Raw genomic sequence first — 115,343 nt, forward strand, 5'->3', positions numbered from 1 at the left:
ACGTTCCAAGGCGTCCGCGAGGTCAATCCGGTCGTGCTGGCGAATGCCCGCCTGCTGCGTGCTTCGAAGTCGTCCCTGCTACGGCACGTCTACCTGCCGTCCGCCACGACCTGGATTCTGTCGAGCCTGCGGGTGTCCGTCGGCATGGCTGTGATGGGAGCCGTGGTCGCGGAATATCTCGGCTCGTCCGCAGGATTGGGGCACTTAATTGCGCAGGCCGAAGGCGTCCTCGATGCGACCGGAGTGTTCGCAGGAATTATCGTTCTCTCCGCCTTCGTCGTTGCCCTCGATGCCATCGTCGACTGCGCGGAAAAGCGGCTCCTGGTCTGGCGGCCGGCGCCTGCGCACGAAAGCTGATCGTACGCTCTCCCATCAATTATGGAGGTTCGCATGCACGTTTCCATAAGGTTGATGCCGGTGGTGGCGCTGGCCGCATTCTCGGTCATTTTGGCGCATGCCACCGAGCCCGAGAAAACAAAATTGAAGATCGCGGTGGGGTCAAAAATCCTCAACTATATGCCTGTCGAACTTGGAGTGAAGCTTGGCTCCTTTAAGGAAGAAGGCCTTGACGTTACCGTCGAGAACTTCCAGGCCGGTGGCTCTAAGGCTCTGCAGGCCCTGATCGGCGGCTCTGTCGACGGGACTATCGGCTTTTACGATCATACCATTCAGATGCAGGTGCTGGGTAAGCAAATTTCCTGCGTGTTCCTGCTGAATGACATTCCCGGCGTCCTGCTCGGTGTCCGCAGCGACCTCGCCGACAAGGTCAGAACCGGCGCCGACCTGAAGGGTCTCAGGCTCGGGATCACTGCGCCGGGGTCATCGACGGAGAGTATGGCGCGCTACTACATCAAGAAGTCAGGATTGGGTTCACGCGATGTCAACATCATTGCCGTCGGCAGCGGCGCACCGGGCATGGTGGCGCTTGAGGCCATGAATGTCGATGCCCTGGTCTATTTCGATCCCATCGCGACGCTTCTCGCGCGCAAAAAGAACGCGACAGCGCTGTTCGATGCGCGCACGATCGAAGGCTCAAAGCAGGCCTTCGGCGGGTCCTATCCGACCGCGTGTCTCTACCTTCAGCAGACTTTCATCGACAAAAATCCCGAAACGGTCCAGCGCCTGGTCAACGCCTTGCTCAAAACTCACCGCTGGATCAACGCAACGCCGACGGAGCAGCTCGTCGATACGATTCCTCCTGGTTACAAGACTGACAATCGCGAGGTGAATATCGAAATCATGAACGCATCGAAAGCGCTCTTCTCGCCAACCGGACAGATGGACATCGAGGCGGCCAAGGTCCCGCTGGCTGTCTTAAGCGACTTTGATCCAAAAATCGCTGCCGCAAAGATCGACTTGAACAAAACCTTCACCAATCGTTTCGCGGAACGCGCCGCACAACAACTGAAATAGCTGCCAGCCGGCCAAGCCCTCACCCTCGGATCACCTAAAGGAAGGCGTCTTCAGATGTCTCTGCCGCTCACCGGCATCCGCGTCCTGGACCTGTCGAACGTGTTGGCCGGTCCGTTCTGCGGTTATCATCTCGCGCGTCTTGGCGCGGAGGTCATCAAAGTCGAAAATCCGAACGGCGGCGACCTCGCGCGGCGCCTCGGCGCCGATCCGCAAAGGGCAGAGCGCTTGCAGGGCCTCTCTTTTGTCGCGGTGAACGCCGGCAAGCAATCCGTGGCGCTGGACTTGAAGTCGGAATCGGGCCGCGAGGTATTCTTGCGACTCGTCAAGGAAGCCGATGTGGTGCTCGAAAGCTTCCGGCCGAAGGTGATGGAACGGCTTAGCCTAGGCTTTAATGTGCTCAGCAGGCACAACCCGCGTCTCGTCTACTGCGCGATCTCCGGCTTTGGGCAGAGCGGGCCATGGTCCGCCCGTCCGGCCTATGACCAGATCGTTCAGGGTCTGTCTGGTGCCATGAGCGTCACTGGCGATACGGCCTCGGCTCCCCTGCGCACCGGCTTTCCGATCTCGGACACGATTGCGGGACTGACTGCTGCCTTTGCCATCGCCGCGGCTCTGGTCGAACAGCGGCATAGCGGCCGCGGTCGGTTCATTGACGTGTCCCTGCTCGAAGCCACCGTTGCAGCGATGGGATGGGTCGTCTCCAACCACCTGAACGCTGGTGTCGAGCCGCAGCCCATCGGCAACGAGAACTTCACCGCGGCTCCCTCCGGCACGTTCCGCACCGCAACAGGCCCGCTGAACATTTCCGCCAACGAGCAGAAGCAGTACCAAGCCCTATGCGACCTGATTGGCCGACCGGACCTGAAGACGGATCCACGCTTTGCTGAGCGCGAGATACGCAAGGTCCATCGCGCAGCGCTGAACACGGAGTTGAACCAGGCGTTGAGTTGCAAGCCCGCTGAAGAATGGGAGGCCCAAATGAATCTGGCTGGAGTCCCCGCAGGCTGCGTGCTGACGGTCTCCCAAATCTTGCAGCAGCCACAGCTCCTCGAGCGCGGATTCGTCGAGACTTTGGCCCCAGAACAAGATGGTGCGCAGCCGTTACGAATCATGCGGCCGGGCTTCCGGCTGGATGAGGAGTTTTCGGTGCCTTCACCACCTGCGACGCTCGGAGCAGACACCGAGCGATGGCTGCAGCGGCTCGGCTATTCGTATGCGGAGGTCGAGCAGCTGGTCTCAACCCGGGCCGTCGGGACGCCAAAGCAACGGGCGGCTGATTTCCTGCCCGTCCGCGTAGCCGCGGACGGACCAATATCATGATATTCGACGGCTTGCGGCGATCGGCAATGGCAGGGTTGAAGGGGCGGAACCGGAAATGAACGAAGAAGAATTGCGGCAGCACGCGGCCCGTTGGTGGCGAACCTCCATCTGCGACATCGCGCCCGGTCGCATCGCCTATCGGGGTTATCCAATCGAAGATTTGATCGGCCGGATTTCCTTTCCCGCCATGATCTGGCTGATGTTGCGCGGCGATCTGCCGACGCCAGCGCAGGATCGGCTGCTGCAAGCTGCGCTGGTCGCGTCCGTTGACCACGGTCCGCACGCGCCCTCCATCGCAATTGCGCAGATGGCGGTGAGCTGCGGGCTGCCCCTGAATGGTGCGATGGCCTCCGCCATCAATACACTCGATGAGGTGCACGGCGGAGCAGGGGAGCAGGCGGTCGAACTCTACGAAGATGTGCTGCGGAGGCGCGATGGCCTAGAGATCGGCGAGGCCGCGGCCGCCGCAATTGACCATTTCACTGCAAGGCGCGGCAAATATCTGCCCGGCTTCGGCCACCGGTTTCATTCGGTCGACCCCCGCGCCGCACCGCTATTGGCGCTGGTGGATGACGCAAGTGCTGAGGGCAGTGTCAGCGGCGACTATGCCAAGGCCGCCCGCGCGATCGAGCGGGTGATGCAGCAGCGCAAGGGCAAACTCATCCCAATGAACATTGATGGCGCGACCGCGGTCATTTACGGCGAGCTCGGATTCGCGCCGCCGCTGGCGCGCGGCGTCTTCTGCCTGTCGCGCGCGGTCGGAATCCTGGCCCACGCCTGGGAACAGACCAGGCGCAAGGATCGTAACAAGGGACCGATGCCCAAGCAGTTTGGCTACAAATATGAGGGACAGCCGCGCCGCACGCTGTGAGGCCCGTCATGATGTATCTCGACAAGCCGCCTCAGCTGGCTGAGACCCGCGTGTTCTCGTCGATGCCGCGGAATTTCGTCGCCGTGGTGTTTCCTCGAAATGGGCCGGATGCCAACCGCGGAGGCCATCGGTGGATTGTTTCATCGAGGGGCCGTCATTCGACAAGTCCGGGGATCTCTACGTCGTCGATATCCCCTTCGGCCGCATTTTCCGGATTTCGCGCGACGGGATCTGGTCTCTGATAATCGAATATGACGGCTGGCCGATTGGTCTGAAGATCGCACCTGATGGCCGGGTGCTGGTGGCCGACTACATGAACGGCCTCATGGAGCTCGATCCGCAGCGGGATACATCAGCCCGCTACTGGGGCACCGCAATTACGAGTCCTTCAGAGGCTGCAACGACCTGCATATCGCGACCAACGGCGACATCTATTTCACCGATCAGGGGCAAACTGGATTGCACGATCCGACGGGCCGGGTGTTCCGACTGTGTCCTCACGGCCGGCTCGATTGCCTGATTTCGAACGGCCAAGCCCGAACGGGCTGGTGCTCAGTCCCGACGAGGCCGTGTTGTTCGTTGCAATGACGCGCTACAACAGCATCTGGCGCGTGCCGCTGATGCGTGACGGCGGGTCGGGAAGGTGGCACGGTTCAGCTTATTCTCGGGACCAGCGGTCCTGACGGGCTGACGATGGATAAAAAAGGGCGGCTCTTTGTAGCGCACGCCTCCCTCGGCCACGTCTTCGTCATGGCGCCGAACGGCGAAACGATCGGGCGCATCAAGTCCTGCGGTGGGGCGACCTGCACGAACCTCGCATTGGAGGCGGCAAACGGCACATTGCTCATTACGGAAATCCTCTACTGGATCAGTGTTGATGGCTGATCTCGCTCACCTTCCTTGAACGTTCGCCAGCAGGAGTGCCTCAGTAACTCGCATTTTGTGGGAAGCACGAAAGAACGACTCGGCTATCGTTTGTAAGGCTGGGCCGGGCTTCGCCCGCAACTGCGCTGCCGACCCGGCTCCGCCCTTTTAACCGGGCAGGTTTCGGCTCGCGGTCCACGAGCCTTGAGAACACCATCGTATCCCTTCGCACTATGAAGAACGATTTGATGGCTGATACAAGCCAAAAAGGTCGAAGATGTAACCCGCTCGCAGTGGGAGTAAGCACCGCATCAGCGTCGAGGTTCTCAATTATCCTCGGCCGCGACGCACGCGTTGGAGCGTTCGTTTTGAGAACCAACAAGCAGCAGGATTTGCTGCTTTGAAAGTCTTTACTGACACGCCGAGTAGCGCTTTCACTGTGTGGAGGAGAGGTCGCAGCACTGTCTTAGCCTCTTGCGCGCGCGCAATCCTCCAACCCGATATCCCCTCTCCTCGTAGGAACGGAGTACCCGTTCTAAGGCCGGATAGCCATCAGGGGGCAACGCAACCTCAATCATCTGCCAGCCTCGGCACTTCGCCTCCGAATGTAGCGCCTCGAGCAGATGCCGACTGCTCAGAGCACACCGTACGCTCCAGCTGCTCTCACGGCCAGTACGGCCGAGATGGCAGCGATCCCTACAATCTGCCCGTGGCTTGTTCCTCGATGACAAAAAAGATGAAGCTCTCTTCGGGATCCTGAATCAGGAGCAAAGCAGCGTGCTTTGCGCCTTCAAGGCTGAACTCTGGTCCGGGGCCACCTAATTAAGAAAGTAGCTTTCCGACGGCTTCTGCGATCGCGTTCTCATCTCCTGGCACGCCTTTGCGCAAAGCCGTGCCCCCGTGGGGCAGGTCTTGCGCTTCAACCCCAACACGAACACCCGTCACGTTAGTCCCTCCAGTCCCTCCAGTCCCTCCAGTCCCTCCAGTCCCTCTTGAGGATATCCGTGTTCAGAAGGATACAGAGAGCGCAACTGAGAGCAACTATCAAGCTCGATAGGGAATAGGACGTCCGCACTCCCAATAGCCAACAGAGGTGAGGTAAGTGTAAGCTGTTGCCGTTCTCAGAATCGACCGCGGCTTGACCCGCTGCGAACTCATGATGGACTTCCTTCGACTAGATAGGAAATCCGCGAGACGGCACATTCGCGCGTGGGCAGGCCGGCCATGCCGATCAAACTTTTCGTAGGAGTGATTGCCGATCATCACTCACGAGAGTCGATTCAGTACATCTTGCAGCATGATAATCGCCGTGGCATAGGGCGCATCAGCTCGGCGCGTCCGAAGGTGAGATTCCCCACACTCGTGTGCGTCACTCGTACAAAGTTGCGCGAGCCGGGACAGGTATCATACGCGTGCGCCGACAAAATCGTCTGAACAACATCGCGAAAGATTTTGCACGCTAATGCACTATTTTAAGCTTACCTCGAAGAATCGAAAGATAGTGGCAAGCACTGCTTGTATGGACCTTCGCTCCTCGTTTAAGGGACCTTCACGGAAGGGGAGTGGTTGCGATGGAGCATGGGCAGGCCGAACTGGTCGGAGGGAAACCTGTAATCTTCGGCCAGCGTAAGGTGCGGCCGCGAGCGTGCGTGGCCGTGGGCAAGCGGCATCTGCGCGCCTTTCTACGCGATGTGCTAGAGGATATGGGGTTTGTGATCAGCGAATGCGGGACTGCTGACGAGCTGCCGCGCGTACTCTGCACGGACTTCCCTGATCTGATCCTGCTCGGCATTGGCTCCGATCGCATCGAGCCTGGACGATTGCTCGAGATACTCGTACGCGAAGAATTTGCAGGCAGAGTGCTGGCGTTCGGCGCCCGCGAGTCGATCGTCATGACGGCAGTGCAGCAGGTCGGGGGCGAATATGGACTTGATATGCTGCCGCCGCTGAGGACGCCGTTTGCAGCCGAGACGCTGCGCGATCGGGTCGCCATGCTCTTGCCCAGAGAGCCGGCGCCCCGTCCCGCAGTCCATGTCGGAGAAGCCTTACACGCTGGCTGGCTTGAGCTCTGGTATGAGCCGAACTTTGACCCGTGTACCCTCAGCCGCCGCGGCGCCGAGGCGCTTGTGCGAATGCGGCATCCGACCTGGGGCGTTGTTCCACCAGCGTATTTCATCCCGGAGGCTCACGATCCTCATTTTAGGGACTTGTCGCAGTTCGTGATCGACCGCGCGATCAAGGATTGGAAGTATCTTCTGGAGCAGCAAACTTCGACCGATCTCTCCATCAATCTCCCGGCAGCATTCCTGATTGACCCGCAGGCGGTACGCGATCTCTGTCAGCGCATGCCGTCGCACCCCGCTTTCGGCGGCTTGACGATCGAAATCGAGAGCGAGGAAGCGATCCAGAACCTAGATCTCCTGATCGAGGTCGCGCGTGAGGTTCGCTTTCACAACATTGGCCTTGCAATCGACAATATCGGCGCCAATTGGCCGCAGCTGATGGGGCTCGAAAAATTCCCGTTCATGAAATTAAAAGTGGACCGGCAGTACGTCGCCGGTTGCGGAAATGGGCCCCTGAAGCGAACGGTGTGCCGCCATATCGTCGATCTAGCCAAAGAGTACAGTGTGCGCACCGTCGCCGCAGGCGTGGAGAGCCATGCCGACCTGATCGCTGTGACCGAACTCGGCTTCGACCTTGCGCAGGGCCATCTGTTCGGAAAGGCCATGCCGCTGAAGCAATTTGCACAGTCATCTTTCAGCCCTGTTCCACTTCGTCCAAAATAGTTGTATGAGGAGTGACTGAGCACAGCCAGGCAAAGCGTACCAGCGCTGCCCCGCGCGGCCATGCCTACTCGGCACCAGGCATGCGGCTGACTGCAATTAAATCGGTCACTTTGCAAACCCAGTATCGCTGCTCCCGGCCGAACTTCATTCCCCTCCGAAGCGATGCCGAAGGTTATTGTAGCACAAGCCGTTTTGGCAAGCCTCCAGCGAGTCAATCCGCGGAGTTAACGTTGCAGGCGTGAGCGCGGCTTGGACAAAATCTCCGGTCAGGGCGTGTGACCGGAGGTTTGCCGACATCCGGCGTAGACGTGCGTCGGCTCGCGGCTTATACTCGCGCCGCCGGTTTCGGGAATCGTCGAGCGTCGCTTGGCCCCGCGCTGCCATGCCAGACAAACCGACGGAAGCTCGCAGCAGTCGAGTCGCGACTGGCTATCGGAGTAGGGGCCCGAGGGCTCGCACGGCTTGATATTGAAGCGGCCTATGCTGTCGCAGATGCAACATGGTCTCAGACCCCGCACAGCACCATTGGGCAAATTGCCCATCATTGAGCGCGCCTGTCCTTTGGCACGGCATTTGAAAGGGATCGCCAATGGCATCGCTCGCCTAAGGAGTCGGAAGGCATGGCTTACAAGATCGTCGCTTCGCAATGCACCGTTTGTGGGGCGTGTGAGTTCGAGTGTCCCAACGCGGCGATCAGCCTCAAGCGCGACATTTACGTTATCGATGCAAAAAAGTGTACGGAGTGCGAGGGCCATTCCGACACGCCGCAATGCGCTGTGGTCTGTCCGGTGCCTGACACCTGTGTCCCGTCTAAGACAACATAAGCAGCCCGCGTCCAGAAGGCTTCACCGCTCGATTTTGCGAACGAAGGACTAGATGTCGAGCTTGTGGAGGCCGCCGTCCGCGTGCGGCGCATCGAGGTCGATCAACATCGTTATGAGCTTAAGGCGCTGATCGACTCCGAGAAGCGCTCGAAGGGCTCTGTCAGAGGAGACCGTCAAATTTGTCTCGAATAATGACAAGGCCGCCTCGATGCTCCAGGTCGTCGCGTTGAGGCTTATCGTCGTTGGCTGACGAGCCGAGCCGAGGCGAGGTGGACGGGCGTCGAATATCCCAAGATCAGCTTGCAGGATATCTAAAGCTACGTCACTTCGAAGCCGAAGAGACGGTCTCCACGCGCGACGAGATCGGTCCGGAGATCCTGAAGACGTACGAGAAGCTCGGCATCTGCTTGCCCACCTTCCCCATGCACTAGTGCATGGAGCTAGGGTCGTAACAGGATCCCCGCCGCCCGCGCTCTCGCCGCTTACTCCCGTTCCGCAAGTCAGCGTGCATCCTGACGTCCGGAACTGTTCCTGCGATGCCGCGCAGACCAACGTCCAGGCTGCACTGCTCGCCAGCGGCGACGGAAACAACGAAGGCGCGGCCAAAGTCGCTCAGCACGTAAGTGCTTGGCACACCGAAGGAGATCATCTTGACCAACGCCACGGAGCGATCGAGCTCACGGCTCGTCGCGGGGTCCGCCGAACACAGGCAGTCCGGCCTGATCATCCGTTTGATCCTGGAGCAATCCGGCCTTGACAATTCCTAAGGAGCCTCATGGCGCTGTGATCAAGCGGATGCCGGCCGAGGATGATCGCAAACGTCCTCGCGGGCGAGTTCGAGAAGCTGCTGACGGAAAAGACCGGATTTGTCGCGATCACGCAGATGTCGAAGCGCGATCGCGTTCGTTCTGCTTGCGTTGGCTCATCCGAGTACGCCAAGCGGGTGTTGACGGACGCATTCACAAGCGGAGGCTCCACAGATCTAGGCGTTGTTACCAGGCCGGGAGTAAGACCGTTGTGCCCTAGCTGGTACAGCTCGCAATCGCTTGGGCAATATCGCGGCGACACTTAGTAGGTTGACGGATCGATCCTCGTGCGCCTAATGCCAGTCGTCGTGGTCTTCGGATTCGTTTGATCCGGAGCTAAGAGGGAAGCCGGTGCAATGCCGGCGCTGCCCCCGCAACTGTAAGCGGCGAGCCGCTGTCCAACGAAGTCACTGAAGCCATGCGGCTTCGGGAAGGCCGGACAGCAGCGACGACCCGCGAGCCAGGAGACCTGCCTCGACAATATATCGTCCACGGGCGGGGTGTCCCGGTGTGCGCCAAGCAGCTGTCGCTCACGCGATATTCGCTGCATGCGTCCGCCATGGCCTTTGCCCCAATCATGGGGTCTGAGCTATGTCTTTTCTTTCGCTTCCCGTTGCCACACTGGGGACGTCACGCATCGGCCCACGACGCGAACTCAAAGTCGCGCTCGAGAGCTACTGGGCGGGAAACTCCAGCGAAGCCGAGCTCCTCGAGGCGGGGAGTGGACTTCGTGCCGCTAATTGGGCACGGCAGAAATCCCGCGGTGCGACCGTCATTCCTTCGAATGACTTCTCGTTTTACGATCATGTGCTCGATACCAGCCTAATGGTCGGCGCCATTCCCGACGTCTACGGCTGGACCGAAGGTCCTGTGTCGCTCAAGACCTACTTCACCATGGCGCGTGGCGCTCAGGACGGTGGTCACGCTCAGCATGGGCCTGGCGTAGCCGCACAGGAAATGACGAAGTGGTTCGATACCAACTACCACTACATGGTGCCGGAATTTCACCGGGATCAGATCTTTAAGTATTCCTCTCGAAAGCCGATCGAGGAATATGAGGAGGCAAAAAGCCTCGGCTACCAAACGCGCCCCGTCCTAGTTGGCCCAGTCACTTTCCTGAAGCTTGGCAAAAGCGCAAATCCCGCATTCAATCCGCTGTCGCTGCTCGATCGGCTCCTCCCAGTCTATGTCGATGTTCTCCGCGAACTATCCTCGCGCGGTGCTGAATGGGTTCAGCTGGACGAGCCATGCCTAGTGATGGACGTCGACGAAGCATCGCGGGCGGCTGTCCGCCGGGCCTATGCTCATTTCGCAAAGCTTGTGCCGGCCCTTAAAATCATGCTGGCCACATATTTCGGGGCTATCGGCGACAATCTTGAAACAACCTTGGCCTTGCCCGTTGCCGGGCTTCATGTGGATCTGGTTCGGGCACCTGACCAGTTGGACGCAATTGTCGCCACAACCCGTAGAGATCTCGTGGTCTCACTAGGCGTCGTTGATGGTCGGAACGTGTGGCGCTCCAATCTTCCGGCGCTGCTCGACCAACTTGCTCCTATGGTCCAAAAATTGGGCAGGCACCGTGTTCAGATTGCTCCTTCCTGCTCGCTGCTTCATGTTCCGATCGACATTGAGCTAGAGACCGATCTCGATCCCAATCTGAAGACATGGCTGGCGTTCTCAGTTCAGAAGATCAAGGAACTTTCGATATTGGGCAAAGCGCTGGCCGGCCATGCTGCCGAGGTGGCCGATGAACTTGCGCTTTCGGAGGAGGCAGCCGTCACCCGCGAAACATCGCCCGAGATCCACAATGCGAATGTCGCCGGACGAATCGCCGCGATCGACGATAGCATGCTTCGCCGTCGCAGTGCGTTCACCCAGCGTGCCGACGTCCAGCGCGTCGCGTTCGCTTTGCCGATGTTTCCAACGACAACCATCGGATCCTTCCCGCAAACGGCCGATGTCCGGAATGCGCGCGCGGCTCATGCGCGGGGAACGTTGAATGACACGCAGTACGAGCAGCTTCTGAAAGCGGAGACAGCCCGTACCGTGAAGTGGCAGGAAGATATCGGCCTGGACGTGCTCGTACACGGTGAGTTCGAGCGCAATGACATGGTTCAATACTTTGCCGAGCAGCTGTTGGGCTTCGCTTTTACCAAGCATGGCTGGGTTCAGTCTTATGGCTCGCGGTACGTTCGTCCGCCTATCCTGTTCGGAGATGTCTCCCGGCCGAAGCCCATGACCGGAGAATGGTGGCGCTATGCGCAGTCTCTGACCAAAAAACCCGTCAAGGCTATGCTGACCGGACCGGTGACCATCCTGAACTGGTCGTTTGTCCGTGACGACATCTCGCGGCGCGAGACATGCCGACAGATCGCTCTCGCGATCCGAGATGAGGTCATCGACCTTGAGGCGGCTGGAGCGACCATGATCCAGATCGACGAGGCTGCGTTGCGGGAGGGATTGCCGCTACGCAAATCGCAGTGGAAGAACTATCTAGATTGGGCGGTGGACAGCTTCCGCCTTTGCTCCTCCGTGGTCGCCGACGGAACTCAGATCCATACTCACATGTGTTATTCCGAGTTCAACGAAATCATCGATGCGATCGCAGCAATGGATGCCGACGTCATTTCAATCGAGACGTCGCGTTCTAAGATGGAATTGCTCGAGGCCTTCAAGAGCTACAAATATCCAAATGAGATCGGGCCCGGCGTCTATGACATTCATTCACCGCGCATTCCCGCAGCGGCGGAAATCAAGCAGCTGATTGTGTTGGCGCGGCAGCGAGTTTCCGATCGGCAGCTCTGGATCAATCCCGACTGCGGACTGAAAACGCGAAGGTGGGAGGAGGTGCGTCCCGCGCTCGTCAATATGGTGGCCGCCGCACGCGAGTTGCGGGCCGAGCCATGATGGGCCGGAGCGTTTCGCCAACGCGTTTGTGAACAAGATGCACGCGCTTTGGGGGCTTACGATGTCCTTGGGAGCTTTCAAAGTTCCCAGCGCCGCGGAATGCGGGCGGGCGTCGGCGGAGGCGGTCGCATACAGCCGGCGACAAGCTCGATTCTCGACCCGACGGCCGACAGCATGCCGGCGAGGTCCGATCAGGTCCTATTGCGACGTCATTAACGCTCGACGCGAAGCACAGCCCGACTTTTTCATTTATCCATCGCGTGGATGCGTCTCATCACAACAATCTATTTTACGGTCCTTACGGAACGTCATACGAAATTCAGGCCCTGGCACGCTCTTCGGGAGAGGTAATCGAGCGTTGTTGGTTTTTGGGGACGTACCAAATGCTGCTGTGCGACGGCAAACTGCCGCTGGTGTTTCAGGGCACGGCAGCCAAACCGGCGCAGGATCCCATCTCGGTCAAGGCACTGCCGTCCCAACCGGACAGCGGGCGAGTGGTGGAAAAGTCGTGAAGTTTCCGACAGGAGCGGAAGGCAAACGGCTCCAGATTTCGCGCGGAGTGATATCCGTTTCTCCTTGTTTGACGGCGAATGCCCTCGCCGAAGATCGATCGGCGGTAAGTCCTCCCTGCCGACGAAAGCTGGTGCGATGCGTAAAGCAGCGTCGTTCCTGCGTGACTTTCGCCTGGCCTCCGGAGGAGGCCGGGCTTTTTTTGGTGCGCCAGGCATGGCGCGGACCGCCGTGACTGGCGCGATTCGACCGGAGTGGTGTCCGGTCGATGACTTGGAGGTCAGAGTCCTTTCCTGGGCACCATCAACTTCTTGATGTGCAGCAATTCGAGAAGTTATGCTCTTTCAGAGTGTTGCGCTGGCCCCGACTGTGTAACAATGGGGTGTAACATTGCTGTTCAGGGTTGTTCGGCCGATGCGCTGGGACGGGTCTCGCTTTCCTTCATTCGTGCGGCGCATTCCAGCGGACGTCCGCCCCAAGGCTGCGGGCATCGAGCTGGCTATTCCGCTCGGTGATGATTTCGTTTTTGTGACGCCTAGCGAGAGCGCTCAGGCCGTTCGATTTTCCCTCCGCACCCACAGAGCCCAGCGAAGCGAAGTCGCGCATGGAGTCGCCGCGGCCTATCTAGAGGGTGTTTGGCAGGCCGTCCGCAATGACGCTCCCGTGCATCCGACCCACCGCCAGGCAACGGCCTTGGCAGGCGAACTCCATCGCGTCTGGACGGACAGCGAGAGCCGCGCCCGGAGTGTCGCCATAGTTCATGCGCCGGGTGTCGGCTGGCTGGACGCCGGACACTGAGAGTCACGAGGAGCAGGAAGCTCACTGGGCGGCCGTAACGGAGATGTGGGAGAGGGTCGGCCAAAAAAATAGAGAAGCTGCTCGGGCCCATCGTGGACCGCGTCTTACTGACCAAGGGCATCCGCGGCGTGGACAGCGAATCGCGCGCTCTCTTGATGACCGGCTTTGGATGGCGCTGAGGGACGCGTTCGCAAGCCGGCACCGCAACGCTGGCCGCGACTGTTCGTCCGACCCCAAGGCGGGCCTCTGGCGCCCGTGGAAGCGACCATGGACACCCGCCAAGCGCTTGATGCAACGTGGGCTCGATCCGGAGCGGGCATGGCAGTCGGCCTTCAACGGCCGTGGCCTGGTGGAATGCCGGGGCCAGCCACATGAACGACGCTTATCGCGCCGCCTTTTTCGTGCACCTCGGTCTGCCGTTCCTCATTGGACTGCACCGCCATCTCAATCGGGCTTGACTAACCGCGGTTTACGGGTCCGTACGTAGGGTGGTGTGGGAGGGGGAAGCCGCGAGGCTTCCTCCTACCCGATCGCTTGGTTATGAGTGACAGCACGGGATCATTCATTTTAACGTCATTGCGGGACGCCGGGTTCTTGCGTCGCATCTGTTATCATTCGGCAAGATATGAGGCCGGTGCTGTTAATCCTATCTGTCTATTGAAGGCTTTGGCGTCGTGTTCGTCCGGGTGGGTAGTATCGGATACTCGATCTTAGGTAGCCGCCCGGTAAGCGAATTCAGGAACGCGACAATGTCGTTTTCCTCCCCATCGCTAAGCTTGGCGCCGAGCTGGATTTCACTCATCAAGGCAACAGCTTGCTTCAGGCTCCAAACCTGGCCCGAATGGAAGTAAGGGGCTCGCAAAGCAACGTTCCGCAACGGCGCAGCGCGGAAGACATATTCGTCGCCGACCGCCTTGGTGACCGCGAATCGGCCCTTATCGGCTTGCGGAAGCAGGGTTGCGTCCGGCTTCTTCATCACGCCGAACTGGAAGTAGGCCTGTCCACCGACATTGATTCCATTGTGGCAAGAGGAGCATCCCTTCTCCATAAACAGCGCCAACCCTGACTTCTGCTGATCATCGAGAGCATGTGTATTGCCCTCCAAATACTGATCGAACGGGGCCGCAGGTGTGATGAGAGTGGCTTCAAAAGCCTCGATTGCCTTCGCAAAGTTTTCAAAGCTGACCGGTCTCGCCTCGTTCGGGAAAGCATTTTTGAACAAGACGACATAACTGGCCATTGAGTTCAAGGTGTCGAGCACATGATCCGGAGTCGCATTCATTTCGGCACTCGCCTGCACAGGGCCAGTTGCTTGCGCCTTGAGGTCCGCGGCGCGTCCGTCCCAGAATTGCGCCGAATTGAACACCGCGTTGTAGACGGTTGGGGCCCGACGTAGGCCGACCTTCCAGCCGTGACCGACTGAGGTCGGACCGGCATCGACTCCGCCGCTGCCGAGATTGTGGCACGTATTGCAGCTAATGATCTCGCTTGCCGATAGCCGCGGATCGAAGAACAGAATTTTGCCAAGCTCGACCTTTTCATGCGTGACTGGATTGTCCTTTACCGCAGGAATGATTGAGGGGATCGGATGGAAAATCTGCCTGGCGGTTCTCATAAGATCATCGTCCGCGCTAGCTCCTGACGACATCAACAGGCCAATCGCCAAAACAGATGCTTCAGCCACAAGCCGAAGCTCCCGGATCGATTTGTTCATACACCCGCCTCATCAGCTCTGATTGATACGAAGGAAACAGTCGAAAGCGATGCCACACTCTGTTCCCTCAACGGGCCGGCGCAGCATGCACCGGATCCTGTGAAGCGAGGCTGCATCAAATGTTCGATTTCGAGGTGCTCGCTGCCGGCGTTCGCCCAAGAGGCTTTAAGCCGTTATTTGATTCGCGAATTCGCTTTGAGCTTAGATCACGACCTTGGTAGATCAGACTAGCGCCTCAACCTTCGGAATGATGGCCGATCTGACAACAATAAGCGTGCCGAAAAAGGATAATCTGTCCGGTGGCCGCATCGGTTCTCCATTGAGCGATTGGGTGGCCAATACGCTCCAGCGAAGTCTATCCGTGTTGCACCGCTGGTCGCGCTCAGCGCTCACGGTGTCGCTGGACAATAGCAACCCCCATGCCAGTCTTGCATCTGACATGCAAGCTGCTGATTTAGGTACAAAACGAGTCCGGGCTGCCGAACAACGTCGGATGTCTTGCTTTGATGAATACATACAGTGTCACAGATGCGACAAGCGCCAGTCCCGGCTAGACATCATCGCTCAGGAAGTTTTGTGATGAGATCCGATTGCCAGGCTTGCCGGCCACACGTGGCACGGCGGTACAAAGATCTACGCTGGCCTACGGCGAGACACTGAGCCGAGGCGCCCGGCGGTGCGCATCGCTCACGATTTCGCCTCGCCCTGCCGACTGAAGGCTCGCCGACTCAGTTCGGGTCGGCTCTTTGCGCGCCGCCTCCGAAATCGCGCTCGTTTGTAACAGACGAGCCCCGAAGCCTGAACATGGCTTGCCTTGAATCCCACCTGGGGTTCGCTGGCAGAGCAATTGCCCATCTCAAATCTGTTACCAAGACTAGAGTTTGACGGTACGACCGTCCGATTTACTCGGATATTCCCATTCGACACCAGCTGAAGTGCCGGCCTGACACCTGATCGGGCCGCGTGTGGGTTGGGATAAGATAACCATTTCGACCCACTCACGGCCTAGTGGCAGCTTTTGAAATCCTGCGCGCTGGTCGCAAGAATCGCTGAACTTCTGCAGAAGCAATGGTCACTTCGTGCTCTTGCGTTGAAAGACTTCCGTACAAGAGGACATGTTGGTAGGAGATCTTTACATCATGTCCGCAGATGGCCAGGTCGTGAGATCTCATCCGCGTCTTACTGAGGGAAGGACGTGATTGACCAGTTGTCCATGGCTGGTTCAAGTTAGATATGGCGTCGGTGATGGCTGCGATTGACGATCGATTGAATGAGATCCGACACGTGCGGAATGACATTTGGCGCTGTCGAAGAAGGCTTAAAAGCGAGCTGAGTGATCTCGAGCGTAAGGTTCTCGAAGATCGCCTGCTTGAGCGGCAATCTGCCTTTGAACGGCTCCTAGCGACCACGTTTCCTTTTACATTGACACTGTCAAGCAAAATTCGGGAGCCGCAGGTCATTGGCGCGCAAAATGGCGTCGGCTCATAGAACGCATGCGCCTGCGTCAGAAACGTAGGCTCCGTCGCCGCGGACCGCCGCGCCATCATGACCGCCGCCGAGCTGAAATGCGTCGGTCCTCAGCCTTTTCACCGATGTGCTGGCCCGCGGCGCACGGTGAGCGCCGATAATGAAACCGTTCGGGCCGGCCATCCAGGACCACGGCTGGGGGACACCGATTGCGCCTTTTCTGCGAAACCGCGGTCACCATGAGTAGCTTTCATCCGACAGAGCGATCGAAGAAGCTTGAATCGGCCGTAGCGTCAGGTTGTACAGAGCAGGCGAACGATACTCCAGACTAGGTGTAGCCGAATGAGAAGAGCCGCTATCGCTTTTGCATTATGTTCCGCTCTCGAGCTGCTCGGGCTAAGCGCGAGCGCGGTTGCGGACACAAGGCGGTACGCGTGCACGATCACTGCCGCCGATCGAGAGCCGGTCGGAGTTCGGAACGAGCGGGTCATTCTCACGGTTCAATATGGCTGCCGGATCGCGGATGGTCTCTCGCGTGACGCGGGGATTACAGCAGTGTCGGTCAGCGAGTGGGCTGCTGATAAAGGAACGTACCTAGCGTCCCTGGAATTTCACCGCGCGCTGGAGGGAGTTGCAATTGGGCAACTCTCCGAGGCGACCGGCTTCTCTAGCATGGAAGGGGAGCAAGGCATTGCGGTCGCAACTTCCGGCACGACAGTATTCAAGTTCGCATCTGGCTCATTGGCAGCCCTTTCAGGGAAGACCCTTAAATTCACCACCAAACTTACTGGCCTACGTAGCTTCGAATTGGAGTTCATAGATTGGCCAGAATCTCTTTTTTGGAAGTGACTCGTGTCTTACGCTTTATTTCCGCAAGCGCAGAAATATCCAAAGGAGTGAAGAGGGCGACGGACATTCTGCAGCAGATCGCACTGGAGGGGACTCCGCGCGGAGCTCGATCGGATGTTGCCGCTGGTGCTGCGGGTGATCCGTCAAGAGCCTGGGCGCGCATCTTCCACGGCGACACTTCATGTGGAAGATAAGGTTCTCAGCGTGTTCGAGCCGCCGGCCCGAGATCATCCGTAAGGACAAGCCGGCAAGCCCAATGAGTTCGGCAAAATGATCAAGCTGCAAGATTGTCGACTAACTCTATGTCCGGCGGCGCAATGGCGATCTGTTGATCACGGCCATCGCACCTACCAGGGGGCGTGCCGCGGCTGGTGGCGACTGACGCCGGATTCTACTCTGCCAGAACGAGGCCGCTGCGAGAGCATTGGGGGGTATGCATCCCCAATCGACCGAGCAAAAGCCCTGAGCGCAAGCGCGAACAGAAGAAGCGCTGGTTCCGCGATGCCAAGAATGGCGCACCCGGAATGCAGCGCTGGCTCGCCCTCGGTGTAATCTCAACCTCCGCAACATCGGCCGGACGATGAGCAGCCGAGCCGCTCCGTAGATCTCGGACCCATCATGCTCGCTTCAAGCCCCCGCCGTCCAGCCGGCGGGTTTGTTTTGCCCCATGCCGTTGGCCCTAAGGCTGGAAAGCATCAATTTCGCGCCGGGAAGTAGATAAAGTAGGCTATCCACGGGGCCCTATTTGCCGAACGAAGAATATGCGAAGCTTCATTGACGGAGGATGAACGCTCAACGCGAATTTGAGGGCAGCCCGCGCTGATGGAGCCGCTCTAGTGGTGTCCGTCTGTAGTGGGAGCAGCGCCTCGCGCTCATCATCAGATAGGCCTCGTTGTCGCTGCACTCAGTGCCGCGTGCCGGCGTCGGCTCACCGCGTCACGCTCCCGCAAGCGGCGTTAGCAAAAAGTCGACGGGCGAGCGATCCAAGCGCCGAATTGCGTCGGGGCGTGCCTTCCCGAGATGCTGAAGCGAGCTGCAACTGAGCTGCCGAATGACGCAGAACGCCGACCTCTTTACCCCGAATGAGCAAGGGCCAGGAGCTTGCGCCTTTAAGGCTATCGCGGGTTGAGAATCGATCAGCCCCAATGCTCTCCACGAGATCGGGTGTCGCCACTTAGAGCGCGTCTCCACGAGAGATCAACTGGAATGACGAGCGAAGCGAAAGATCGCCTGTAAGTGAAACAACGCCTTCTGACAACTGAGTTCTCTTAGTCATCCAGAAGAGGTGCTGCAACGCTCAACATCACTTGCTCAGTATCGATCGCAAACACCATGGGCGCATCTACGTGCGCTGAACTCTCTCGAGCCGATCGTGTTTGCGATCGCTCGATGGGGCGCCAAGCAAAGCTGCGCACCGGAGTGACGCCGGCGCGCGGGAAGACTCTACCTATCTCGCTGGCGGAGAGCGCAAGTGATTGTTTTGTTTCAGACAGAGCGTTAGCGGGCACGCCTGTCGGTGCCACGTAGGGTCGGGTTTATAACATCCGCATCCTGCCAGCTATCTAGCTCTACAGACGTGGGTTTTTCGTGTTCAACCAGCGCTGGCACACTCGTTGCAAACCCCTGCGCAACAGGCGGCTGTTAGCCCTTTGCATCGACATGCAGAGGGGCAGGCCGCCCCTGATGGCACGCGAGCGAGTAAAGAAGCCGATATGACCAAGGCTGGAGGGCAGGCATGACATCACCGAGACGCGTCTTGGTCAGCGATTCCGTCGACAAATCAACAGCGTCACACATGGCGCTCGCAAGCGCTTAGCCGAGATGAGCTGCAACATTCTGATCGATCGCTGCGGCATGATCCAGAACCCCGCAGAGTTGCGTCCGGTAGGACCGGCCAGCGAGATTGCACGCTTTACACCTCAACGCCGGATCGGAAATCCGTCGGTCTACCGGAAAAGCGCCGCTTCTTCATTTGAGACGACAATCGAAAGGAAATTTGTATGAGCCGAGCAACTACCGAGAGCGTCGCAGAGATCAAGGCGCGCAACAAGCAGCTAATCGATGAGGTGTTGAAGGTCTACCCAGAGAAGACCGCCAAAAGGCGCGCCAAGCATCTGAGTGTTCACGAGGCGGGGAAGTCCGATTGTGGCGTCAAGTCGAATATCAAGTCCATTCCGGGCGTAATGACCATCCGCGGCTGCGCCTACGCGGGCTCCAAGGGCGTGGTCTGGGGGCCGATCAAGGACATGATCCACATTAGCCACGGTCCGGTCGGCTGTGGTCAGTACTCATGGGGCTCGCGGCGCAACTACTACGTCGGCACGACCGGCATCGACACGTTCGTGACACTGCAGTTCACTTCCGATTTCCAGGAAAAGGATATCGTGTTCGGCGGAGATAAAAAGGTCACCAAACTCATCGACGAGCTACAGGAGCTGTTTCCTCTCAACAGGGGCATTACCATTCAGTCCGAATGTCCGATTGGTTTGATCGGTGACGATATCGAGGCAGTCTCCAGAGAAAAGTCAAAGGAATATGGCGGCAAAACCATCGTGCCTGTGCGGTGCGAGGGTTTTCGTGGCGTGTCACAATCGCTCGGCCATCACATCGCGAACGACGCCATTCGAGATTGGATCTTCGACAAGAGCGCCCCAGAAGCCAGCTCTAAATTTCAGCCGACCGCCTATGACGTCGCCATCATCGGTGACTACAACATCGGCGGCGACGCCTGGTCGTCACGGATCCTGCTCGAAGAAATGGGCCTGCGCGTCATCGCCCAGTGGTCCGGGGATGGATCTCTCGCTGAATTGGAGGCGACGCCGAAAGCGAAGCTCAACATATTGCATTGCTATCGCTCGATGAACTACATCTCACGGCACATGGAGGAAAAATTCGGGATTCCCTGGTGCGAGTACAACTTCTTCGGGCCTTCCAAAATCGCGGAGTCGCTGCGCAAAATTGCAAGCTTCTTCGATGATAAGATCAAGGAGGGCGCCGAGCGCGTCATCGCGAAATATCAGCCGCTGGTCGATGCGGTGACCGCGAAGTACCGGCCGCGGCTCGATGGCAAGACTGTAATGCTGTTCGTGGGCGGCCTACGTCCTCGCCACGTCATCGGCGCGTATGAGGACCTCGGCATGGATGTTGTCGGCACAGGCTATGAGTTCGGTCACAACGACGACTATCAGCGCACCGCCCAGCACTACGTCAAGGACGGCACGCTGATCTACGACGATGTCACCGGCTACGAATTCGAGCGCTTCGTCGAAAAGATCCGGCCCGACCTCGTCGGCTCCGGTATCAAGGAAAAATACGTCTTCCAAAAGATGGGCGTGCCGTTCCGCCAAATGCATTCCTGGGACTACTCGGGTCCTTACCACGGTTATGACGGCTTCGCGATCTTCGCCCGAGACATGGACATGGCAATCAACTCCCCGATCTGGGGGAAGACCACCGCACCTTGGAAGGACGCTCCGCGGCCGAGCCTCATGGCGGCGGAATAGGAAAGCCGACGCTCGGGCCCTTTCCTCCGCAGAGGAGGGAAGGGCAGGAGAACGAACACAAGAACCTGAAGAGTGCCATGATGACACAGAACGCCGAACACATCCTCGACCACTCCGAGCTTTTCCGGGGAGACGAATACCAGCAGATGCTGGCCAATAAGAAGGCGCTATTTGAGAATCCGCACGATCCCGCCGAAGTCGACCGTATCGGAGAATGGTCCAAGACGCCCGAATACCGCGAGAAGAACTTCGCCCGCGAAGCGCTAACCGTCAATCCGGCGAAGGCTTGCCAGCCGCTAGGTGCGGTGTTCGCCGCGCTCGGGTTCGAGCGCACACTGCCGTTCGTCCACGGCTCCCAGGGTTGCGTCGCGTATTATCGCAGCCATTTGTCGCGGCACTTCAAGGAGCCGACTTCGTGCGTCTCCTCGTCCATGACGGAAGACGCGGCTGTGTTCGGGGGGCTCAACAACCTGACCGACGGGCTTGCCAACAGCTACAACATGTACAAGCCGAAGATGATCGCGGTCGCCACGACCTGCATGGCGGAAGTCATTGGCGACGACCTCAACGCCTTCATCAAAACATCAAAGGAAAAAGGTTCAGTCCCCGCGGATTACGACGTACCATTCGCTCACACTCCTGCATTCGTCGGTAGCCACATTACCGGCTACGACAACACGCTCAAGGGCATCCTCGAGCATTTCTGGGATGGCAAAGCCGGCACGGCGCCTAAACTCCAGCGCAAAGCGAACAACTGGATCAACTTCATCGGTGGCTTCGACGGCTACACTGTCGGGAACATCCGTGAGATAAAGCGCATCTTCGAGCTGATGGGGATCGGCTACACGATCCTCGCGGATAACAGTGATGTGTTCGATACCCCCACCGACGGCGAGTTCCGCATGTATGATGGCGGCACGACACTAAAGGATGCCGCGAACGCAGTACATGCGAAGGCAACCATTTCCATGCAGCAATATTGTACGGAGAAGACGTTGCCCTTCATCAAGGGGCACGACCAGGAGGTCGTCTCCTTCAATCACCCTCTGGGTGTCAGCGCCACGGACGATTTCCTGATGACGCTGTCGCGTATCACCAACAAGGCAATTCCCAATGCGCTGGAGCGGGAGCGCGGGCGTCTGGTAGACGCAATGGCTGACTCTAGCGCGCATGTTCACGGCAAGAAGTTCGCGATCTACGGCGATCCCGACCTCTCCTATGGCCTTGCCGCATTCTTGCTGGAGCTTGGCGCTGAGCCGACGCACGTGCTCTCGACCAACGGAAGTAAGGGCTGGGAGCAGAAGATGCAGGCGCTGTTCGCGAGCTCGCCGTTCGGTAAAAACTGCCGCGCCTTCCCGGGCAAGGATCTCTGGCACATGCGTTCGCTCCTGTTCACAGAACCAGTCGATTTCCTGATCGGTAACACCTACGGCAAGTATCTCGAGCGTGACACTGGAACGCCGCTAATCCGAATCGGGTTTCCCATCTTCGATCGCCATCATCACCATCGTTATCCAGTGTGGGGCTATCAGGGTAGCATGAATGTGCTGGTCAAGATTCTCGACAAGATCTTTGATGAGATCGATAGAAAAACCAGCTCGGTTGGCAAGACGGACTACAGCTTCGACATCATACGTTGAGGCGAGCGCCCCGCCTCATCGTCCGCAGGAACAGCAGCGCTGTGGCGGGGATCCCGGGTTATCCGCCGGGCCATCCTCTTGGTCTGTGCGAATGTCTTGACATCCCCGAAAGAGACACCATGACTTCGCTTCCCACGACCATACAGGACGTCTTTAACGAACCGGGCTGCGCCAGGAATGCGAGCAAGTCGAACGTCGAGCGCAAGAATGGATGCACCAAGCAGCTGAAGCCGGGCGGCGTCGCCGGTGGGTGTGCCTTCGATGGCGCCAAAGTCGCACTGCAGCCCTTCACCGACGTCGCCCATCTTGTGCATGGTCCAATCGCCTGTGAGGGCAATTCTTGGGACAATCGCGGTTCCGCCTCCTCCGGCTCCGATCTGTGGCGCAGAAGCTTCACCACGGACATGAGCGAGACCGACATCGTGTTCGGCGGCGAGAAGCGGCTGTACAGGGCAGTCAAGGAGATCACAGAGAAATACGACCCGCAGGCCATCTTCGTCTACCAGACATGCGTGCCCGCAATGATCGGTGACGACATCGATGCGGTCTGCAAGGCAGCCTCCGCCAAACTTGGCAAACCGGTCATTCCCATCAATGCACCGGGATTTGTGGGGTCGAAGAACCTCGGCAACAAGCTCGCAGGCGAAGCACTGCTGGAGCACGTCATCGGTACCGGAGAGCCCGATTACACCACTGCGTATGACATCAACATCATCGGCGAATACAACCTGTCCGGCGAGCTCTGGCAGGTCAAGCCGCTGCTCGATGAGCTCGGAATCCGGATCCTGTCGTGCATCTCGGGGGACGGCAAGTATCGCGAGGTGGCTTATTCGCACCGAGCCAAAGCCGCGATGATGGTCTGCTCAAAGGCAATGATCAACGTCGCACGGAAGATGAGGCAGCGCTACGGCATCCCGTTTTTTGAAGGCTCGTTCTACGGTATTGAGGATTCCAGCGATTCACTACGCCAGATCGCGCGCATGCTGATCGAACGCGGCGCGCCGGCCGAGCTGATGGAACGCACGCAAGCCCTGATCGCACGCGAAGAGACCAAAGCCTGGGCTGCGATTGAACGTTTCAAGCCACGCTTTGCCGCAAAGAGGGTTGTTCTCATCACCGGTGGCGTGAAATCCTGGTCGATGGTGTCCGCTTTGCAAGAGGCCGGGCTCGAGATCGTCGGCACGTCCGTGAAGAAATCGACCAAGAAGGACAAGGAACGTATCAAGGAGTTAATGGGCCAGCACGCCCACATGATCGAGGACATGTCGCCTCGCGAGATCTACAAGATGCTAAAGGACGCAAAAGCCGACATCATGCTCTCGGGCGGCAAGTCGCAATTCGTCGCACTAAAGGCGGCGATGCCGTGGCTCGATATCAACCAGGAGCGCTGCCACGCCTATATGGGCTATATCGGGATTGTCAAGCTCATGGAGGAGATCGAGAAAGCGCTCTACAATCCGATATGGGATCAGCTCCGCCAAGCCGCGCCATGGGATGAGTTCGACCGAAAGCGTCAGGCAAGGACGGTTGCGCAGATGTATGCGCAAGCCGCTGATCCAGTTCGAGACGCGAGCAAGAACGGCGTCAATACGATAAGTCTCGCGAATGAAAATGAGGCCAGCGGTGGCGAGAGCGCGATTGCGGCCGATGGCCTGAACCTCGCCAAGCCATGCACCAATTCCACCGCACGGTGCGTTGCTTGTAAGGACATTCGTTCCGATTTGCAGCCCCCTGCGCTGCAGGCGGCGGAGTAGGGGAACGGCATGGCGGTCGTCACTACCTCGAAGAAAGCCTGTTCGGTCAATCCGCTCAAAATGAGCCAGCCGATCGGCGGCTCATTTGCCTTCCTGGGACTGCGCGGCGCGATGCCGCTTTTGCACGGTCCGCAAGGTTGCACCTCCTTCGGGCTAACGCTGTTCGTGCGCCATTTCAATGAAGCCGTGCCGATGCAGACGACGGCCATGAGCGAGGTTGCCACCGTGCTCGGTGGCCACGAGAATCTCGAACAGGCGATCCTCAACATCTACAATCGGCTCGAGCCTGAGATCATTGGTATCAATTCGACTGGCGTCACCGAGACCAACGGCGATGACGTCGAAGCCTTCATCCGGTTGATCCGACAGAAGCATCCGAAGCTCGAAAAGCTCCCCCTTGTCTACGTCTCCACCCCGGATTTCAAGGATGCATTTCAGGATGGCTGGGGCAAGACAGTGGCGCGGATGATCGAGATGCTTGTGGCTCCCGTCGACACGGCGAGACCGCGCGATATCTCCCGCGTCAACGTGCTACCTGGATGCCACCTCACGCCCGGCGATCTCGACGAGCTGCGCACGATTTTTGAGGATTTTGGGCTCAAGCCCTCGTTCCTGCCGGACGTCGCCGGTTCGCTGGACGGTCACATCCCCGACGAATTCACGCCCACCACGATCGGGGGCATTGGAGTGGACGAGATTGCGACCATGGGGCAGGCGGCCTGGACGATCGCGATCGGCGCGCAGATGCGCCGTGCGGCCGAGGCCATGCAGGTGCGGACAGGCGCGCCGTTCCGCCTGTTCGAGCGGCTCTGTGGCCTTATCCCAAATGACGAATTCATCGCCTTTCTGAGCCAGATCAGCGGCCGGTCGGTGCCCTGGAAATATCGCCGGCAGCGTGGACAGCTGGCAGACGCCATGCTGGATGCACATTTCCATATCGGCGGCCGCAAGCTCGCGATCGGCGCCGAGCCGGACTTATTATTCGATCTCTCCAGCTTGCTCCACGAGATGGGCGCACAGGTAAGTGCTGCGGTGACGACGACGAACTCACCGGTGCTCCAGCGGGTCAGGACCGAGGACGTCCTGATCGGCGATCTGGAGGACCTTGAAGAGCTTGCCAGGTCGCGTGACTGCGACCTCTTGATGTCGCATTCACATGGTCGCCAGGCCGCTTCGCGACTCAATGTCCCGTTCTTCCGGGTAGGCTTTCCGATGTTCGATCGCCTTGGCGCTGCGCACCTCACGATGGTTGGCTATCGCGGCACGCGCGATCTGATCTTTGACATCGCCAATCTGATCATCACGGACCGCGAAGCGAACCATGGGCCGACGCCCGACACCTGGCGATCAAGCTGCGGCGGCCCACAGGTCCATCCACCCAGTTGCATTGAGCAGGGAGAGAAAACAACCCGGATGAAAGTTGCATTCGCCACTCAGGACTTGAAGCACGTCGATGCCCACTTCGGCTGGGCCAAGAACATCGTGATCTACGAGGTCGGCCCGGACGGGCATCGGTTTATCGAGGCGATCCAATTCGACGGTGACCTCACCGAAGACGGCAATGAGGATAAGCTCGCGCCGAAGATCGAGGCGATCAGGGAGTGCGCAATCCTCTATGTTGCGGCGATTGGCGGCTCGGGTGCTGCGCGAGTCGTCGCCAGGAACATCCATCCGATGAAGGTGCTGCAGCCAGAGCCCATCCACGACCTTTGCGTCAAACTCGAAACCGTGCTGAAGGGGTCGCCGCCGCCCTGGCTGCGGAAGCTGCTCACCAAAAGCCGGGAACGTACGGTGGATTTCGAAGCCTGAAGGAATAAAGATGGCCGATCCGTCTGAAGTCACTCCAGCCGCCGCCGCCGCGGAATGGCCATTTCTGAAAGAGCTCATCAAGATCTGGCGCGCCCACGACACCCACGGCGCCTGGGAGGGCAAAAAGGATCTTGAACTGCTCGAACCCTACGTTCTCGACAAGCGCAAGCGCCGTGCGCTGCCGATCGTCGGCAATCCCGACCCGGACACGACATGGCGGCTGGAGCTGTTCTTCGACGCCGTTGCGCTCTCTATCGAGAAGGCAACCGGTGTGATGATCTCGCCAATGCTGAAGATGCATCACGAAGGGTTCGGTCGGATCGTGCTGATCGGCGGCCGGCTCGTTGTCGTGAGCAAGCAGCTGCGCGACGTGCATCGCTTTGGTTTCGACCATCTCTCTGATCTCGCCAATCAAGGCGACAAATTCGTCAACAGTGGCGTTGAGATGATCCGTAAGTTCCCGGAAGTGGCGAGTTGTTGAGGCAAGTGTGAGCGATATCGAAACTCTGAAAGCGGAAATAAAGAAGCTGTCGGCCAAGGCGACCCAGGCCAAGATGGACCTCCACGACCTCTCCGAGGAGCTGCCGGTCAACTGGTCGTCGATCCTGAGCGTGGCCCAGAAGGCCCACGCTGCCTTCAGCGAGCTCGAAAGCAAGCGCCAATATCTCGAGGCGCTGGACAAAACATAGCGGACGGTTAGCCATGTCATTCAGGACCCGCGACGGTCGCAATTGGAGGCCGGACTACCTGGTTTCTATCGATCCCAACAAGTGTATCGGCTGCGGCCGCTGCTACAAGATCTGCGGCCGTGAGGTCATGACGCTGAAGGGGCTAAGCGAGGGTGGCGAGATCATCGATCTCGATGAGGACGACGATGAGCTCGAAAAGAAGGTCATGGTGCTGAAGGACGCAGGCGCTTGCATCGGCTGCAGCGCCTGCGCCCGGGTGTGCCCAACAAACTGTCAGACCCACACACCACCTGGTTGATTCAGCTTTCTCCGTCGAGATCGACGAGTGAGTTGTCAGATACAAGCTGGTAGGGAACTCCCAGATCCGACCTGTTCTGGCGTGAAGCCGGCAGTTGCCGAATCGGGCCGCGACCTCGCATGGACCGCCGGCGGCGAAGGCCAGCAGGATCGTGAAAACGACAATGCCGACACCTCGTTGAAGAGTGACTCGCCCTGCATCTCGACCTCGAGACTTCAGGTGCCTTTACATTTTGAGCGTACCCATGACCGCCACCGGATCGGTCAGGCTGATGAGGCCGCCAGACACGAGCGCCAAAGACAGCGGCAGCGACTAACCAAGGAGACCAGCGGGCTGCCAAAATAGAAAGCCAAGGATAAACGTCGACGTGATCGTGGCGAAGGTGGCAAGCTCGATTGGGGGCACGGCGCGGCTTACCAAGGTTGCGAGATCGACGTGGAGCGCTCCCCCGAAGAGCAAGAATGCTAACAGTTCCGGACATCGCGACGGACCTGAAGTCGATCTGGAGCACTGTCTTTGTTGGCGCTTCGAGCAGATGCGTGGCGACGAAGGCAGAGATCCCGCCTTTGCCTGACGCTTCTGGCTCGATTGCAAGGTTCGCGATAGTGATGACGAAACAGTGGATCAGCATACCGTAAGCCCTGTGCAAAAAAGCGGGCTTCGTGCCCCAAACCTTCATTGGGAACGCGTGTGCGCGGATCTCATTATGGCCTGCCTGCAACAGCAGTCCACTTGCGAGAGGCCGCATATATTCCAGCAACTGGAATCGTCATTCAGGAGAACTGATAAAGAAGGTGTCGCCAGTCTGGCGTCTGACGACTATCCGACACTGTTCTGTCGCCTTTGTTGGTCCGCGACACTGGCCTAGTTCGCGAGCTCTTGTCTGGCCTCAGGCTAATCCGCTGAAAGCAATCACAATCTTTTCCTTCTGCTGGGTCGGCCAAATTGGCACGAGTTTTGAAGCTCCTTCGTTGCGAGCCGGGAGCCGCCGACCGACCTTCATTTCGTGAATGACACCGCGATCGATGGAACGAAGAAAGAAAAGCAAAATGTCAAATCCGCATCAGACAGCATTCTATGGGAAGGGGGCCTCGGCGAAATCGCCCCGATGTTCTCAGCAGTTTGCCCGAGCGCCTGGCGCGCGCCGGTCGGATCAGCCAGCCAACAGGTAAGGAAGATGGACGTGCAAGAAACCACGGCAGCATGCCGGGACGCCTTCGCCGAACTGGCGTCGCCAGCGCGCACCCACGACCCGTATCCGTTTATGCGGTGGTTGCGCGAGCACGATCCGGTGCATCGCGCGGCGTCGGGCCTCTTTCTATTGAGCCGCCACGCCGATATTTACTGGGCGCTCAAGGCCACGGGCGATGCGTTTCGGGCACCAGCGCCGGGCGAACTGGCGCGCTATTTTCCGCGTGCGGCGACCAGCCGGTCACTCAATCTGCTGGCGTCTACAATAGCGATGAAGGACCCACCGGCGCATACGCGTCTGCGCCGGCTGATCTCGCGCGATTTCACCATGCGCCAGATCGAGAACCTGCGGCCGAGCATCGCGCGCATCGTCGCAGCGCGCCTGGACGGCATGGCGCCCGCGCTGGAGCGCGGGGAGCCGGTGGACCTGCATCGGGAATTCGCGCTGGCCTTACCCATGCTGGTCTTGGCCGAACTGTTCGGCATGCCCCAGGACGACATGTTCGGGCTCGCCGCCGTCATCGACCCCATTCTGAAAGGCCTGGGCCCGCACGCCAGCGACCCCCAGCTCGCCGCGGCGGACGCGGCCAGCGCCAGGGTGCAGGCCTACTTCGGGGACCTCATACAGCGTAAGCGCACCGATCCCCGCCACGACGTCGTGTCGATGCTGGTCGGCGCACACGACGACGATGCCGACACGCTGTCGGATGCGGAGTTGATCAGCATGCTTTGGGGCATGCTGCTGGGCGGCTTCTCAACCACTGCTGCGACCATCGACCATGCGGTGTTGGCGATGCTAGCGTATCCCGAACAGCGGCACTGGCTTGAGGGAGACGCCGTGGGGGTGCAGGCATTCGTCGAAGAAGTCCTGCGCCGCGATTCGCCCGTCATGTTCAGCACCACTATGCGGATCGCCCAGCGCGACATCGAATTGGGCGGCGTGGTGATCCCGAAGAACGCGGACGTGCGCGTGCTGATCGCGGCCGGCAATCGCGACCCGGACGCCTTCGCCGATCCCGACCGCTTTGATCCCGCGCGGTTCTACGGCACCAGTCCCGGCATGTCGACGGACGGAAAGATCATGCTGAGCTTCGGCCACGGCATCCGCTTCTGCGTCGGTGCGCAACTGGCCAGGGTGCAGTTGGCCGAGAGCCTGCCGCGGATCCAGGCGCGCTTCCCCACGCTGGCATTGGCCGAGCCGCCGACCCGGGAGCCCTCCGAGTTCCTTAGGACGTTCCGCGCGCTGCCGGTGCGGCTGCGTGGGCAGGGGGGCTGAGATGCGCGTCGTGGTCGACCAGGGTCTGTGCGCAACGACCGGGCAGTGCGTGCTGACGCTGCCGGGCGCCTTTCGCCAGCGCGAACCGGACGGCGTGGCCGAAGTGTGCGTGGCGACGGTCCCGCAGGCGCTACACGCCGCCGTGCGGCTCGCGGCCAGCCAATGCCCAGTCGCCGCCATTCGGGTCATCGAAAGCGACGTTGGCGATGATGAGCGCGCCAGCGCCGACCCTGCGCCTTCTCCGGGAGAGGCCGAGCGGCATGCCGCGAAAGAACAACGCAATCCAGGAGGACACGATGGCGCGGTTTGAAGGCAAGGTGGCCGTGGTGACCGGCGCTGGCGCCGGCATCGGCAAGGCAGCGCCCTCGCCATCGCGCGCGAGGGCGGCAGAGTGGTGGTGGCCCACATTGATGGCTCGGCGGGCATCGCCTGCACCGCGCAGATCGCGGCCGAAGCGGGCCACGCGGCTGGCCGTGGCCACGGACATCGCGGACGCGCAGTCGGTGGCAGCGCTGCTCGAAACGGCGGAGCGGCACTTCGGTGGGGTTGACCTGCTGGTGAACAACGCGAGCGACATGCATCTGACCCCGCGCCACTGCGCGATCGTCGACCTGGACCTGGCCGTCTCGGATGAGACCATGGCGACCAATCTGCGCGGCACGCTGCTCTGCTGCCCGCAGGCCATATCGCTCGCGGCGGTGGCGCGATCGTCAACATGGGGTCGTGGCAGGGGCTCAGCGCTGACCCCGCGCAGACGTCCTACGCCGCGTCGAAGGCGGCGATGAAAATGCTGTGGGCCTCGCTCGCCACCCAGTACGGTCATGCGCAGATCCGCTGGAACGCGATTGCGCCGGGTCTCGTCATGACCGAGCGTCTCCTCGCCAAGCTGGATGAGTGCATGCAGCGGCATCTGCGGCGGCACCAGCTCCTGCCGCGCGTCGGCTGCGCCGAGGGACGTGGCCGCGCTGGGGGCATTCCTGCTCTACGACGATGCTGCGTTCATCACCGGCCGGGTCGTGTGCATCGACGGCGGCATGCTGGGGCATGTGCCGACGTACGCCGAGCGTGGCAACAGCCGCGCCGCGCGGCCTGCCGGCACACCGCCGAAGCGGCCGCGGCGCCGCGCTGCTGACGGACATGCTGCTCAACCCGCTGGACCGTCGGCACCGGCTGCGGCACAACATCCCGGTCGTGCCCGGCGCTTTCCCCCTGGTGGGGCATCTTCCCGCCATCGTCTGCGACCTGCCGCGCCTGCTGCGGCGCGCGGAAGGGATGCTGGGCAGCCACTTCTGGCTGGATTTCGGCCCTGCCGGACACATGATGACCTGCGTGGATCCGGATGCGTTCGCACTGCTCCGGCACAAGGACGTGTCCTCGGCGCTCATCGAAGAGATCGCGCCCGAATTGCTTGGCGGAACGTTGGTTACCCAGGACGGCGGCGCGCACCGGCAGGCGCGCGATGCGATCAAGGCGGCGTTCTTGCCCAAGGGGCTGACCCAGGCCGGCATCGGCGACCTGTTCGTGCCCGTCATCCGAGCGCGGGTGCAGGCGTGGCGCGACCGCGGCGACGTAACTATCCTGCGCGAAACCGGCGACCTGATGCTCAAGCTGATCTTCAGCCTCTTGGGAATCGCCGCGCAGGACCTGCCGGAATGGCATCGCAAGTACCGGCAACTGGTGCAGTTGATCGTCGCGCCCCCGGTCGACCTGCCCGGACTGCCCTTGCGGCGCGGCCGCGCCGCCCGCGACTGGATCGACGCGCAGTTGCGCCAATTCGTCCGCGACGTGCGCGCGCATGCCGCGCGCACCGGGTTGATCAACGACCTGGTGAGCGCCTTCGATCGCAGCGATGATGGGATGTCCGATGACGTCCTGGTCGCCAATATCCGCTTGCTGCTGCTTGCCGGTCACGACACCACTGCCTCGACGATGGCCTGGATGGTGATCGAGCTGGCGCGGCAGCCTGTGCTGTGGGACGCCCTGGTCGAGGAGGCGCAACGCGTGGGCGCGGTGCCGACCCGGCACGCGGACCTGGCGCAGTGTCCGGTCGCCGAGGCGCTGTTCCGCGAGACGCTGCGCGTGCATCCGACGGCCACGCTCCTGCCGCGTCGCGCGCTGCAGGAATTGCAACTCGGCCAACGGCGCATTCCCGCGGGCACCCATCTGTGCATCCCACTGCTCCATTTCTCGACCTCGGCGCTGCTGCACGAGGCGCCTGATCAGTTCCGCCCGGCGCGGTGGCTGCAACGCACGGAGCCGATCCAGCCGCTGGACATGCTGCAGTTCGGTACCGGCCCACACGTCTGCATCGGCTACCACTTGGTATGGCTGGAACTGGTGCAGTTCTGCATCGCCTTGGCGCTGACCATGCACAAGGCCGGGGTGCGACCGCGGTTGCTCAGCGGCGTCGAAAAAGGCCGGCGCTATTACCCAACCGCACATCCGTCCATGACAATCCGCATCGGCTTCTCATGAGCTGGCATCGCATCACCGTGTGGGGAGGCAGCGGCGCCGGCGACGGGCGGCATTGCTGCACTGAGCGCGTCCGCTCGGTGCGACGCCGGCAACACCGCGGCGGCTCGGCGCTCGCCGTGGCCGTGTCAGGTACAAGGACATGAACAACATGCAGACCGGTTCTACGCTACACGACGACCGAACTGGCGTTTCCGCGCTCGGCGGATTGGGCGCGCAGGTGCGCGGCGCATCCGGCAGGCTGCTGCCGGAGATCTGGATGCAGGACGGCGCAAAGCGGGTCGAACAGGCGTTGGCGCGTCTTCTCTGCGCCGAAGACGATGGTGAGGCCGAGCTGATGGCGGCGATGCGCTACGCCACCTTGAATGGCGGGAAGCGCACCCGCGCCTTGCTCTGTCTGGCTGCCGGCGCACTGGCCGACACGCCGGCGCACATGCTCGACGACATCGGCGCCGCCATCGAGATGATCCATGCCTGTACCCTGGTCCACGACGACCTGCCCGCGATGGACGACGACGTGCTTCGCCGCGGCCTTCCGACCGTGCACGTCAAGTTCGGCGAAGCCACTGCGATCCTGGTCGGCGATGCGCTGCAGGCGCACGCCTTCCTGACCCTGGCGAGCCTGGATGTGCCGGCCGACAACCGTATCGCGCTCGTGCGCGAACTGGCGCAGGCGGTGTCCGCCGAGGGTGCCGCAGGCGGGCAGGCCATGGATCTGTCGCTGGTCGGAAAGCACGTCGAGCTGGACAGGATCGTGGCGATGCACCGGATGAAGAGCGGAGCGCTAGTGCGCGCGTCCGTTCGCATGGGCGCGCTATGCACCATCGCCGAAGATGCCGTGCACGCTGCGCTGTACTGTGGGCTCGATCGCTACACGGCCTGTTTCGGCCTGGCATTGCAGGTGGTCGACGACATTCTCGACGCGACAGCTGATACCGCGACGCTGGGCAAGACCCCCGGCAAGGACGCGGCGGCGCAGAAGCCGACCTGCGCGTCGATCATGGGGCTGCAGGCAGCGCGCCAGTTCGCGCTGGATTTATTGCGCGACGCCGGAGAGGCCATCGCCCCACTGGGGCCGCGTGCGGAACGGTTGGCGCAGATGCTGCAGCGGGCCAACGCGTATCTGTTCAAGCACGCGCCATGCGCATGAGCGCGCCCGTCTGCGTGGAGTCGCCCCTGTGCCGCTGCGATCGGCGGGCGGGAGCGGTGCATGCTGCACCGTGTCCGAGTCCGCGGCGCCAATCGCAGCGGTTGCCCAGAACGGCCGCGGCGCGCTGCGCGCAAGCCTATGCGGCGGACCGGCGCCAGCATCGGCGCGTCGCCGCACCGGAGCAGGGCGACCGTCCGGCGCTGCCCATGCGCGGGGCCGCGACGGGCCCGCGGCGACGTGCGCGGCGTCTGCCCGGACCGTCTGCAGAAGGAACATCCCGAGTGAACGCGCTTTCCGAACAGATCCTTTCCGAATTGCGCCACCTGCTGAGCGAGATGAGCGACGGCGGCAGCGTCGGCCCGTCGGTCTATGACACGGCGCGAGCTCTACAGTTCCGCGGCAACGTCACCGGTCGGCAGGACGCATACGCATGGCTTATCGCGCAGCAACAGGCCGATGGCGGATGGGGAAGCGCGGACTTCCCGCTGTTCCGCCATGCGCCCACTTGGGCGGCGTTGCTGGCATTGCAGCGTGCCGATCCTCTTCCCGGCGCTGCCGACGCAGTCCAGGCTGCAACACGGTTCCTCGAGCGCGAGCCCGATCCCTACGCGCATACGGTGCCGGAAGACGCGCCGATCGCCGCGGAGCTGATCCTGCCGCAGTTGTGCGGCGAGGCCGCATCCTTACTGGGCGGCGTGGCGTTTCCGCGCCACCCGGCGCTGTTGCCGTTGCGGCAAGCGTGCCTGGTCAAGCTGGGGGCGGTAGCGACGTTGCCGAGCGGCCATCCGTTGCTGCACTCCTGGGAAGCCTGGGGAACCTCGCTGACCATCGCATGCCCGGATGACGACGGCAGCATTGGCATCAGTCCGGCGGCCACCGCCGCGTGTCGTGCGCACGCCGTGACACAGGGGAGCACGCCGCAGGTCGGGCGCGCCGACGCGTATCTGCTGGCGGCATCGCGGGCGACGCGCAGCGGCATCGAAGGTGTCGTTCCCAACGTCTGGCCGATCAATGTGTTCGAGCCATGCTGGTCGCTGTACACCCTGCATCTGGCCGGGCTGTTCGCGCATCCCGCGCTCGCCGAGGCGGTGCGCGTGATCGTCGCGCAGCTCGACGCGCGCCTTGGCGTGCGCGGTCTGGGCCCGGCCTTGCACTTCGCGGCCGATGCGGACGACACCGCCGTTGCGCTGTGCGTCCTGCGCCTCGCAGGCCGCGACCCGGCGGTCGATGTGTTACGCCATTTCGAAGTCGGCGAGCTGTTCGTCACCTTCCCCGGCGAGCGCAATGCCTCGGTGTCGACCAACATTCATGCCCTGCATGCGTTGCGACTGTTGGGAAAGCCCGCCGCCGGGACCAGTGCCTACGTCGGGGCCAATCGCAACCCGCATGGTGTATGGGACAACGAAAAATGGCACGTTTCGTGGCTGTATCCCACGGCGCATGCGGTCGCTGCGCTGGCGCAAGGCAAGCCCCAGTGGCGCGACGAGCGCGCGCTGGCGGCGCTGCTGCAGGCGCAGCGCGACGACGGCGGCTGGGGCGCCGGTCGCGCGTCCACATTCGAGGAAACCGCCTATGCGCTGTTCGCGTTGTACGCAATGGACCGGAGCGAAGAGCCGACAGGGCGCCGGCGCATCGCGCAGGCGGTGGCGCGTGCGCTCGAGTGGATGCTCGCCCGCCATGCGGCGCATGCATTGCCGCAGACGCCGCTGTGGATCGGTAAGGAACTGTATTGCCCCACCCGGGTCGTGCGCGTGGCCGAACTCGCCGGGTTGTGGCTGGCGCTTGGTTGGGGGCGGCGCGTCGCGGCCGAGGGAGCAGGAGCGGCGCCATGATCCAGACCGAACGCGCGCTGCAGCAGGTGCTGGAGTGGGGGCGTTCCCTGACCGGGTTCGCAGACGAGCATGCCGTGGAAGCGGTCAGGGGCGGCCAGTACATCCTGCAGCGCATCCAGGCGAGCCTGCGCGACACCAGCGCCCGCACCGGCCGCGATCCGCACGACGAAACGCTGATCGTGGCGTTCTATCGCGAACTGGCGCTGCTGTTCTGGCTCGACGATTGCAACGACCTTGGCCTGATCGCGCCGGAGCAGCTCGCTGCCGTGGAGCAGGCGCTGGGGCAGGGCGTGCCGTGCGCGCTGCCCGGATTCGAGGGCTGCGCTGTGCTGCGCGCTACGCTGGCCGCGCTCGCCTACGATCGTCGCGACTATGTTCAGCTTCTTGACGATACCCGGTGCTACTGCGCGGCGCTGCGCGGCGGACACGCGCAGGCGGTAGGGGCGGAACGCTGGTCCTACGCCGAGTACCTGCACAACGGCATCGATTCGATCGCCTACACGAACGTGTTCTGTTGCCTGTCGTTGCTGTGGGGGCTGGACATGGCGACCTTGCGCGCGCGTCCGGCGTTTCGCGAGGTCCTGCGGCTCATCTGCGCGATAGGGCGCCTGCACAACGATCTGCATGGACGCGACAAGGACAGGTCGGCCGGCGAGGCCGACAACGCGTCGATCCTGCTGCTGCAGCGCTATCCGGCTATGCCTGCGGTGGAGTTCCTCAACGACGAGCTGGCCGGCCATACGCGCATGCTGCACCGGGTGATGGCGGAAGAACGCTTTCCCGCGCCGTGGGGACCGTTGATCGAGGCCATGGCGGCCATCCGCGCGCAGTACTACCAGACCTCGAGCAGCCGCTACCGCAGCGACGCTGCGGGGGAGGCCAGCGTGCGCCGGCCTGAAGGCGCGGGAGGCGGCGGCGTGCGCGCGCTGCCGTCGGTCCGATCCGACGCAACGCCGTCGCCCGATGCGACGGACGGAGCGAGCATGAGCGACACCGCCCTGAGCCGGCGCAAGGACGACCATCTGGACATCGTGCTGGACCGACGAACGGCGCCGGCCACGATCGCCCCCGGCTGGGAGTACGTCCGTTTCGAACACTGCGCATTGCCCGAGTTGGACCTGACGCAGATCGACCTGCGCGCCTCGCTGCTGGGCAAGATCATGCGCGCCCCGCTGCTGATCAGCTCCATGACCGGCGGCACGTCACGCGCCGAGGCCATCAACCGGCATCTGAGCGAGGCAGCGCAAGCCTTGGGGATTGCCATGTGCGTCGGTTCGCAACGCGTGAGCCTGCAATCCCGCAACTCCCAGGGGTTGACGCGCGCGCTGCGCCGCCTGGCCCCAGACATTCCGTTGCTGGCCAATATCGGCGCCGCGCAACTGCGCGAGGCCGACGGCCTGGACCTGGCGCGCCGCGCGGTGGATGCGCTGGAGGCCGATGGACTCATCGTCCATCTCAATCCGCTGCAGGAAGCGCTACAGCCGGAGGGCGACCGCGACTGGCGCGCCGTCCTGGCGCAGATCGCTCGCGCGGCGCGCAGCGTGGGCGTGCCGATCGTGGCCAAGGAAGTGGGGTCGGGCCTGTCCGCCTCGGTGGCCTGTGCGCTCGTTGCGGCGGGCGTGGCGGTGATCGATGTCGCCGGCGCCGGCGGCACCAGTTGGGCCGCGGTGGAGGGCGAGCGCGCCCGCGATGCCGCCGACCGTACAGTGGCAATGGCGTTCGCCGATTGGGGGCTTCCGACCCCAGCCAGCCTGCAGGCGGTACGTGAGGCGCTGCCAACGGTGAAGCTGATCGCGTCGGGCGGGATCCGCGACGGCGTCGACGTGGCCAAGGCCATTCGCCTGGGCGCGGACATCGCCGGGCAGGCGGCCGGCGTGCTGCGCGCGGCTACGGTATCCACCGAGGCGGTTGTCGCGCATTTCGAGATCGTCATCCGCCAGTTGGCCGTCGCCTGCTTCTGCACCGGCTCGGCTGATCTGGCGGCGTTGCGTCACGCGCGCTTGTTGCCATCGGCGCATCTGCCCGCCGGTTGATGGCGGCGTCGCCCGCACTTGCGGCGGGCGCCTAGTCTTACTCAGCTAGAAAGTCGCGGATGCGGGGGATTCGCGGTGCTGGCGGATTTGCTCGGGTGCTGCTTCGTGATCAGGGAGGCGCCCCGCCATGCCCGACTGGACAGCCGAGAGTGAAGCCGCATTCGGCGCCTATGTCGATGCTTTGATCGGGGTGATCGGCCACGCCGAACGAGCTGAGCCTCTGACGGGGCCGGAACTAGGTGCGCCGGGAGCCCGGCAAGGAGTAGATGGTGCAAGTCCATTGCAATGAAGGAGTAGCGATCGACCCCGAGTCATGGGCGATCCGTCGTGAGGAGACCGGTAATTTCTGTGGTGTCAAACAAGGGTTGTTAGGCTCAAGCAGTCCCGTCAGCATCGTTTTGAGACCAAGCGATGGCGGTGGAATGATCGAGGGCCGGAACGAATTTGACGACAAATGCCGGAAGGAGGTCCGCACAGACATAGACAAAGAGCTGGGAGAGCCTGTTCGACGGCGACATCTTGCTTGTCGATGCGCCATACCAAGAAGATCATGGCAGCGCTGCAGAGCGCGTTCGTGAATCATGAGGCGGAGACTTATGCCCTTCTCGCCGGCTTTGCCCGGGCTGCCATACGCTCCGACCGGTCACCGACTACACGACACGCCGGATCCGAACCGTCTGCGGCTCCATTGAGGTTCGCAATCCCCGATGGATGCTGTGCCGCGAATGCCATCCAGGGCCGATCGAACGACACCGGAGCTGATGGAACTGATGGCGCGGCTTGAAAGCATGCTGCCCTACTGGCAGGCGCCAAAGGTGCTGGCCGATTCCTGCCCACTGAACCGACTGAGACGCATGCGATCGTGCGCAAGGTACGATCAGGATCGGCAAGCGGCTCGACGACCAGGTCATGCAGGAAATTGGCGTGCGAGGTCCCAAACGGATGACCGATGGCACCTTGAGATGCAGCTTCCCGGAGCTCGGCGCAAAGAGTTCGTCATCAGCATCGATACGGCGTACGTTCGTAGCGCTGATCAACATTCGGCGCGAATTTTCGAGCTCGTCGTGGCCAGATGCGCCCGCGGGGGACGGGAGAAAGGGGCGGTTGCTATTTCTTAACCGGCAGCACCGACCATCAGGCAATCCGCGATCGTGCTCTTCGCCCTCTCTAGGAAGTCGGAATATCGCGGCTTTGGGGATGTGACGGTGATCTCGGACGGGGCCGAAATCTTAAAGCGGCTGCCCCGCGCCATGCCGAAGCCAACGACCCACATCATCGACTGGTTTCATATTGCCATGGAGATCCAGCCCATACAGCAGATCGCCGATCGCATCGTACGATTCCGATCAGGCCCTTTTTGAGTGCTTCCAGCCATCGGCAGGGACGTCAGAACTGTGAAGTGGCGTCTCTGGCATGGGCGGGCGGCCGCGCGATCCGCGACCTGGAGCAACTTCCCAGGGCAGATTCAGTTGCGGCATGCTGCATAGCTTCGCTTCGTTCTCACAACATTGAAGACGTGCGGCCAAGTCTGCTCAGCTATCGCTTGGCCTGGCTCGACCAACCGGCACCCCGCCGTCGCGTTTTTACGGCTCTGCGGAATTGCATGTACGAGGCTTGACACTGGCTCACTGGGTTCTCTGGAACGATGCAAACGTGCGCGTTACTCAGTCCCCGGGTCGGTCTCCATCATTCATGGGCGCAGCTCGTCGATGACTTCGGCTGGCGAGCATCGAACGCGCGACATCTCTGCGCCACGCAGGCTGGCAAAGGCCTGGAGCACAGCGCCAAAGCCGAACCATACATCGGCGATCCGCCCTCTGAAATGTGACCGCGACCATCAGCCGATCAGCATTGGATTGTCCTGATCCCCATGGATGCAGTCAGGCGCACGGTCGTGGCCAGCCGCCCCTCAGTGCAGTTGACGACAGTGCTCTTGGCCGACACACGACCAGCAGAGTGGCGGTGTGATCTCCCGAAAGGGAGGCCGGTAGTCCATCACCAGGGTTTGTCAGAGCCAGTCCCGGTGAAGCGGGCGCAGTGACTCTCTCCGCGGCATAGTCGTCGAGCTGGCGAGAGAGAGGTCTGCCTCAGACGGGGCGGTTTTCGCTTCTGTTTTTCACCGGCTCCATTTTGGCCAGGCCGTCCTCGTATGAAACTTCCCTGTATGATTCACCGATGTCCTTGGCCGCGTCGAGCAGGTAGTCGAGCCTACCGGCCGTACCGAGCTTCTTGATGTCATTCTTGTCGACGCCGGCGAGGTCCATCATCTCCTTCCAGACAGTTGATTCGTCGCAAGGCAGAATGCGGAAGGTGATGTCGCCTATCTTGGTGCGGTACTTCGCCAGCAGATCAATGTTGTTGCAGAAAATGAAATAGCTGCCTTTGGGGCTCAGCCTGCCATCCAGAACCTTTGCAGCCTCAGGTAGATACGCGAACGAATGCAGATATCCGGCGAGGACTGGGATGGTCGGTTCGCCTTCCTGCGCGATTGCAAGAACTTGTTCAATGGAATAGTCCGGCGGTCGTTTTTCGTCGGCGAGCTGGGCTTGGAACTTCAGCGCGATGTCGCCCCGAAATCCAAATCGCCCCGGCTTCGTTGTCTCGGTCTTAAGCACCGCATTCAGCAACCGCCCCTCCTTGTCCAACTGGCCAAGAGCGGTGTTGTCGATCGACGTCATGGAAGGCTCCTCATCAATCTGTCGTGTACATGCATCGCCAATGCGGCGTGTCCGCTGACCTTATGCAAGTTGTTTGCCGTGCGCCCATGTCTGCAGCGACGCACACGGTAAGCGGCGGATTGGCGCAATGTGCAGGGATAATACGTGCTGGCACCATCACGAGGTCTCGGCCGGATAAGGGCGGGACGCCCGAAAACCGCCTGTCGCAAATCAGACAGGTCGCAAATCGAATGGTCGCCGCCTTCAAAACCAATGGACTTCAGCTGCATCTCGATTGGCATGGGATTTGCGAATTGTGCCTCCGACAGAAACTGAGAGCGAGCCAGAAATGATCAGCCTAACGGATAGCGCCATCAACGCACTGAAGGCCGCAATCTCCTCGACGGCCCAGCCGGCAAGCGGTTTGCGGGTCATGGTCGAAGGCGGCGGTTGCCAAGGGTTCACGTACAAAATGGGTCTTGCTCATGAGCCGGTCTCCGATGAGCCCGTGTTTGAGCAAGACGGGATCAAAGTCTTCGTCGACAAGGCGAGCCGGGCGCATCTCAACGGCACCACGATCGATTTCGTGGTGTCGCTCGAAGGATCAGGGTTCCGCTTCGATAACCCAAATGCCAAATCGAGCTGCTCCTGCGGCAAATCGTTCAGCTGAGTCGCCTTCGGACCATTCGCAATGGAAGGAGCATCGAACATGGGCCTGAAGGCTGAACGAACGAAGCAGTCTTCGAGTGCAGAGGCTTCCGATCGCGAGCGGATTGTCCGTGCCGTGCTCGATGAGATTCGGCCAAGCCTCAGGCGTGATCGTGGGGATTGTGAGCTCGTTGAAATCGAAGGCAACAAGATCATGGTCAGGCTCACCGGCGCCTGCATGTTATGCAAGCTTGCGAGAACGACGCTCGCGGCCATTCAGGCGCGCCTGATCGAGCGGCTCGGCGAGTTCGTCCGCCTGATCCCGCTCCCCGCAGCTGCCAAAGAGGGGCCTTAAGTGCAGAGCGGACAGTCCGTGCAGCCGATCTACCTGGATAACAACGCGACGACCCGTGCACATCCATCGGTAGTTGCGTCAATGCTGCCGTTCTTCTCTGGACAATTCGGCAATGCGTCGTCCGGGCATGCATTCGGCATTGAGGTTGCGCCCGCATTGAAACAAGCGCGCCGGAAGGTGCAGGCCCTCGTTGGCGCGGCATTCGATCACGAGATCGTCTTCACCTCGGGCGCGACTGAATCCGACAACACCGCGATCCTGTCCGCACTCGCCGTGCAGGAGGGACGCGACGAGATCGTCACTACGGCCGTTGAGCATCCAGCCGTGCTGTCCCTTGCCGAGGAGCTGGGCCGACGCGGAATCAAGACCCATGTCATTCCGGTCGATGCAAGCGGCCGATTGAACATCGAGGCTTATCGCAACGCATTGTCGAGGCGGACGTCAATCGCCTCGGTCATGTGGGCCAATAATGAGACCGGTACGATCTTTCCGGTGAAATCCCTCGCCAAGATGGCGCGCTCAGTCGGCGCGCTCTTTCACACCGATGCGGTCCAGGCGGTCGGGCGGATTCCGATTGACCTGAAGACTACGGACGTCGACATGCTGTCGCTCTCCGGCCATAAGCTCCATGGTCCGAAGGGGATCGGCGCGCTGTATGTGCGCAAGGACACCAGGTTCCGACCGCTGATCTTCGGCGGCGCACAGGAGCGGCATCGCCGCGCTGGCACCCAAAACGTTCCGGGCATTATTGGGCTGGGCAAGGCGGCGGAACTCGCTGCGGCACACCTCATACAAGAGCAGACGCAGATTGGCATGCTTCGCGACCGGCTGGAGCAAGGCATACTCGCTCTCGGCTGTTGCATCGTGCTTGGTGATATCAAGAACCGCTTGCCAAATACGTCCAACATCGCATTCGAGCATCTCGAAGCAGAGGCCATCGTCGACCACCTGAACCGCAACGGAATTGCCGCCTCGCTCGGTTCAGCCTGCGCGTCCGGCTCGATGGAGCCGTCCCATGTCCTGCGCGCGATGAGAGTACCACCGGCCCTTTTGCGCGGTGCGGTTCGCTTCTCGCTGTCGCGCGAGACGGCGCCGGATGAGATCGATCGTGTCCTGCAAGTCCTGGCGGACATCAATGCCAAACAGAGAGCCTTGTGGCGTGCGTGTCAGGAGCGCGCGGGCGAGAGCTCACAAGTTGCGGAGCTCCTATGAAGGTCATGATTCGCCGTTCGCCCGAGACGGGGCTTTCGATTTATGTGCCCAAGAAGGATCTTGAGGAGTCGATTGTCGAATGTGAGCACGAGACGCTGTGGGGTGGTTGGATTAGAATCGCGAACGGGTGGGTGCTCGACCTACCCGCGATGGCGAGTGACACCATCCTTCCAATTACGATCAATGCCAGGAAGCGCGGCGGCGAAGCAACCGAATGATGAATGCTGCGACTCCACAGAACCTCGCCAAACCAGCGGATGCGGAAGCTGTTCTTGGCGCAGCGGTCCGGCCTTTGCGAGGAAGGCCATCAATCCCTGGCTTTGGCTTGGCGTGGTCGAAGGTTCCAGCCGAACCTGCCGATGACTCCGGAAGCGGTCGAACCGTCCTTGGGACCCAAGATGGCGCCGACGCATGGTGTCAAACGCAATACTCGGCCTAGGCCTGCACTGTTGGGCCAGCGAGATGGCGTTGCCGGCGAGGCCTCGCGACGGCCCATTGTGCTGACATCGCCAGCCCGGTCGTTACATTCCGCACATCTTCACAGCGTCAGGCCAATCGCTGCAACTCCGCAAGATACAGTTTCGAGAGGATTGGATCTCGCACCGGGCCAAGTCGTAGCTTGCAATCGTGATGCAACGTTCGCGATGCAAATCCTTGAATCAGTCGAATTGCGCGAAGACTAAGGTTGTAAATGACGCATCGTCATACAATGAGCGTCGACGACTCGCGAACTGGAAGGCCAACGCCCTCCGCTCCTGACGATGATCCCTATCTGTGGTTGGAACAAATAGAAGGCGCGCGGGCGCTGAACTTCGTCGAACGGCAGAATAGCAGAACCCTGGAGGTGTTTGGCGGACCCGCAGCCGAACGAGACAGAGATGCGCTGACAGCGATTTACGACCGACCTGACAATATCCCCTATGTCAGCCGGCGCGGCGAGTATCTCTACAATCTCTGGAGGGACGCCAATAATCCACGCGGCCTCTGGCGGCGAACCACTCTGGAAGAGTATCGCAGGCTGAAGCCATCATGGGACATCCTGCTCGACCTCGATCAACTTGCGGTCAGCGAAGGCAAAGACTGGCTTCTGAACGCCACGGCCGCACCGCCTGGAGATCACTCGCGATGGATCTTGAGTCTATCGCGCGGCGGAAGCGATGCCGTCACCTTGCGTGAATTCGACTCAGACACGAAGCTCTTCATCCACGATGGCTTTGTCTTGCCGGAAGCCAAAGGCAGCGGCGTATGGCTCGATTTTGATACGCTGGTGTTGTTAAGCTCTCATGGTGACGGCATGGCCGCGACCACCGGCTATGCGCGCACGGTGAGGCTGTGGCGGCGTGGTACGCATGTTGACAACGCGGCAGTGATCTTTGAGACCAAGGCCGCTCATGTGTCAGTCGGTTGCAGTGTTGACGACACTGTCGTGCCGCCCAGGATCTGGTTCCTCGATGCGACAGACGTCTCCAATTGCGTGGTCTGGCTGGGCGATGAAACGGGAGCCAAGACGAGGCTCGATTTGCCAAGTAACATCTGGATGCGGTCGCATCGCAACTGGCTTGCCCTGAAGCCGCGCGAATCCTGGTCTGTGGCAGGGCACACCTATGCCGCGGATACGGTGCTCGTCATCGCGCTGCCGGCATTCCTGGCGGGCAGCCGCCAGTTCGAGATTCTCTTCGAGCCGGGCCCGCGCCGCGCGCTGCAGAGCTTCTTTTGGAGTGCGGGCAAGCTTGCGCTTTGTATTCTCGACGAACTCCGCCCAGTGTTCGAGATCTGCACGCCATCCGATCATCGCTGGAACCGCGAGCAATTGGGCGGGCTTCCTGATCTTGGCGTCGTTGACATCTGGTCTCTCGATCGCAATCCGTCCGAGAGCAATGGCGACTTGCTGGCTCACGTCGAGGATCCGCTCACCCCGCCGTCTCTCATCCTGCTGGAGCGGGGCGTGGGCAGTCCCGGCGTGCTGAAGCAGGCGCCGAAGACGTTTGCCGCGGAGCACTGCGTGGTCACGCGGCACGAGGCCGTCTCGATCGACGGTGAGCGAATTCCCTACCTACAGACCGGCCCGGTCAGACAGACCGGCAACGCGCCGGTCCATCTGAGCGGATATGGCGGGTTTGGAATGTCCGTGAAACCGTATTACAATTCCGCGCTCGGTAAGCTTTGGCTTGACTGCGGCGGCACCACGGTTCAGGCAAATTTGCGCGGCGGCGGTGAGTTCGGCACGCGCTGGCACGACGCCGGCCGGCTGGCCGGCAAGAGATTGTCGCATGACGATTTCGCAGCCGTCGCCGCCGATCTCGTTAAGCGCGGCGTGACACAGGCCAAGCGGATCGGGGCCGAGAGTGGATCGAACGGCGGCATCCTCATTACCAACATGCTAACGCGATATCCTGGGCTCTTTGGCGCACTGTTCTGCACCGTCCCGCTGATCGACATGCGCCGCTACACCAAACTGCTCGCCGGGGCGAACTGGCTTGCCGAATATGGCGATCCCGACAACGCTGAGGAGTGGGAGTGGCTGAAGACCTATTCTGCCTATCATGCTGCAAGACCCGGGCAGTCCTATCCACCGATCCTGATGGCCACCAGGCGGCGGGACGATCGCGTCCATCCCGGACATGCGCGCAAAATGGCAGCGAAGCTGCAGGCGATGGGCTATGAGGCTTATTTATACGAGCATGCCGCCGGCGGCCACGGCTGTGGCAAGGACAACAGGGAGCACGCCGGCTTGTTGGTGCTGGGTCTGCGTTTCCTGAAGAGCAGGATCGGCTGGCTGGATACCGAGGACGTCAGCCACGTAGTGTAGTTGTTGGACGGCAGTTCGTGCGATGTCGACCGAGGCGGCTGCAGCTTTACGAATCTGAGGTGTCCACACCCGCACCACCTATTCGAGATGCCTACCAACGTTTGGACGCACGGTCCAATTCGTGGCCGTCGGGACCCTGGGCACCAGGCGTTTCTCTTCACCTGCCCGACAATGCGTCCGGAGTGTCAGGAAGGGGCCCGCGTGATCTTCACGACATAGGTCGGTAACGGGTTTCTTGTCTGCATCTAGGAAGCATCGCCGGTTCAAGTTGTCCTTCAAAGCGCGTCCGGAACGTCTTTTGCGGATTGTGCTTTGCATACGCGTCACATTTCGGCGACAAGATCAACTTTCAACGACACCAGCCGCCATGCTCTTTGCTCAAGGGCATAGATGAACCAGCGTACCGCCGTCGTAATAGCGCTGCCGGGCGCTCTTGTGATCGCAATTCTGTCAGCTTTCGAACATGAGTTGATAAAACGGACATTCGAACGGACGGTGCCTAACTGCTTGGAGCGAAACACAAATACGTTTCTGGCAGGTATGGCACGCCAGTTGCTCTTGGCTTTTCAGAAACGACTCTGGGGATGCTTGCTGGAAGGATTCGGCTTGCGAAGAGAATTGGAAAAATGAGTACTTCAGCGCAACACCAGGTAGCCTGCGGCGGCGGCGAGATCAGCGAGACCATGCAAGTCATGGCTAAGCACAACAGCTGCGGTACGGTCGGTGGGAGCGGCAAGGCCAGGTGCCGATCTCAGGCCGGCATCGGCAATGTGCCAAATGAGGTCTGGGAAAAGGTGAAGAACCATCCCTGCTACAGCGAGGAGGCGCACCATCATTATGCCCGGATGCATGTCGCCGTCGCACCCGCCTGCAATATCCAGTGCAATTACTGCAATCGTAAATACGATTGCGCAAACGAATCGCGCCCCGGCATTGTCAGCGAGAAGTTGACGCCGGAGCAGGCCGCCAAGAAGGTGCTGGCGGTCGCTTCCGCCATCCCTCAGATGAGCGTGGTCGGCGTTGCTGGCCCTGGCGACCCCCTGGCGAATCCGGACAAGACATTCAAGACCTTCGAGCTCGTCAATAAACTCGCGCCAGATATCAAGCTGTGCCTCTCGACCAACGGTCTGGCGCTAGCTGATCATGTCGACACGATTGCAAGACTTAAGGTCGATCACGTGACGATCACGATCAACATGATCGATCCCGATATTGGCGCAAAAATCTATCCCTGGATCTTTTACCGCCACAAGCGCTACACCGGCATTGAAGCTGCAAGCATCCTCAGCAATCGGCAGCTCCAGGGCCTGGAGATGCTCACCGCGCGCGGCATCCTGTGCAAAGTCAACTCGGTGATGATTCCCGGGATTAACGATCAGCATCTGGTTGAGGTTAACAAGGCCGTGAAGTCGCGCGGCGCCTTCCTGCACAACGTGATGCCGCTGATTTCGTCACCCGAGCACGGCACCGTGTTCGGTCTCAGCGGGCAACGCGGCCCGACCGCACAGGAAGTGACAGCATTGCAGGATAGCTGCGAAAGCGAGATGAACATGATGCGTCACTGTCGCCAGTGCCGCGCCGACGCCGTCGGACTGCTCGGGGAGGACCGCGGCGCCGAGTTCACCATGGAAAAGATCATGGCCATGGACATCAAATATGATGAACAGGCCCGAAAGGAGTATCAGGCCAAAGTCGAGAAGGCGCGCATTGCAAAGCTTGCGGCCAAACAGGAGCAGCTTGCTGGGCTTGCCAGCGCGTCCAGCGAAATCAAGGTGCTGGTGGCGGTTGCAACCAAGGGCTCGGGATTGATCAACCAGCACTTCGGTCATGCCAAGGAGTTCCAGATCTACGAGCTCTCAACTTCGGGCGCAAAATTCGTTGGCCATCGTCCTATTCATTCCTATTGCCAGGGCGGCGATGGCGAGGACAGCAAGCTCGAAATCGCCATCGATGCCATCAACGACTGCCATGCCGTGCTCGTGTCAAAAATCGGCGGCTGCCCGAAGGCCGAATTGATCAAGGCCGGAATCGAACCGGTCGATCAGTACGCCTGGGAGTTCATTGATGGCTCGGCGATCGCCTGGTTCAAACTCTATCTCCATAAAGTCAATGAGGGGAAGATCAAGCACATTGAGCGGGTCGATCCGGCGGCCCGCCGCAATGCGCTGATTTCCGCCGCCTGAGGATGGGTTCAGACAATGCCGTTCAAGATCATCGCCTCGCAATGCACGGGCTGTTCGGCGTGCGAAACGCAGTGCCCGAACTTCGCTATTTCCGAGCGAGCCGGCGTTTTCCTGATCGATCCTGAGAAATGCACCGAGTGCGCCGCCTACTTTGATGAGCCCCAATGCGTGGCAGTTTGCCCGGTTGACAATACATGCGTGCTTGATACGGCGCTGCCGCGTCACCAGGCTGCTTGAGGGCCACGATGGATGTCACTACGACACTCGTTCAGAAACTCGGGCGGATGATGCTCCGCCTTCACGAGGCGCCGGCCACAACTTTCCCCTTCTCAGACCGGGTGGACGGCTCTCCCTGGTCGCTAACCTTTTCGCCAGTTGTCGACCCATATTCTGGCAACGCGTACGTTGGCGGGAGCGCTCGAGCTATTCCTGTCGACCCGAAGGCCGCTGTCTTGGGTGTCAAGGATCAATTTCGCCGATGGACCCACAAAGGGCTGACCCGTCTTCCACGATATCAATCCAGTCACGTGCGGCCATCATTGAACAGGCGATATTCATGCCCGAGGCCTTCTTCAGTTGGTCATCCGAGAGAGGGCGTCCTCACCGAGCCGTGTCTTGGTCGCACGGTATCGAGCCGGCTAAGCATCATCACAGGGCGACAGGGCTATCCTATCACCTCGATGAAGGTGCAGAAATACACCTGCGCCACGGCATGGCGTTCGGACCCGATCACGTGATGCGGAAACGAATTTCCTGCCACCGGTGCGGTCGGCGCCACCAAGTTGGAATTCGGCTGCTATGAGAGCACCTCGTGCGGGTCTTCCTGTTCTCGCTCAACGCCTATTGCCGACTTGCAGGTGCGTCTCGGGCAACCCGGCGAAGGACGGCAACTGTCGGAGGCTGCTGGGGCTTTGTCCGGCGGACGATGCTAGCGCCAAGGTGTTGTTGGGCGAGCGTATGGGCGGGACCGTGAGTGATCACGTCCACAATGCCCTCGGTTGCCGGGGTAATCAGGTCGACTCTGTCAGCTGTGCGCATCCCGCGCTGAAGCACGCGGCTCGCGGCCGGCTCAAGCACGCCCGGCTCGATGACAGACGCGCGTGCCGCGTCGATGGCTTCTTCAACATCAACGATGGGCTCACGGATAGTTGTCTCGATCGTCTCGATTTTAGGCTGCGGGCATTGACGTTGCTGCACCGGGATCCCGACAGGCTCATGCAATCCGTGACCCCAAGCGCCGCCGTGCGGGAATGGAGGGGGTCCATCGAGCATCATGATAGGGCGGTTCGTAAGCCCGGGCGCTCGCGAGGCGCGGTACAGTTGAACCATGGAGCGGGGACGGCAGCATGAGCAACATCGCCCGTGATAGTGACATCGTCGAGCTGACGGACGCCCCCTTCTTTGATTATGGTGACAACGTGCGGGCCAACCGCACCATCCGCAACGACGGCACCTATGTGGGCAAGGAGATCGGTGAGGTTCTGGTCAAGAAAGGGGAGCTTGGCTATGTCGTCTCGATCGGCACGTTCCTGCAACAATTTTATATTTATGGAGTCGAATTCCTCGGCTCCGGCAATCGCGTCGGCATGAAATGCAAGGAGCTCGATCTAGTCTCGCCAAGCCACGAAGGCGAGGAGCCGTTCTTGCCAGGAGCGGCACCCCGATGATCGAACCAAGATCGCCAAAATACCGGTCAGGCCAACGTGTCAAGGCGGCGATCGATCTGCTCAACGACGGTTCCTTTCCCGGCGCGTCGGCCGAAGAGTGTCTGGTCAGCGTCGGGTATATTGGTCAGATCGTCCAGGTCGGTCGCCATACGGGAGCGAATCTACCCATTTATATGGTCGACTTCGGCAAGCAGTTGGTGGTTGGCTGCCTCGAGGCAGAAATCTCTGCAGTCTAGGATATCGCGCAATGAACGCAGCAATCATCAGACGACATCATTCCGGATTGCCTGCGCATCCCAACGAGCTCGACCGGTGGCGGATCGTGCGCGCGCTGAAGAAGCGCGAGCACTACCGATATGTCTCGCCAAAGGTGACAGCGGTTGCTGGTGGCTATCTGGTCGAGAGCCCGTGCTGCTCAGGCAATATCAATGCGGAGGGCGGCCTCGTCGACGTCGCGCTGCTGCACCACGATCGGACTGCGGCGGCATGGCAGCTGCTCCGCAAAGATCACCGCAGGGGCCTTTGGGAGTGGCATTCAACCCATCAACGGCTTGGCCTGGCGACAGCGGTTCTGAACGCCGACCCTGAACGTTTGTTCTGGCAATAGATCGTTGAGATGGTGCTCGAAGGCGCCTTGACGGAGATCGAGTAGACGCTCGCCGCTATTCATACAGCCTCTGGGCCCTGCCTGACGCTCCGGCAGAAAGCTCCACATCTTGCCTGGATTTGTTGCGAGGCGTCCGAGATGACGCAGAATCCGTTCCGCCGGGTTGGAAGTTCGACCTGCATCTACTCGACAGTGAAGGTCACTGTTACAGATCACGAATGATCCGCAGCGCGCCGGCATTGTGCTGGCCAAGCGCTCTGGCAAATCGATCAAGCAATCGCCTGCCGGTGCCAAGCTCACACAGGACGGCTAGGCCCGCGGGTTGCTTGCCATGCCGTAGTGCCCGGCCCGGGAATATCACGATCAGGTCGCTCGCTCGTCCATCGGGTCCATAAGACGGGGACAGGCGATGGTCTCCCAGAACTGTTCGCTGAGGACGGAATCGCCTGGGAACGTCAACGTGGCTTATTAAACCAAGGATACTGCGGTAGATGAAGTTTGGATCAGCGAGCCGTGCTCGATCTGCTGACGAGGAATAACGCTCAGGCTTTGTAAGATGTGCCTTTGTGAGTACTCGCCCTTAGGTCCACCGCCGTGCACTCGCCGTGAAGGCCGGTTGATGATGCGCGCGCAAGTGAGGCAGTGCGACTGTCCCGGCCCATCCGCTCTCTCTAGTGCATCAACGTATTGGGGCTTGGAAATATCATACTACAAACTACTGAGTGAAGTCGGCGCGTTCAAGCAGAAGCGCTTTTCGAGTTGTTGTTTCGAAGACGCATCGAGTGTCCCATCTCTATCGCTTGCTTCCATGTTGAAGGCGCTGACGTGCACGTGGAAAATCAGGTTTGTCACGAATAAAGATCCAGATGACAGAGGACAAATTCGCGTGTAGTTCCGGTTCTTATCTCAAAGAGAAAAATCCGCTTGAATAGTTGTCGATGACCATTGATATGGTAATGGGAAGCAGTTGCGTCATCGCCAAAAACAAGACGCTACAAACAGATGTGCAAAGCGAAATCGGAGAACACGTGGCAAAAAGCACCAAGCGCAAAGAGTATAGTAAGGATGACGTCAAGCTGCTCAAGGCGCACTCAAAGGCCCGCACCCCTGTAGCTAGGGTTTCAAAGCTTATGAAGCGATCCGAGGGCTCTTTAAGACAGAAAGCACGTACCTTGGGGATTGGCTTGGGTCACCAGCGCTGAAATCCGCCTCAATGTTCGGAAATTGACCGGCGTGATGATCGAGACGGCCAGGCGGCTTACGACCGCCAGGCCACCCGATCGCTTCAGGTCCCTGCGCCCAAGGGTCAGCTCGCCATGAACGAGCTGACCGATTCCTGATAGACCGGCTCACTTGGCCTAAAACTCGTCGAGTCATGGTTTTAATCAGGGGTTGATAAGCCCGACTCGTTCGTCTCATAGTGCGGCTTACATCGGTCAATATAGATTTATCGAGCCCGGAAATACGGTCCGCGAGCGTGCCGGCGGATCATCATCCCGGCCGGTAGACGTCATTCGGCGCTGAGCTATCTCCCTCTGCCTCCATCCTTCTCGAGCCGCGACTACTGGAACCTAGTTGCCCGGAAGAGGGAGCTTGGCACGATTTTTCCGAGTCCGTGGGTGCCGGCATGTCGGCCTACAGCATTAGCGGCCTGCGGCTGACGCAGATCGCTCCGATGATGCTGCGGGCCGGCAAGGCGCAGAAAGAAGGGAATAGCCGCGGTCCGGCCTATGGCGACAACATAAAGGAACTCCGGCAGGAGATGTGCGTCCAGTAAGCGCAGAAGCGTACAAGTGTTTTGTATGTTCATGCGGAGCCGCCTCGGCATCCTCTTGTATGCGGGATTTGTTATGAGGTGAGCAAGAGCGGTGGTGAACCTTGTTCATCGTCATCATCGAGGCTGTTGATTTCGCCGCCGCGACTGCCGCGCGCGGACAGCGCGGCGGCCGCGGTAGACTCCATGGTGGCAATGAGAATTGAATTGCGTGCCGCACTCGCTAGCAGCAGGCCGCATTTGCGGTAAGATCGCCTGTATCCAGAAACGATTGAATATGACGTCCTTCGAATTCGGGAGCTGCTCCTTGCTGCACTTTCGATATGTTGTCTCAGGCAATTTTAAGCGTGTCGCCGCCGATTTCGCGGTTGCAAGGGCATAGCTCTTCCGTCTGTATCGCATCCAGAACGCGTAACGTGTCCGTCGGGCTGCGGCCGACATTGAGGCTTGTCGCATAGACATGCTGGACCGTGTTCTCAGGATCGACGATGAACGTGTAGCGATGCGCGATGCCATCACGCGATCGCACTCCAAGGCCATCGACCAGTGCGCCCTTGGTGTCCGCAAACTGCCAGATCGATAGACGGTGCAGATCCTTGTGCTCACGCCGCCAAGCGAGCTTGCAAAACTCGTTATCGGTCGAGCCACCAAGCACGATTGCATCGCGATCGGCGAAATGCTTGGACAGGCGAGCAAACTCAGCGATTTCGGTTGGGCAGACGAATGTGAAATCCTTCGGGTAAAAGAAGATGACTTTCCATTTTCCGGGGAAACTCCTCTCAGTCAGCGTCTCGAAGGCGCTCTGCCCGTTCTCCTCTGGCAGGTGAAACCCGGGCTTCACGCCTGTGATGTCGAACGGCGGCAACTTACTTCCAATTCCAGGCATATTGTCCTCACAGCATCGCGTCACACGGAAACAGCGTTCCGCGACTGGCAAAGCAAGCGATATGCCACCCCGCTGATGGCAAGTCCCATCATGCCGGTCGTGGAACATTCGCCTTTGATGATGGCGGTGTCCTCGGACCCTATCTGCACCGTGTGGTCTCCTCAATTGACTGGGCCCGGCATTCCCGTTGCGCGCTCCTTCGCCCGCCTCTCGCAGGGGAATCCACGCGCCCCGCTTTGTCGGTTTTCTGTCAGAGCCCTTGCCGCTGTCGGGTCCACCACAGCTTCCGGTCTCGGGCGCTGCGCTATTAGTCAAGCCTAATCAGATGCTTAACGCGCGTGCGAACGAATGGCACGCCAGTTGCTAACTGAATGCAGCAACAAGGAGTGAGGGCTGAGGGCACGCCGACGCCGATGGCGAGCGATGGCCTCCTTCCCGAAACCCGTGTGCCCACGTTTCTGAGAGAGAAACAGCCTCGCGCGTTCGGCGCGCAAAATTGGCAATCGGTTGATGGAGAGCAACATGTCTTCGCTGAGACAAATCGCGTTTTATGGCAAGGGTGGCATCGGCAAATCGACAACGTCGCAAAATACGCTGGCGGCTCTTGCTGAGCTGGGCCAAAGGATTCTCATCGTCGGCTGTGATCCCAAAGCGGACTCGACTCGCCTCATCCTGCACGCCAAAGCGCAGGACACCATTCTGAGTCTGGCGGCGAATGCCGGCAGCGTTGAGGACCTCGAAATTGAGGACGTCATCAAGCTCGGCTACAAGGACATTCGATGTGTCGAGTCCGGCGGTCCAGAGCCGGGGGTCGGGTGCGCCGGAAGAGGCGTGATCACTTCGATCAACTTTCTGGAGGAGAATGGCGCCTATGAGGACATCGACTACGTCTCTTACGACGTGCTGGGCGACGTCGTCTGCGGCGGCTTCGCGATGCCTATCCGCGAGAATAAGGCACAGGAAATCTACATCGTGATGTCCGGCGAGATGATGGCCATGTATGCCGCCAACAACATCTCCAAGGGTATTCTGAAGTATGCCAATTCCGGCGGCGTGCGCCTCGGCGGCCTGATCTGCAACGAGCGCCAGACCGACAAGGAGCTGGAGCTGGCAGATGCTCTTGCCAAGAAGCTCGGCAGCCGGCTGATCTACTTCGTGCCACGCGACAATGTCGTGCAGCACGCGGAGCTGCGCCGCATGACTGTGCTGGAATACGCGCCAGAGTCCAAGCAGGCGGATCACTATCGCAATCTCGCGACCAAGATCCACAATAATGCGGGACAAGGCGCGATCCCGACGCCAATCAGCATGGACGAGCTCGAGGATATGCTCATGGAGCACGGCATCATCAAGCCTGTCGACGAGAGCCTGGTCGGCAAGACCGCCGCCGAGCTCGCCGCTGTTTCGGCGTAGTTCATCTTGTCGGCCTTCTCGACCGGGGAAGGCCGACATCGTCCACTGCGGGACCTTTATGATTGGCACACAACGCGAATTTGCCAATACAGTGTCATCTCCTGTATCAGCAGCTCACGTCGCCGAGCAGCGCGATGCGAGTGAGCTCTACGGGCTTCTGACCGGGCGCCATCCAACAGAAGTCGACATCAGCGACGATAACGATTTCGATCGCCATGTGCTCGCTTGCGTTCTCGCCGCATCCGCTATGGATGGCGGCCAACTTCCCGAACGGGCCGGCTTGACTAACCAGGAGCTCGATGCGCTGTTGGTGCAATACTTTCCATCGACGCCGATCAGGAGTTGTACCTGGCGCGAACAGTCCGCGTTACCGGCTCCTGACGAGACGATTATGGTGCGAGACCTCCTGCTTGCGCAACGTTCCACTCATGGAGAGGTCGGCGGCTGGCTCGCGACGATGATCGCGCGGCGCGCCATGGAGCCTAATCACCTGTGGGAAGATCTCGGTCTGCGGGAGCGGGACGAATTGTCCCGCCTCCTGATGCGCCATTTCGGGCCGCTGGCGGCTCGCAACACCAAGAACATGCGGTGGAAGCGCTTCTTCTATCGCACGCTATGCGAAGATGACGGTCTGGTGATGTGTACCACGCCGGTCTGCACGGAATGCAATGATTTTGATCTTTGCTTCGGCGAGGAGAGCGGGGAGAGCCGGATGGCCGGACGCCGGCGGGATCATCTGCGTCGTCTCGATGACTCCGTCCAAGCCATCCGAAGTTCGCAGGGCTGAGCTCATATTGCATGCCCGCTCCTCGGCGCGAGTCCCGGTGTATCGGACCAGCTTTCGACCAACGGTCACATGACCGGACTGAGGGTTTGAAAAGACACCGGGTAAACAACTTCGCGCAGGCAGCCTAAGCAGGACGCGGCGGCCTGATCATCGGGCTTGATAACTGGTGGATGCGACCGTCACATTTACCGCCAAAATGTTCTATGTTGACGCGCGATCGAGGCCAACATCCGCCCTCTCGATCGCGCCCGCTGACTTTTTACGAACGACGACTTGTGGTTGGACGACCGGATGGCTCAAGAATCCTCTTCGATCAGCGCCGGGATGCACGCGCCTTTTCCCGAAGTGTTGCAGCTTGAGGTCAGGCCCGAACCGTTGCCCGGCTGCCAAGCTTCCAAGCTCGGCGCCTGCCTTCAGCTCGGTCGCAAGCGCACCGGACCTGGCGCTCCGCCGTTTCCACCCTGGCGGATTTGCGACACACCGGACTAATCTGAAATTCGACGTCATTCACAAGTTCTCGGGAATTCGAGCGGTTTGGCACAGCAGTTGCTGTACAGCTTCCGGAATAAACCTACGGAGCCGCTGATGGCGTTAGCTGCCGCAATCACCGCGCCCGACAAAGATCAGTCGAGGTCGATAGTCCTTAATGACACCACCTTGCGCGACGGCGAACAGACGCCGGGCGCGGCCTTCGCGACACCGGAAAATGTCTCGATGGCGCGTGTCGCTGGCCGCGGCCGGAGTCACGGAGATCGAGGCCGGCACGCCGGCGATGGGTCAGGAAGAGATTGCCGCGATCCGAGCGGTCGCCGAAGCTGGCCTCGCGGCCACGATCATCGGCTGGTGCCAGATAAAACCCGCGGACGTCGATGCGGAGATCGAGGCCGGTGTTTCGGTGGTAATCCTATCGATTCCATCGTCGGACGCGCAGATTGCGGCGAAACTCGGTGGCGCCGGTTGGCCGTGCTGGAGCGGGTGAAGCGCGTCGTGGCCTACGCTCGCGACAAGGGACTGGGTGTCGCGCTAGGTGGCGAAGACTCCTCGCGTGCCGATGTCAACTTCCTGATCGACCCACCGCATTGTGATCGGCGAGCATTCAGAGCTTGCCGCTGTCACTTCGCTGTTGTCCGACTTGCAGCTTTCGGTCACCGCCGACGAAACCCAAACCATTCTCGCGCGCGTTCGTAAGCATGCCGTCGAGCACAAAGGCCCGGTTTCCGAGGAACGGTGGTGGCGATGTGGCGCGACATTCATGAGAGATCGCTCCTCAACGGAGGGCGATCAGGTGGTCAGCCATGCGCTTCGCGCGATCAGGTTGGAACATTCGGGCCAGGACGGCTTCTGGTCGCGGATCTAGATGGAGGTTGAGAATGACGACGGACGGGATCCTTTCGCAATTGAACAAGGCCTCCGCGGCAGAGGAGTTTTTTGCACTGCTCGGCGTCGAGTACGATGCGAAAATCATCGACGTGGCGCGGCTTCATATTCTGCGTCGCATGGGTGAATATCTCGCGGGCGAGGAGTTTACCGGTGCATCCGATCCTGACATCGCCTCGCGTTGCAAGGCCACGCTCGAGCGCGCCTATGCCGATTTCGTCACGTCCTCCCCGATCGAACAGCGCGTGTTCAAGGTCTTGAAGGATGCGGCCGCACCACAATCGAACAAGCATCCAGCATTGGTGCAGCTCGGTTCTTTGGAGTGAATTCAGTTTATATCGTGCTCTGGAGCGTGAAGGTTCAGAGAACCTGCCAACCACCCAGGGCGCCGAATTCAAACGCAAGTTGCAGTTACGGCCGCGGGTCCGCAGCTTGGACACTCGGCTCCCTAAGAGCCAATCACGGCTCAGCGCTGATTTTTCCGTCGTTTCAAGCTGGTGCCCATGGTGCACCTATCTCCTGCAATTGTACGCCGGCAGCGGGGAGCACATACTTGGCGAGGAAAGAGCACCAAGATGCGGATGACTGTCTTCTGTCGCATTCTGGACATACGTCCAGCACGGTGTCGAATGTTCCGATCCTCGTGAGAGGCTGCCAATCCGATTTCCTTCAGTAAGATTCTGTATTGGCGGTCAATTTTCATCGTCTGCGCAATTGGTACGACAATTGCTGACATTTACTCAGCTAGTCTGGAGAAACGAATGCACATCTTGGTCCGCATCGAGTTTGTTTTTGACGCCGCGCAGTTTCGCGCGCGCTGCCTGTCGACACCATGATACGTCGCGACGCCAAAGCGATGGTTGCATATTCCGGCCCGGCTGAGCTGAAAACTGCGCGTGATCCGCGCCAAAGAGTCGTGGACGAAATCACTCCCGCTGGCCGATCTATGGCCGAGGTTTTCCGGGCGGCGCCCTTGCTCTCCGGCGCTGGTCGCGCGGCGCCGTTGACGGGCGGCTTCACCGCCGGCCCTCGTGCCCTCGCCAAGAGTTGCGGGCGTGTCGCTGCAATCGGAAATATTGCGAGGGCATTCGGAGTAATGGATCGCGTTTTCACCGGCAAGCTCGCGGGCGGCAATGGGACCAGCCGAGCCTCTGGCAGGTCCTCGGTCTGTTCAACTCGGTTGCATCTCGAAGATGAGGGGGACCAATCGATCGGATCGAGTGACCGCCCGGTTGCGTGCCTCACTAGTTCCATCGCCAAACGGTGACCCAGAATGCCGAACCGGGAAAGAACGCCCAAGCGCGTGCTTCCGGGCTCGTCGATCAAGGTCCAGCAACGGGTGTCTGGGCCCCGCGCTGCTGCCAGGCAGTGTTGAAAAAATGGCGGCGGGCACGCGGCCGAACTTTAACTGAAGCAATCTTCACCCGCGAATTCAAAGCTGGAGGCGGAGCACGCTTCGCTGGCGAGCCGCTACTGAACACGGATGGGAGTACAGATGATGAGCACCGCACCCAAAAGCGCAGCTCCGGCCCCGGGTGGTGGTCGCGCGGCGACCAAGAGGGAGCTGCCCGAACGATTCAAGGCTTATAGGCACGTCTGGGTCTTCATCGAGCAGGAACGCGGGATAGTGCACCCCGTCTCCTGGGAGCTGATGGGTGCCGGCCGCCGGCTCGCCGACAAGCTCAACGTTGACCTCGCCGCGGTTGTCATCGGCCCGGTCGGGGAGACAACGCAGCAGGCGGTCGCCGAATCCTTCTGCTACGGCGCCGATCTTGCCTATATCGTCGCGGATGATCTCTTGGCCGATTATCGCAATGAATCCTACACCAAGGCCCTGTCAGAGCTGGTCAATACGTACAAGCCGGAAATCCTGCTCCTAGGGGCAACTACACTGGGCCGCGACCTCGCCGGCTCAGTGGCCACCACACTGCTCACCGGTCTAACTGCCGACTGCACCGAGCTCGATGTCGATGCCGACGGCTCGCTTGCAGCGACCCGGCCGACGTTTGGCGGCTCACTATTGTGCACGATCTACACACTGAACTATCGTCCACAGATGGCAACCGTCCGTCCGCGCGTGATGCCGATGCCCGAGCGCGTGACCGGCGCCGTCTGGCGCGTCATCTCGCATCCGCTCGGGCTTGTAGAGGAAGATATCGTCACAAAAGTGCTGTCGTTCCTCCCGGACCGCGATTCTACAAAGTCCAACCTTGCCTATGCCGACGTGGTCGTCGCTGGAGGGCTCGGTCTGGGATCGCCTGAGAACTTCCAACTGGTACAGCAGCTCGCGGACGTGCTTGGCGCCGAATATGGCTGCTCGCGGCCGCTGGTCCAGAAGGGCTGGGTCACCGCGGACCGACAAATCGGCCAGACCGGGAAAACCATTCGGCCAAAGCTTTATATCGCGGCCGGTATTTCCGGCGCGATCCAGCATCGCGTTGGCGTGGAGGGGGGCGACCTCATCGTTGCCATCAACACCGACAAGCACGCTCCGATCTTCGACTTCGCCCATATCGGCATCGTCACCGACGCCATTCGACTGTTGCCCGCGTTGACCTCTGCATTCCGCGCGCAGCTGTCGCCGCACTCGCACGACCGCATCGCTGGCTAGGGGAGCTTGTTATGATCGAGGAAAGATTCGACGCGATCGTCGTCGGTGCTGGGATGGGCGGGAATGCGGCAGCGCTTACCATGGCCGAGCGGGGCCTAAAAGTGCTGCAGCTGGAGCGCGGCGAGTATTCGGGGTCGAAGAACGTGCAAGGCGCCATCCTCTATGCCGACATGCTGGAGAAGCTGATCCCGAATTTCCGAGAAGATGCACCGCTTGAGCGGCATCTCGTCGAGCAACGCTTCTGGATCGTGGACGAGCGTTCGCACACGGGGATTCACTATCGCTCCGATGATTTCAACGAGGAGAAGCCGAACCGCTACACCATCATCCGCGCGCAGTTCGACAAATGGTTCTCGCAGAAGGTCCGCGAGGCCGGCGCCACGGTGCTGTGCGAGACCACGGTGACCGAGCTCCTCCAGGATTCCCATGGGAGGGTCGTCGGGGTGCGCACAGACCGAGATGGGGGTGAAATCCATGCAGATGTCGTCGTGCTGGCCGAGGGGGTAAACGGAGTGCTCGGGACGGGTGCGGGCTTAAGAGGGCGGCCGAAACCGGACAAGGTCGCACTCGCGGTCAAGGAGATGCATTTCCTGTCGCGCGAGACAATCGATGCTCGCTTCAATCTCAAGGGCGACGAGGGGCTCGTCATCGAAGCCGCCGGAACCATCTCCCGCGGCATGACCGGTATGGGCTTCATCTATTCCAACAAGGAATGCATATCGCTCGGTATCGGCTGTCTTGTTGCCGATTTCCAGCGTACTGGCGAGACGCCCTACGGCCTCCTCGAGGGCTTCAAGCGTCACCCGTCCGTCGCGCCGTTGATCGAGGGTTCGGAAGTAAAGGAATATTCCGCGCATTTGATCCCCGAAGGTGGATACAGAGCGATCCCGCAGCTTTGTGGTGACGGCTGGGTCGTTGTCGGAGACGCCGCCCAGCTCAACAACGCCATCCATCGCGAGGGGTCCAATCTGGCGATGACGTCGGGCCGTATCGCCGCGGAAGCGATCTGTCTTATCAAATCGCGAAATGATCCGATGACGGCCAAAAATCTTTCGCTTTACAAAAAACTCCTGAATGAATCCTTCGTGATCAAGGATCTGAAGAAGTACAAGGATATGCCGGCACTGATGCACACCCACTCGCAGAACTTCTTTCTCACATATCCGCAGCTCTTCTCCAAGGCGATGCAGGATTACGTGCGCGTCGACGGCACACCAAAGCTTGAGAAAGAGAAGCTGATGCTGAGCTCGTTCATCAAGGCGCGGTCGTGGAGTGGATTGTTCAGCGATGCCCTGCGCATTGCCCGGGCCTGGCGGTGATCATAAACCAAAGACAACGACGAATGACGGAGCCAGAAACAATGCCGAGCGAGCCATCCCGACGTGTCGAAGACAAACTATTCTACAACCGCTATCTCGTTGATTCCGGCCGCGCCCATATCAAGGTGCGGCCGCACACCACACCTTCGTCGCGGCTCTTATCGATGCTGAAGGCCTGCCCTGCACGGTGCTACGAGCTCAGCGATAAAGGTCATGTTGAGGTGACAGTCGACGGGTGTGTCGAGTGCGGCACCTGCCGGGTGATCTGCGAAGAAAGTGGTGATATCGAGTGGAGCTACCCACGTGGCGGTTACGGTGTGCTATTCAAATTTGGTTAAAGCTTCGGGGTAGGGGCTGATCGGCAGGCTGCGGCGTAGTGGCGGTACAACGAGATCACGCGCGAGTTTGAGATTTCACCTGATTCAATCGAGTCCCGATCTTTCCATCTACCGGGCGGGCCCTTCCCAGGTTCCGCTACAATATGCCCGGAGATACCCAAAGCGAGCCGGATCCGAAACAGGGCGCAACGCATTGGCGGGAATAGGTCGTCCATCTCGGATCGACCGATCCTGGTTCTCTCCCCAAAATCTCGCCGGTTTCGTCCTTCTTGGAGTTCGCGGCGATCCGCCTGCCGCCACTGCCTCGCAACGCTGCCTATCACCTCAAACGGAACGCTGGAAGCAGGAGTTCGCTTCGCCATAGCCGCCGACCCGACAACGTGCCATCGAGCGCCTTGTAGACTAGACAAGCACGGCGGATCACAAAATTAGCGATTTGCGACTCCTTCGCGCAGCCGCCGGTTGCGCATTCGTCAGGTGGGCTGCGTGCATGCAGCACACAATTGTGCCCTTTCATTCGCCTGTATCGCCGGGATATATGGTCGGCCGGAGAGCATGACGATGGTTCGATTACAAAAGAGCAGGGCAGCCGCTAACGCGCGGCGAGCAGAGGCACGCCGTGAGAGTTCGGTGGGCGACATCCAGGCCCGCATGGCCGAACTGAGAAGCTTGCCGCGCGAGAACCTCGCGGATGCGGTGTTCATGCTCTCGATGAATGCAAGACGGCAGGGCGAGTTGATACGACATGCGATCGAGAAGCGCGCCGAGGTCGACTTGGACTTTGATCCGCCGCCGAATGCTGATTTCGCGACCTATCTCGCAAATGATGTGGTCTCGACCTTACGCCACCACGTTGCTGACCTTCCGACCTTGCTGGACCTGTTGGTTGAGCGAGCGCCTGACGTCTGCTTCACTGTCGATCGGGAGGAGGCCGTTTCGCTACTGGCCGCAATCATTCGCGAACAGCGGCTCGAAGGAGTCCTTGAAGGCCTCTAGGCTCGCCGGGCTCCTGAACGATCAGCCCAGGCCGGGATCGGTTCGGACGCGGATTTAAGAGCAGCTGCCGAGCGTGCGTGAGTGTCCAGGGCGCTTTGAGGGACAGTCCTGCAAGATTGAATGTCCAGAGCGGATGGGGACGTCAGAAAATCTCGGCGCCTGCTTGCGAGGTTAAAACCGCCTCCAAATTCGCGGCGTAGCTCCTTTGTCATCCGTTTCCCGTTTATCGCTGGCGCGGAGCCGCTATGCACGTCCGGTCGCAGTCCCGGCCGCGTCAAGCTCGGCGACCTTCGCGTTAGCGAGGACGAGATCCGCATTCTCAGCTTTCATGTTCAGTTGCAGCGCGCGTTTGCCCGCTGGCGGATCATGGAACCGTTCGCTAACAGCTACGCAAGGGAAATCACGGCAGGACACGTCGACCGAGCCGCGGCGATGTGCCAAAGCGGCGAAAGGCGGTCGCTCAACTCGGTGAGGCGTCCTGGGGGAATCGACAGCCCGCGGCCCTGGCAAGTATTCCGCGAGCAAGTCGAGAATAGCAGAAAAGCTGAGTGGCGGCCCGCTGCAAATTGGGAGAAAGGGCCTTCTTGGGTGGCGCTGGATCGTCGACATGAACGCTCCGCCGAGCGTCTGCCACAAACCCCCTATCCTTGCTCGAGGCCGGGAAATACGCCGAACTCGCGTCGGCTATTCGCTGTCTTCGCGAGCCGCAGCGGCTTTCGCCGAACGTCGTGTCCACGAGCACGCCGAAGACACAGCCGAAATCCGCAGCTGAGTACGGCCGAACGGCGCGTCCCACGTCAATGCCGGCCAGGTCGGTCAGTAGGCCTGCTCAAACCCCACGAAGGCGCCTCACGCGCTGCGGCCAGCCGCACGTCAGTGACCTGCTGCAATAATCTGAAAACATCCGATCGCAACTTCCATCACGATCAGCACGACTATAACCCACTCAAGACGCAGCGAGCGCCGTGTGTCGATAATGTCCGTCAGTGCGTTAGCCGTTCCGGAGATGGCCGACAGCTTGCGCTCAAGCATCTCAAGACGCTCCTTCAGTTCGTATTCGTCTTTCAGACGCGCATAGAGCCGCTCGAGTTCCGGCTTCTCCCAGAGTGCGTCGGGCTTTTCGGCAATCGCGATGCGGCCCGCGACGCGCTGCTCGACCAGGAGCGCATTGCCGATCAGTTGGAGAATGCCCTTGCGGCCCCGCGGCGTCCGGCCGCGCTCGGCCAGTTCGCGTGCAAAGGGTTCGATCACGTCGAACACCGCGGCGACACGGCGCTCATCTCGCTCCAGCGCCGTGCTCTTGGCTAGCGTATCGGCGATCAGCAGCAGCCGATCGTCACTAAAATTTCTAAGACAAATCCGCCCGCCCGGCAGGATGACCTCAGCACTCTGCTCGTTGCAGAGCTGCGCCTGCGCGCTATCCTCCTCACAGGAGGTGAGTTCACCGATGACGCGCGGTATCAGGGTTTCGATCAGAGCGGTTTCCTCCGAGGGCGACAACCCGATGAGCACTACAACGCCATAGCGGAAGACCACGACAAGGCCCGCATGAATGCGGAAAGCGACCGGCGTCGAGGACACCAGCGTTCCGATTTCCAGAGCCGACGGGTTGATACGATCCCCGAGCATGACTGCCCGAATGCGCAGCACCGAGGCGGCCGCCGTCTGTCCGGAGACCACAGGCTTACCGGGCGTAAGTTGATCCATGTTCACTTTAGCATCCGGTTTGGCGCCACTGCGACGCGATAGCGTTCCCCCAGAAACACGTCCAGAACTTCGCAGAGGGTGCAGCGGAATTTGCCGGGCGCGTTGCTGAGAGATGACGCTGAGATCCAGCAAATGCCGGCTCCAGAGTTTGGATGGGTGGTCTCTATTTCATGTTCGTGCATGCTTGCCCGCAAGCTCAATCGAACGCCCAGCAAAGCTCTTCGAGGAATTCGACGATCCCCGGCCGCCAAACATTTGGCTGCGCCGTAGGCGCCTTCCTCGAACAACGTCGAGCAAGATTGATGCCGAACCGGTGTCTTCGCGCCAGCGGCGTCAGGATTTCCGCTTCAATGGGCAACCGAAAATGATCGATTGGAACGGCGCAGGTTGATCAAAAAGCTGGTCGCGATGTGTGTTCAATTTCCTCCAGAGCATGTCGGCTACAGAACACGGCGGATCTTGGGCGCCGCACAAGCTTTCAAAGCGCAATCAGAGCCTTAACCGCGGCAGCGGCGCTGGCATAGCTGTTGCTATGAAATGTCGCAAAGACCGAGCGAAGGCTGAGTGCAGACCTGGTCCGATCGGGCGAAAACAGCACGTTGCCCGTGGACCGAGGATGGGGAAGGTGAAGTGCCGTTTCCAACCGTCAGCCACACGAACGTCGCGCCAAATTCTTGAGCCAAGGCCCGAGTACAACGGCAGAAAGGACTAGAGACCGTGCATATCGAACCGGGAATGGTAACAAGCGCCAAGTTCGTATTGAGCTGCGCGACAGGCATTGCGATGGGCTGCGTCGTCGCCAAGCTTGTGGTCGAGGCCATACACGAGCGGCGCGCTCTGTCATTTGCTGTGCAAGCCATCGCCGCGGCGGGCCTTGTGTTCACGTTATTCGAATTCCTGCCGCACTTTGCGGTTTGGGCCTCGGAAGTGCACCTCGTCCTGGGCTCCACGCTGTTCCCGTTTGGCGCGGCGCCGGCGGCCTTAGGTCTTGCGCTCGGCCTCTTGCTGCAAAGCGTCCTCTTTGTTCCGACCGACCTGCCGCAATATCGGATGAATGTCACGACGCCTCTAATGCCGCTGTTTGCGATCAAGGCGCTCGCCAAGCGCCTCATTCCATCCAAGGCTGCCTATCGCGATCTGCAGTACAGCAAGGCGCTTGCGCTCTCGACTGCGTATCAATCCGGTATCGCTGTCTGGATCGCGTCTTTGGCGCTCTATCGCGCGGGCTTCGGCGCCGCCAACCTCGGTAAAGTCGCATTGCTCGCGGTTTACTATGCAGTTGTGGCCTTGGTCGAGCCGCTGGCTGATCTGGCTGCGCTGGCGCTCGGGAAACAAATTGGGCGGCGTGAGTGTGAGGGGATCTGTCGCCTACCTCTCCCAGAAGGCATGTTGCGGTCGAAAGTAACGATGGCCGCCATCTCGGCCGCTTTGCTCAAGCGATACGTACGCTTTCCCCGATAGCAGCCGGCTGCAGCGATCCCGGGCGACGTGCGCTCGCTGTTATCCGCGAGGGGGCCGACTTTAGGCTCATTCCGCACAAGGCGACCAGGAAATCATTTCTCGCCGAATTGCGGCCGGCCGTCTGCGCCGGCCCGGTCGCTGGTGATCGGACGCGCACTACCGATTTCGACCTGCTGGTGCGTGATGTGGCGAAGGCGAACGGCCGCCACGACGTGGAGGAATGGCGGGAAGCGCTCAGGGCAGCAGCCTGGTCGCAGAGCATCGGGGGCGAGGTTGGACACGAGGGCGTCTTGCGCTGCTGATACACTGGGAGTCATCCGTCGAACGAGCTTATCCATGCAACATTGGCAGCCTCCTCAGCACAGCCGCGATGGACCGCCGTTCGGCGGCTTCCCATGCTCTGCTGCACTCGGCCGGAATGTTCGCAGTTCGACAAAGAAGATCGCCATGTATGGATTGATCGTGGTGTTGACCACGCTCGCACTGTGCAGCATCGTGTTTGCCGGCGAATTGACCGGGCCGGCAAAGGTCATCAGCACCGACACCCTTGAAATTCACGGGACACGCGTTAGGCTCTGGGGCATCGACGCGCCGGACAAGTCTCAAATGTGCCGAGATATCAACCTCAATCCTTATCGATGTGGCCTCATGGCCGCGAGCGATCTTGAAGCCTTCATTGCAGAGCGCGAAATCAGTTGTCTGTCAGTCCTGGAGGATGAGTGTGGACGGACATTGGCGATCTGTTCAGCTGATGGCATCGATCTCGGAGAATGGTTGGTGCGCAACGGTCTCGTGCTCGATTGGGAGCGATACTCCCGGCGCCGATACCACGCTGCGCAACGCGCGGCCGATCGTGCCGGACTGGGCTTGTGGGCGGGCAGCTTTGCCGTACCTTGGCTATATCGAGCGTGCATTCGGTTAGGTGGTGAACCAGCCAGCTGTTCTGACGACGCGAATGCTCACCCTTGACCGGTATTCCTCACACCAGAATATATACCAGAGTCGTTCCGCATGGCCGCGCAACCATGCTCAAAAGGGGTAAGATGGTCTCAAGCTCTCGTAAGCGCGAAAGTCGCAAGACAGAAAATCGCGAGCTCCACAGGAACGTCATGGTTCTCGCCCTAACTCTTCGGGATCATGGACTCGCAGTCATGCCAAGGCGGCGCCTTTTGAGTTCGAGAGAGCCGCATTTACTCGGAAGAATGGCGGGCTCTCCGGACAAAGCAAAGGCGTGGCACGGAAAACAATCAGTTCCGCCGGGTACAGGTTGAGCGGAAGAAAGAAGGCCAGTGGCGTTCAAGGCACCATTGGGCGAGAAAGGCAACATGAATGAGGCTTGGGATGCAGCCGACCTCCACTCGATTCGACGCAAACTTTCAGGTTTGACAAGCCCAGGGCTCGCAGCTTGATTCCCAGAGGTCGCCAGATGCCGTCCCACCAAAACTCATACACTCGCACTCAAGTCTGATGCAGGAAGCCGCTGTGAGCGCTTGCTCAACGCCGGCTCCGCGGGGCCTATCGAAAGGACGGTAATCGAATTGGGCCCTTTGCTGCAGGACGCCGCATAGGTCCCTTCCCGGACTTTCGCTGCTGTTGGCGATATCGGCGGCGATTGCCTTTTCAAGCCACGGCTGCTCCGATTCACGCCAGAATTTGGCCGGGCGCGTAACAAGCTGAACACCACACGTGCGTTTTCGGTCACAAAGACGTGTGGGCCTGCCTTGCAGGCGCCGATCACAACAATGCCTCAGAACACAATGCAGCTGCTCGTTCGGTTGGAAACAGCATGGCTCGCTGACGATTGGTTGGAGATCCGCCGAATGAGCAACCCCAACAAGAACGTCAGATCGCATCTCACCTTTCCGAACTCGAAGTGCGCGCGTTCCAGAACGAAGCGTGAGCCGCTGAATTCGCGGCGTCGCTCCCATGCCCTCGTTGTGTGCAGACTCTGTGCCGACGGGCATGATGCAAGCTCCCGGCGTTTTTCGATCGCGATGTCGTCTACGCGACAATAGCGATCATTGTTCAAACAAGCCGCGGGTCTGAGGTCGAACACGAATCGAATGCCGCGCGCCGGCACCGCCGGCTCGCTGATTTCAGTGAAGGCTCCTGCAAAAGACATTGGGTGAATGAGCTTCTTTGCAACCACACAATGAAGTCGCACCGGTAGTTCGAGCCGCGGAGCTGAGCTCACTCAGAGATCGCAAGCTCACCTGATTGCGGCTTGAACTGGGTCGGCAGTCTCTGATGGTGGCGACGCGGGATGGTCGTAAACAATTCAGAACGAACACGATCCGCCGATCTGCATCTTCTCCCTTGCTGCTCTGGAGAGGGTCCTATAACTCCGGCAAGCGACCTTTCTTGACCGTCGCCCGGAGATCTGCCGCATAGCTGGGTTTCAATGCCCAGACGGTCTCGGCCCAGAGGGCTTGCATCGGCATCTTCTCCTTGGCGACTTTCCTAGCCATTGTCGGCGCCGCGCCCTCCGCGGTGCGCTGGAACGTGGCCAGCTCGATCGTCTATGCCTGGAGAATCACGTGCCGACCTCGGCTATCGTTGCGGCGCTGACCTGGTCGGGTCAATGCTTTCGATGTTTTCGTCAGGACACGAGCTTCAGCCCGACAATGCCGGCGACGATCAGTCCGATGCTGGCAAGGCGAAATGCGGCGGCCGGTTCTCCGAACAAGATGATGCCGAGCGCCGCCGTGCCGACCGCACCGATGCCGGTCCAGACCGCATAAGCAGTTCCAATGGGCAGCGTCTTTAGAGCAAGGCCGAGCAGGGTCACGCTGCCGGCCATGGCCGCGAGCGTGAGCACGGAGGGAACGGGCTTGGTAAAGCCCTCGGTGTATTTGAGGCCGATTGCCCAGGCGACCTCCAGCAGGCCGGCGACCAACAAAATGCTCCAGGCCATGGCGGCCCTCCGTTTATCGCAGGTCGTCCCGGCGGCTGATGTGGTCATGCGCTGGAAGGCCGTCCTTGCTAGGCGCGCGATTCGCCTCGAGCAGGGGTTAACTTCTCTCAAAGATCAGCATTCCGACGTTATTGGTTCGGCGAATTCACACGATCGACAAAGCAGAAAGCCATCCGTTCCGTTCATGCGATCGGCAATGTTGCAAAATGCTGCCCCCTCAAAGAGATCCTTGTACCTGTCGCGGAGGAGGTTGCCCAAAACGTGTCGTCGCTCAAAATCCATGCAGCAGAAAGTAACGTCGCCGTTTGGGAGAAGAACATTACGATATTGCCGTTCGTCAGGACATGTCAGTGCTCCAGTGATTGGCTGCCGCGCTCCAACCATCTTCTCGCCGTTGCCAGCCCTGCTGCGCGGCGGACGCGAACGAACCAGCGCTTGGTCAGGAATTATGCCGACAAGGTCGGGATGCACCTCGCCCATGACTATGAAGAGCAACGATGAAATGTCGGCATCGACAAGTTGGCGCATCAAATCGACATAGTTGCGCCTGACGAGACCACTATCCATGTGCGTGCCGTCATCAAAAACATGCACTAGGAAAACGCGGAACTGCATCGCACGCAAACGTCTTAGATCCCGCCCGTTCATTCCTACCAGGGTTGTGAAAATTCGGATTCCATGACCACACGCATAGGCATGCTCAACCATTTCGGTGCAGACCGGATTCAGCCAAGGCTCCGAATATCCGGAAAAGCTAATGTCGACGGCTGCTGGTACGCGCGCCAGACATCGCTTGAAATCTTGGAGAGAAAGATGCTTCACGTCGGATATCGCTTTTTGCCGTTCGGCAAACTTGTCTTGCGGACAATAAGAACATCTGACGACACAGCCAGTTGTCGTAGTTATCTCCAAGACCCTACCGCCACTGATTGCAGAGCGCAGCTCCTGTGGAGTCATCGATTGTATATTGTCCACTTCCGCGCTCCGCGTTTGGAACAAAGAGATATTGAGGAGACGGTCGATTTGCATCTCATGCCGGTTCGCTCATGCTTCAGTTCTTCGATTCGTCGTCCACCAGCGCGACTCGGCATGGTCGCAAGCGCGATCGCGGCAGATGAAGAATGCGCCACGGCTCTCCCATAGCACCCCAGTCCAGCAGGATTGGACGGCTGCCGAATGCACATGCGTCGATGGGGTTCGTCTAACGTCTCGCTTATTCCAAGAAGCATCACTCATGCCATTGGCGGTACCGTCCTTAACTCGACACGTCGCGGTAAATGTCGTCCCAAATGCCGACCGAAGTGAAACTCTACGCAATCGATAGAGTACAATATGACGCTACGTACGATTCAAGCTCTCTCGAAGATGAGCTGAATGACAGCGTTCTTATGAACCTTGACGGTGTAGCTCTGCACCGAGCACCACGTCACCATGATGGTCGGCATCGACCCGAGAAGTTCCGATTGCGAGTACCCTTTGGCTCCGGTCGAGATTGCAAAGGCGTCACCCTTCGTGCAGCAAATCGCGAACTTCAGCAGTTAAAAACGTTGCTCAACATAGGAGTGAGCTGGCGCGATTTGCGCGCTCGGGCAAAGTGGTCGACCGCGTCTTCTTACTGTCAAAGGAAAAAATGGTCGCTCTCGCCCGTGATGCCGGTTCAGGTTACGCACTCGAAATCAATGGGCGACACAACACTGAATTTGCGACGAGAGACGGCGCCAAAAGCGGCGTGCGCGAGCTGAAGAAGCGGTTTCTCATGCTGCGAGTGAGAATCTATGACGCGCAAGCCAACACTCGAGAGGACGTCGCGTGAGGCTGGTCGAACGATCGCAGCGACGGCAGGTGCTGACTTCTTGCTGACAAACATCGCCTTGAAATCTATATCAAGACGAGCACGGCAAGCGTCATGAACCTGCCGGTACACTGCCGATTTCGGGCCCTAGAGCCCCACCTTCGAAGCGCTGAGGTCCGCCGCGCAGCAACAGTGCAGAGGAAGACAACAATGGTAGCTACGTATCCTATTGCCTTCAGCGGATGATCCTTCCCCTCTTTTAAGAACCACTGCGTTCTTCCGACCAGCCAAGACAAGGGCGTCAACAAGCGGGCGGTCAGGATACCAAGCGCGAACAACGGTAACCAAACGAAAACTGCGAGCGCAGGCCATGTGAAGAATAGGCTCTCAAGTACACTGTAGAGCGGGTGCTGATCATCCATTGCCCCCGGCATTAGTACCTGATTAACAATATTAAACAAGTCGTAACCCGGGCACTCCCCGCCTGCGCACCAGATAAGTAGCCATCGGAATGAATTGGTGGCAAGAACGATAGCTATCCCGCTCACGGCGGCGACCGCGAGGCCGATCACTGGTGTCGTGCCGCTTCGAATTAGCAATGGCCTGATCACAAACAGAGACAGGTAGTCTGAGAACAAGTTGAACACCAAACCAAACCCCAATTCTCGAAACTCATCAAATTCAGTCGCATGGAATTTCGGCCATGTCTCGTAAACGTAGAGAGCCGAAATTAAGGTCGTAATCAAAAAGGGCCGGAAGAATGCCCGCCAACGCAACAGCGGATGCGTGTAAATCCGATCAAATACTTCGACCAACGCTGAGGCGACCTGCTCGTTCTTGTAATCTTTAAACCTCATGGTTCGCGCGAGCGCGGCCTTTGCCTCATCTGACGCTTCTTTGTCTAACCAAAGAAAGAAGCCATATGCCAGCGCCGCGTACCCGAACGGCGCGGCGAAACCAAAATGCTCTGCTAGCTTCTTTAGAATCTCCTCCATCGTCCGGCGCTCCGCCTTCTTTGCAAGGATAACATACAAGTCCGACCTAAGTCCCCTGCTGCTGGGGGCGGTTCTCAACGGTACGAGCGTGCCGAGGACCGGGCGCCATCGCGATCCTATTAGCAGGTCTGCTACTATGACGCTTTCGAGTTTAAGCGCCCCGAATGCGCAGGCCGGAAAAAAGGCCGCACCTTAGGCTTCAAATTGATAACGTTCGGTGCGGCCTGTGCTAGTTAGGCTGCCTTCACGAGGAAGCTCTTCGCTCCCCTGCCTTTACCTTCCGAACCATACGTGACCCCCAGCTCCTTGAGCTTCAAGGTCGTCGGGTGGTTCTCGTCACGCAAAGCCTTCTGCAGGTCTTTCCGCTGGTGAGGCTTTAGGCCAAACTCGCGGCCGATGAGGCTCATAGAAGTCCTACCGGGGCTTCGGTTTGACATGAAGGTCACCAGTCGTTCGGCGGGCAGAACACTGCCGTCCACACGTATCTTGGGGCCGTCGAGTTCAAGGTCCCAGTCTCGCACTGAGATGTGGGGCAGCTCTTGACGGAATGTACTCGAGTATTTCCGCGCGCCGCTCGGTAGCACGATGAATACGTTCGTGGGAGCGCACCGGCCTTGCGCGTCAATAACCTTGCGAAGCCGTATTGGATCAGCTTGAACTGACGTTGGAGGAGCTGGAGAGTTCGGCGACGGAGGACGAACTCACCGCTGAAATAGCTGCGACCAAGACCACGAAGGTGGCGTCGTTCACGCGCAACGGCCGTCACGCCAGCCGTTCCCGGAGCATCTGCCTCGCGAGTGGGTGATGCTGCCGGGACCTGTGGCGTGCGCCTGCTGTGGCGGCGCGCGGCTGTCCAAGCTCGGCGAGGACATCACCGAGACGCTGGAGGTGATCCCGAAATCCTGGAAGGTGATCCAGCACGTCCACGAGAACTTTACTTGCCGTGATTGCGAGAAGATCAACCAGGCTCCGGCGCCGTTCCATGTGCTTGCCCGCGGCTGGGCGGGGCCAAGCCTGCTGGCGATGGTGCTGTTCGAGAAGTTTGGTCAACATCAGCCGCTGAACCGGCAAGCGGAGCGCTATGCCAAGGAGGGGGTGCCGATCAGTCTGTCGACCCTGGCCGACCAAGTCGGCGGCTGCACCGCGGCGCTGGCGCCTTTGTTCAAGCGCCTCGAGGCCTATGCGCTGAGCGCCGAGCGATTGCACGGGGACGACACCACGGTCCCGGTCCTGGCCAAAGGCAAGACCCACACGGGCCGGATCTGGGTCTATGTGCGCGACGACAAGCCCTTTGGCGGCCCGGCACCGCCTGGGGCGGTGTTCTATTACTCGCGCGACCGCGCCGGCGAGCATCCCCAGGGGCATCTGGCCGGTTCCAGCGGCATCCTCCAGGCCGATGCCTATGCAAGCTTTACGACCCAGGCCGCAACGCAGGTCCGATCCTGGAAGCCGCGTGCTGGGTCCATGCCCGGCGACCGTTCTTCGTGATGGCTGATCTCGCCGAGAATGCGCGTCGCAAGGCTCAGGGCAAGAAGCCGGCAGTGATCTCGCCGCTGGCGCTGGAAACAGTCCGCCGGATAGACGCCCTGTTCGAGATCGAGCGAGGCATCAACGGCGAGACGCCCGAACGGCGCCGGGCCGTCCGCCAGGAACTGAGCGCGCCGCTGATCGCCGATTTAGCAGCCTGGATGCGCGAGCAACGCGCCAAGCTCTCACGTCGCAACGACATCGCCAAAGCAATGGACTACATGCTCAAGCGCTGGACCGCGTTCACACGCTTCTGCCCGCGTTGGCCCCAAACTTTGCTCCGCTAAAGGACGCCTTTTCGCTTCTTTTCCCCTCCTACGACACCGGATCGGGGTTGGCGCGGTCGATTTCGGTCAATCGGTAGACCCTCGTGAATCGTTGCCGTCGTTGCGCGGTGGTAGCAGGCTGTGGTAGCAATCGTGCAGTAGTTGAGGTGATTTGTACGTGTTTTTCAGACCATGGCACTCGACAGTGGCGGCGGACTAGTGGTCGAGGCTCTCAAAATGGGCCGACGGATGGATGAGGAGAAGGTCTCCACGGTCATCCTACCGGGGCGAAGTGCGCCTCGCAACTTTGCACACAGGCGCTGATCACTCCAGCGAATATCGCGGCTTCGGCCGAATGCAGATGGTGAGCATGTAGCCGAATTTGATCCAACTGTCTGCTTGGCCGCAAATGATGCGGCCAGAATGAGCAACAAAAGAAGAATGTATTTGCCAGAAAATCAGCTTTCCTGCCCTATATGATGATACCGGCACCTCGATCTGTCGATTGGCTATAAACGAGTTGAATATCTTTCGAGATTAACCCATAAATTGTGGCATAAAACACTGGTTGGGGCGCATCCGTGGATTCAAAAGAGGTCTTGAACCAACTCAGAGACAGCTTGGGTAAAAGGCCAGATATCGACACGCTAAAGATGATTCGTGCCATGCTCGATGATGCGGGTTTCCTCCCGGAGATGGTCGACGACCTTCGTAGGATGAACGACCGCGCGGACGTTATAAATGGGCTCGTCGCGCTCAAGCGAGACGCAGACGACATGAGTCATCGGAGAAAGACACAGACAACGGCGTACTTCTTGGTGACCGGAACGGGCGGTACCGCGATGGTAGGTAGCATTGCGCTTGTAGCGACGGCAGTATCAGGTTTCTTCATACTTCCGCTGTTCCTGGGTTTAACTGTAGCAACCCATGGTTATATCAGCGCAATCGCCTCCTCGGAGGAGGAACGGATTTATTCTCAAATTGCAGAGCGGTTAGGCGCCATCGAAAATGCAATCGAGGAGAAATTAAAATGAGAGACGTTCTCCAGCACCTTCTCGAAGATGTGCGGTACCTGCCTGCGATTGCCGCTATGGCTCTAACTGTCATTTTGCTGCTGCTTCATTGGATCATGTTTCGTACCGGCCGGCGAACGTGGCGGCTTCGAGAACTCATCCAATCGGAAGTCGAGCCATGGTTGGCGGACGCTCGCCACAAGCACGAGGACGATTTCAAACCTAAAGATGAACCTAAACGCGCGCGCGCGCGTTCTACGTCAAATCCACGATAATTGGCTGACGCGTTACATTCATGCTCGCGGCATCTCTGTGCTGCAAGGGCTGTTTCGGACAGCCAAGGCCGCTGACCTTGCCCCAGCGTTTTATCCAGTCCTGAGTTTGCCCGTGCCGTTGGATTTGCCCGGTTGGGCGGTGGCAGCGACGGGACCTGGCGCGGAGCCTTCGGCATAGCGCAGCGCCAGATCCCGGCGCGGGTGGCAGGTCATCGCGAACTCGGACGGGGTTCTCCATCCGAGCTGCGAGTGTGGTCTTGTGTCGTTGTAATCGGCCCGCCAACTTCCAAGTGTGACGCGGGCTTGTGCCAGTAACGTGAACAACGTCTCGTTCAACAGCTCATCCCGCAGCCGGCCGTTGATGGAGAAGACGGCCCCGCTCCCTCGGCGCCGGCGCTATGCTGGCGATGTCTGTGCCTAACAGGAGCAATCATCATGGAAGTCGTGACAATTCGGTTGGATATTGCGAAGCACGTATTTCACGTTCATGCGGTTGACACTCAAGGTCAAGTGACCAGCCGCCAACGCCTCCGGCGCGGTGAGATCGTTTCCTTCTTCTCCTCGCTGTCGCCCTGCCTGGTTGGGATAGAGGCTTGCGCCAGCGCCCATTACTGGGCGCGCGAGATTCAGCGGTTTGGACATGATGTGAGATTAATACCGCCAGCATATGTGAAGCCCTATGTGCGGCGGAGAGCAAAGAACGATGCCGCTGATGCGGCCGCAATCTGTGAAGCAGTTAGCCGGCCCAATATGAGGTTTGTTCCTCATCAAAAGCGTCGAGAACCAAGGCTTCCTGATGCTTCATCGTGCAAGAGGCCTGCTGGTCCGCCAGAGAACCATGACCGCCTGCGCTATTCGAGCTCACTTTGCTGCCACTGCCCGTATGGCGCTGGCTGTTCTTGTGAACCAACTGAAGGAATTGGACCGGCAGGTCGACGCTATCGAGCGAGAGTTGGCTCAGATCCAGAGAGCGCATCCAGTGGCGAGGTTGCTTGCTTCTATCCCGGGCGTCGGCCCCGTAACGGCTACAGCCCTTGCTGCCACCGTCCCCGATCCAACCATGTTCCGTTCCGGGCGGGAGTTCGCAGCTTGGCTCGGCCTAACGCCAAGGGAGAACCCAAGTGGTGGAAAGGATCGGCTCGGCCGCATAACGAAGCAGGGAGATTCCTATGTTAGGCACTTGCTGGTCATCGGAGCACGTAACGTCGTCCGGTTCCCAAAGGCACGCTCACGGGTCGGAGGCGGATGGATCGAAGCTCTCCTCGAGTGACGTCGACCCATGGTGGTCGCAATCGCCGTTGCAAACAAGTTGGCTCGGATCGTCTGGGCGATGATGACGACTGGGGAGTATTATAGGCCGACATCCCCTGCGTGAAGCTGCGGATGCGGCTAACTTAAGGTGCGAGGGCAAATGACAGCGTGATGAAAACCGGCGGAGCTGGGGATCGAGAAAGCTCGAAGAGCTTTAAGCGCAACAAGCGCGACCCGTTGATGAGGCCTCGATCCGCGATCTCCATCAGGGCCAGCGACCATGGTATCGGTCGCACCAAAAGGCCGTATACATGAACGCACCCGACCGACATCAAAATGTTGTCGAAACCTCTTGCACCCGCGGGGCCGTCTATACATGAAGCTCTCGATGAAGGCGTTCTGCATGGGTTTGCCCGGCGCGATGTAGTGCCATTCGACACGGCTTTGGTCGGCCCACACCAGGATGGCGTTGCTGGTGAGTTCGCTGCCGTTATCGCTGACCACCATCTTCGGCTTGCCACGCTCGATCGTCAGTCGGTCCAGTTCCTGCGCCACACGGACGCCGGAGAGCGAGGTATCGGCCATCAGCGCCAAGCACTCGCGGGTACAATCATCGACGACGGTCAGGTGCGGAAGCGGCGACCGTCGGTCAGCTGATCCGACACAAAGTCCAGCGACCACCGGTCGTTCGGCGTCATCGGAACCAGCATCGGCTGATTCCGCTCGATGTCGCCCACCATTCCGGAATGATCTCGCCCACCATTCCGGGATGATGGGGCCCGGGGTGACGAGGCCTCTTCTGGCTCCGATACGGTCCCGCTTTCGGCTTAGCGAAGGGGACCTGGATGCCGACGGAGAGGCTTGCGATGCGCCATGTGCGCGATGTGATCAGATTGAAATCGGCGGGGATGTCGACCCGCGAGATTGCGCGGCAGGTGGGGACGGCCCCGTCGACGGTGCGGTTGACGATCCACCGGTTCGAGGCGGCTGGGCTGAGCTGGCCGTTGTCCGACGACATCACCGACACGGAGCTGGAGGCTCGGCTGTTCGCCAGCGCGGGAGCCGGTCTCGGCACCCGGCGAAGCCATCGCCGGCAGGCTGAACCGGACTGGGCAGCGGTGCATCGCGAACTCCGGCGCAAGCACGTGACGCTGGCGATCCTGTGGGAGGAGTACATCGCCGGCGAGCCCGGCGGGTATGGCTATTCGCGGTTCTGCGAGCTGTACCGCGCCTGGGAAGGCCGCCTGTCGGTGACGATGCGCCAGTCGCACGCGGCCGGCGACAAGCTGTTCGTCGACTATGCCGGCGACGGCGTGCCGGTGGTGATCGACCGGCGCACCGGCGAACGGCGCGCCGCGCAGATCTTCGTCGCGGTGCTCGGCGCATCGAGCTTCACCTATGCGCAGGCGACCTGGATCGGCGGTCACGTCGGCGCCTTCGAGGCGATCGGCGGCGTGCCGGCGCTGCTGGTGCCGGACAACACCAAGGTCGCGGTGATCAAGGCCTGCCTCTACGATCCGCGGATCAACCGCAGCTACGCCGACATGGCGGCGCATTACGGCACCGCCCTTCTGCCGGCCAGGCCGCGACGGCCACGGGACAAGGCGAAGGTCGAGCAGGCGGTCCTTATGGTCGAGCGCCGGCTGCTCGGGCGGCTGCGCCACCGCACCTTCTACAGCCTCGCCGAGGTCAACGCGGCGATTGCCGAGTTGCTGACCAGGCTCAACGAGGAGCGGCCAATCCGGCGGCTCGGCATGACCCGGCGCAAGCTGTTGGAGGAGATCGACCGGCCGGCGCTAAAGACCTTGCCGGAGAGCCCTTACGTGTTCGCCGAGTGGCGGATCTGCCGGGTCAGCATCGACTATCACGTCGAGGTCGAGGCGCATTACTACAGCGTCCCGCATCGCTTCGTCCGCGCCGAGGTCGAGGTGCGCTTCACCGCCCGCACCGTCGAGATCTTCTACAAGGGCGAGCGGATCGCCGCGCATCAACGCATGAGCGGCAACCACGAGCACACCACCGTCCCGGAGCACATGGCGTCCAGTCATCGGCGCTACGCCGGCTGGACCATCGAGCGCATCCGCAAGGAGGCCGCCGCGATCGGACCGGCCACCGCCGCGCTGTGCAACCTGATCCTCGATGAACGCACGCATCCCGGGCAAGGCTTCCGCGCCTGTCTCGGCATCATCCGGCTTGCCCGATCCTTTGGGCACGAGCGGCTCGATGCCGCCGCCATGCGGGCGATTGACATCGGGGCCCGCACCTACGGCTCGGTCAAATCGATCCTCGCCAACAATCTCGATCGCGTCCTTCGACCAAGCGCCCCGCGGACGACGCGCCGATCCTCCATCCTAACATCCGCGGGCCGCGCTACTGCAGTTAGGAGATCACGCCTTGCTTACCCATCCGACCCTCGATCAACTCCACGCGCTCGGCCTTCACGGCATGGCCAAGGCCTTCGCCGACATCGAAGCCGGCGGCGAGGCCGCCAGCCTCGGCCACGCCGAATGGCTTGCGCTCCTGCTCGAACGTGAAGCGTCGCTGCGACGCGACAAGCGACTGTCGAAGCGGCTTCAATATACCAAGCTGCGCCAGCAGGCCTGCGTCGAGGACATCGACTATCGCACTCCGCGTGGCCTCGACCGCAGCCTCCTGACGATGCTGGTCGAAGGCCAATGGATCGCGGACCACGCCAATCTTTTGATCTGTGGCCCGTCCGGCGTCGGCAAGAGTTGGCTCGCCTCGGCGCTCGGCAACAAAGCCTGCCGCGACAATCGCTCCGTGCTCTATCAGCGCGTCCCGCGACTGTTCAGCGATCTGGCCTTGGCGCGCGGTGACGGCCGCCACCCCCGCCTGCTGCGCGCGCTCGGCCGCGTCGATCTGCTCATCCTCGACGACTGGGGCCTCGAGCCGCTCGACGCCGCGGCCCGCCACGACCTCCTGGAGATCCTCGAGGACCGCTACGGCCACCGCTCCACCATCGTCACCGGCCAGCTTCCCGTCGATCAATGGCACGCGCTGATCGGCGACCCCACCTACGCCGACGCCGTCCTCGACCGCCTGGTCCATAACGCCCACCGGATCGATCTCTGCGGCGAGAGCCTGCGGCGAACTCGTAAGCCCGGCCGGAAGGCCTGAGCCCGTGGCGCTGTGGACATGCCGCTACGCTTGGACAACGCGAAAAGCGTTGCCCACATGCCCACAGCAGAGCAGCAGCAGACGAAGAAGGACTTCAAGCCGCGATTCAAGGTTGACCCCGCGGCTTCACCGATGCCAGAAACCAGACAGCTAGAACGCCTCGCGCCCCCGGGCGACATCAAATCGGAATGGTGGGCGAGATCATCTCGGAATCCTGGGCGAGATCAAATCGGAATACCCGGGCGAGATCATCGGAATCGGCAAGCATCGGCGCCCTGGTCCCGATCGCCCGCTTGCGGCCACCACGGCGGCGCACCGTCAGCTTCTCTTCCCGATAGAGCCGGAAGAGGTTTTTGTGGTTGATCAGATAGCCCTCCCGCCTGAGCAGAACATGCAGCCGCCGATAGCCGAAGCGGCGGCGCTCCTGGGCGATCGCCCTCATGCGTTGGCGAAGGCTGGTATCGTCAGCCTGGGTCGTCCGGTGTGTTTCGGCATGGAATAAGGGCTCTGACTCATATGTGGAACCGGGCTGCAAGATCTTTCTCTGGTTGAACAAGGGATGACGGTGCGGTCATATGTTCGCCCTGTGAACGCGGCGCCTGGCCGCTGGCCACGATGATATCCGCGGAAGCAATCGCCCAATCAATTTCTCGCGCTCGAAGCGCAGTGAGTCAGGCGGTCTGATTGCCACCGGGAATGACGTCATTCGGGGTTCATCCAGATTTGCACCTTGCCTCCTCGGCAGCTTTCTTCTTCCGCCGGAGAGCTCTTAAGATTAGGATTTCAGCATTGCGGCCGGCGCCTGATAGATGCCGCCTCTGACCAGCAAGGCCCAGATCGTGCGCGCAATCTTATTGGCGAGCGCGACCGATACGACCTTGACCGGCCGTCTTTGCAGCATGGTCCGAATCCAGAGTGGGACTTTCAAGCCTCGTTTAGCAAGCTTGATGATAGACGTCGCACCAACGATCAAGAGCGTCCGTAGTTGCCGATTTCCACGCTTTGATATCGCGCCGAGCCTTTCTTTTCCGCCGCTCGACTGTGCCCTCGGTGTGAGCCCCGTCCAAGCCGCAAAATCTCGTGCAGTCGCAAAATTGCGAGCGTCCAAAACCGATGTCCGAACGGTAGCGGCGATGAGAGGACCGACACCCGGAATGCTCATCAGACGCCTTGCATCGGGGTCCTTTCTGACGGCAACCAAAATCTCTCTGTCGAGCTTCTCTATGCGGGTTGTAAGCAACTCAATCTGTTCAGCGAATAGGATCAGGGCAAAGCGGGCGGCGCCGGGGATCCTATTGTCTTTTTCGTCCCGGAGAAGCACCAGGAGTTTTGCGATGCTTGCCATGCCTGTGCCGGCGATAATGCCCAATTCGGCCATATGAGCACGTAGGGCATTTGCAGTCTGGCTGCGCTGCCTCATCAGCAGCTCTCGCGTTCGCAAAATCATGCTGGCCGCTTGTTGTTCGGCAGTCTTCACCGGTACGAACCGCATTGTCGGGCGGGTGACCGCCTCACAAATGGCTTCAGCATCCGCCACGTCGGTCTTGTTTCGTTTGACGTAAGGCTTCACGTAGGCTGGCGGCATCATGCGGACAGCGTGGCCCAGCGCCGCGATATCGCGTGCCCAGTGATGGGCACTCGCACAGGCCTCCATATCTACCAAGCAAGCTGGAAGGCTCCGAAAGAAGGGCAGAACCTGCGATCGCCGCAATGTGCGGCGAACCAAGACTTTCCCGTTTTCGGCGATGCCGTGAACTTGAAAGATCGACTTGGCCAAATCCAAACCCACCGTGATAATCTTCTCCATGGAACGGTCCTTCCTTTGTGGCGCCTCTCTACGCGACCACGTTAGGCACTTTTGATGCCGGTTCGAAGGGCCGTTCCACATCATCATCAATTTCTGATGAAGTTCGCCGGCGACTGTGGTTCTTCAACGGAGAATCGCGCCATGCGGACAGGCTTTCGAATTTCATCGCTCGTACCGAGTGGTTTGGTGTTTGATGGCGTACAGAGGATTCGGTTATTCTGGCTGTTCGGTCAGAGGCTACGGAGGCCCAGTGCCCTTTGTGCACGACAGCATCGCGCCGAATCCATAGCCGTTACATCCGGCACGTGGCCGATTTGCCATCAGCGGCCAGAAAGGTGCGCCTCCGATTGCTCACGCGGCGCTTCACATGTGAGGTGCCGCATTGCCACCGGAGGATCTTCTCAGAGCGGTTTGGAGAAGACATCGTTCCGCTTCGACGGCGCCGGACGGCACGGCTGGAATACATCGTCCATCACTTGGGGTTGGCGCTCGGCGGCCGGCCGGCGGCAAGCTTCGCCAAGCGGCTCATGCTGCCCGTTAGCAACGATACCTTGCTACGGGTGGTCCGCCGGCGGGCGGCGATGCCGACAGATCCATTGCTTGTTGTGGGCATCGATGACTGGGCGTTCCGGAGAAACCATCGATACGGGACGATCGTGTGCGATTTGGAGCGCCGGCGGATCGTTACCCTGCTGCCCGACCGGGAAACTGCGACCGTTCGGGCGTGGCTATCGAGGCACCCAGCGATCAACATTGTGTCGCGAGATCGCGGTGGTGGATACGGCGAGGCAGCAGCCAAGGCGCTGCCGAACGCCATCCAAGTCGCCGACCGCTGGCATCTGATGGAAAATGCGAGCGCGGCCTTCCTTGATGCGGTGCGCCGCTCCATGAACAGAATCCGAACCGCAATCGGAGCGACAACGATCAACCCGGAATTGCTGACCTATGCGGAAAAGCTGCGCTATCAGGGCTATCTGCGGCGCCAGGACAGCCATGCCGCAATTGCGGCTCTCGTCAGCGACGGTGTGCCGTTCAAGGAGATCGTCCGCCGCACAGGACATAGTCGCAATCTGGTTCGCCAAATTAGCCGCGGTGGCGGTACGGATATCTTCCGCACCCGTCAAAGCACCCTGGATGGGCACCTGCCGTTCCTGGACGCACAGTGGTCAGGCGGCTGTCGTAACGGTGCCGAACTCTGGCGCCGTTTGAGAGGGCAAGGCTTTAAGGGATCGCTGCGCGTGGTGGCGGAATGGGCGACGCGACGGCGACGCGCCGAGACCATCAGCCGTCAACAATTGCAGAGGGTCCCCGCCGCCAGGACGATAGCGCAGCTGATGACGACGAAGCGCGACCACCTGACCAGGGCCGAGACCGTCACGCTTGCCGTCATCGAACAAAACGTTCCTATGCTGGCCGATGCCCAAGCTCTCGTTGGCCGCTTCCACGCGATGATCCGAAAGAAGGCTGAGATGGAGCTCGAACCTTGGATTGAGGAATCCAAGCGGAGCCTCATTGCCTCGTTCGCGAATCGAATCGCCAACGATAAGGGCGCGGTGCACGCCGCTATTACGCAACCATGGTCCAATGGCCAAGTGGAAGCGCAGATCACTAAGCTCAAGCTGGTCAAACGGCAGATGTACGGGCGCGCTAAGCTCGATCTCCTTCAGGCAAGGCTGATTGGCGCGCCATAAAAACAATCACGATCATCAAATATGCGTCAGAGCCCCAGTCGAACGCCGATTGACAGTCCGGTATCTCATGGTCATGCGGCAGCAGCCGATGGCTTTACACGCCCGCCGTTCGCTCATCCCATGGGCATCCACCAGATGAGCGACAGCTTTCCGCTTCCCCGCGGGCGTCACCACTAGACTGTATGTCCCCTCCATAAAATGAGGCGACTCACCCTCGATGTTGCGACGAGGGTTGCCTGGATGGACCGGGCAGAGCCTCAAACAAGGAGGGCGAGTCGTGGGTCATCATACCGAGGTCTTTGTCGGAATCGATACGTCAAAATCGCGCAATGCAATAGCCATTGCCGATGGCGGCCGTGGCGGCGAGGTACGATATCTCGGGCAGTTTTCTGCCACGGAGGCAGCGATCCGAAAGCTGGTGGCAAAGCTTGCAGCGAAATGCTGTCATCTTACGTTTTGCTACGAAGCAGGGCCGACAGGATATGGCCTCTACAGACTGCTCAAGAGCCTCGGCCATGACTGCCTGGTGGTGGCCCCCTCGCTCGTTCCGAAGAAGGCCGGCGATCGAGTGAAGACGAACCGGCGCGATGCGGTAAGCCTCGCCAAGCTGTTGCGCGCGGGCGAGCTCACCGCGGTGTGGGTACCGGACGAGCGCCATGAGGCCATGCGCGATCTCTCGCGGGCCCGTCAGGCAGTGAAGAAAGACCTCCAGGGCAAGCGTCAACAGATCTCGTCATTGATGCTGCGGCTGGGACGCATCTATCCGGGCACGACAACGTGGGGGCCAGCCCACATGAGATGGCTGATGTCGCAGAAGCTCGAGCATCGCGAGCAGCGCATCGCATTCGAAGAGCTACTTGAGGGGATACGCCAGGAAAGTGAGCGGATGGAGCGTTTGGAAGATGCCATCCGCGAGGTAGTACCCGAGTGGTCGCTTGCCGAGGTTGTCGCGGCCCTGCAGGCGATGCGGGGGATTGATCTCATTGCGGCTGTGGGGGTGCTGGCCGAGATCGGTGATCTCTCGCGCTTTCAAAATCCGCGCGAGCTGATGGGCTATCTGGGTTTGGTGCCCACGGAAAACTCGACTGGCGACAAAGTCAGGCGAGGCGGCATCACCAAAGCCGGTAATGGGCGGGCGCGACGTATTCTTGTGGAGGCGGCCTGGAGCTATCGATATCCGCCGCGCGTGAGCCGAGACAAGCAGCCAAAGGTGGAGGCGGCACCGAGACGCGCGCGCGAGATTGCGTGGAAAGCGCAAACCAGATTGTGCGGACGCTTCCGCTCACTTGAGCGGAAGGGCAAGCGGCGAACCGTAATCGTCACGGCGATTGCCCGAGAGCTATCTGCCTTCATTTGGGCAATCAATCGCGAGCTCATGCCACCTCGACAGGCATAGCGTCGTTGCGGGCTGTGGACCGCTCGAGTCGTGAGGTGCGCTCGACCGGCCCACAACCCCCTTTATTGCAATCAGGAGCAGGGGTAGTCGCAGACATCAATCGTGCAGAGGTGAAGGTGGGACCACGGCAGGGGAAATCCTGAAACCCATTATGTGGCCGACCATCCGATCGACGCCCGACGCTAGACCAGGGACAGCCCCAGACGAAAAAACGGAAATGCGGTATCCAACCCGCGCATCAGAGCCTGTTCACCGACGTCTTTGGGTTCCGCCTTCTCCTCTGCACGATCTATCGGTGCAAGAACTTCACGATAAGCCTCGTGGAGATGGGAAACCGTGCGTTGTGTGCTTGACTGGGGACATCAGAATGGGATGACCCGCCCCGTCCTCTCAGTCAGACTGAGTTGGCTTTTGAAAGGAGGAAGCAATGAGGACACGGAACAAGCCCAGGCCGGCAATGGTGTTCGGGATCGACATTGGCAAGAACCTTTTCCACGTCTTTGAGCTCGACGCCGCCGGAATGCCGATCCAGAAGGCGACCTTTCGGCGTGATACGCTCTTGCAGTTCTTCGAACGTGCAGGACCGGCTTTGGTGGGGATGGAGGCCTGCTCCGGCTCGCAATGGTTGGCCCGCAAGATCGCCGCCATGGGGCACACCGTTCGCATTATCCCAGCTCAATTCGTGAAGCCATATGTGAAGTCCAACAAAAATGACATCATCGATGCCGCGGCGATCGCCGAAGCCGTGACGAGACCAACGATGCGCTTCGTCGAGCTAAGGTCGCCTGAGCACATTGACCTGCAAGCGCTGCATCGTGTTCGCGATCGGATGATGTCGCAACGGACGTGCCTCATCAATCAGATGCGCGCTTTTTGCCTGGAATATGGGATCGCTATTCACCAGGGCGCCGGCAAGTTCAAGGCTGATCTGCCGAGGGTTTTGGCCGATCAGTCGAATGATCTAACCTCGGCGATGCGTCGCATTCTTGCATCTACATTTGACGAGCTGCGGCAGCTGGAGCTGCGGATTGCCGAGGTCAACCGCGAGATTGAGGCAATTGCCTCTCAAAGCGATACCGCACGTCGATTGATGACCATCCCGGGCATTGGTCCGCTGGCCGCGACGGCGCTTTTGGCCGCAGCTGGATCTGCCCGCCAGTTCAAAAAGGCCCGCGATATGGCAGCTTGGCTAGGTCTTCCCGAGAGAATATTCTACGGGAGGCAAAACGAAGCTGCTGGGGATAAGCAAGCGCGGCAATCGATATCTGCGCCGGATGATCATTCATGGCGCCCGTTCCTGCGTGACTCATCTTGATCGCTCGCGATACCGCCTTGGCGCGTGGCTTGATGGACTTCAGGCACGCATGCACACTAACAAGGTCACCGTCGCCTTGGCAGCCAAGATTGCGCGGATCGCATGGGTGATGATGACCAAGCCCGGCCCAAGCTATGAACGGCGGGATCCGGCCTTTAGCTGATCCCGTTTGTTCCAGACTGCGAGGTTCGTGAAGGTGATGACGAAACAGTCGATCGGCGCGCCGTAAACCCTGTGCAAAAAAGCGGGCTTCGAGCCCGAACCATTTATCTGGGAACGGCACGCGCGGATCTCATCATGGCCTGGCCGCAACAGCGGCCCACTTGCAAGAGGCCGGATACATTTGTGCAGACTGCATCGTCCTCATTAAACGACCTTGCACGGGCGGGGCCGGTCATACATTCTTTCCCACGAGATCCTTCAGCGCCGCATTGTCCAACATGGCGTCGGCCAGAAGCCGCTTCAGTTTCGTGTTCTCGTCTTCCAGCGACCGCAGTCGCTTGGCCTCCGAGACGTCCATCCCGCCGAACCTGGCCTTCCATTTGTAGATGCTGGCGTCGCTTACACCATGCTTGCGGCAGAGATCGGCGACCGTATCCCCGCTTCGTGCTCCTTCAAAATCCCGATGATCTGTTCTTCCGTAAACCGCTTGCGCTTCATGCTCTGGTCCTCGGCTTGGGCCAGAACGAACTTCAAACTGGATTAAGCCCGAGGGGCAAGGTCACTCAGCTTGGAATGAAAAATGGGCATCGCTACGAAGGTATGCCCGGCCAAGGATCCATTTTCAAGCGATCTGGAATCTGCAGATCAGGCATCGGTGGATGCAGGGCCATCGGATTTCGGCGGATCAATTCGATGCGTTCACGGATGCGATGCATTTCGAGGCGCACAACTTCGTCAAGCTGTCTTGGATAAACGTAGCTTCGATACTTGAGTGGATCGTTGTCGAGTTCTCCCTTATGCGCGAGCAGCATCATTCGGAAGTGGCTGGCCGCGCGCCAAAGATACGGCTGCACTGCTCCACCGGTGAGCCCTGAGTCATTCTGGATCAGTTTCAGGAGGGCTTCGTCGAGCGACACGATCTCATTGATCTGCGCGATGTCCCCCTTGGAAAAATCGTCCTTCCATTGTGGATTCAGTAGGATCAAAAGAATTCGCATTTCGTCTGGATTAGGTCGCCGACTCTTGAGTTCGGTCGCAATCAGCCTGTTGGTATTCGAAAGCTGGAGATACGGACCATAGAATTTGTCGAGTTTAGTTTCGAGCGCTTCCAGCTCGGCTTCGTTTGCCTTCTGAAGGTTTGTTTCCCGGGACGTGTTTCCACTCCGCCAGACCGCTATTCCCGCGACGAAGGACCCGACCATGCCAGCTATGCCGGAGAGCAGCGCGGCGTAATCCTTTCCATTCCATTTCTCTTCTCTCTTCACCAGAGATGTGCAGCAAGTGTCCGACCGGTCGGGAGGTTGATGTTGCACGCCGCCTGTCTGGGTAGCAGTCGCTGCCGGCTGCTTCGGTTCGGGGGAGGGGGCGACGGGCGGGGTTGTCGATGACCGCGCAGCATCAGGCACCGCCCCCCTGCTTTGAGCCTCCTGCGCCTGGCAGATCAATGTCATCGACATCAGGATGACAATCGTAGCCGCGAGCCTTTTTAACGTCGAAGTTCTCATCGTCGGATTACCAAAGAGCTGAGCCAACGATCCGCCTGGAGGTTTCGACTGGATTCGATGTTGTCATTGTACTCGACCGAGATTAGATCGAATTCAGCTTCTATCAACGCTTTCTTCCAGTCGTCCAACTCATATAAAACGAAATGTCGTCCGTTCTGATCCTGAAATTCTGCCTTTCCGGCCTTGACGGACGCAAAAAAGAGTCCGTTCGGCCTCAGAATGCGGCGCACTTCCTCTAGGGCTCCAGTTAACTCGGATCTCGGCAGATGAAGCAGCGATGCTGATGCCCAAACGCCATGAAAGACCCCATTGCGAAATGGGATAGCGCGGATATCGGCCACGACGACGGGTGCGGAAGATATCGAACGGGCAATCCGGGCAATGGATTCCGCATAATCCAAACCAGCTCCAAATCGGCCGTTGCGCGTAATGGTAAGCAAGTCATGGCCACCACCGGAGCCGAGATCAAGGATACTCGCATCGCCCGGTAGTTCTCGCAAGAAATTGACGAGCACGTCGGCAAGCGCGCGCACACGAGTCGCATCGGCATAGACCTGCGAATGCGTTTGGTAGAAGCTTCGGGTAGGGTCTTTCTTGAGGATCGGTGGCGGCTTCAAGTCAAACTCCGCGAAGTCAGCCGAATCTGTTCAGATTATAGGAGATCAAAAGCAGACGGCCCATCAACTTCTTCGTTCGTTTCTGACAGACATCCATCGTCTCTCATTCGCCTGGCGCCCGGACGCGCTTTGGGGCTTCGGGTAAAACAGGTCTGCGGCGTTAACTGTGTTCACCCTAGTCGAGCTGGATTGCCTTACGTAGCGCTACAACCTAGGATATGAACCGGTCTTGTCGCAGCTGGATGAACATCGTTTCGTCCAGTAATTGCCCTCAATCGACTGCAGGAACGTCCTGTGCCGGTCCGTGCCTATGATATCGTTGACCTGACCGAAAGGTATAAAGCCGATTCCCACGGCTTCTTTCTCAACGTCAAAAGATGGAAGAAGTTCAAGTCCAAGCATCGACTCGACTGGCAAAAGACGCGCTTCGAAGCGGCAAACGTTTCTGCAATTCCGTCGGAACGCGGCATATACGCGTTCACCTTGGAGTTGTCGCCAACCAAGTTGCCGGCTCATGGATATATCATGTACGTGGGCATCACCGGTAACACTTCCTCGTCGAATCTACGCAGGCGATACGCGCAGTACCTGCGCGAGTTGAGTGATCCCAAGGGACGGCCGAGAGTAGTATTCATGCTAAACAAATGGAACGGCGATCTATTCTTCAACTTTGTACCGTTACCCAAACAATCGGTCGATCTCGACAAACTTGAGAAGGCGATGCTTGACGCAATCATTCCGCCCATCAATCAGCGAGACTTCAACGCCGAGATTGCGTCGGCGAGGAAGGCGGCATTCTGATGAAGAACGATCCGTTGATTGTTCCAGCGCTTCGAGGCGCCTTCGGTGACTGGATCTATTATTCTTGCGTGATGGAGGTCTCCGATGTCGGTGCGAGAGTAAACTACGCTCACGAAATCCACCCGGACGAAGCGTTATCGCAGCTCATTCAGCGTAGCCTTGAAGGCACGCGTGCGAGGCACATTGCGAGTTACCTGGCGTCGACCCAGGAGCGCTTTTTCAATTCGTTGGTCCTCGCGACGTACGGAGGCAAGCCGGACTGGTTGGAGATTGGAAACTTCAAGTCGCCGGCGAATCCCGGGTTGGTTGGGGAGATCCCACCGCGCGCGACGGATGCTCTCGGCTTCCTCGCTTTGACTGGCAAGGAGAAGATATTCGCCATCGATGGTCAGCACCGCCTCGCGGGCATCAAACAGGCTATGAAAGACAACGTGGATCTCGCGGGGGAACAAGTATCTGTGATCCTCGTAGGGCACAAGAAGGACGCCGCTGGTTTACAGCGGACACGCAGGCTATTCACCACCTTGAACAAGACTGCGGTGCCGGTAGCGAAGCGAGACATCATCGCGCTCGACGAAGACGATGTCATGGCCATCACTTGTCGCCGCTTGGTCGAGACGAATTCGTCCTTCAGGAGCCCGAAGATCGCCGTTATCTCCAGTCAAGCCATTCCGGCGGGTAACAAGGAATGCCTGACGACCATCGCAAATCTCTACGATATCCTAAAGCTGGTATTCTCAAACCAAGACGGTAGTCGAACGGACCGTCACCTGAGATTCAACCGTCCATCCGAGGAAAGATTAGACCAGTACTACAAGTCTGCGACCGATTATTTCGCAGCATTGGGAAAGACGTTCAAACCCGTCACCGAACTCTTGTCGTCTACGCAGCCCTCAAAAGTTGCCCCGAAGTATCGCACCGAACTGGGAGGCCACCTCCTTTTTCGGCCCATCGGCCTCGAGATAGTAACTCGCGCAGCGATAAAATTGGCTCGTGACCAGAAACTCTCGTTGCCCCACGCGGCGGCCAAGCTAAAGAAGCTTCCCGTTGAACTCGATGCGGAGCCTTATGTCGGCGTCATTTGGGATGCCCAGCGCAGGCGGATAATCGGGACGGGGAAGGCGCTCGCTAGAGATCTCGTCATGTATATGGTGGGCGTGGATACCGACGAGGAAAAGCTGCTTGATCGCTATCGGTCGGCGGTCAGTGACGGCTCCGATTGGAGTGAGGTTGAGCTTCCGTTGAAGGTCGTCTAGTTGCTTCAAGCCGGTCTTGTCCTAGGCGGCTGGGCGCGAAATATCCTTCAAAAGCCGGATCTCGGCAATTAGGTGACCGAGAGCTGCCTCAAACTGATGTTTCGTCGTGAATCGGCCGGGTGCGAGGCGGAAGGCACCTTTCGCTCGCAAGCCATCACCGAACATAGCCTTTAAAACATGCGAAGTAGTGACCTTGTCGGTCGCGCATGCACTCGATGCGGAGAAGCTGATGCGATCGCGTAGCCGGCGCATCAGCGCAAGCGGTTCGATGCCTTCAATCGAGAAGGAAAGATTGTTGGCGAGTCTTCGGTCGGGATCTCCATTCAGCTTCGCCGCGGGTATTTCCGCGAGAAGTTTGGTCCGAAACTCGACGCACATCTGCGAGAGGCGGGCCGCGTCCTTGGTGGCCAACCGACTGGCCCGCGCGAAAGCCTCGCCCATACCGACAATGCCGGCGGTGTTGAGCGTACCCGGGCGCAACGAGCGTTCCTGGCCACCACCCAAGATGATCGGCTTTATCCTTGCCCGCGGTTTCCGAGACCGCACATAGAGCGCTCCAACCCCTTTTGGGCCGTACGTCTTGTGGGCGGAAAGGCTGGCCAGATGGATACCGACCTTTTCGACATCGACCGGAACGTAGGCGATGGTCTGGGCTAGGTCGGAATGAAAAAGTACTCCCCGCTGCAAGCAGATTGCACCGATCGTTTCGAGCGGTTGTAGCGTGCCTACCTCGTTGTTGGCCGCCATGATTGACACCAGAGAGGTCTCATCGGTGATCGAGCGTTCGAGTTCCGAAGGGTCGATCATTCCGTATTCATCGACCGGAAGGTAGGTCACACGCCATCCCTCGGTTTCCAACGCGCGTGCGGACTCGATTACGGCGGGATGCTCGATGGACGTCGTTATTATGTGTTTCTTGTCAGGATAAGCCTTCGCGACGCCAATGATCGCCAGGTTGTCCGCCTCGGTACAACTACCGGTAAAAACGATCTCGTTCGGTCGCGCGCCGATGCATTCCGCGGTCTGCTCGCGCGCCAACTCGACAGCAGCCGCCGCTAGATGACCGTCCTCGTGCTCGACGCTGGAGGGATTACCGTAGAATGTTCGTAGGTACGGGTCCATCGCCGCGAGCACCGCCGGATCGATCGGCGTAGTCGCGTTGTGATCGAGATAGACCCGCTCGGACATCTCGGTTCCCTTCACGAACGCTTGGGTACTAGTCGAAGAATGTCGGATGGCGATTTCGCGCGGACGGAAAGCGTCCGAACGCCCCGGTGAATGTGACTCCGAACCAGGTCGATAAGTTGGTCGTTCGATAAATCGCCGTCTTCCTCCGAAGAGCGGCCTTCCACCCAGCGGGTGAGCGCACCGATCAGTGCTCCGTATTCGCCAGTGAGGGTGTAGGCGTTGAATTCGGCGCCGGTCTCGTCCGGTGCTGGGGTCCCGAGCAGCGGCCCTTCCTCCAACGATGTCAGCAACGCCATTCGGCATAGCAAGTTAGGCGTAACGCCCGTACGTTGTCTCAACGCTCTCAGCCTGCTGGTAGCGTCGGCGGAGATCTTAAGCTTGCTGTAGTGCACGTGCATCCTCCCGGGCCTCTGGAACCTCGAAGTAGCCTCGAGAAACGGAGGTTCGACGAGATATAGGATCGTAATCCAGCCTGTAAGAATGAGATATGCTCGGCAGCAGCCTCTCGATCTGAGCTGCGTCGACCTCCGTATCGGTCGACAACATGATGACTTGGTGCGATGCCGCCGGAAAATACCGCTCCATCAGGTTTGCGCGGTGCTCCGAATCTAATCTGGCAAGAGGAGTATCGATGATCATGGGCAGCGGCCTACCACTGGTACGCGCCAGGGCCCAGAGCATCGCGATCGCGTAGACCTGTTTTTCCCCGGCCGATAATGCGTCTTTTCTGACCTCATTTCCGTCCTGGTCGAGGAGGGTGGTTCGGAACGTCACTGGATCGATACGGATGTCACGGATGAGGCCGGGCTTCCTCGCCAGGTATCCGAAACACCGCACGAATTCCGATTTGAGCTGAATTAGCTTGTGCTCGAGAAGGCGATGTTCATAGTCCGCCAGCACCTGAGCCGTTCGGCCCGCCAAGTCCACCCGGTCAGAAGCGCTCGCAGCCGCGCTCTGCTCCTCCAGCATGCGAACGCGCTCACGTTCCATGGTGACGCGTTGCCCTCGGACGAGGTCGAGTTCGGCCTGGCGTGTCTTCAGTGTGGCTTCCGTAGTGCCCAATTTCTGGTCGGCAAGCCGAAGCTCGTCCAGCATGGCACCCGCCGCGGCGTTGTCGGCGCGCGCAAGCTTCTTTTCCAGTTCGCGCTCGCGCCTCGCAAGGCTCTCGAGTCTTCGGAGCAGTGTTTCCGCGCGCGGGCGAACGACGCCTTCGATGTCGTTCAATCTCGCCAAAGCGGCCGTCCCGTCTCCGAGACCGGCAAACGCTGTTGCGGATTTCGAGCCCGAAGGCGTGCGCGCCTGCTGTTGAACGAAGCGTCGGAGATCCGACCAATGCTTATCGGTCCAACGCGCTTCGCGGTCGGGCGTTTCGTTCCTCTTCCAGGACGAAATCGCGGCACGCAAGGCGGCGACCGACGGTGCGACGCTCGACGAGTTCTCGGCGAGAAGCGCGTTTTTGAAACCGGCGATCAACTTCGGCGCCATCGCAAAAGGAAGCAGACCGTTCGCGAGCTCCTTCAGTTCGTGCTCGCCCCGGGATATTTCCTTCTTCACGCTTTCCCGTTCGCTCTCGATGCTGTTGCGAGCCATGGCCTCTTCGCCGCCTTCGGCGACGAAACGCCGTCGGATCCGCTCGGCCGCTCTTGCTTGCGAGTCTCGGAAAGACATCAATTCCGCGACCTCGCCGTTCAGTTCGTCGATCCGTTTGGCGTTGGCATTCAGTTGCATGACGACATCGTTCACCTTCGACGCGACGCCGTCGCCGGCGCTGCCTTCATGACGTCCGATGAACAGCGCGATATCGGTGCGCAATCGGCCTACAAGCTCGATGCCAAGCAGGCTTCGGACCGCGTCGGCCATCTGCTCGTTGTCGTCGTCGCTGGCGATCTGCTGTATCTTCTCTCCGTCGAAAAAGAACAATTGAGAGACGCCGGGAGGGATGAGCTCCTGAAGGAACATGTGCCATTCGTCGCGCGGCACCGCCGTCACGATGCTCCCATCCTTTTCCAGCGACAGATCTTCGGCTACCGCCTTGCCGCGGACTTCCCATTCGCGCCTGACTCGATAGCGATGGACGACACCGGCCTCCGCGTAATCGAATTCGAGTTCGACGGCTGCGCGTGCCGACGTCGAGTCGCGGTTGATGCGCTCCCGCAGATGGTTTTCATATTCCGACAGCCCAACCCTCGTGCCGAGCGCTCGTCGGCCGTAGAGGGCCAGGCGGACCGCTTCGAGAACGGTAGTCTTTCCGGCTCCGTTCTTGCCCCCGATCAGAACGATCGGGTTTTGGCGTCCCTTCACAGTGCGAGGAACAAGGTCGATCTCTACACTTCCGGCATAAAGGCCGAAATCCTCGAGCCTGATCTTGCGGAGGATCATGAAACCTCTCCGCTTTCGATATCCAATTCCACCTGCCCAACAATTGCCGCTTCGGCGTCGGCTCTGGACGATCCCTTGGCGGCCATCCGTTCCGCGACGATCGCGTCAAGATCGCGCCATTCCTGGCGGAATACATCTTCGATCCGCGTGTGCACGGCGTGCCGGCGTTTCAGGCCATGAGCGGCCTTCTCGATGTCCAGCAGACGGACGACGAGTTCGGTCGGTACCTGCCGGGCCGAGCAGACCTCGTCGAGCAGCCGCGCGTCTTCAGCACCTAACGATACGGAATCCTCGACGACCCAGTTGAGATCGCGCCCCAACGCTTTTCTCACAATGCTTGGAACGCTATCGGCCCAGTCGCCTCTCTCCGACCGCCATATCCTGCGGATCTCGTGCAGTTCGGCGTCGTGGATGAGAAGGCTGTCTTCTCCCGGGGGGGCGTTCTTCTGAACGCGAACCTGGGTGTCCAGGAGGCGTTCGAGCAGTAGCTTGCAGAAGTCCATCTTGTATGGGCCGGGAACGGGTTGATCCGAGTCCCCGATGAACGAGACGTGGCCGCCACGTCGCCGGAATTCGCGATAGATTTTCTTCTTCTGTGGATCCTGGGTTTCCGAAAGCATATCCCTGAATTCCAGAAGGGGCTCCAGCCAATCCTCTCCGGAATCGATCATGTTTTCCATGGAACGGTCCCGCTCCACGACCGTGCACACCCAGCATCCGAACCGGGAGTTTCCGCAGCTCGGAGTGGTCTTGTCCACGACGACTGGGCACTCGCCCTGGGCGTTGCGGTACATCGCGACCAAGTCGCGATTGTCGTTCCCCCAGGGGGATGCGTTCTGCAGGAGATAGGACCAGACGTCGTCAGTCGAAAATGCCTCGATCGGTCCGTAAACGAATGCATTCAGCAGCGAGGAATGCCTGGAGAGTACCGATCCCGTTAGCCGGTGCAATGACATGACCTGAGCGCGAGTGGCGCTCTCCGACGACCGAACTCCGAGAACCATCACTACTTCACCGAATTCGGCGACTTTGCTCTTGATGAAGGCGTCCGCCGGTTCGATCTTGAGCCGTTCGGTGCACCAGCGGAACCGTCGCGACGGCGCGGGATAGCCTTTCCCGATCAGATTGACCCAAAAGCTCTTCTCGACCGTCGGAGTCACCTTCTGGCTTCGAAACGGCAAACCTTGGTCCCGTGCGGTCTTTTCAATTCTAGCCAGAGTGACGTCGATGTATCGAACAATCACGGGCGTTTCCACGAGTGTGTCCGAACTGATGACATAGACCGGCTTTGTTCGCTGGTCGGGTGGCAGGGACGAGAGCGCGGTCCAGACGAGTTGAAGGACACAGGTCGAGTCCTTACCCCCGGAATAACCGACAACCCACGGACGGGCGTCCGCTAGGTAGACCTCGCGTATTTCCCTGCAGCGGTCTTCGATTGCCGCCTTATTGATCATGGGGGTCATGTTGCGTCCGCTGCTTCCAGTTCGATACCTGCCACCGGTGCGTAAAGGTCTTCGATTTTTTGCGCTTCGGGCGGCAGAGGTACTCCGAGCGCTTTCGAGATCACGTTGGCGACGAGGACGATGTTGTTCTTGGATTTGTTCACTTTGCCAGCCACCAAGGCGCGGTTGTCCCACAAGCGCCGGTTCGATCGCGACCAATCGATGTCACGAAGGCCTTGCAGTTTGGGGCGCCATCCCTTGGGGCTATCCGACGCCATTCGTCCTACCACTGTCGCGATCGCCTGGACGGCGACCCCATGAGCGTGCACATAGTCGCGCCTCAGATCGCATGCTGCAACTTGCCTCGTGCCCACTCGCTGCCAGTCGGGCATGTTTTGGATAATCTCCGTCCAGTAATCCACAGCCTTTTCCAGGTCTGCGTCATCGACCTTTCCGCCGTCATACATCTTGCCGACCAGTTCGGCGGTCGCTTGATGGAGGCTGCTCAACGTAAAGAGCTTGATTGAGCGGTTCGAGATGCTGCTTGTGTCCAAGCACGTGAAATCCCTGAACAACGGGATACGTTTGACGACGCTCCGAGTCAGGCCCGCTAGCGCGTCTCTATGGTCGTACAGAAGCTTGATCGATTTTGTCGGTCTCACGGCGTGGATGTTCAGGTCTGCGAACATCTGTTGCGACCGCTTCAGCCCCCGGTCGGCAAACACGACGACCGAAATCGTTTCATCGCCCAATAGCGGCCGTTCGCGAAGCGCCTCCTCGATGGCGGCGCGCCTGTGCTGACCGTCGTTGATTAGAATTGTGGCATCCATGGAAATACGAAGTCGTCCGACCGAGCGCAGCGCGCCGCTGGCGGCGGCAGGCTGAAATTCGATCTCGCCGTCGATAGAGGCGCACAGCGATGACAATATGTATTCGCCGGGATTGTTCGTGATGTAGCTAGCAATGACCGGTACACGGGCCCTGTTCAGAACCCTCTGAGCGCGCTCCGCGGCGCCCATCGCTTCATCCTCGAACTGGAAAAGGCGAGGAACAACCTTGAGCGGGACCATGATCACGTAATAGGCGTTAGCCGCCTGGATGCCTCTAATTGCCGTAAACTCAAGGCTGTTGTCGGACATATTACCACTCCAATGGATTTTCAATTATCCCATTTGGAAGTTCGATGGAAGTCAAATATTGTGTGAGTGGACCTCGGGTGCCAGCCGCCTGAATTTAGGAAATAACTTATATAAGGCAGTGTGTTAGGTCATTTTCAACAAGAAGGGGCATCAGGGTTTCAATCACGTCGCCGCTGTTTCGTGCCAAGCGTGCGAATTCGGCAACACGCTTCAACTCTTCCTCCAATAGCGCCCGTTCCACATCGCTCTTCTCGACCAGGCCATCCGGAATTCTGACCATCAGATCGACGATTTCGGCGAAGTGTTTGCCTGGCGAGCGCCGGAGTATCCGTCCCCGTCGCTGGATGAATTGGCGCGGGTTTCGACTGCTGGCTAGTATGAACGCCTTTTGGCACGCGGGAACGTCGATACCTTCGTCCAAGCAACGGATGGCGACCATCGCTTCGAGGTCCCCGAGACGGAAGCCGTCCAAGATTAGTCGACGCTCGTACGTCGCTTCCCGCGCCGTGAATCGCGAAGCCCGCCATCCGAGGTCGTGTAGTCTCTGGGACACCGCTTCGACCTGCCTTTGCGGCGCCGAATTGTCGTCGGAGTCGGTGCTTGCGTCGCTGCAATAGAACAGCGTGTGGGCGGTGGGCTCTTGTCCCCGTAACAGCCGGTCGAGGACATTCATCTTGTTGGAGGCACCTCCGAGCACTCGCGCTCGCTCGAACAAGAGGCGGTCGAGTTCCGGATTTCCTTCGCCGAGTCGCGCCGGAGATCGACCGATTAGACGGCCGATGCGCTCGCTCAACTCCAGATATCGGTCGGTTTCGTCCTCCGTGAGGTCGACCAACTCAACCTGATATCGATAAGGGGTGAGAACGCCGTCCTCGAGAGCCTGACGGAGGTCATAGGTATCGACGACGCGTCCGTAAAAGCGGTTCAATCGAAGGTTTGCTTCGGAGTTCAAATAATGATTGGGCGTCGCCGAAAGCCCCAGTCTGAGCTGTGCCTGGTCGGGAAGCGAAGCCGCATTAGTTACCGAGCCATGATGGTGGCATTCGTCGCCAACCCACAACATTCGATCGCCGGGGATATTCTTCAGTAGGTGCTGAAAGACCTCTCCGGTAAGCGTCTTGTTCACGACAACCAAACAGATGAATGGCGCTGCCCCCTGTTCGAAGAGGTGTAGCGCCTGGGCTACGTCGTCGCGCCAACGGGCGGTACCGCCATAGCATGCGAAGGCCTGGATAGAGAAAATGCGAAGATTCTCGACCCACTGATCCGCCAGGCTCTGGTAGGGGACGGCGACGATCAGGCACAGGCGGTTCGTTTGCTTGAAAAATTGCACGGCTGCGTAGATCGCCGTAACCGTCTTTCCCGCACCCGTCGCCAGGGCCAGGATGCCTTGGCAGTCCGATGCCCGCCACGCTTCCAGAGCCCGCCTTTGATGCGGCATGATGGCGAAGGGGCGGCCGCCCAAGGTCTTGGGCAGTGAGGGCTGTGAACGCGCCGGCGAAGGCATATATCGTTGAAGCGCCTCTTCCCATAACGCGCGCTCGGTATCGGTATCGGCAACACGCGACCGCTTTGCGATGCGTATGAAACGTTCGCGAACGGCGTCAGGAAAGTCGATGACAACCGTTCCGGGGCTTCGATTTTTCCAGAGCCTTTCGAACCCCGCAACGTGCGGCTCGAAATGTGCGGCGAGTTCCTGTCGCCAAGTCGGAAAAACGTTCATCGTCTCGAAATTAAAGTCGGGCAGGAGAGCATAGACTGTCTCGTTTGCCGATCCCTGAAAGACAACGCCGTCGCCGTTGGCATCCCTCATGATGCCAACCTTTGCGTGGTACATCCCCCTGCGCTTCAATGCGACTTTGATGTCGAGGTGACCGCTGGCAACAAGCCAGCTCAACAGCTCGATTCTGGTCTGAAAAAGATCGTCATCGACATTGTCGAGAACCCGCAGCAGTTGCCTGCCGATCTTCTCGCTGAGGATCCGGGTGTCGTATCCGCTTTGGATTGCGGCCACGTCCTCCTCGTCCAATTCGCCGCCCACCACTAGCCGCATTCTACCGTTGCCGGCGACGAATGCTGATATTCCCTGCGCCGCAAACGACAACATGCTGCCGGAGAAGAATCCGACCGCCCTGTCGTATTGAACGCTCTGGGAGAGCGCCGGGATGTAGAAGTCTCGCAGAAGATCGTCTCTGTCGGATTGGTAAACCGCCTTGAGATTGAGGTCCTTCAACATGCGACTAGAAGACGACCCGGTTGATAACGTCTGCCGCCGGCGGTTCCGCCTTGAGAAGCCCCGCCCTGTGCAGTCCGCTCAGAATGGCCCTGTCGCCGTTCTCGTCCGCGGGATCATCGTTCAGCCATTCCTTTAGAATCTCCAATCCGCCGGCCACGTAACGCTCGAATTTCGACACCAGCCGATCCGAGTTGGCTTCGTCGTTTTTCAGGATGTTCCTGTCGCGCGTCGCCGCCAATCCCACGAGATAGAGCATGTCCAACGCCTGGTCGTTTCTCTCGAAGATGCGGGCGTCCACGAGCAGTTCGGTCGGTCCGTCCAGCACGACCTTTCTGTCTCGTTCGAATCCGAGCAGTGCTGCGAAGCAGGCCAGCTCTCGAAACGTTCCGAAAATCGAGTTTCCCGTGTGCGGGTGCGTTGCCCTCGCAAGGAGTTCGCAAATCTCTGCGTGCCGGGCAAGTCGTCGAATGTTCTGCATCTTCAAGCGACCTCTTCCACACGCGTGAGATTTCTCTCCTGATTGAACAGCGACTGGTTGTAGTTGCGCCCGTTCAAGGCGATGGGGTCGTTGCTCTTTCCCTCGCGCGCCCGCCTGTTTTCGGAAATCAGCACGTATTCCTTGCCGACCCGGGCCTTCAACGCGTCGTACACTCCCGCGGACATGTGCGCGCTGGACAGCAGTAGGATAACTTGTCCCGCCATCTCGGGAATGAATTCCGCCGTCGCCTCCCTGTAGGACTGGTCCAGATGGCCGATCGGTGCGTCAAGGACCAGCGGGGCCACGGTACCCGGCGAAAGAAGTTCGTCCGTATTTCCCACGCGTTCCTTCGAGAACCGCACAAGCGCGGCGGTAAAGGCAAGGCTCATGAGCTGGTTTTCGCCTCCGCTCTTGGGGACTGGACCATCGATGTCGGAGTGGGTCAAAGCCATCGAAAAATCGTCGTCGAACTTGAACTGGTAGTCGCGTCGCGCGGTGCGTTCGAGGATGTCGTTGATTTCGCCTTCGATCGCGCTTCTGGCCCGGCTCTCGTACCGCTCCAGGCGGCTCTTCAGAAGGATCGCAGCGTCCAATGCGAGTTGCCGCTTCCTCATGATCGTGCGCGTGCGTTCGTTCTTCGCTCCCTTCACCTTGATTTCCTGGGCCAAGCTGTCAATGCGCGATGCCGCATTCCTGATCGTTGCCTCAAGATCGCCGATTCTCTGGTGTCGTTGACCCAGGTTTTTCTCGATCTCCCCTCTCGCTCTTTCTCGTTCCCGGACCCCGTGAAGATCGAGGCCTTCGAGCTTCTTGCTGACCTCACCCAATTCGGCAGCGACCCCGCGCCGCTCTTCGAGAAGCTGACCCAACCGTTCCTGTGTCGATGACAGCTGGTTCGGCGCATTTCGAGCCAACTCCTGAAAGGTATGAAGCCTGATGCGGACCCGTGCCAGACGGCTTTCCGCCTCGGTATTGCCCGCCGTCTTCAGGAGGGTGGCCACAGCGTTCCACTCCGACGTCGTCGGTTTCAGGTCTCGACAGCAGATGCAATTCTCCCGGTGAAGAAGGCTCTGGATGAAATCTTCACGATAAGGGCTCGGAAGCCGTCCTTCAACCGCCTCCGAATCGACGAAGCTCGCAGTTTCAAGCAGCGCCTTCTTGCTCAGAACGGCGATCGCTTTCTCGCCGATCCAACGGACGAGCTCGGCCTGTCTCTCGCGGACGTCGCGTTCGATCTGCTCCTCGCGCGTTTTCAGGCCGTCGCGGAGTTCTTGGACCTCGCTCGCTCCGGCGGTCAATCGGAGAGCTTCGTCGATCAGGGATTTCTGTTCGCTCAGTTGCTCGACGCTTTTCTTCTGATCGGCGAGGTCGGCTTCGTCGCGCGCCACCTGATCCTCAAGTTCAGTCAGTTTGTCGCGAAGGGATTTGAGTTCGTCGTCGCCGCCTCCGTCACCGGTCTGTTTCGTGTACTGACCGGCGACGGCCTTGAGGTCCTTCATCCCTTCCTCGGCGAGGTCGCAGCCGAGCATACTTCGGACAGCAGCCCCGGCGGTTTGATTCTTTTCGGCTGCAAAGGTCTCGGCGTGCTCGCCGTCGAAGAAGAAGTATCGCGCCATCGCCTTCGGAATAACAGAATTCACGAACGTCTCGGGAGCTCTGATCGGAACGTGCGACCCCCGGTCGATACGATAAAGAAGAAAGGACGTCTTGGCGGATCCGATCGAAAAGGTGCGGGACGCCCTGTAGATTTCGCCGTTGAACTCGAATTCGACCTCGACCTTGGCTTCTCGGATTCCTTCCTTCTCCGCCTCGAAGTTTACTATCCGGTTTTTCTGCTCGAACCTTGGCGTTACGTCGTCGAACATCGCCCAATATACCGCGTTCAGGATAGTAGTCTTACCGAGACCGTTCTCGCCATGAATAAGGGTCACATTCCGGTCGTCCTCGCACGCCAGCGCCAGCTTGGTGGTGCCGTAGAACTGGCGGAAATTGTACAGATCAATCTGGCGGATTTTCACGGTTTTGCCTTTGTCAGTTTCTCGATGACTTCCCTGATTTCGTCTCTGCGCTCCTGCTGTACGTTGCGGAGTTCGTTCGCGTTCCGCCGCTCGATCAGAATGACCTCGCGTAGCAGCGTCTCCACAGTTGCGTCGACCGGCTCGCCGTTATCCTTCATGATTTCCCTCTTGCATTTTGGCGCGTCGAACCGGCTGCCGTCGTCCAGCGCTCGACGAAGGTGGACCGCATGTCTGCAAGGATCGGAGGCAACCGGTCCTCGATCGTCAAACCGAGAAAAAGTGCGGCTCTGGTCGCGCCGACGTAAAGGTACTTAGCGAAGATATCGGGCTCGCGCTTGGCCAACCTGTCCAATCCCACGAAGAACACCGCTTCGAATTCCAGTCCCTTGATATGCTGGACGTCGAAGACGCGGACCTGATTGTCCCGCCCGATGGCCAGGCCGCCTTGGCAGGCCACGGCGTTCAAATTCAAGTTCCTCTGCGACAGCACGGTGTCCAGAGACTTTGCAAGCGGAGAAACGCGGTCTTCCACGTCGACAAGCACGGCGACCGAGGGGATTCCGCCGCTTATGTTCTCGATTTCCTCGATCCGGCGCACGATCCAGGCTGCGATGTCGGCGTCCGTCCTTAGACCGATGCCTAGAGCCGGCGGAACACCCTCGTTGTCTACATGCTCGGGAAGGCTCGGCGGAGCGCTATCCCGATACTCGCTGCTTATGAGTTTATGGGCGAACTCGTTCAGCTGCCGGCTGTGACGGTATGTGATGTTTATGCCTCGAACATCGAGGCCGTCCAAGAGGACTAGATCTTCCAGCGAGCGGCTACCCCAGGCGGTAATCCGCTGGTGAAAATCGCCGCACGCCGTGAAGGACCGTGCGGCAGGATCGCCGAGCGCCGCCATGCATGCCAGTTGGATCGGCGAAAAATCCGTCGCTTCGTCGACGGCGATCTGCGTCCGGTACAGATCGGCCACGTTTTTTAGCGAGGCGTAGCTTGCGTCGGCAATGCTTGCGGCAAAACGCCGGTCTGCAAGGAGCGTGGCCGTGCTTCTCAGCCTGGCAAGAAGTATCACGTCGATCTCCAAGGGGTGCGCCTCCGAACCGACGAAGCCGGAGGCCGAGTACCATTTGCCTTCGGCTTGTCGCTGGCGCCGGAATTGCCTGTACCTCTGCGGGATTCCGACCATGTAACGGCGGAGCGGATTTGATAATCGCGTGACGGCCGACGAAGCGCGAAGGGCCCGCCCGAGAATCGAAAGTTCGCTTTCGGACGGAATTCGTCCGCCGAGCCATGCGAGGATCTTGCCGGTCCTGGAACGTGGTGCGACCTTTCGTCCGGACACGTGGGCGCGCGCGAGTGCACCTACCGTCTCGACGTATACGAGGAAGGCTGCCTCCCGGGTATCTTGTGAAACGATCCTGTCTTCCTCGTCGTCCACCACAGCATCATCGGGCTCCTCGGCGTCGTCTTCCAGGCTGGCTACGAAATCCGCAAGCGCCGTTAGGAGGCCGCGGTCCTTAGCTAGCTGCTTCGCGAAGGCTTCGCGCGCGCGTCTTTCGGAGCCCTGACGCAGATCGAGGCTAGCCTTGGAAAGCTCGGCTGCCGTTTCCATGATGTCGGCAAGCGACAGCGGTCCCTTTGCATCGGCACCTTTCAGCAATCCTTCCAGGCGAAGCCCCATGGTACGCAATTCACCCGCTTCGGCCTCCAGAAGCAGTTTTGCATTCGCCCCTAGGTCGCTCCAGAACGCTTCGTTCTGCCAGATTTCGAAATCGACATACCAGGCGGTTTGACGTTTCAGTGTCGCGTTCTGGAGCGAAGATACGGTTTCCTTCATGACGAGGCCGCCCCGACGCGCGGCGGTTCTGAGGATGCCGAGCTTTTTGCGGGCGATGTCTTGGCGAAAGCTTGTCCATGTTTCAATGCGGAGATCCGACGCCGGCACCTCCTCCCTGGCGAAATTCTCCTTAACGTATTGAGCGAGAAGGTCGGTCGGCGCAAACATCAGCCAGCTGTTTCCGAGACCGGCCATTCCGGCGGCAGTCCGCGAAATGACACTCTTTTCGGTGTCGGTAAGATGCGTGACGTCGAGCTTTAGGCCAAGGCGTTTGATGAGCGTCGTCGTCTTTCCCGTGCCGGGCGGGCCGAGGATCAGCAGCCGGGTGGAAAGAGGCAGGCGGAATATTTCGTCTTGGAATTCGTCGAGTGCGCCCGCCTCGCGCAAGCCCATCTTGGCGAGGACGGAGCGTCGGAAGCCCTCGACTACGTTTTCGGCTTCCTTCGCCTCGGCAAGCAGTTCGTCGAGGAGATCCATTTCCATGGAAGCCGCCCGCGGAAGCAGGTGCCGCAGCGACACGATGGTCTTCGGAAAGTGCCCGATATGCTCGAACTTCGAATTCTTCGAGTCCCAACCTTCCGGATCCAGGGAAGGCTGCAGGAGAGTCTTTTCCAGGATTTCGAGCAGTTGCTCGCCTTTGGGTGTCGGCTTTGCGTACTTCGCCCCTACGGGAAGGGAAGCCAGACGCCCCAATGACGCACGGTAATTGGCGACCCGGATATTCGGCTCTTGACCGCTGTCCGGGGTCGCCCGCGCGATGTAATAGACAATCGGCTTGCCGTCCTCCATGACGACGATCCTGGCGATTGCAGGCTCACTTGAGAGGATCGCGAGCCGCCTTCGCTTCTCGGTTCCGATGTCCGAGAGTTTGTCCAGGGTTTTGGTGCCGGTGAACGTGTTGACCGCGGCAAGGGAAGCCGGTCCTGGCGCGCTTTCGTGCATCTCGGACCGAGCGGCGTCCGCCGTCTTTTTGAAAAACGAGAGCGTTTGGTCCGCCAGGCTTCCCAAATCGGCCGTCGTTGGTCCGCGCGAGCGCGACTTTCCTTCAGAGTTCATTTCCCCCAGCCCGGTGTTGACCCGGTCCACAGCACGCGGCGGGCTTTATTGGCGGAGCATGCGAGGCAACCACGCGTCGGCAAATCGGCGTATACACGCCGGCCGGAACGCTACCCCTTCCACCCCTAGTTTAGAACTCCGATTGTTATCACATCACAATACGCGAGTCTTGGCAGGGTTCGTCGTCCTTAGCAGAAAGGGTTAGAGCCAAAATGGGGCAAAAGCTGCAAGGGTATGGAAATCGGGCAGAATCAGCCTTCATGACCGACTTATGGACAGTCTGCTCGACGAAGCCCTGCACGGATGATCGTCACGGACGGCCGCGAAATGGCCCCGGGGCATGGTCAAAATCCTTGCTTGTCACCCGTCGAATGACCTTAATCTCAATACTTTTTTCATCACAAATGTCGCCCGCGGCAACAACCTCGAAGACTGCCTGAAAGTCCTGAAACTCGTGGGGATGGTGGCTGTAGTCTTTCGCGACGGCGACGGCGACGATGAAAGGATCCGTACCGGTTCGGTGTTCTTCCAATTCGTGTGCGTTTTGGAACCAGACTTGTTGAAAAACTTCCTTGCTGTTCTGTTTGGTGTAGCGACCCTTTGTCCATGTGACCGGCGCAATGGCGACGGCTTTGCCGTGGCTCCGTACCTCGGCCTTCCAGCTGGTGCGACTAGTGTATTGAGATCAAAACCACCGACCGAATGAGCCATCTAGTCCGCTCCTGCTACGTTAGGCATAGCACATCTTGCGGCAGGGCGGTGAGGTAACGCGCTTCGACGCCGCCCAGATCGATGATCACCTCGATGCGGCTATTGTGCCGAGCGTCGTCTTGATGAACCCGCCGTTCTCCGCATTGGCGAATGTCGATCGACGGATGGCGGACGTGGCTTTCCGGCACAGCCCGCGGCAGACCCGAGGATCTTTCCGGCCTCGGCCGGCATGGCGGCCGATGTCGCTACCTTGCTCGGCTGGGTGACCCGGCATGTGCCTCCGAGGCTGCCTGTTGCCGCGCCGGTCGTGATCGACGGCACCAGGCGCCCTACGAGGTTACGATCGCTCGGCGCCTCTGCGCTACGTCCATCGTCTACTCCGGGCGGCGTCGCGCCGGAAGGCGTGGAGCTTACGTATGAGACCATCGAGTGGTCGCCGCCGGAAGGTGCCCGGCTCACCGAGGCGCTGTATGAGCAATACGCACTGCAGGGCGATCCGTATTCTGGACGTGCATGCGCATCCGACCAAACTCGTGCAGTCCGCCGCAATGGCCTCGGTCGCGCCGCCGTAGCCATCTTACCGGCCACATCTGCCGGCCGATGTCGTGGCGGATGGCATCCTGTTCGACGCCCAGCTTGAGAGTGTCATCTATGCCGGAGAGGCGCACTCCGAATGTCTTGCGGGCTCTTGGACGGTCGATGCGACCTTTGATGTTGTGGCCGCCGCGCTCGACGACGCAGAAAAAGCTGTCCGCTTCCGTCGCGGCTGGTTCCTGGGCGACGGCACCGGCGCGGGCAAGGGTCGGCAGGTCGCAGGCATCCTCCTCGACAACTGGCTCAAGGGCCGGCGCCGCGCGCTCGGATCAGCAAATCCGACAAGCTGATCGAGGACGCGCAGCGCGACTGGTCCGTACTCGGCATGGAGCGGCTGCTCGTGACCACGCCCTCACCGAACTACAGCTCTTCGGCTATCGTCCCTTCGACCACCAGCCCGATCCAAGACCGCTCCCCGAGGGCAAGATGATCGCCGGCTCTGTGGCCGATACCTTTGACGCCCTGGTTGCGACCATGAGCGACACGCGGCTTGAACCGGACCTTGACGATCTGCTTTGGTCGACAGTCAACCTGTTCCATCGTGCCGTCGACCGCATCGAACGCCAGCTCGACGAAAACGAGCAGGCGCAGCACAAGAGCCAGCGCGAGCAGAATGGCTCGGAAGTGCGATCGGTCGAACTCGAGCGCCTCACGGTTGAAGGCATCACGCTGATCGAGCGCCGTAACTGCCTGGAACTGTTCCGGGATCAGGCCATCGCGCAATTTGAGGTCCACACCGGCTCAGCCTGGCGTCCTCGATCGGGATCATTGGTCAATCACCGGACGCTAACCGCAGCGATGATCGACTCCCGCGACTTCATCGCAGCAAAACGCCGCGCTGAGACCGAGGTCATGTTGCCGCCGGGGCGGAAAATCGCACTCACCGGCGGGCTCGACTTCAATGACCACCACTTGATCTGGGATCGCCTTGACAAGGTTCATGCCAAGCACTCCGACATGGTCCTGCTCCACGGCGGCTCGCCGAAAGGCGCCGAACTGTTCGCCTCGAAATGGGCGACCAGCCGCAAGATGGCGCAGATCGCCTTCAAGCCAGACTGGACCAAGCACGCCAAGGCGGCACCGTTCAAGCGCAACGATGCGCTGCTCGAGCTTCTGCCGATCGGCGTCATGCATTTCCCGGGCACGGGAGTCCAGGACAACCTCGCCGACAATGCGAAGCGGCTCGGCATCCCGGTCTGGAAGTTCGGCGGCGCATGAACGCCGTCGCCTCGAAGGCGCCAAGGCGGAGTTGCACGCCGCAACTTCGTCTCGTTTCGATTTTACGTCCGAAACCGCGCCGCGGTGGTGGTGGAAGGCGCGACTGGTACATCTATGCACATGGAGCCACCACCATGCTCGCCCGTGGGCTTGTTCTCAACACACTCGGCATTGGCTTGTTCTGCTGGGCGATCTTTGTGCTCGCTGTGTATGCCCTGCCGTTCTTCATTGCACTCACGTCGGGATGATGGCTTTTCGAGATGGCGCCGGTGTCGTCGGCGCACTGCTGGTCGGATTGGCCTCCGGCGCACTGACGCTTGCTGTCGGTCAGGTCGCCGTCGCGGTCAGTCGGGTCCGGATCTTGCGCATCGCGATCGAAGCCGCATTCGCCGTCCCTGCGGCTGTCGCTGGCTATCATGTGATATTCGCCCTGTCGCACATCGAGGTACCTTCGCTGGCTTGGCGCGAGGCCTTCGCTTGTGTAGGAGCGGTTTGCATCGGCGGCACGGCATGGGCGCGTTTGACCGTTTTCGGAAAGACCCGGCCGTCGGTGCCGGCCGGGGCGGTGGAGAATATGCCTCGACCAGTTCTTACGGCCGCCACGCACGAGCGATGAAGCTTCGTCGCCATCATCGGTCTCGAGAAAGGTTGCACAGGGCGCCACGTTAAAGGAGGGATCATCGAGCTTGGGGAAGAGGTAACCGCGCTTTTAGTCCCCCCGATCTCCGCCTGGTCCACATTGCTGCGGCGGAGCGGCGCGCCGCGCTCGATCATTCCTTCCGGGACTATACCGCCCTTTGCGGCAGATTGTTTCTCTTTCTGCGCCGAACGGTACCAACCTCTTGCGCAGCACAATCGAGATTCGCCAAGTCTTCCTCTTAAGATTGCGGTTCAGCACGCGACGAACGTGGCCTCTTTGATGGCTTGATCTGGCCGAAGACCGGCTGCGCCTCGATCATCTGAGCCGCAACGCCGTTGATGCGACTTTCTTCCCCTGGGCTTACGCCCATTCCTCGCGAAGCAAGAAAGTCGCAACGACGGCGTCCTCCGCTGCGCTCCAGCCCGCAAGCGGGTGCGTCGCCGATCGTCCTCGGCCTCTAGATCGCCATCGAGGCCGCGGTGGTCGCGGGCTCGAAACACAACAGGTAGAGTAGGGGCACAGCGCCTGTCCGTCTTGCGACGGATGGTTTCTGCGCCCCTCTCGCCGAACCGGGCGTGCAAGTTTCCAAGCAACCGGCTCTCCATGCGCCGCTTACGCCGCGTGTGATCCTCACTCGTCCATGAGGGTGTTGAACGACGCCCAGAAGCGATCGGCTCCTTTGCGGAACTTCTCGCCAGGATCGTTCCATCCGTTCGGTATGCGTATGCCCCGGTGCGGGAAGTGGAGTGATCCGCCTTCCCGGAAGAACCGCAGCGATTTCGGTCCGTCGACCCATCGCCAGCGGCTGTCGGGCGCTGTTGCCTGGAAGCGGCGACGCAGCTCTTGCCACGTCGTCTTAGGATGCTTCCTGTGCAGCCATCGCCCGATGCGCTCCCACAGCCACCAATCCAGACTGGCGAAGTCCCGCGTGGCCCACGTGGCGTAGCGGTAGTAGTTTCGCCATCCGGTGATGACCGGGTTGAGATCGTCGATGAGATCGGCAAGGGCTTGGCTTGTCGGCGTCGCCTTCACCCTGACCTTGATCTTGTGGCGCAGGTCTTTCAGCTTGCTCTTCGGAATGAAGAGATTACCGACCATACGTCCGGTGCGGCGTGCCTTGGTCTGCACCACCCGATAGCCGAGGAAGTCGAAGCCTTCCTCGACGCCGGTGATCCTGGTCTTTTCCATCGACAGTTCCATGCGCATTTCCGTTTTGAGGAACTGCGCCAACGCAAACTTTTCGGCTTCTGCTTCCTCGCGGGTCCCGTCCGTCAGCACGACGAAGTCGTCGGCGTAACGTACGGCGTAGAATGTAGGCCTGTTTCTCCGGCGATCGTAAAGCCGCCGGTCGGCTGCATTCTGCGGTCTTCGCGAGGGCGCATCGACCACCGTCCGTATCTCTCGTCGATGGCCGCCAGATAGACGTTGGCCAGCAACGGCGAGATGATGCCGCCCTGCGGGGTGCCCGTAACAGGGTGGCGGACGGTGCCCTCGATCATGACACCGGCTTTTAGGAAGGCGAGCACGAGCCTAAGGACCTTGCGATCCCCGATGCGTCGGCGCGCACGCTCCATCAGCACATGATGATCGACGGCATCGAAGCAGCCCTTGATGTCACCCTCGATCACGAAGCGGTACTCGGAAGTGCCGCTGGGTGTGGGGTGAAGTCGTCGCTGGATTTTCGCCAGCGCATCATGGGTGCTACGGCCGGGCCGGAAGCCATAGGAGGTCGGATAGAAGTCCGCCTCGAAGATCGGCTCCAGCACGAGCTTCAAAGCCATTTGCACCAGTCGGTCTTTGAGCGTCGGAATGCCGAGCGGACGCACCTTGCCGGGCTTACCCGGTTTGGGGATTAGCCTTTGCGGGACAGGCTCGGGCCGATAGGTGCCGCTGCGTAGTTCACCGCGGATATCCTCGATGAACCGTACGGCGCCGCCCAGCCGCTCTTCGACCGTCTTCCGCGTGACGCCATCGGTACCCGGTGTGCGGCTGCCTTTGTTACGGGTCAGCCGACGCCAGCTTTCCAAGAGCGTCCTGCGGTCGCATACGATGTTGAACAGATCCGCGAACACCTTTTCGGCATTCGCGATACTCCACCTGTGAAGCTTGCGCTGCATGTCGAGGACGAACGCGGTATTCACCGCGCCGGGCCTCATCGGCCCGCCTCCTGCCGGCTTGCTTCACCCACTGTCTCCCTTCGCCATGTGGACGGCTTTCCCGCCCTCCGACTACTACGAAGACTCCGTCCCCTGCCGCGCCGATCATCGGTCGCCTCGATCATCTCGCGCCATCCGGCGCGAGAGAACACGGCAACGTTCCCAAGTTCACCTGATGTCCCTTCACCTGCCTTAGGGACCGACTCTACCCCGTGAGGATTCCGGCCAACGGTCACCGCAAGCTGGGCCGCTGGCTGACGTGCGCGATCACGCACGTCCCTGATCCCCGTCCACTCAGCGGGGATCGGCACTCCTCCGGTCTTTCGACCGATCCGCCCACTTCCGGTTCGGCGGATTCCATGTTGCAACGAGGCTTCAAACATCGGTTCGATAACTATTTCCGTAGCAGGTACGCTCGCCGGACCAGCCTCGGACGGAAGTCCCGGGTCGTCCGACTTTGACGGGTTCTGCTCATTTATGGCTCGCCGGAGGCACCCGGCTTACCTCACCCGTCTGCTTCAACCCCCGTGCTTGCGGCACGTGGGCTGCGGAGTCCCCCACCCCGCAGGGGCAACAAGCGCGCGTGACGGACTCCACCCGTCACTCTTGGTGCACGAGAAGTGACATGGCTAACATCGGTTCTTTCAAGAAGGTCGGCAACGATTTCCAGGGCGAGATCGTCACCCTGAGCCTGCAAGCCAAGGGCGTCCGTATCGTCGCGGAAACCAACCGCTCCAGCGACAACGCGCCAAGCCACCGCATCTACGTGGGCCGGGCGGAGATCGGGGCAGCCTGGTCGAAGTGCTCCGAGGAGGGCCGCGACTACCTGTCGCTCAAGCTCGACGATCCCTCATTCAACGCACCGATCTACGCGAACCTGTTCGATGACGAAGGCGGGGAGGGGTACACCCTGCTCTGGTCGCGGCCGCGCAAGAACGGCGAGTGAGACTCGCTCTAAAGCCCCGCCCGAGTTGATCGGGCGGGTTCCTTTTGGAGCCTAAAGTCGAAAGACAGCGCTGCCGCTGTATAGGCGCAGTCGATTTCGTGATTTCGCGTTCTAGAGCTCGCAGTGCACTATCGATTTGGGTGATCATAAAGTCGCTCTTACGCAAGCAGTGCTATTTCTTCTTGGAACGTGGCTCGCCGGCTTGCGACCCTTACCCGAAGTCCTTCGGTGACGTCGCTCCTCTAGCTAGCTGAACAGACTCTTCAGCATGAGTGAACACACAGCGTGTCGGCCAGCTGAACCGCCCCGGGTTTGCCGGAGGCTCCAACTCCTGAGAGGATGGAGCCATGACAAGCAAGACCACGAACAAGTTTTCGCCTGAAGTCCGCGACCGTGCGGTTCGGATGGTTCTGGATCACGCCGGCGAGCACCCGTCGCGCTGGGCGGCAGTGACCTCGATTGCGGCCAAGATCGGCTGCACACCGCAGACGCTGCATGACTGGGTCAAGAAGGCCGAGATCGACAGCGGGCAACGGGCCGGTGTCCCGATTGAGATGGCCGAGAAGCTGAAGGCCCTGGAACGGGAGAACCGTGAGCTGCGGCAGGCCAACGAGATCCTGCGCAAGGCAAGCGCTTATTTTGCGATGGCGGAGCTCGACCGCCGGTCCAAGCCATGATCGCCTTTATCGACGATCATCGTGGGGCGCATGGGGTCGAGCCGATCTGCAAGGTGTTGCCGATCGCCCCCTCGACCTACCATGCCCATGTGGCCAAGCGGCGCGATCCCGCCAAGCTGTCGGCGCGAGCCCGGCAGGACGCCGCGCTGAAGATCGAGGTTCGGCGCGTCTTCGATGAGAACTTCTCCGTCTACGGCGCGCGCAAGGTGTGGCGGCAGCTCAAGCGAGAAGGCTTCGATGTTGCTCGTTGCACGGTGTCGCGGTTGATGCAGGACATGGGTTTGCAGGGGGTTATCCGCGGCAAACCGGTTAAGACCACGATCAGCGACAAGGCCGCGCCATGCCCGCTGGATCACGTCAACCGCCAGTTCAGGGCGCCAAGGCCGAACGTCCTTTGGCTCTCCGACTTCACCTATGTCGCGACCTGGAGCGGATTCGTCTACGTCGCCTTCGTCATCGACGCCTATGCCCGCAGGATCGTGGGCTGGCGGGCCTCGCGCACGGCGCACGCCAGCTTCGTGCTCGATGCGCTGGAGCAGGCCCTGCACGATCGCCGACCGGTCCACCGCGGCGGGCTCGTGCATCATAGCGATAGGGGTAGCCAATACGTCTCTATCAAGTACACCGAGCGCTTGGCTGAAGCTGGCGTCGAGCCTTCCGTTGGTAGTGTCGGAGATTCCTATGACAACGCTCTCGCCGAAACCATCAACGGCCTTTACAAGGCGGAGGTGATCCATCGGCGCGGACCATGGCGCAGCTTCGAGGCCGTCGAGTTCGCGACCCTGGAATGGGTGGACTGGTTCAACAACCGAAGGCTCCTCGAGCCCATCGGCAACATCCCGCTGGCCGAAGCCGAGCAACGCTACTACGCCATGATGGAACACCTCGCCATGGCGGCATAACTTAAACCAAGTGGCCTCCGGCAAACCCGGGGCGGTTCAAGCCAGTCGACAAACATCAATTCTCCGGTTGTCAGATTGCCTCTGGAGGCCACCATATATGAGTGGTCACGCCGACACTGTAGGCACGTTGCTCTTGGCGCACCGAGGCCTTGCCGATGCTGGTGTCAGTCGTGCGGAGTGCGTCTGCCTCGCCGCTGCGCAACCGTCTGCTGATCTTGCATTGGGCAGCAACAGACAGGCACCCAATGGTTGCTGTGCTGTAGTGCGCATTCAGGGAGCGCAACATCACCTTTGGTTCAAAAAGGCGCGGCGGCCAGCGTCCCGACGCCACAAGTCTGCAATCGTATATTTGCATTAGATTTGCGTCCCTGTGCCAAGATGGACAATGTGGCAGGGACGGAGAATGTGACGGCGGTCCGGCAACTTGCCTCTGACATTGAGCGATGAAGTTCGTGCCGAACTGAAGTCGCTGACGATGCGGCGGAAGACGGCGCTGGTGCTGGCGCTGCGCCGCGGATCGTGCTGACCTGCGCTGAAGGTGGTCAGAACAAGGAACTGGCCGCCAGCTCGGTCTTGACGGGCCGCCGGTAGGCGGCGGCGTTTTTGTGGAGCGGCGCGTGGACGGCTGCACGACGAGCCGCGCTCCGGGCACCGCGTACGGCTGAGGATGCCCGCATCGAAGCCGGTGCGAAGGCTACACCCTAGGCGGAGCTTCGTGTCGGAGCCACGCAGCAACTGCCGAGCAACTGGAAACGAGCGTCTGGCCGAAATCCTCTCATTTTTGCTTCGGCGTCTTGGTTCGCTCTTTGCAGAATTCCTCATCAGGCAACACGAGATCGACGTGGCTAACGCCTAATGTGCTCGCGAGTTCGAACAGCGTCACTACCGTGGGATTGCGCCGACCACGCTCTAAATCGCTGATGTATTGCTGAGTAAAGCCGGACGCCTCGGAGAACTTCTCCTGCGTGAACCCTTTTTGCTTCCGGAACTTAGCGAAATTCCGCCCCACCAACTTGCGCATGTCCATCTGCGCAAGTTGCGTGTTTACATACTAGGGGGTTTATCTCCTATAGTATGTATTCCCAAGTGTGACCGCCTTGGGAGCGAGGCCAGCGGACTTTCAGCTAACGGCCGCTGGAGCGTACCGTGGCTGCGGTCACTCTCTTATGTTTTTCTTGCGAGATTCTTGATGCAAACACCGCCGCTTGACCCGGATGTCGCGGATTTGGCGCCCCATGATGCGGTGCTCACCTCCTATGACGAGAAGCATCTGGTGACCTACTGGCGCCTGCTCGATGCCGACGCCGATGGCGCGGACTGGAAAGAAGTTGCCCTGATCGTCTTGCATATCGATCCGGAACGCGAACCGGCGCGAGCCCGCAATGCATTTGACAGCCATCTAGCGCGAGCAAAATGGATTGCGGACCACGGCTACCGCGACTTGCTTCGCGGCGGCGCCAATAAATAGCAAAAATTCTATCGTCTCGACTTCCAAATCGAGAACAGATTTCTCTCGCTGAAAGCGTGATCGCCTGCGCGCATCGCGCAATGCACATTTGGTGACTTCCCTGACAACCCACGGCTTTATAGACATTTCGCGGCAATCGATTTACGGCAGGGGATCAGAGTAATGTCTGAGTTCGACTGGCGCTCACCCGAGGGGTATCGGCACGCCATGAAGTCGGCGGAGATGCCGGACTTCGCCTGGGAGTCACTCCGACGCAGTTCCAACTATCGAGCTTCCTTTCGGAAAGCTCGCTCGAAAGGCGGGCAGGTGAGCTCCGAATTCCGGAGGAGATGGGGCCTCTGCTTTCGCTCATGACCCGCAGCTGTCCTTTTGCGAACAGACGATCTTCTGGGCGCCCGAGACGTTGCCCACCGTCGTCTCAGTCGTGCGTAGCGCGTCAGCATCACGAGCGATCGCTCTTGAGCTACCGCTTGCCGACCTTGGATCGGCAAGCATCAGACAGGCATCTGACGGCTGGCATGCCGTGTTGCGGATTCAGGGCGCGCAACATCATCTGTGGCTGAAAGAGGCGCCGCAGCCGGGTGTCTCTTATGCGGCTGAACTGCCGCTCGACCACGACTACGAGATCCGCGTCCACGCTTCACGTCGGTTGTGGCGCGCTATCACCGGCCGCGCCCCAGGACCCCCGTTCTATCAGCTTTCGGCGCAGCGACGCGAACGATTGGCCTTGGCGCTACGCGCGCTCGACGGGCACTTGGATGGCGCTACTTATCGCGTCATTGCCGAAGTGCTGTTCGGCCGAAAACGCATCCCTGAACGCGCCTGGAAAACGCATGAGCTGCGCAGCCGGACCATCCGCCTGGTGCAGGCCGGCTTGGCTCTGATGCGCGGCGGCTATCGCGCATTGCTGCATCGCTCATCCCGCAGGGAGTAGAGCAGGGGTGCCGAAAACCATCGGTCCATCTTCGGCATCCCCCCGAGCACTCCTACTCCGTCATGGTGACCGTCGACGCGCGACCGAACCCGGTCGCGCTCCAGACGACCACGGAGCCTCGCAATGCCCGATCCGAACGCCGGTTTGCCGCCGCGATATCTGCGCACGCCCGAGGCGGCGCGCTTTCTCGGACTATCAGGCCGCACCCTCGAAAAGCACCGCACCTACGGCACAGGCCCGACCTACCGGAAGCTGGGCGGCCGCGTTGTGTATGCGCTCGAAGACCTGACGGCGTGGGTTAACCGCGGCGCCAAAACCTCCACCAGCGATCCTGGCTCAGGCACAGTCCTGCCCGCGAAACGGCGCACACCGATTCCGTATGCGGGCAAGGAGCGGCGCTGACCCATGCCGGACAGCAACTCAACTGCAGTCGGCACGCGGCAGTCAGAGCGCGACCAACTCGATCTGTTTCGCGCGCTTCCTGGCGATTCTCGCTGCACGGGACGCGCAAGACTTGATGGCGTATCCGTTCTTTTCGCTAGCAAAGTCGAAGCGGATCGTTCCGATCGACTTCCGCGCAGGCAGCATCGCCATCCGTGTCGAAGCGGTGCCGGAACATGGCCTGGCCACGATCTGGGACGCGGACGTTCTGATCTGGGCTGCCTCACAGATTGTCCAGGCCCGTGATGCCGGGTTGAAAACCTCGCGCCTGATGTCCACCACCCCCTACAAGATCCTGACATTCGTCCGCCGCGGCACCAGCGAAGCGACTACGACCGCCTCAAGGCTGCGCTCGACCGATTGCAATCAACCAGCGTCATGACCTCAATCCGGCAACCGACAGAACGGTCGCGCCATCGCTTCTCCTGGATAAACGAATGGAAACACACAAGCGATGTGCACGGGCGTGCCCGTGGGATTGAGCTGATCTTACCCGACTGGTTCTATACGGGCGTTCTAAACGAATCGCTCGTTCTGACCATCGACCGCGCGTATTTCGATCTGACCGTTGGACTGGAACGTTGGCTCTATCGCCTCGTCCGCAAGCACGGCGGTCATCAGCATGGCGCTTGGAGCTTCGCGTTCGTGCACTTGCACGCCAAGTCCGGAACCCTCTCGCCGCTGAAGCACTTCGCCTACGACTTGCGCCAGATCGTGCATCATCAGACCTTGCCGGGCTATCGGCTGGCTATCACACACGACCTGAATGGCGAAGAACGATTGAATTTCGCACCCGTCCCGATTGACCCGCCTACGCAGCGATTGCGAAAGCGTCGCCTTATCAGCTCTGTGGGGGATAAGCTGTGAATACGGTCGTGTTATCAAGGACTGGAACACTCGTGCAATCGGGGACCCGATCGGCGTGCTACCGAGGACCGAAATCACACCTAAAGCACTGCAACGCCAATCTTTCCAGCTCTCTTAACTTTACTAACATACTGACACTAACTTCTTGTTGTGAATCAGTACGTTGTGAACAACTCGGCCGCGCGTGCAACGAGGATGCCTCAGGCACCCACACTGTCACGCGCAAAGCTTCGCTGCAATACGATTGTTGTCGCCAATGCACGCGCGGCAACGCGATCGCGCGCAAATCTTCGCGATCGTTGGCGTCGACATCATTGCCTGGTGCGCGTCACGTCCTTTTGCAGCCACTCGCTCGTCGAGGAGAACTCGCTAACATCCGTGGTTGGCACGATGGCCACCACAAGCCGGAATCTGAGGAAAGGGCGGTCAGGCTAACCAGCGCCGTGCGTGATGGCTTCAAACGTCGTCATGAAGCCGCCGGCAAGAAAAGTTGCGATCTCGCCCAGATCCCCGTCTCCTCGGGAGACGCTGCTCCGCCGTGGCGGAAGGAAAAGGCGCGCGTGGAAGCGGCCGGGTCGCGGAGGCCCTTACATGGCCGCAGCGACCCGGCCGCGCTTGCCGCCGGCGCCAAACCGGAACGTGGTGCCATCGATCCAGATCTTGTGCAGCAGCACGGCGAGCGCGCGCGCCACCGCCGTCGCCGCGCGCTTCAGACCCTTCTTCCTGGCCAGCCGCAGGCCCCACAGCCGCAGCTTAAAATTCTTCGGAATGCGCGTGAGGATCGCGATCGCCGCCTCGTACAACATTGCCCGTGTCAGCTCATCACCGCATTTGGAGATGCTGCCAATGCGATCGGTCTGCCCGGATTGGTAGCGCCGCGGCGTCAAGCCAAAATGCGCACCAACATTGGTCGACTTCCTGAATCGCGCCGGATCGTCGACGGTGGCGCGGAATGTCAGCGCCACGAGCGCGCCGATGCCCGGCACCGTCGTCATCCGCCGCACCACCTCGTCACCACGTGCTGCCGCCAGCACCAGGCGGTGCAGTTTTGCCAACTGCAGCCGCATCGCGTTGCGGGCGTCCAGCAGCGGCGTGACGATGGCTTCCAATTCCTTCTTCCCGGCCAGGAGATCGCGCACCCGCGCATCAAAACGGCCGACCGAGATCTCGCCGACCTTGAGGCCGAACGGGCGCAACAGGCCGCGGATCATGTTCTCCATGTCCAGCACCTTGCCGAGCATCGCCTTGCGCCCGACCAGCAGCGCCCGCAGCGTTTGCGCGCCTTCCGACTTGACGTGCACCGCGCGGAACCAGCCGGCCCGCATCATCTGCGCAATGCCTTTGGCGTCGTTCCGATCGGTCTTGTTCAGCATGGCGTTCAGCGCTGCCTTGGCATGGCGGGTTTCGATGCAGATCACGGGCAGGCCCTTTTCGGCAAGCGCCGTGAACAGCCAGGCACTGTACGAGAACGCCTCCAGCCCGACGCGCTTGAGCTGGATTCCCCATTCCGCCAGGAACAGCTCGATCGCGTCCGGATCGGTGTCGAGTTTCGCCTCCCGGACCACCTTGCCGTCGCCGTCCACCACGCAAACATTCGTTGCCTGCAGCGACACGTCGAGCCCTGCATGAAATTCCGTCGTTTCGTCTCTAGCATTCTCCGCCGGAACGGGCAGTCCGTTCCGTTCCCGGATTGTCGCCAAGCAACGTCTGCGCAATCTGGCCGGCGAAGGGACACAAGCCACTACCTCGGAAAACCTGCAATGCTTTCGATTCCTTCTAACGAATTGGAGCCTCGCCGATGTCGTCCCTTGCAGCAGGATTGCTGCAACCCTTCGGCGACCAGGATCCATCGCAGCGTCATTACAGCCGTCCTGCCGACGCAAAGGCTTCTCCCACGATGCGGCGGTGATAGCCATTCTCGGCACGTCCAAGATCCGTCTCAACAATATGGAGCAGTCGGGTGAGCGACCTCACAACTGTTGAGCTCTTGTGGCTCGAGAAGCGCATCGAAAATCGGATCCGGTTCGGTAAACCTGCATCACAGGAGATCGTTGACCATCACCGGCGCATTGTCTCGTTTTTGCCCGGCAGCATCTTCGCGTTTGTGCGCTGGACGTCCAACGACTTCGGAACCATCCTGTCTCGGATCGACATTTTGCGCGCCGTCGCGCCAGGGCAGCGATACTCAACCGTGCCTTGGGTCAGCCCCGGCGGCGAAAGCCTGCTGCGATTAGCTGGTTGGCCAAAGGTCGAACGCGTTCTCCAGTTGATCGACTCCGTAGAGTCACTGGGCATCCATCCCGCCGATGCAGCCCCCGAGTATTGGCACCACGCCCACAACCGTCTTTCCGTCAACGAAAAGCCGCGAGCTTATACCCGTGCACGCCACCAGGCGTGGCTCCATCGGCGCAGGATCGCACTCTGATGAGACGGATGGGGAACATTCTTGCGATGTGTGGGGCGACAATGCTCGGGCTGTGGCCAGTCAACAACACCTCACCATTGTACATCTGGAATGCCTCGGACAGCGTGCCGATCGGCGTCTATCGCTTGCAAGAGGCCGGACCATTGTACGTCACTGAGCTCGTGGCGGTTCGAACGCCAGACCCGCTCGCGACTTTTCTCGATCTCAACGGCTATTTGCCGAGCGGCCTTCCAATGCTCAAGCGTGTGCTGGCGCTGCCCGGCCAAACCGTCTGCAGAACGGGCCTC

At 60.1% G+C, this 115,343-nt stretch carries 88 protein-coding genes, 18 pseudogenes, 1 riboswitch and 1 other annotated feature (2 of these 108 running past the window's edge); of the genes and pseudogenes, 75 read left to right on the plus strand and 31 right to left on the minus strand.

Annotated elements, in window-relative coordinates; translation table 11 throughout:
• The 9 genes and pseudogenes from IVB45_RS04255 to IVB45_RS38860 all read left to right on the plus strand — a co-directional run.
• On the plus strand, window positions 1–357 hold the 3' end of the coding sequence (locus tag IVB45_RS04255) for an ABC transporter permease (protein WP_247299131.1). 417 nt of this gene lie to the left of the window's left edge; only the last 357 of its 774 coding nucleotides appear in the window; the start codon falls outside the window, past its left edge; it ends in the stop codon at window positions 355–357.
• Window positions 358–390: 33 nt separating this feature from the next.
• The gene (locus IVB45_RS04260) at window positions 391–1,413 is read left to right on the plus strand and encodes an ABC transporter substrate-binding protein (protein ID WP_247336565.1); all 1,023 of its coding nucleotides are present in this window, start codon (window positions 391–393) and stop codon (window positions 1,411–1,413) included.
• A gap of 54 nt (window positions 1,414–1,467) precedes the next feature.
• Window positions 1,468–2,733: a CoA transferase gene (locus tag IVB45_RS04265; protein ID WP_247284004.1), complete on the plus strand. Its 1,266-nt coding sequence runs from the start codon at window positions 1,468–1,470 to the stop codon at window positions 2,731–2,733.
• A 55-nt stretch (window positions 2,734–2,788) separates the two neighbouring features.
• Complete coding sequence (locus tag IVB45_RS04270; protein WP_247359567.1) at window positions 2,789–3,604, plus strand: citryl-CoA lyase; 816 nt, start codon at window positions 2,789–2,791, stop codon at window positions 3,602–3,604.
• A gap of 8 nt (window positions 3,605–3,612) precedes the next feature.
• Window positions 3,613–4,508: pseudogene (locus tag IVB45_RS04275) on the plus strand (SMP-30/gluconolactonase/LRE family protein).
• Between the two features lie 1,531 nt (window positions 4,509–6,039).
• Window positions 6,040–7,254 carry an EAL domain-containing response regulator gene (locus IVB45_RS04280; protein WP_247284010.1) on the plus strand — a complete coding sequence of 405 codons (1,215 nt, stop codon included), beginning with the start codon at window positions 6,040–6,042 and terminating at the stop codon, window positions 7,252–7,254.
• Window positions 7,255–7,874: 620 nt separating this feature from the next.
• A complete protein-coding gene (locus IVB45_RS04285) occupies window positions 7,875–8,078 on the plus strand; it encodes a 4Fe-4S binding protein (RefSeq protein ID WP_083926370.1) in 204 nt (67 codons plus the stop codon).
• Window positions 8,079–9,176: 1,098 nt separating this feature from the next.
• A riboswitch (cobalamin riboswitch) is annotated at window positions 9,177–9,376 on the plus strand.
• A gap of 99 nt (window positions 9,377–9,475) precedes the next feature.
• Window positions 9,476–11,791, plus strand: coding sequence for a 5-methyltetrahydropteroyltriglutamate--homocysteine S-methyltransferase (metE, locus tag IVB45_RS04290; RefSeq protein WP_247359568.1), 2,316 nt, complete (start codon window positions 9,476–9,478; stop codon window positions 11,789–11,791).
• 383 nt (window positions 11,792–12,174) lie between these two features.
• Window positions 12,175–12,303: a hypothetical protein gene (locus IVB45_RS38860; RefSeq protein WP_256464700.1), complete on the plus strand. Its 129-nt coding sequence runs from the start codon at window positions 12,175–12,177 to the stop codon at window positions 12,301–12,303.
• 1,442 nt (window positions 12,304–13,745) lie between these two features.
• Here the strand turns inward: IVB45_RS38860 and IVB45_RS04295 are convergent.
• Window positions 13,746–14,813: a cytochrome-c peroxidase gene (locus IVB45_RS04295; RefSeq protein WP_018457668.1), complete on the minus strand. Its 1,068-nt coding sequence runs from the start codon at window positions 14,811–14,813 to the stop codon at window positions 13,746–13,748.
• A 247-nt stretch (window positions 14,814–15,060) separates the two neighbouring features.
• Here IVB45_RS04295 and IVB45_RS04300 point away from each other — a divergent pair, with 247 nt between their 5' ends.
• From IVB45_RS04300 to IVB45_RS04390, 19 genes and pseudogenes are all read left to right on the plus strand, one after another.
• Window positions 15,061–15,393, plus strand: coding sequence for a hypothetical protein (locus IVB45_RS04300; RefSeq protein WP_247359569.1), 333 nt, complete (start codon window positions 15,061–15,063; stop codon window positions 15,391–15,393).
• A 1,442-nt stretch (window positions 15,394–16,835) separates the two neighbouring features.
• A complete protein-coding gene (locus IVB45_RS04305) occupies window positions 16,836–17,129 on the plus strand; it encodes a hypothetical protein (protein ID WP_247299071.1) in 294 nt (97 codons plus the stop codon).
• A gap of 2,000 nt (window positions 17,130–19,129) precedes the next feature.
• Window positions 19,130–20,632 (plus strand): nitrogenase molybdenum-iron protein alpha chain, encoded by a 1,503-nt coding sequence (nifD, locus tag IVB45_RS04310; RefSeq protein ID WP_018457672.1) that lies wholly within the window; start codon window positions 19,130–19,132, stop codon window positions 20,630–20,632.
• 80 nt (window positions 20,633–20,712) lie between these two features.
• Window positions 20,713–22,272 carry a nitrogenase molybdenum-iron protein subunit beta gene (gene nifK / locus IVB45_RS04315; RefSeq protein ID WP_247359597.1) on the plus strand — a complete coding sequence of 520 codons (1,560 nt, stop codon included), beginning with the start codon at window positions 20,713–20,715 and terminating at the stop codon, window positions 22,270–22,272.
• 119 nt (window positions 22,273–22,391) lie between these two features.
• Window positions 22,392–24,026, plus strand: coding sequence for a nitrogenase iron-molybdenum cofactor biosynthesis protein NifE (gene nifE / locus IVB45_RS04320; protein WP_247359598.1), 1,635 nt, complete (start codon window positions 22,392–22,394; stop codon window positions 24,024–24,026).
• Window positions 24,027–24,035: 9 nt separating this feature from the next.
• Window positions 24,036–25,373: pseudogene (nifN, locus tag IVB45_RS04325) on the plus strand (nitrogenase iron-molybdenum cofactor biosynthesis protein NifN); the annotation flags it as partial.
• A 66-nt stretch (window positions 25,374–25,439) separates the two neighbouring features.
• Complete coding sequence (gene nifX / locus IVB45_RS04330) at window positions 25,440–25,835, plus strand: nitrogen fixation protein NifX (RefSeq protein ID WP_247299065.1); 396 nt, start codon at window positions 25,440–25,442, stop codon at window positions 25,833–25,835.
• A gap of 10 nt (window positions 25,836–25,845) precedes the next feature.
• The gene (locus IVB45_RS04335; RefSeq protein WP_247299062.1) at window positions 25,846–26,316 is read left to right on the plus strand and encodes a NifX-associated nitrogen fixation protein; all 471 of its coding nucleotides are present in this window, start codon (window positions 25,846–25,848) and stop codon (window positions 26,314–26,316) included.
• 7 nt (window positions 26,317–26,323) lie between these two features.
• Window positions 26,324–26,524, plus strand: coding sequence for a CCE_0567 family metalloprotein (locus IVB45_RS04340; RefSeq protein WP_018457678.1), 201 nt, complete (start codon window positions 26,324–26,326; stop codon window positions 26,522–26,524).
• 13 nt (window positions 26,525–26,537) lie between these two features.
• Entirely contained in the window at window positions 26,538–26,822 is a 285-nt protein-coding gene (gene fdxB, locus IVB45_RS04345) for a ferredoxin III, nif-specific (protein ID WP_247359570.1), read from the plus strand.
• Window positions 26,823–27,999: 1,177 nt separating this feature from the next.
• Window positions 28,000–29,289, plus strand: a complete 1,290-nt coding sequence (locus IVB45_RS04350) for a cytochrome P450 (protein WP_247359599.1) — start codon at window positions 28,000–28,002, stop codon at window positions 29,287–29,289.
• 1 nt (window position 29,290) lies between these two features.
• Entirely contained in the window at window positions 29,291–29,599 is a 309-nt protein-coding gene (locus tag IVB45_RS04355) for a ferredoxin (protein ID WP_247359572.1), read from the plus strand.
• Window positions 29,586–30,421, plus strand: a pseudogene (locus tag IVB45_RS04360) (SDR family oxidoreductase). Before IVB45_RS04355 ends, IVB45_RS04360 begins: the two are co-directional and overlap by 14 nt.
• Before the next feature lie 5 nt (window positions 30,422–30,426).
• Window positions 30,427–31,764: a cytochrome P450 gene (locus IVB45_RS04365; RefSeq protein ID WP_247359573.1), complete on the plus strand. Its 1,338-nt coding sequence runs from the start codon at window positions 30,427–30,429 to the stop codon at window positions 31,762–31,764.
• Between the two features lie 148 nt (window positions 31,765–31,912).
• Window positions 31,913–32,911, plus strand: coding sequence for a polyprenyl synthetase family protein (locus tag IVB45_RS04370; protein ID WP_247359600.1), 999 nt, complete (start codon window positions 31,913–31,915; stop codon window positions 32,909–32,911).
• 281 nt (window positions 32,912–33,192) lie between these two features.
• On the plus strand, window positions 33,193–34,743 hold the full coding sequence (locus IVB45_RS04375) for a hypothetical protein (protein WP_247359574.1): 1,551 nt from the start codon (window positions 33,193–33,195) through the stop codon (window positions 34,741–34,743).
• Window positions 34,740–35,641: pseudogene (locus tag IVB45_RS04380) on the plus strand (hypothetical protein). Before IVB45_RS04375 ends, IVB45_RS04380 begins: the two are co-directional and overlap by 4 nt.
• 85 nt (window positions 35,642–35,726) lie before the next feature.
• Window positions 35,727–36,776: a type 2 isopentenyl-diphosphate Delta-isomerase gene (fni, locus tag IVB45_RS04385; protein WP_247359575.1), complete on the plus strand. Its 1,050-nt coding sequence runs from the start codon at window positions 35,727–35,729 to the stop codon at window positions 36,774–36,776.
• Window positions 36,777–37,927: 1,151 nt separating this feature from the next.
• Window positions 37,928–38,137, plus strand: coding sequence for a hypothetical protein (locus tag IVB45_RS04390; protein WP_247285936.1), 210 nt, complete (start codon window positions 37,928–37,930; stop codon window positions 38,135–38,137).
• Window positions 38,138–38,863: 726 nt separating this feature from the next.
• On the opposite strand, the gene IVB45_RS04395 is transcribed toward IVB45_RS04390, so the two are convergent.
• Entirely contained in the window at window positions 38,864–39,454 is a 591-nt protein-coding gene (locus IVB45_RS04395; protein WP_247359576.1) for a hypothetical protein, read from the minus strand.
• A gap of 328 nt (window positions 39,455–39,782) precedes the next feature.
• Between IVB45_RS04395 and IVB45_RS04400 the strand changes: the two genes are divergently transcribed.
• From IVB45_RS04400 to IVB45_RS04460, 13 genes are all read left to right on the plus strand, one after another.
• Window positions 39,783–40,103, plus strand: a complete 321-nt coding sequence (locus IVB45_RS04400; protein WP_018457691.1) for an iron-sulfur cluster assembly accessory protein — start codon at window positions 39,783–39,785, stop codon at window positions 40,101–40,103.
• A gap of 39 nt (window positions 40,104–40,142) precedes the next feature.
• A complete protein-coding gene (locus IVB45_RS04405) occupies window positions 40,143–40,436 on the plus strand; it encodes a NifU family protein (protein WP_247359577.1) in 294 nt (97 codons plus the stop codon).
• Window positions 40,437–40,454: 18 nt separating this feature from the next.
• The gene (nifS, locus tag IVB45_RS04410) at window positions 40,455–41,648 is read left to right on the plus strand and encodes a cysteine desulfurase NifS (protein WP_247359578.1); all 1,194 of its coding nucleotides are present in this window, start codon (window positions 40,455–40,457) and stop codon (window positions 41,646–41,648) included.
• A complete protein-coding gene (gene nifT, locus IVB45_RS04415) occupies window positions 41,645–41,866 on the plus strand; it encodes a putative nitrogen fixation protein NifT (RefSeq protein ID WP_018457694.1) in 222 nt (73 codons plus the stop codon). The genes nifS and nifT overlap by 4 nt, the downstream gene beginning before the upstream one ends.
• Before the next feature lie 491 nt (window positions 41,867–42,357).
• The gene (locus tag IVB45_RS04420) at window positions 42,358–44,457 is read left to right on the plus strand and encodes a prolyl oligopeptidase family serine peptidase (RefSeq protein ID WP_247359579.1); all 2,100 of its coding nucleotides are present in this window, start codon (window positions 42,358–42,360) and stop codon (window positions 44,455–44,457) included.
• Window positions 44,458–44,847: 390 nt separating this feature from the next.
• On the plus strand, window positions 44,848–45,087 hold the full coding sequence (locus IVB45_RS04425; protein ID WP_247359580.1) for a hypothetical protein: 240 nt from the start codon (window positions 44,848–44,850) through the stop codon (window positions 45,085–45,087).
• Window positions 45,084–46,640, plus strand: a complete 1,557-nt coding sequence (nifB, locus tag IVB45_RS04430; protein ID WP_247299144.1) for a nitrogenase cofactor biosynthesis protein NifB — start codon at window positions 45,084–45,086, stop codon at window positions 46,638–46,640. Before IVB45_RS04425 ends, nifB begins: the two co-directional genes overlap by 4 nt.
• 15 nt (window positions 46,641–46,655) lie before the next feature.
• On the plus strand, window positions 46,656–46,877 hold the full coding sequence (locus IVB45_RS04435; RefSeq protein WP_247299039.1) for a 4Fe-4S binding protein: 222 nt from the start codon (window positions 46,656–46,658) through the stop codon (window positions 46,875–46,877).
• Window positions 46,878–47,986: 1,109 nt separating this feature from the next.
• On the plus strand, window positions 47,987–48,307 hold the full coding sequence (locus IVB45_RS04440; protein ID WP_018457701.1) for a nitrogen fixation protein NifZ: 321 nt from the start codon (window positions 47,987–47,989) through the stop codon (window positions 48,305–48,307).
• Window positions 48,304–48,543, plus strand: a complete 240-nt coding sequence (locus IVB45_RS04445; protein ID WP_018457702.1) for a nitrogen fixation protein NifZ — start codon at window positions 48,304–48,306, stop codon at window positions 48,541–48,543. The genes IVB45_RS04440 and IVB45_RS04445 overlap by 4 nt, the downstream gene beginning before the upstream one ends.
• Before the next feature lie 11 nt (window positions 48,544–48,554).
• Window positions 48,555–48,914: a hypothetical protein gene (locus tag IVB45_RS04450; protein ID WP_247299034.1), complete on the plus strand. Its 360-nt coding sequence runs from the start codon at window positions 48,555–48,557 to the stop codon at window positions 48,912–48,914.
• A gap of 938 nt (window positions 48,915–49,852) precedes the next feature.
• Window positions 49,853–50,116, plus strand: a complete 264-nt coding sequence (locus IVB45_RS04455; protein WP_247359581.1) for a hypothetical protein — start codon at window positions 49,853–49,855, stop codon at window positions 50,114–50,116.
• Between the two features lie 425 nt (window positions 50,117–50,541).
• Window positions 50,542–50,691, plus strand: coding sequence for a hypothetical protein (locus IVB45_RS04460; protein WP_247359582.1), 150 nt, complete (start codon window positions 50,542–50,544; stop codon window positions 50,689–50,691).
• A gap of 328 nt (window positions 50,692–51,019) precedes the next feature.
• Here the strand turns inward: IVB45_RS04460 and IVB45_RS04465 are convergent, their stop codons facing one another.
• The gene (locus tag IVB45_RS04465) at window positions 51,020–51,574 is read right to left on the minus strand and encodes a peroxiredoxin (protein ID WP_247341865.1); all 555 of its coding nucleotides are present in this window, start codon (window positions 51,572–51,574) and stop codon (window positions 51,020–51,022) included.
• A gap of 522 nt (window positions 51,575–52,096) precedes the next feature.
• On the opposite strand from IVB45_RS04465, the gene nifH reads away from it, so the two are divergent.
• From nifH to IVB45_RS04505, 8 genes and pseudogenes are all read left to right on the plus strand, one after another.
• Window positions 52,097–52,987 (plus strand): nitrogenase iron protein, encoded by an 891-nt coding sequence (gene nifH / locus IVB45_RS04470; protein WP_026233535.1) that lies wholly within the window; start codon window positions 52,097–52,099, stop codon window positions 52,985–52,987.
• A 58-nt stretch (window positions 52,988–53,045) separates the two neighbouring features.
• Window positions 53,046–53,774: a nitrogen fixation protein NifQ gene (locus IVB45_RS04475; protein ID WP_247359583.1), complete on the plus strand. Its 729-nt coding sequence runs from the start codon at window positions 53,046–53,048 to the stop codon at window positions 53,772–53,774.
• A gap of 585 nt (window positions 53,775–54,359) precedes the next feature.
• Window positions 54,360–54,999, plus strand: a pseudogene (locus IVB45_RS04480) (hypothetical protein); the annotation flags it as partial.
• A 145-nt stretch (window positions 55,000–55,144) separates the two neighbouring features.
• Complete coding sequence (gene nifW, locus IVB45_RS04485; RefSeq protein ID WP_247285952.1) at window positions 55,145–55,477, plus strand: nitrogenase stabilizing/protective protein NifW; 333 nt, start codon at window positions 55,145–55,147, stop codon at window positions 55,475–55,477.
• 1,172 nt (window positions 55,478–56,649) lie between these two features.
• Window positions 56,650–57,762 carry an electron transfer flavoprotein subunit alpha/FixB family protein gene (locus IVB45_RS04490; protein WP_247299025.1) on the plus strand — a complete coding sequence of 371 codons (1,113 nt, stop codon included), beginning with the start codon at window positions 56,650–56,652 and terminating at the stop codon, window positions 57,760–57,762.
• 11 nt (window positions 57,763–57,773) lie between these two features.
• Window positions 57,774–59,081, plus strand: a complete 1,308-nt coding sequence (locus tag IVB45_RS04495) for an FAD-binding protein (protein WP_018458224.1) — start codon at window positions 57,774–57,776, stop codon at window positions 59,079–59,081.
• 41 nt (window positions 59,082–59,122) lie between these two features.
• On the plus strand, window positions 59,123–59,419 hold the full coding sequence (locus tag IVB45_RS04500; protein WP_083926516.1) for a ferredoxin family protein: 297 nt from the start codon (window positions 59,123–59,125) through the stop codon (window positions 59,417–59,419).
• A gap of 630 nt (window positions 59,420–60,049) precedes the next feature.
• Window positions 60,050–60,415 carry a hypothetical protein gene (locus IVB45_RS04505; protein WP_247359584.1) on the plus strand — a complete coding sequence of 122 codons (366 nt, stop codon included), beginning with the start codon at window positions 60,050–60,052 and terminating at the stop codon, window positions 60,413–60,415.
• An 873-nt stretch (window positions 60,416–61,288) separates the two neighbouring features.
• On the opposite strand, the gene IVB45_RS04510 is transcribed toward IVB45_RS04505, so the two are convergent.
• A complete protein-coding gene (locus IVB45_RS04510) occupies window positions 61,289–62,122 on the minus strand; it encodes an RMD1 family protein (protein ID WP_247299143.1) in 834 nt (277 codons plus the stop codon).
• Window positions 62,123–62,839: 717 nt separating this feature from the next.
• On the opposite strand from IVB45_RS04510, the gene IVB45_RS04515 reads away from it, so the two are divergent.
• The 3 genes and pseudogenes from IVB45_RS04515 to IVB45_RS39005 all read left to right on the plus strand — a co-directional run.
• Window positions 62,840–63,583: an energy-coupling factor ABC transporter permease gene (locus IVB45_RS04515; protein WP_247359585.1), complete on the plus strand. Its 744-nt coding sequence runs from the start codon at window positions 62,840–62,842 to the stop codon at window positions 63,581–63,583.
• A gap of 336 nt (window positions 63,584–63,919) precedes the next feature.
• Entirely contained in the window at window positions 63,920–64,552 is a 633-nt protein-coding gene (locus tag IVB45_RS04520) for a thermonuclease family protein (RefSeq protein WP_247359586.1), read from the plus strand.
• A gap of 1,500 nt (window positions 64,553–66,052) precedes the next feature.
• Window positions 66,053–66,156: pseudogene (locus tag IVB45_RS39005) on the plus strand (inorganic phosphate transporter); the annotation flags it as partial.
• Between the two features lie 26 nt (window positions 66,157–66,182).
• Here IVB45_RS39005 and sugE read toward each other — a convergent pair.
• Window positions 66,183–66,497, minus strand: a complete 315-nt coding sequence (sugE, locus tag IVB45_RS04525; RefSeq protein ID WP_247336440.1) for a quaternary ammonium compound efflux SMR transporter SugE — start codon at window positions 66,495–66,497, stop codon at window positions 66,183–66,185.
• A gap of 114 nt (window positions 66,498–66,611) precedes the next feature.
• Window positions 66,612–67,319: an SPASM domain-containing protein gene (locus tag IVB45_RS04530; RefSeq protein WP_247359587.1), complete on the minus strand. Its 708-nt coding sequence runs from the start codon at window positions 67,317–67,319 to the stop codon at window positions 66,612–66,614.
• 808 nt (window positions 67,320–68,127) lie between these two features.
• Between IVB45_RS04530 and IVB45_RS04535 the strand changes: the two genes are divergently transcribed.
• Window positions 68,128–68,310, plus strand: coding sequence for a hypothetical protein (locus tag IVB45_RS04535; RefSeq protein WP_247359589.1), 183 nt, complete (start codon window positions 68,128–68,130; stop codon window positions 68,308–68,310).
• Window positions 68,311–68,375: 65 nt separating this feature from the next.
• Here the strand turns inward: IVB45_RS04535 and IVB45_RS04540 are convergent, their stop codons facing one another.
• Both IVB45_RS04540 and IVB45_RS04545 read right to left on the minus strand, forming a co-directional pair.
• Window positions 68,376–69,284: a hypothetical protein gene (locus tag IVB45_RS04540; RefSeq protein ID WP_247359590.1), complete on the minus strand. Its 909-nt coding sequence runs from the start codon at window positions 69,282–69,284 to the stop codon at window positions 68,376–68,378.
• Window positions 69,285–69,517: 233 nt separating this feature from the next.
• Window positions 69,518–69,691 (minus strand): hypothetical protein, encoded by a 174-nt coding sequence (locus IVB45_RS04545; RefSeq protein ID WP_247359591.1) that lies wholly within the window; start codon window positions 69,689–69,691, stop codon window positions 69,518–69,520.
• Window positions 69,692–69,924: 233 nt separating this feature from the next.
• Between IVB45_RS04545 and IVB45_RS04550 the strand changes: the two are divergent.
• Window positions 69,925–71,065, plus strand: a pseudogene (locus tag IVB45_RS04550) (IS66 family transposase); the annotation flags it as partial.
• A 593-nt stretch (window positions 71,066–71,658) separates the two neighbouring features.
• Window positions 71,659–72,111 carry a hypothetical protein gene (locus IVB45_RS04555; RefSeq protein ID WP_247359592.1) on the plus strand — a complete coding sequence of 151 codons (453 nt, stop codon included), beginning with the start codon at window positions 71,659–71,661 and terminating at the stop codon, window positions 72,109–72,111.
• Window positions 72,112–72,455: 344 nt separating this feature from the next.
• Here the strand turns inward: IVB45_RS04555 and IVB45_RS04560 are convergent.
• Window positions 72,456–72,737: pseudogene (locus tag IVB45_RS04560) on the minus strand (transposase); the annotation flags it as partial.
• Between the two features lie 63 nt (window positions 72,738–72,800).
• On the opposite strand from IVB45_RS04560, the pseudogene IVB45_RS04565 reads away from it, so the two are divergent.
• Window positions 72,801–73,740: pseudogene (locus IVB45_RS04565) on the plus strand (IS110 family transposase).
• 254 nt (window positions 73,741–73,994) lie between these two features.
• Here IVB45_RS04565 and IVB45_RS04570 read toward each other — a convergent pair.
• Window positions 73,995–74,329 (minus strand): annotated as a pseudogene (locus IVB45_RS04570) (DDE-type integrase/transposase/recombinase); the annotation flags it as partial.
• Window positions 74,330–74,482: 153 nt separating this feature from the next.
• Here IVB45_RS04570 and istA point away from each other — a divergent pair.
• Window positions 74,483–75,999: pseudogene (istA, locus tag IVB45_RS04575) on the plus strand (IS21 family transposase).
• An 11-nt stretch (window positions 76,000–76,010) separates the two neighbouring features.
• Window positions 76,011–76,754, plus strand: a complete 744-nt coding sequence (istB, locus tag IVB45_RS04580; RefSeq protein ID WP_247360720.1) for an IS21-like element helper ATPase IstB — start codon at window positions 76,011–76,013, stop codon at window positions 76,752–76,754.
• A 262-nt stretch (window positions 76,755–77,016) separates the two neighbouring features.
• Here the strand turns inward: istB and IVB45_RS04585 are convergent.
• Both IVB45_RS04585 and IVB45_RS04590 read right to left on the minus strand, forming a co-directional pair.
• Window positions 77,017–77,235: pseudogene (locus IVB45_RS04585) on the minus strand (IS3 family transposase); the annotation flags it as partial.
• Between the two features lie 294 nt (window positions 77,236–77,529).
• Window positions 77,530–78,561, minus strand: a complete 1,032-nt coding sequence (locus IVB45_RS04590) for an IS110 family transposase (protein WP_247807590.1) — start codon at window positions 78,559–78,561, stop codon at window positions 77,530–77,532.
• Window positions 78,562–78,702: 141 nt separating this feature from the next.
• Between IVB45_RS04590 and IVB45_RS04595 the strand changes: the two are divergent.
• Window positions 78,703–80,252 (plus strand): annotated as a pseudogene (locus IVB45_RS04595) (ISL3 family transposase).
• A gap of 54 nt (window positions 80,253–80,306) precedes the next feature.
• Here IVB45_RS04595 and IVB45_RS04600 read toward each other — a convergent pair.
• Window positions 80,307–80,426, minus strand: a pseudogene (locus IVB45_RS04600) (IS3 family transposase); the annotation flags it as partial.
• A 103-nt stretch (window positions 80,427–80,529) separates the two neighbouring features.
• On the opposite strand from IVB45_RS04600, the gene IVB45_RS04605 reads away from it, so the two are divergent.
• On the plus strand, window positions 80,530–81,648 hold the full coding sequence (locus IVB45_RS04605; RefSeq protein WP_247359481.1) for an IS110 family transposase: 1,119 nt from the start codon (window positions 80,530–80,532) through the stop codon (window positions 81,646–81,648).
• A 427-nt stretch (window positions 81,649–82,075) separates the two neighbouring features.
• A pseudogene (locus IVB45_RS04610) lies at window positions 82,076–83,126 on the plus strand (IS110 family transposase).
• Window positions 83,127–83,366: 240 nt separating this feature from the next.
• Here the strand turns inward: IVB45_RS04610 and IVB45_RS04615 are convergent.
• The 3 genes and pseudogenes from IVB45_RS04615 to IVB45_RS04625 all read right to left on the minus strand — a co-directional run.
• Window positions 83,367–83,623 (minus strand): annotated as a pseudogene (locus IVB45_RS04615) (transposase); the annotation flags it as partial.
• 92 nt (window positions 83,624–83,715) lie between these two features.
• On the minus strand, window positions 83,716–84,657 hold the full coding sequence (locus IVB45_RS04620) for a hypothetical protein (protein ID WP_247356744.1): 942 nt from the start codon (window positions 84,655–84,657) through the stop codon (window positions 83,716–83,718).
• Entirely contained in the window at window positions 84,627–85,247 is a 621-nt protein-coding gene (locus IVB45_RS04625; RefSeq protein WP_247356741.1) for a class I SAM-dependent methyltransferase, read from the minus strand. The genes IVB45_RS04620 and IVB45_RS04625 overlap by 31 nt, the downstream gene beginning before the upstream one ends.
• A 294-nt stretch (window positions 85,248–85,541) precedes the next feature.
• Between IVB45_RS04625 and IVB45_RS04630 the strand changes: the two genes are divergently transcribed.
• Window positions 85,542–86,048 (plus strand): hypothetical protein, encoded by a 507-nt coding sequence (locus tag IVB45_RS04630; protein WP_247356739.1) that lies wholly within the window; start codon window positions 85,542–85,544, stop codon window positions 86,046–86,048.
• The gene (locus IVB45_RS04635; protein ID WP_247356735.1) at window positions 86,048–87,304 is read left to right on the plus strand and encodes a DGQHR domain-containing protein; all 1,257 of its coding nucleotides are present in this window, start codon (window positions 86,048–86,050) and stop codon (window positions 87,302–87,304) included. The genes IVB45_RS04630 and IVB45_RS04635 overlap by 1 nt, the downstream gene beginning before the upstream one ends.
• A gap of 21 nt (window positions 87,305–87,325) precedes the next feature.
• On the opposite strand, the gene IVB45_RS04640 is transcribed toward IVB45_RS04635, so the two are convergent.
• From IVB45_RS04640 to IVB45_RS04685, 10 genes are all read right to left on the minus strand, one after another.
• Window positions 87,326–88,492 carry a cysteine desulfurase family protein gene (locus tag IVB45_RS04640; RefSeq protein ID WP_247356733.1) on the minus strand — a complete coding sequence of 389 codons (1,167 nt, stop codon included), beginning with the start codon at window positions 88,490–88,492 and terminating at the stop codon, window positions 87,326–87,328.
• Between the two features lie 11 nt (window positions 88,493–88,503).
• On the minus strand, window positions 88,504–88,890 hold the full coding sequence (gene dndE, locus IVB45_RS04645; protein WP_247356731.1) for a DNA sulfur modification protein DndE: 387 nt from the start codon (window positions 88,888–88,890) through the stop codon (window positions 88,504–88,506).
• A complete protein-coding gene (dndD, locus tag IVB45_RS04650; RefSeq protein WP_247356729.1) occupies window positions 88,865–90,871 on the minus strand; it encodes a DNA sulfur modification protein DndD in 2,007 nt (668 codons plus the stop codon). Before dndD ends, dndE begins: the two co-directional genes overlap by 26 nt.
• Entirely contained in the window at window positions 90,868–92,334 is a 1,467-nt protein-coding gene (gene dndC, locus IVB45_RS04655) for a DNA phosphorothioation system sulfurtransferase DndC (protein WP_247356727.1), read from the minus strand. Before dndC ends, dndD begins: the two co-directional genes overlap by 4 nt.
• Window positions 92,331–93,452, minus strand: a complete 1,122-nt coding sequence (gene dndB / locus IVB45_RS04660) for a DNA sulfur modification protein DndB (RefSeq protein ID WP_247356724.1) — start codon at window positions 93,450–93,452, stop codon at window positions 92,331–92,333. The genes dndC and dndB overlap by 4 nt, the downstream gene beginning before the upstream one ends.
• Before the next feature lie 106 nt (window positions 93,453–93,558).
• Window positions 93,559–95,688, minus strand: coding sequence for a DEAD/DEAH box helicase family protein (locus IVB45_RS04665; protein ID WP_247356722.1), 2,130 nt, complete (start codon window positions 95,686–95,688; stop codon window positions 93,559–93,561).
• 4 nt (window positions 95,689–95,692) lie between these two features.
• Window positions 95,693–96,172, minus strand: coding sequence for a hypothetical protein (locus IVB45_RS04670; protein ID WP_247356720.1), 480 nt, complete (start codon window positions 96,170–96,172; stop codon window positions 95,693–95,695).
• Window positions 96,169–98,184 (minus strand): AAA family ATPase, encoded by a 2,016-nt coding sequence (locus IVB45_RS04675; RefSeq protein WP_247356719.1) that lies wholly within the window; start codon window positions 98,182–98,184, stop codon window positions 96,169–96,171. The genes IVB45_RS04670 and IVB45_RS04675 overlap by 4 nt, the downstream gene beginning before the upstream one ends.
• Window positions 98,181–98,342, minus strand: coding sequence for a hypothetical protein (locus tag IVB45_RS04680; protein ID WP_247356718.1), 162 nt, complete (start codon window positions 98,340–98,342; stop codon window positions 98,181–98,183). Before IVB45_RS04680 ends, IVB45_RS04675 begins: the two co-directional genes overlap by 4 nt.
• Complete coding sequence (locus IVB45_RS04685; protein WP_247356717.1) at window positions 98,339–101,077, minus strand: ATP-binding domain-containing protein; 2,739 nt, start codon at window positions 101,075–101,077, stop codon at window positions 98,339–98,341. The genes IVB45_RS04680 and IVB45_RS04685 overlap by 4 nt, the downstream gene beginning before the upstream one ends.
• 340 nt (window positions 101,078–101,417) lie before the next feature.
• Between IVB45_RS04685 and IVB45_RS04690 the strand changes: the two genes are divergently transcribed.
• From IVB45_RS04690 to IVB45_RS04700, 3 genes and pseudogenes are all read left to right on the plus strand, one after another.
• Complete coding sequence (locus IVB45_RS04690; RefSeq protein WP_247356716.1) at window positions 101,418–101,783, plus strand: hypothetical protein; 366 nt, start codon at window positions 101,418–101,420, stop codon at window positions 101,781–101,783.
• Window positions 101,784–101,841: 58 nt separating this feature from the next.
• Window positions 101,842–102,728, plus strand: a pseudogene (locus tag IVB45_RS04695) (strawberry notch-like NTP hydrolase domain-containing protein); the annotation flags it as partial.
• Complete coding sequence (locus tag IVB45_RS04700; RefSeq protein ID WP_247356751.1) at window positions 102,692–103,600, plus strand: DUF2493 domain-containing protein; 909 nt, start codon at window positions 102,692–102,694, stop codon at window positions 103,598–103,600. The pseudogene IVB45_RS04695 and the gene IVB45_RS04700, both read left to right, overlap by 37 nt.
• 112 nt (window positions 103,601–103,712) lie before the next feature.
• Here IVB45_RS04700 and IVB45_RS39010 read toward each other — a convergent pair whose 3' ends face one another.
• The 3 genes from IVB45_RS39010 to IVB45_RS04715 all read right to left on the minus strand — a co-directional run bounded on the left by IVB45_RS39010 (window position 103,713) and on the right by IVB45_RS04715 (window position 106,396).
• Window positions 103,713–104,018, minus strand: coding sequence for a hypothetical protein (locus IVB45_RS39010; RefSeq protein ID WP_346015290.1), 306 nt, complete (start codon window positions 104,016–104,018; stop codon window positions 103,713–103,715).
• 852 nt (window positions 104,019–104,870) lie between these two features.
• The gene (locus tag IVB45_RS04710) at window positions 104,871–105,518 is read right to left on the minus strand and encodes a group II intron maturase-specific domain-containing protein (protein WP_247356715.1); all 648 of its coding nucleotides are present in this window, start codon (window positions 105,516–105,518) and stop codon (window positions 104,871–104,873) included.
• Entirely contained in the window at window positions 105,512–106,396 is an 885-nt protein-coding gene (locus tag IVB45_RS04715; RefSeq protein ID WP_247356714.1) for a reverse transcriptase domain-containing protein, read from the minus strand. The genes IVB45_RS04710 and IVB45_RS04715 overlap by 7 nt, the downstream gene beginning before the upstream one ends.
• A 625-nt stretch (window positions 106,397–107,021) precedes the next feature.
• Here IVB45_RS04715 and IVB45_RS04720 point away from each other — a divergent pair.
• Together IVB45_RS04720 and IVB45_RS04725 are read left to right on the plus strand one after the other, a co-directional pair.
• Window positions 107,022–107,342, plus strand: coding sequence for a DUF736 domain-containing protein (locus IVB45_RS04720; protein WP_247356713.1), 321 nt, complete (start codon window positions 107,022–107,024; stop codon window positions 107,340–107,342).
• A gap of 347 nt (window positions 107,343–107,689) precedes the next feature.
• A protein-coding gene (locus IVB45_RS04725) for an IS3 family transposase (RefSeq protein ID WP_247356712.1) occupies window positions 107,690–108,921 on the plus strand; the annotation gives its coding sequence in 2 pieces (ribosomal slippage) (window positions 107,690–107,981 and window positions 107,981–108,921; 1,233 coding nt in all).
• Window positions 107,974–108,090, plus strand: a sequence feature (AL1L pseudoknot). (Overlaps the previous gene by 117 nt.)
• A 775-nt stretch (window positions 108,922–109,696) precedes the next feature.
• On the opposite strand, the gene IVB45_RS04730 is transcribed toward IVB45_RS04725, so the two are convergent.
• The gene (locus tag IVB45_RS04730) at window positions 109,697–109,948 is read right to left on the minus strand and encodes a helix-turn-helix transcriptional regulator (RefSeq protein ID WP_247356711.1); all 252 of its coding nucleotides are present in this window, start codon (window positions 109,946–109,948) and stop codon (window positions 109,697–109,699) included.
• Between the two features lie 162 nt (window positions 109,949–110,110).
• Between IVB45_RS04730 and IVB45_RS04735 the strand changes: the two genes are divergently transcribed.
• From IVB45_RS04735 to IVB45_RS04755, 5 genes and pseudogenes are all read left to right on the plus strand, one after another.
• Window positions 110,111–110,389, plus strand: a complete 279-nt coding sequence (locus IVB45_RS04735) for a DUF2285 domain-containing protein (protein WP_247356709.1) — start codon at window positions 110,111–110,113, stop codon at window positions 110,387–110,389.
• A gap of 222 nt (window positions 110,390–110,611) precedes the next feature.
• Window positions 110,612–110,743 (plus strand): DUF6499 domain-containing protein, encoded by a 132-nt coding sequence (locus tag IVB45_RS04740; protein WP_247356750.1) that lies wholly within the window; start codon window positions 110,612–110,614, stop codon window positions 110,741–110,743.
• Window positions 110,744–110,792: 49 nt separating this feature from the next.
• The gene (locus IVB45_RS04745) at window positions 110,793–111,323 is read left to right on the plus strand and encodes a DUF2285 domain-containing protein (protein ID WP_247356708.1); all 531 of its coding nucleotides are present in this window, start codon (window positions 110,793–110,795) and stop codon (window positions 111,321–111,323) included.
• 123 nt (window positions 111,324–111,446) lie between these two features.
• Window positions 111,447–111,725, plus strand: coding sequence for a helix-turn-helix domain-containing protein (locus tag IVB45_RS04750; protein WP_247356706.1), 279 nt, complete (start codon window positions 111,447–111,449; stop codon window positions 111,723–111,725).
• A gap of 3 nt (window positions 111,726–111,728) precedes the next feature.
• Window positions 111,729–112,631, plus strand: a pseudogene (locus IVB45_RS04755) (replication initiator protein A).
• Window positions 112,632–113,218: 587 nt separating this feature from the next.
• Here IVB45_RS04755 and IVB45_RS04760 read toward each other — a convergent pair.
• Window positions 113,219–114,304: an IS110 family transposase gene (locus IVB45_RS04760; RefSeq protein WP_247356748.1), complete on the minus strand. Its 1,086-nt coding sequence runs from the start codon at window positions 114,302–114,304 to the stop codon at window positions 113,219–113,221.
• A gap of 287 nt (window positions 114,305–114,591) precedes the next feature.
• Between IVB45_RS04760 and IVB45_RS04765 the strand changes: the two genes are divergently transcribed.
• Together IVB45_RS04765 and IVB45_RS04770 are read left to right on the plus strand one after the other, a co-directional pair.
• Complete coding sequence (locus IVB45_RS04765) at window positions 114,592–115,056, plus strand: DUF2840 domain-containing protein (protein WP_247356704.1); 465 nt, start codon at window positions 114,592–114,594, stop codon at window positions 115,054–115,056.
• 26 nt (window positions 115,057–115,082) lie between these two features.
• A protein-coding gene (locus IVB45_RS04770; RefSeq protein ID WP_247356746.1) for a S26 family signal peptidase crosses the window boundary here: on the plus strand, window positions 115,083–115,343 show its 5' portion. 219 nt of this gene lie beyond the right edge of the window; the window shows 261 of its 480 coding nt (coding positions 1–261); the start codon lies at window positions 115,083–115,085; its stop codon lies beyond the right edge, outside the window.

It is taken from the genome of Bradyrhizobium sp. 4 (assembly GCF_023100905.1).
GTDB lineage: Bacteria > Pseudomonadota > Alphaproteobacteria > Rhizobiales > Xanthobacteraceae > Bradyrhizobium.

Bases quoted from the DNA above. Each gene is read 5' to 3' on its own strand.
- IVB45_RS04405 (WP_247359577.1), top strand. From the start codon at position 40,143: ATGGGCCTGAAGGCTGAACGAACGAAGCAGTCTTCGAGTGCAGAGGCT.
- IVB45_RS04395 (WP_247359576.1), bottom strand. From the start codon at position 39,454: ATGACGTCGATCGACAACACCGCTCTTGGCCAGTTGGACAAGGAGGGG.
- IVB45_RS04440 (WP_018457701.1), top strand. From the start codon at position 47,987: ATGAGCAACATCGCCCGTGATAGTGACATCGTCGAGCTGACGGACGCC.
- IVB45_RS04730 (WP_247356711.1), bottom strand. From the start codon at position 109,948: ATGGACATGCGCAAGTTGGTGGGGCGGAATTTCGCTAAGTTCCGGAAG.
- IVB45_RS04590 (WP_247807590.1), bottom strand. From the start codon at position 78,561: ATGGAGAAGATTATCACGGTGGGTTTGGATTTGGCCAAGTCGATCTTT.
- IVB45_RS39010 (WP_346015290.1), bottom strand. From the start codon at position 104,018: ATGATAGCCAGCGACAGCCGCAGGGACGGCGAATGCGGCTTCGATCGC.
- dndD (WP_247356729.1), bottom strand. From the start codon at position 90,871: ATGATCCTCCGCAAGATCAGGCTCGAGGATTTCGGCCTTTATGCCGGA.
- IVB45_RS04490 (WP_247299025.1), top strand. From the start codon at position 56,650: ATGAGCACCGCACCCAAAAGCGCAGCTCCGGCCCCGGGTGGTGGTCGC.
- nifT (WP_018457694.1), top strand. From the start codon at position 41,645: ATGAAGGTCATGATTCGCCGTTCGCCCGAGACGGGGCTTTCGATTTAT.
- IVB45_RS04500 (WP_083926516.1), top strand. From the start codon at position 59,123: ATGCCGAGCGAGCCATCCCGACGTGTCGAAGACAAACTATTCTACAAC.
- dndC (WP_247356727.1), bottom strand. From the start codon at position 92,334: ATGACCCCCATGATCAATAAGGCGGCAATCGAAGACCGCTGCAGGGAA.
- IVB45_RS04455 (WP_247359581.1), top strand. From the start codon at position 49,853: ATGACCATTGATATGGTAATGGGAAGCAGTTGCGTCATCGCCAAAAAC.
- IVB45_RS04535 (WP_247359589.1), top strand. From the start codon at position 68,128: ATGGTCGCTCTCGCCCGTGATGCCGGTTCAGGTTACGCACTCGAAATC.
- nifW (WP_247285952.1), top strand. From the start codon at position 55,145: ATGACGACGGACGGGATCCTTTCGCAATTGAACAAGGCCTCCGCGGCA.
- IVB45_RS04685 (WP_247356717.1), bottom strand. From the start codon at position 101,077: ATGAACTCTGAAGGAAAGTCGCGCTCGCGCGGACCAACGACGGCCGAT.
- nifE (WP_247359598.1), top strand. From the start codon at position 22,392: ATGACTTCGCTTCCCACGACCATACAGGACGTCTTTAACGAACCGGGC.
- IVB45_RS04720 (WP_247356713.1), top strand. From the start codon at position 107,022: ATGGCTAACATCGGTTCTTTCAAGAAGGTCGGCAACGATTTCCAGGGC.
- nifH (WP_026233535.1), top strand. From the start codon at position 52,097: ATGTCTTCGCTGAGACAAATCGCGTTTTATGGCAAGGGTGGCATCGGC.
- IVB45_RS04445 (WP_018457702.1), top strand. From the start codon at position 48,304: ATGATCGAACCAAGATCGCCAAAATACCGGTCAGGCCAACGTGTCAAG.
- IVB45_RS04335 (WP_247299062.1), top strand. From the start codon at position 25,846: ATGGCCGATCCGTCTGAAGTCACTCCAGCCGCCGCCGCCGCGGAATGG.
- IVB45_RS04300 (WP_247359569.1), top strand. From the start codon at position 15,061: ATGATGGCCGATCTGACAACAATAAGCGTGCCGAAAAAGGATAATCTG.
- IVB45_RS04400 (WP_018457691.1), top strand. From the start codon at position 39,783: ATGATCAGCCTAACGGATAGCGCCATCAACGCACTGAAGGCCGCAATC.
- IVB45_RS04355 (WP_247359572.1), top strand. From the start codon at position 29,291: ATGCGCGTCGTGGTCGACCAGGGTCTGTGCGCAACGACCGGGCAGTGC.
- IVB45_RS04715 (WP_247356714.1), bottom strand. From the start codon at position 106,396: ATGAGGCCCGGCGCGGTGAATACCGCGTTCGTCCTCGACATGCAGCGC.
- dndB (WP_247356724.1), bottom strand. From the start codon at position 93,452: ATGTCCGACAACAGCCTTGAGTTTACGGCAATTAGAGGCATCCAGGCG.
- IVB45_RS04285 (WP_083926370.1), top strand. From the start codon at position 7,875: ATGGCTTACAAGATCGTCGCTTCGCAATGCACCGTTTGTGGGGCGTGT.
- IVB45_RS04735 (WP_247356709.1), top strand. From the start codon at position 110,111: ATGCAAACACCGCCGCTTGACCCGGATGTCGCGGATTTGGCGCCCCAT.
- IVB45_RS38860 (WP_256464700.1), top strand. From the start codon at position 12,175: ATGCTGCTGTGCGACGGCAAACTGCCGCTGGTGTTTCAGGGCACGGCA.
- IVB45_RS04420 (WP_247359579.1), top strand. From the start codon at position 42,358: ATGAGCGTCGACGACTCGCGAACTGGAAGGCCAACGCCCTCCGCTCCT.
- IVB45_RS04425 (WP_247359580.1), top strand. From the start codon at position 44,848: ATGAACCAGCGTACCGCCGTCGTAATAGCGCTGCCGGGCGCTCTTGTG.
- IVB45_RS04465 (WP_247341865.1), bottom strand. From the start codon at position 51,574: ATGCCTGGAATTGGAAGTAAGTTGCCGCCGTTCGACATCACAGGCGTG.
- fdxB (WP_247359570.1), top strand. From the start codon at position 26,538: ATGTCATTCAGGACCCGCGACGGTCGCAATTGGAGGCCGGACTACCTG.
- metE (WP_247359568.1), top strand. From the start codon at position 9,476: ATGTCTTTTCTTTCGCTTCCCGTTGCCACACTGGGGACGTCACGCATC.
- IVB45_RS04510 (WP_247299143.1), bottom strand. From the start codon at position 62,122: ATGGATCAACTTACGCCCGGTAAGCCTGTGGTCTCCGGACAGACGGCG.
- nifB (WP_247299144.1), top strand. From the start codon at position 45,084: ATGAGTACTTCAGCGCAACACCAGGTAGCCTGCGGCGGCGGCGAGATC.
- IVB45_RS04265 (WP_247284004.1), top strand. From the start codon at position 1,468: ATGTCTCTGCCGCTCACCGGCATCCGCGTCCTGGACCTGTCGAACGTG.
- IVB45_RS04740 (WP_247356750.1), top strand. From the start codon at position 110,612: ATGCCGGACTTCGCCTGGGAGTCACTCCGACGCAGTTCCAACTATCGA.
- IVB45_RS04365 (WP_247359573.1), top strand. From the start codon at position 30,427: ATGCTGCTCAACCCGCTGGACCGTCGGCACCGGCTGCGGCACAACATC.
- IVB45_RS04680 (WP_247356718.1), bottom strand. From the start codon at position 98,342: ATGAAGGATAACGGCGAGCCGGTCGACGCAACTGTGGAGACGCTGCTA.
- IVB45_RS04540 (WP_247359590.1), bottom strand. From the start codon at position 69,284: ATGGAGGAGATTCTAAAGAAGCTAGCAGAGCATTTTGGTTTCGCCGCG.
- IVB45_RS04520 (WP_247359586.1), top strand. From the start codon at position 63,920: ATGCAACATTGGCAGCCTCCTCAGCACAGCCGCGATGGACCGCCGTTC.
- IVB45_RS04260 (WP_247336565.1), top strand. From the start codon at position 391: ATGCACGTTTCCATAAGGTTGATGCCGGTGGTGGCGCTGGCCGCATTC.
- IVB45_RS04460 (WP_247359582.1), top strand. From the start codon at position 50,542: ATGTCGGCCTACAGCATTAGCGGCCTGCGGCTGACGCAGATCGCTCCG.
- IVB45_RS04280 (WP_247284010.1), top strand. From the start codon at position 6,040: ATGGAGCATGGGCAGGCCGAACTGGTCGGAGGGAAACCTGTAATCTTC.
- sugE (WP_247336440.1), bottom strand. From the start codon at position 66,497: ATGGCCTGGAGCATTTTGTTGGTCGCCGGCCTGCTGGAGGTCGCCTGG.
- IVB45_RS04690 (WP_247356716.1), top strand. From the start codon at position 101,418: ATGGTCAAAATCCTTGCTTGTCACCCGTCGAATGACCTTAATCTCAAT.
- nifD (WP_018457672.1), top strand. From the start codon at position 19,130: ATGAGCCGAGCAACTACCGAGAGCGTCGCAGAGATCAAGGCGCGCAAC.
- IVB45_RS04295 (WP_018457668.1), bottom strand. From the start codon at position 14,813: ATGAACAAATCGATCCGGGAGCTTCGGCTTGTGGCTGAAGCATCTGTT.
- IVB45_RS04545 (WP_247359591.1), bottom strand. From the start codon at position 69,691: ATGAGCCTCATCGGCCGCGAGTTTGGCCTAAAGCCTCACCAGCGGAAA.
- IVB45_RS04350 (WP_247359599.1), top strand. From the start codon at position 28,000: ATGGACGTGCAAGAAACCACGGCAGCATGCCGGGACGCCTTCGCCGAA.
- nifK (WP_247359597.1), top strand. From the start codon at position 20,713: ATGACACAGAACGCCGAACACATCCTCGACCACTCCGAGCTTTTCCGG.
- IVB45_RS04435 (WP_247299039.1), top strand. From the start codon at position 46,656: ATGCCGTTCAAGATCATCGCCTCGCAATGCACGGGCTGTTCGGCGTGC.
- IVB45_RS04750 (WP_247356706.1), top strand. From the start codon at position 111,447: ATGCCCGATCCGAACGCCGGTTTGCCGCCGCGATATCTGCGCACGCCC.
- IVB45_RS04475 (WP_247359583.1), top strand. From the start codon at position 53,046: ATGATTGGCACACAACGCGAATTTGCCAATACAGTGTCATCTCCTGTA.
- IVB45_RS04665 (WP_247356722.1), bottom strand. From the start codon at position 95,688: ATGTTGAAGGACCTCAATCTCAAGGCGGTTTACCAATCCGACAGAGAC.
- dndE (WP_247356731.1), bottom strand. From the start codon at position 88,890: ATGCACGTGCACTACAGCAAGCTTAAGATCTCCGCCGACGCTACCAGC.
- IVB45_RS04635 (WP_247356735.1), top strand. From the start codon at position 86,048: ATGAAGAACGATCCGTTGATTGTTCCAGCGCTTCGAGGCGCCTTCGGT.
- IVB45_RS04640 (WP_247356733.1), bottom strand. From the start codon at position 88,492: ATGTCCGAGCGGGTCTATCTCGATCACAACGCGACTACGCCGATCGAT.
- fni (WP_247359575.1), top strand. From the start codon at position 35,727: ATGAGCGACACCGCCCTGAGCCGGCGCAAGGACGACCATCTGGACATC.
- nifX (WP_247299065.1), top strand. From the start codon at position 25,440: ATGAAAGTTGCATTCGCCACTCAGGACTTGAAGCACGTCGATGCCCAC.
- IVB45_RS04450 (WP_247299034.1), top strand. From the start codon at position 48,555: ATGAACGCAGCAATCATCAGACGACATCATTCCGGATTGCCTGCGCAT.
- IVB45_RS04370 (WP_247359600.1), top strand. From the start codon at position 31,913: ATGCAGACCGGTTCTACGCTACACGACGACCGAACTGGCGTTTCCGCG.
- IVB45_RS04495 (WP_018458224.1), top strand. From the start codon at position 57,774: ATGATCGAGGAAAGATTCGACGCGATCGTCGTCGGTGCTGGGATGGGC.
- IVB45_RS04270 (WP_247359567.1), top strand. From the start codon at position 2,789: ATGAACGAAGAAGAATTGCGGCAGCACGCGGCCCGTTGGTGGCGAACC.